The 112241-nt window shown below is 64.0% G+C and carries 108 protein-coding genes and 1 riboswitch (2 of these 109 running past the window's edge); of the genes, 78 read left to right on the top strand and 30 right to left on the bottom strand.

Annotated features, from left to right (window positions below; genetic code table 11):
• On the top strand, positions 1–23 hold the end of the coding sequence (locus tag MC381_RS16725; RefSeq protein WP_251978896.1) for an MFS transporter. 1270 nt of this gene lie to the left of the window's left edge; the window shows 23 of its 1293 coding nt (coding positions 1271–1293); its start codon lies off the left edge, out of view; the stop codon is at positions 21–23.
• A gap of 158 nt (positions 24–181) precedes the next feature.
• On the opposite strand, the gene MC381_RS16720 is transcribed toward MC381_RS16725, so the two are convergent.
• Entirely contained in the window at positions 182–607 is a 426-nt protein-coding gene (locus MC381_RS16720) for a VOC family protein (RefSeq protein ID WP_251978895.1), read from the bottom strand.
• Positions 608–795: 188 nt separating this feature from the next.
• Here MC381_RS16720 and MC381_RS16715 point away from each other — a divergent pair, with 188 nt between their 5' ends.
• Both MC381_RS16715 and MC381_RS16710 read left to right on the top strand, forming a co-directional pair.
• Positions 796–1671 (top strand): LysR family transcriptional regulator, encoded by an 876-nt coding sequence (locus MC381_RS16715; protein ID WP_251978894.1) that lies wholly within the window; start codon positions 796–798, stop codon positions 1669–1671.
• Between the two features lie 160 nt (positions 1672–1831).
• Positions 1832–2710, top strand: a complete 879-nt coding sequence (locus MC381_RS16710; protein WP_251978893.1) for a pirin family protein — start codon at positions 1832–1834, stop codon at positions 2708–2710.
• Positions 2711–2788: 78 nt separating this feature from the next.
• On the opposite strand, the gene MC381_RS16705 is transcribed toward MC381_RS16710, so the two are convergent.
• The 4 genes from MC381_RS16705 to MC381_RS16690 form a co-directional block, all read right to left on the bottom strand.
• Complete coding sequence (locus tag MC381_RS16705) at positions 2789–3712, bottom strand: lysophospholipid acyltransferase family protein (protein ID WP_251978892.1); 924 nt, start codon at positions 3710–3712, stop codon at positions 2789–2791.
• A gap of 40 nt (positions 3713–3752) precedes the next feature.
• Positions 3753–4130 (bottom strand): DUF4870 family protein, encoded by a 378-nt coding sequence (locus tag MC381_RS16700; RefSeq protein ID WP_251978891.1) that lies wholly within the window; start codon positions 4128–4130, stop codon positions 3753–3755.
• Between the two features lie 110 nt (positions 4131–4240).
• Positions 4241–5161 carry a TatD family hydrolase gene (locus tag MC381_RS16695; RefSeq protein ID WP_251978890.1) on the bottom strand — a complete coding sequence of 307 codons (921 nt, stop codon included), beginning with the start codon at positions 5159–5161 and terminating at the stop codon, positions 4241–4243.
• Position 5162: 1 nt separating this feature from the next.
• A complete protein-coding gene (locus MC381_RS16690) occupies positions 5163–6035 on the bottom strand; it encodes an EboA domain-containing protein (RefSeq protein ID WP_251978889.1) in 873 nt (290 codons plus the stop codon).
• Positions 6036–6346: 311 nt separating this feature from the next.
• Between MC381_RS16690 and MC381_RS16685 the strand changes: the two genes are divergently transcribed.
• The gene (locus tag MC381_RS16685; RefSeq protein WP_251978888.1) at positions 6347–7795 is read left to right on the top strand and encodes an alkaline phosphatase family protein; all 1449 of its coding nucleotides are present in this window, start codon (positions 6347–6349) and stop codon (positions 7793–7795) included.
• 92 nt (positions 7796–7887) lie between these two features.
• Here the strand turns inward: MC381_RS16685 and MC381_RS16680 are convergent, their stop codons facing one another.
• From MC381_RS16680 to MC381_RS16665, 4 genes are all read right to left on the bottom strand, one after another.
• A complete protein-coding gene (locus tag MC381_RS16680; protein WP_251978887.1) occupies positions 7888–8835 on the bottom strand; it encodes a UbiA family prenyltransferase in 948 nt (315 codons plus the stop codon).
• On the bottom strand, positions 8745–9929 hold the full coding sequence (gene eboE / locus MC381_RS16675) for a metabolite traffic protein EboE (RefSeq protein WP_251978886.1): 1185 nt from the start codon (positions 9927–9929) through the stop codon (positions 8745–8747). Before eboE ends, MC381_RS16680 begins: the two co-directional genes overlap by 91 nt.
• The gene (locus tag MC381_RS16670; RefSeq protein WP_251978885.1) at positions 9916–11202 is read right to left on the bottom strand and encodes a 3-dehydroquinate synthase; all 1287 of its coding nucleotides are present in this window, start codon (positions 11200–11202) and stop codon (positions 9916–9918) included. The genes eboE and MC381_RS16670 overlap by 14 nt, the downstream gene beginning before the upstream one ends.
• A gap of 187 nt (positions 11203–11389) precedes the next feature.
• Positions 11390–12691, bottom strand: a complete 1302-nt coding sequence (locus tag MC381_RS16665) for an MFS transporter (RefSeq protein WP_251978884.1) — start codon at positions 12689–12691, stop codon at positions 11390–11392.
• A gap of 358 nt (positions 12692–13049) precedes the next feature.
• Between MC381_RS16665 and MC381_RS16660 the strand changes: the two genes are divergently transcribed.
• The gene (locus MC381_RS16660) at positions 13050–14411 is read left to right on the top strand and encodes an MFS transporter (protein ID WP_251978883.1); all 1362 of its coding nucleotides are present in this window, start codon (positions 13050–13052) and stop codon (positions 14409–14411) included.
• Between the two features lie 10 nt (positions 14412–14421).
• On the opposite strand, the gene MC381_RS16655 is transcribed toward MC381_RS16660, so the two are convergent.
• Positions 14422–15087, bottom strand: coding sequence for a 2OG-Fe(II) oxygenase (locus MC381_RS16655; protein ID WP_251978882.1), 666 nt, complete (start codon positions 15085–15087; stop codon positions 14422–14424).
• Entirely contained in the window at positions 15084–15743 is a 660-nt protein-coding gene (locus tag MC381_RS16650) for a CoA pyrophosphatase (RefSeq protein ID WP_251978881.1), read from the bottom strand. Before MC381_RS16650 ends, MC381_RS16655 begins: the two co-directional genes overlap by 4 nt.
• 161 nt (positions 15744–15904) lie before the next feature.
• Between MC381_RS16650 and MC381_RS16645 the strand changes: the two genes are divergently transcribed.
• Positions 15905–16462, top strand: coding sequence for an NUDIX hydrolase (locus tag MC381_RS16645; protein ID WP_251978880.1), 558 nt, complete (start codon positions 15905–15907; stop codon positions 16460–16462).
• On the opposite strand, the gene MC381_RS16640 is transcribed toward MC381_RS16645, so the two are convergent.
• Positions 16444–16788 carry a YqfO family protein gene (locus MC381_RS16640; protein WP_251978879.1) on the bottom strand — a complete coding sequence of 115 codons (345 nt, stop codon included), beginning with the start codon at positions 16786–16788 and terminating at the stop codon, positions 16444–16446. The two genes, MC381_RS16645 and MC381_RS16640, sit on opposite strands and share 19 nt — an antisense overlap.
• Positions 16789–17065: 277 nt before the next feature.
• On the opposite strand from MC381_RS16640, the gene ftsB reads away from it, so the two are divergent.
• From ftsB to MC381_RS16575, 13 genes are all read left to right on the top strand, one after another.
• On the top strand, positions 17066–17389 hold the full coding sequence (gene ftsB, locus MC381_RS16635; protein WP_251978878.1) for a cell division protein FtsB: 324 nt from the start codon (positions 17066–17068) through the stop codon (positions 17387–17389).
• Complete coding sequence (ispD, locus tag MC381_RS16630; RefSeq protein WP_251978877.1) at positions 17386–18108, top strand: 2-C-methyl-D-erythritol 4-phosphate cytidylyltransferase; 723 nt, start codon at positions 17386–17388, stop codon at positions 18106–18108. The genes ftsB and ispD overlap by 4 nt, the downstream gene beginning before the upstream one ends.
• Complete coding sequence (gene ispF / locus MC381_RS16625) at positions 18105–18590, top strand: 2-C-methyl-D-erythritol 2,4-cyclodiphosphate synthase (RefSeq protein ID WP_251978876.1); 486 nt, start codon at positions 18105–18107, stop codon at positions 18588–18590. The genes ispD and ispF overlap by 4 nt, the downstream gene beginning before the upstream one ends.
• Positions 18587–19639 (top strand): tRNA pseudouridine(13) synthase TruD, encoded by a 1053-nt coding sequence (gene truD, locus MC381_RS16620; RefSeq protein WP_251978875.1) that lies wholly within the window; start codon positions 18587–18589, stop codon positions 19637–19639. The genes ispF and truD overlap by 4 nt, the downstream gene beginning before the upstream one ends.
• 67 nt (positions 19640–19706) lie before the next feature.
• Complete coding sequence (gene surE / locus MC381_RS16615; protein ID WP_251978874.1) at positions 19707–20459, top strand: 5'/3'-nucleotidase SurE; 753 nt, start codon at positions 19707–19709, stop codon at positions 20457–20459.
• Positions 20460–20478: 19 nt separating this feature from the next.
• Entirely contained in the window at positions 20479–21114 is a 636-nt protein-coding gene (locus MC381_RS16610) for a protein-L-isoaspartate(D-aspartate) O-methyltransferase (RefSeq protein ID WP_251978873.1), read from the top strand.
• Positions 21111–22031: a DUF368 domain-containing protein gene (locus tag MC381_RS16605; protein WP_251978872.1), complete on the top strand. Its 921-nt coding sequence runs from the start codon at positions 21111–21113 to the stop codon at positions 22029–22031. The genes MC381_RS16610 and MC381_RS16605 overlap by 4 nt, the downstream gene beginning before the upstream one ends.
• A 51-nt stretch (positions 22032–22082) precedes the next feature.
• Positions 22083–23177, top strand: coding sequence for a peptidoglycan DD-metalloendopeptidase family protein (locus MC381_RS16600; RefSeq protein ID WP_251978871.1), 1095 nt, complete (start codon positions 22083–22085; stop codon positions 23175–23177).
• Positions 23178–23430: 253 nt separating this feature from the next.
• A complete protein-coding gene (gene rpoS, locus MC381_RS16595; RefSeq protein ID WP_251978870.1) occupies positions 23431–24405 on the top strand; it encodes an RNA polymerase sigma factor RpoS in 975 nt (324 codons plus the stop codon).
• A gap of 299 nt (positions 24406–24704) precedes the next feature.
• Positions 24705–26171, top strand: a complete 1467-nt coding sequence (locus MC381_RS16590) for a TolC family outer membrane protein (RefSeq protein WP_251978869.1) — start codon at positions 24705–24707, stop codon at positions 26169–26171.
• A gap of 224 nt (positions 26172–26395) precedes the next feature.
• On the top strand, positions 26396–27484 hold the full coding sequence (gene alr / locus MC381_RS16585; RefSeq protein ID WP_251978868.1) for an alanine racemase: 1089 nt from the start codon (positions 26396–26398) through the stop codon (positions 27482–27484).
• A gap of 105 nt (positions 27485–27589) precedes the next feature.
• Positions 27590–28504: an LpxL/LpxP family Kdo(2)-lipid IV(A) lauroyl/palmitoleoyl acyltransferase gene (gene lpxL / locus MC381_RS16580; RefSeq protein WP_251978867.1), complete on the top strand. Its 915-nt coding sequence runs from the start codon at positions 27590–27592 to the stop codon at positions 28502–28504.
• A gap of 210 nt (positions 28505–28714) precedes the next feature.
• On the top strand, positions 28715–28873 hold the full coding sequence (locus MC381_RS16575) for a DUF1328 domain-containing protein (RefSeq protein WP_251978866.1): 159 nt from the start codon (positions 28715–28717) through the stop codon (positions 28871–28873).
• Between the two features lie 129 nt (positions 28874–29002).
• Here the strand turns inward: MC381_RS16575 and ettA are convergent, their stop codons facing one another.
• From ettA to MC381_RS16555, 4 genes are all read right to left on the bottom strand, one after another.
• The gene (gene ettA / locus MC381_RS16570; protein ID WP_251978865.1) at positions 29003–30664 is read right to left on the bottom strand and encodes an energy-dependent translational throttle protein EttA; all 1662 of its coding nucleotides are present in this window, start codon (positions 30662–30664) and stop codon (positions 29003–29005) included.
• 159 nt (positions 30665–30823) lie between these two features.
• Positions 30824–31018 carry a PA3496 family putative envelope integrity protein gene (locus tag MC381_RS16565; protein ID WP_251978864.1) on the bottom strand — a complete coding sequence of 65 codons (195 nt, stop codon included), beginning with the start codon at positions 31016–31018 and terminating at the stop codon, positions 30824–30826.
• A 122-nt stretch (positions 31019–31140) separates the two neighbouring features.
• Complete coding sequence (locus MC381_RS16560; protein WP_251978863.1) at positions 31141–31587, bottom strand: PAS domain-containing protein; 447 nt, start codon at positions 31585–31587, stop codon at positions 31141–31143.
• A gap of 104 nt (positions 31588–31691) precedes the next feature.
• Positions 31692–33008, bottom strand: coding sequence for an MFS transporter (locus tag MC381_RS16555; protein ID WP_251978862.1), 1317 nt, complete (start codon positions 33006–33008; stop codon positions 31692–31694).
• Between the two features lie 168 nt (positions 33009–33176).
• Between MC381_RS16555 and MC381_RS16550 the strand changes: the two genes are divergently transcribed.
• Complete coding sequence (locus MC381_RS16550; protein ID WP_251978861.1) at positions 33177–33449, top strand: Rdx family protein; 273 nt, start codon at positions 33177–33179, stop codon at positions 33447–33449.
• Positions 33450–33494: 45 nt separating this feature from the next.
• Here MC381_RS16550 and MC381_RS16545 read toward each other — a convergent pair whose 3' ends face one another.
• Both MC381_RS16545 and MC381_RS16540 read right to left on the bottom strand, forming a co-directional pair.
• The gene (locus tag MC381_RS16545; RefSeq protein ID WP_251978860.1) at positions 33495–34466 is read right to left on the bottom strand and encodes a zinc transporter ZntB; all 972 of its coding nucleotides are present in this window, start codon (positions 34464–34466) and stop codon (positions 33495–33497) included.
• A gap of 120 nt (positions 34467–34586) precedes the next feature.
• A complete protein-coding gene (locus tag MC381_RS16540; RefSeq protein ID WP_286009775.1) occupies positions 34587–35282 on the bottom strand; it encodes an arylesterase in 696 nt (231 codons plus the stop codon).
• On the opposite strand from MC381_RS16540, the gene MC381_RS16535 reads away from it, so the two are divergent.
• The 15 genes from MC381_RS16535 to MC381_RS16465 all read left to right on the top strand — a co-directional run bounded on the left by MC381_RS16535 (position 35281) and on the right by MC381_RS16465 (position 51907).
• Complete coding sequence (locus MC381_RS16535) at positions 35281–36000, top strand: ABC transporter ATP-binding protein (RefSeq protein WP_251978859.1); 720 nt, start codon at positions 35281–35283, stop codon at positions 35998–36000. The genes MC381_RS16540 and MC381_RS16535 overlap by 2 nt on opposite strands.
• 10 nt (positions 36001–36010) lie before the next feature.
• Entirely contained in the window at positions 36011–38536 is a 2526-nt protein-coding gene (locus tag MC381_RS16530; RefSeq protein WP_251978858.1) for an ABC transporter permease, read from the top strand.
• Positions 38537–38823: 287 nt separating this feature from the next.
• The gene (gene glyA / locus MC381_RS16525) at positions 38824–40086 is read left to right on the top strand and encodes a serine hydroxymethyltransferase (protein ID WP_251978857.1); all 1263 of its coding nucleotides are present in this window, start codon (positions 38824–38826) and stop codon (positions 40084–40086) included.
• Between the two features lie 262 nt (positions 40087–40348).
• Positions 40349–41242: a FadR/GntR family transcriptional regulator gene (locus tag MC381_RS16520; protein WP_251978856.1), complete on the top strand. Its 894-nt coding sequence runs from the start codon at positions 40349–40351 to the stop codon at positions 41240–41242.
• A complete protein-coding gene (locus MC381_RS16515; RefSeq protein ID WP_251978855.1) occupies positions 41239–42258 on the top strand; it encodes a TRAP transporter substrate-binding protein in 1020 nt (339 codons plus the stop codon). Before MC381_RS16520 ends, MC381_RS16515 begins: the two co-directional genes overlap by 4 nt.
• Before the next feature lie 106 nt (positions 42259–42364).
• Positions 42365–42976: a TRAP transporter small permease subunit gene (locus MC381_RS16510; protein ID WP_251978854.1), complete on the top strand. Its 612-nt coding sequence runs from the start codon at positions 42365–42367 to the stop codon at positions 42974–42976.
• Positions 42976–44280, top strand: a complete 1305-nt coding sequence (locus tag MC381_RS16505; RefSeq protein ID WP_251978853.1) for a TRAP transporter large permease — start codon at positions 42976–42978, stop codon at positions 44278–44280. Before MC381_RS16510 ends, MC381_RS16505 begins: the two co-directional genes overlap by 1 nt.
• Before the next feature lie 90 nt (positions 44281–44370).
• A complete protein-coding gene (gene dgoD, locus MC381_RS16500; protein WP_251978852.1) occupies positions 44371–45519 on the top strand; it encodes a galactonate dehydratase in 1149 nt (382 codons plus the stop codon).
• 300 nt (positions 45520–45819) lie between these two features.
• Positions 45820–46506, top strand: a complete 687-nt coding sequence (locus MC381_RS16495) for a 2-dehydro-3-deoxy-6-phosphogalactonate aldolase (protein WP_251978851.1) — start codon at positions 45820–45822, stop codon at positions 46504–46506.
• Positions 46503–47444: a 2-dehydro-3-deoxygalactonokinase gene (locus MC381_RS16490; protein WP_251978850.1), complete on the top strand. Its 942-nt coding sequence runs from the start codon at positions 46503–46505 to the stop codon at positions 47442–47444. Before MC381_RS16495 ends, MC381_RS16490 begins: the two co-directional genes overlap by 4 nt.
• Before the next feature lie 153 nt (positions 47445–47597).
• Positions 47598–48446 carry an HAD-IIB family hydrolase gene (locus MC381_RS16485; protein WP_251978849.1) on the top strand — a complete coding sequence of 283 codons (849 nt, stop codon included), beginning with the start codon at positions 47598–47600 and terminating at the stop codon, positions 48444–48446.
• Between the two features lie 86 nt (positions 48447–48532).
• Positions 48533–49753 carry a glycosyltransferase family protein gene (locus MC381_RS16480; RefSeq protein WP_251978848.1) on the top strand — a complete coding sequence of 407 codons (1221 nt, stop codon included), beginning with the start codon at positions 48533–48535 and terminating at the stop codon, positions 49751–49753.
• 203 nt (positions 49754–49956) lie between these two features.
• Positions 49957–50871 (top strand): MBL fold metallo-hydrolase, encoded by a 915-nt coding sequence (locus MC381_RS16475; RefSeq protein ID WP_251978847.1) that lies wholly within the window; start codon positions 49957–49959, stop codon positions 50869–50871.
• Between the two features lie 89 nt (positions 50872–50960).
• Positions 50961–51416 carry a YeeE/YedE family protein gene (locus tag MC381_RS16470; protein WP_251978846.1) on the top strand — a complete coding sequence of 152 codons (456 nt, stop codon included), beginning with the start codon at positions 50961–50963 and terminating at the stop codon, positions 51414–51416.
• Complete coding sequence (locus MC381_RS16465) at positions 51413–51907, top strand: DUF6691 family protein (RefSeq protein WP_319022847.1); 495 nt, start codon at positions 51413–51415, stop codon at positions 51905–51907. The genes MC381_RS16470 and MC381_RS16465 overlap by 4 nt, the downstream gene beginning before the upstream one ends.
• On the opposite strand, the gene crcB is transcribed toward MC381_RS16465, so the two are convergent.
• Positions 51812–52192, bottom strand: a complete 381-nt coding sequence (crcB, locus tag MC381_RS16460) for a fluoride efflux transporter CrcB (protein WP_251978845.1) — start codon at positions 52190–52192, stop codon at positions 51812–51814. The two genes, MC381_RS16465 and crcB, sit on opposite strands and share 96 nt — an antisense overlap.
• A gap of 102 nt (positions 52193–52294) precedes the next feature.
• A riboswitch (Fluoride riboswitch) is annotated at positions 52295–52380 on the bottom strand.
• A 75-nt stretch (positions 52381–52455) separates the two neighbouring features.
• Positions 52456–54291, bottom strand: a complete 1836-nt coding sequence (locus tag MC381_RS16455) for a sugar phosphorylase (protein WP_251978844.1) — start codon at positions 54289–54291, stop codon at positions 52456–52458.
• 295 nt (positions 54292–54586) lie between these two features.
• Here MC381_RS16455 and nrdR point away from each other — a divergent pair, with 295 nt between their 5' ends.
• The 11 genes from nrdR to MC381_RS16400 all read left to right on the top strand — a co-directional run bounded on the left by nrdR (position 54587) and on the right by MC381_RS16400 (position 65159).
• Positions 54587–55075 (top strand): transcriptional regulator NrdR, encoded by a 489-nt coding sequence (gene nrdR / locus MC381_RS16450; RefSeq protein ID WP_251978843.1) that lies wholly within the window; start codon positions 54587–54589, stop codon positions 55073–55075.
• 20 nt (positions 55076–55095) lie between these two features.
• Positions 55096–56241, top strand: a complete 1146-nt coding sequence (ribD, locus tag MC381_RS16445; protein WP_251978842.1) for a bifunctional diaminohydroxyphosphoribosylaminopyrimidine deaminase/5-amino-6-(5-phosphoribosylamino)uracil reductase RibD — start codon at positions 55096–55098, stop codon at positions 56239–56241.
• Between the two features lie 144 nt (positions 56242–56385).
• Positions 56386–57531: a bifunctional 3,4-dihydroxy-2-butanone-4-phosphate synthase/GTP cyclohydrolase II gene (ribBA, locus tag MC381_RS16440; protein WP_251978841.1), complete on the top strand. Its 1146-nt coding sequence runs from the start codon at positions 56386–56388 to the stop codon at positions 57529–57531.
• A gap of 167 nt (positions 57532–57698) precedes the next feature.
• On the top strand, positions 57699–58181 hold the full coding sequence (gene ribH, locus MC381_RS16435; RefSeq protein WP_251978840.1) for a 6,7-dimethyl-8-ribityllumazine synthase: 483 nt from the start codon (positions 57699–57701) through the stop codon (positions 58179–58181).
• On the top strand, positions 58178–58675 hold the full coding sequence (gene nusB, locus MC381_RS16430) for a transcription antitermination factor NusB (RefSeq protein ID WP_251978839.1): 498 nt from the start codon (positions 58178–58180) through the stop codon (positions 58673–58675). The genes ribH and nusB overlap by 4 nt, the downstream gene beginning before the upstream one ends.
• 1 nt (position 58676) lies before the next feature.
• Positions 58677–59648, top strand: coding sequence for a thiamine-phosphate kinase (gene thiL / locus MC381_RS16425; protein ID WP_251978838.1), 972 nt, complete (start codon positions 58677–58679; stop codon positions 59646–59648).
• Complete coding sequence (locus tag MC381_RS16420) at positions 59645–60118, top strand: phosphatidylglycerophosphatase A family protein (RefSeq protein WP_251978837.1); 474 nt, start codon at positions 59645–59647, stop codon at positions 60116–60118. Before thiL ends, MC381_RS16420 begins: the two co-directional genes overlap by 4 nt.
• Positions 60119–60260: 142 nt before the next feature.
• On the top strand, positions 60261–61586 hold the full coding sequence (locus MC381_RS16415) for a DUF945 family protein (protein ID WP_251978836.1): 1326 nt from the start codon (positions 60261–60263) through the stop codon (positions 61584–61586).
• Positions 61587–61734: 148 nt separating this feature from the next.
• Complete coding sequence (gene lon / locus MC381_RS16410; RefSeq protein ID WP_251978835.1) at positions 61735–64158, top strand: endopeptidase La; 2424 nt, start codon at positions 61735–61737, stop codon at positions 64156–64158.
• 77 nt (positions 64159–64235) lie between these two features.
• Positions 64236–64439, top strand: coding sequence for a YajG family lipoprotein (locus tag MC381_RS16405; protein ID WP_251978834.1), 204 nt, complete (start codon positions 64236–64238; stop codon positions 64437–64439).
• Positions 64440–64541: 102 nt separating this feature from the next.
• A complete protein-coding gene (locus tag MC381_RS16400) occupies positions 64542–65159 on the top strand; it encodes a LysE family translocator (protein ID WP_251978833.1) in 618 nt (205 codons plus the stop codon).
• A gap of 103 nt (positions 65160–65262) precedes the next feature.
• Here the strand turns inward: MC381_RS16400 and MC381_RS16395 are convergent, their stop codons facing one another.
• Positions 65263–66030 (bottom strand): SDR family NAD(P)-dependent oxidoreductase, encoded by a 768-nt coding sequence (locus MC381_RS16395; protein WP_251978832.1) that lies wholly within the window; start codon positions 66028–66030, stop codon positions 65263–65265.
• Positions 66031–66430: 400 nt separating this feature from the next.
• On the opposite strand from MC381_RS16395, the gene MC381_RS16390 reads away from it, so the two are divergent.
• Both MC381_RS16390 and MC381_RS16385 read left to right on the top strand, forming a co-directional pair.
• Positions 66431–67690, top strand: coding sequence for an acyltransferase family protein (locus MC381_RS16390; protein WP_251978831.1), 1260 nt, complete (start codon positions 66431–66433; stop codon positions 67688–67690).
• Between the two features lie 117 nt (positions 67691–67807).
• Positions 67808–68854, top strand: coding sequence for an oxidoreductase (locus MC381_RS16385; protein WP_251978830.1), 1047 nt, complete (start codon positions 67808–67810; stop codon positions 68852–68854).
• Positions 68855–68997: 143 nt separating this feature from the next.
• Here the strand turns inward: MC381_RS16385 and MC381_RS16380 are convergent, their stop codons facing one another.
• Complete coding sequence (locus MC381_RS16380; protein WP_251978829.1) at positions 68998–70563, bottom strand: D-arabinonate dehydratase; 1566 nt, start codon at positions 70561–70563, stop codon at positions 68998–69000.
• Positions 70564–70785: 222 nt separating this feature from the next.
• On the opposite strand from MC381_RS16380, the gene MC381_RS16375 reads away from it, so the two are divergent.
• Both MC381_RS16375 and MC381_RS16370 read left to right on the top strand, forming a co-directional pair.
• Complete coding sequence (locus MC381_RS16375) at positions 70786–71703, top strand: LysR family transcriptional regulator (RefSeq protein ID WP_251978828.1); 918 nt, start codon at positions 70786–70788, stop codon at positions 71701–71703.
• Between the two features lie 140 nt (positions 71704–71843).
• The gene (locus tag MC381_RS16370; protein WP_251978827.1) at positions 71844–72212 is read left to right on the top strand and encodes a hypothetical protein; all 369 of its coding nucleotides are present in this window, start codon (positions 71844–71846) and stop codon (positions 72210–72212) included.
• A 98-nt stretch (positions 72213–72310) separates the two neighbouring features.
• Here the strand turns inward: MC381_RS16370 and nudE are convergent, their stop codons facing one another.
• Positions 72311–72904, bottom strand: a complete 594-nt coding sequence (gene nudE / locus MC381_RS16365; RefSeq protein WP_251978826.1) for an ADP compounds hydrolase NudE — start codon at positions 72902–72904, stop codon at positions 72311–72313.
• 161 nt (positions 72905–73065) lie between these two features.
• Here nudE and MC381_RS16360 point away from each other — a divergent pair, with 161 nt between their 5' ends.
• The 8 genes from MC381_RS16360 (at position 73066) to rsd (ending at position 82732) form a co-directional block, all read left to right on the top strand.
• Positions 73066–73722 carry an HAD-IA family hydrolase gene (locus MC381_RS16360; protein WP_251978825.1) on the top strand — a complete coding sequence of 219 codons (657 nt, stop codon included), beginning with the start codon at positions 73066–73068 and terminating at the stop codon, positions 73720–73722.
• Positions 73723–73768: 46 nt separating this feature from the next.
• Positions 73769–74161 (top strand): Hsp15 family ribosome-associated heat shock protein, encoded by a 393-nt coding sequence (gene hslR, locus MC381_RS16355; protein ID WP_251978824.1) that lies wholly within the window; start codon positions 73769–73771, stop codon positions 74159–74161.
• 57 nt (positions 74162–74218) lie between these two features.
• A complete protein-coding gene (gene hslO / locus MC381_RS16350) occupies positions 74219–75091 on the top strand; it encodes an Hsp33 family molecular chaperone HslO (RefSeq protein ID WP_251978823.1) in 873 nt (290 codons plus the stop codon).
• A gap of 485 nt (positions 75092–75576) precedes the next feature.
• Positions 75577–77160 carry a phosphoenolpyruvate carboxykinase gene (locus tag MC381_RS16345; RefSeq protein ID WP_251978822.1) on the top strand — a complete coding sequence of 528 codons (1584 nt, stop codon included), beginning with the start codon at positions 75577–75579 and terminating at the stop codon, positions 77158–77160.
• Between the two features lie 236 nt (positions 77161–77396).
• The gene (locus MC381_RS16340; protein ID WP_251978821.1) at positions 77397–79778 is read left to right on the top strand and encodes a Tex family protein; all 2382 of its coding nucleotides are present in this window, start codon (positions 77397–77399) and stop codon (positions 79776–79778) included.
• Positions 79779–79960: 182 nt separating this feature from the next.
• Positions 79961–81532, top strand: coding sequence for a glutamate--cysteine ligase (gene gshA, locus MC381_RS16335; RefSeq protein ID WP_251978924.1), 1572 nt, complete (start codon positions 79961–79963; stop codon positions 81530–81532).
• 88 nt (positions 81533–81620) lie between these two features.
• Positions 81621–82175: a disulfide bond formation protein B gene (locus MC381_RS16330; RefSeq protein ID WP_251978820.1), complete on the top strand. Its 555-nt coding sequence runs from the start codon at positions 81621–81623 to the stop codon at positions 82173–82175.
• Positions 82176–82213: 38 nt separating this feature from the next.
• Complete coding sequence (gene rsd / locus MC381_RS16325; RefSeq protein WP_251978819.1) at positions 82214–82732, top strand: sigma D regulator; 519 nt, start codon at positions 82214–82216, stop codon at positions 82730–82732.
• A gap of 208 nt (positions 82733–82940) precedes the next feature.
• On the opposite strand, the gene MC381_RS16320 is transcribed toward rsd, so the two are convergent.
• Entirely contained in the window at positions 82941–83600 is a 660-nt protein-coding gene (locus tag MC381_RS16320; RefSeq protein WP_251978818.1) for a histidinol-phosphatase, read from the bottom strand.
• Positions 83601–83785: 185 nt separating this feature from the next.
• On the opposite strand from MC381_RS16320, the gene MC381_RS16315 reads away from it, so the two are divergent.
• The gene (locus MC381_RS16315; protein ID WP_251978923.1) at positions 83786–84280 is read left to right on the top strand and encodes an RNA pyrophosphohydrolase; all 495 of its coding nucleotides are present in this window, start codon (positions 83786–83788) and stop codon (positions 84278–84280) included.
• Between the two features lie 200 nt (positions 84281–84480).
• Positions 84481–86742, top strand: coding sequence for a phosphoenolpyruvate--protein phosphotransferase (gene ptsP, locus MC381_RS16310; protein ID WP_251978817.1), 2262 nt, complete (start codon positions 84481–84483; stop codon positions 86740–86742).
• Here the strand turns inward: ptsP and MC381_RS16305 are convergent.
• On the bottom strand, positions 86733–87539 hold the full coding sequence (locus tag MC381_RS16305) for an NRDE family protein (RefSeq protein WP_264297453.1): 807 nt from the start codon (positions 87537–87539) through the stop codon (positions 86733–86735). The two genes, ptsP and MC381_RS16305, sit on opposite strands and share 10 nt — an antisense overlap.
• A gap of 103 nt (positions 87540–87642) precedes the next feature.
• Here MC381_RS16305 and MC381_RS16300 point away from each other — a divergent pair, with 103 nt between their 5' ends.
• From MC381_RS16300 to MC381_RS16250, 11 genes are all read left to right on the top strand, one after another.
• On the top strand, positions 87643–87804 hold the full coding sequence (locus MC381_RS16300; RefSeq protein ID WP_251978815.1) for a hypothetical protein: 162 nt from the start codon (positions 87643–87645) through the stop codon (positions 87802–87804).
• Positions 87798–88589 carry a sulfite exporter TauE/SafE family protein gene (locus MC381_RS16295; protein WP_251978814.1) on the top strand — a complete coding sequence of 264 codons (792 nt, stop codon included), beginning with the start codon at positions 87798–87800 and terminating at the stop codon, positions 88587–88589. The genes MC381_RS16300 and MC381_RS16295 overlap by 7 nt, the downstream gene beginning before the upstream one ends.
• A gap of 37 nt (positions 88590–88626) precedes the next feature.
• Positions 88627–89436, top strand: a complete 810-nt coding sequence (gene lgt, locus MC381_RS16290) for a prolipoprotein diacylglyceryl transferase (protein WP_251978813.1) — start codon at positions 88627–88629, stop codon at positions 89434–89436.
• 56 nt (positions 89437–89492) lie between these two features.
• The gene (locus tag MC381_RS16285; protein WP_251978812.1) at positions 89493–90287 is read left to right on the top strand and encodes a thymidylate synthase; all 795 of its coding nucleotides are present in this window, start codon (positions 89493–89495) and stop codon (positions 90285–90287) included.
• Positions 90284–90829: a dihydrofolate reductase gene (locus tag MC381_RS16280; protein WP_251978811.1), complete on the top strand. Its 546-nt coding sequence runs from the start codon at positions 90284–90286 to the stop codon at positions 90827–90829. Before MC381_RS16285 ends, MC381_RS16280 begins: the two co-directional genes overlap by 4 nt.
• 72 nt (positions 90830–90901) lie before the next feature.
• Positions 90902–91819 carry a ProQ/FINO family protein gene (locus MC381_RS16275; RefSeq protein WP_251978810.1) on the top strand — a complete coding sequence of 306 codons (918 nt, stop codon included), beginning with the start codon at positions 90902–90904 and terminating at the stop codon, positions 91817–91819.
• 407 nt (positions 91820–92226) lie between these two features.
• Positions 92227–93333, top strand: coding sequence for a porin (locus MC381_RS16270; RefSeq protein WP_251978809.1), 1107 nt, complete (start codon positions 92227–92229; stop codon positions 93331–93333).
• A 435-nt stretch (positions 93334–93768) separates the two neighbouring features.
• On the top strand, positions 93769–94881 hold the full coding sequence (locus MC381_RS16265; protein ID WP_251978808.1) for an extracellular solute-binding protein: 1113 nt from the start codon (positions 93769–93771) through the stop codon (positions 94879–94881).
• Positions 94882–94967: 86 nt separating this feature from the next.
• Entirely contained in the window at positions 94968–96113 is a 1146-nt protein-coding gene (locus MC381_RS16260) for an ABC transporter ATP-binding protein (RefSeq protein WP_251978807.1), read from the top strand.
• Positions 96094–96981, top strand: coding sequence for an ABC transporter permease (locus MC381_RS16255; RefSeq protein ID WP_251978806.1), 888 nt, complete (start codon positions 96094–96096; stop codon positions 96979–96981). The genes MC381_RS16260 and MC381_RS16255 overlap by 20 nt, the downstream gene beginning before the upstream one ends.
• An 11-nt stretch (positions 96982–96992) precedes the next feature.
• Positions 96993–97820 (top strand): ABC transporter permease, encoded by an 828-nt coding sequence (locus MC381_RS16250; protein ID WP_251978805.1) that lies wholly within the window; start codon positions 96993–96995, stop codon positions 97818–97820.
• Here the strand turns inward: MC381_RS16250 and plsB are convergent.
• A complete protein-coding gene (gene plsB, locus MC381_RS16245; RefSeq protein WP_251978804.1) occupies positions 97801–100218 on the bottom strand; it encodes a glycerol-3-phosphate 1-O-acyltransferase PlsB in 2418 nt (805 codons plus the stop codon). The genes MC381_RS16250 and plsB overlap by 20 nt on opposite strands.
• Before the next feature lie 176 nt (positions 100219–100394).
• Between plsB and MC381_RS16240 the strand changes: the two genes are divergently transcribed.
• The gene (locus tag MC381_RS16240) at positions 100395–101522 is read left to right on the top strand and encodes a phospholipase D-like domain-containing protein (RefSeq protein WP_251978803.1); all 1128 of its coding nucleotides are present in this window, start codon (positions 100395–100397) and stop codon (positions 101520–101522) included.
• Positions 101523–101641: 119 nt separating this feature from the next.
• Here MC381_RS16240 and MC381_RS16235 read toward each other — a convergent pair whose 3' ends face one another.
• Positions 101642–102322 carry a YecA/YgfB family protein gene (locus tag MC381_RS16235; RefSeq protein WP_251978802.1) on the bottom strand — a complete coding sequence of 227 codons (681 nt, stop codon included), beginning with the start codon at positions 102320–102322 and terminating at the stop codon, positions 101642–101644.
• Between the two features lie 66 nt (positions 102323–102388).
• On the opposite strand from MC381_RS16235, the gene MC381_RS16230 reads away from it, so the two are divergent.
• The 3 genes from MC381_RS16230 (at position 102389) to MC381_RS16220 (ending at position 106153) form a co-directional block, all read left to right on the top strand.
• On the top strand, positions 102389–102964 hold the full coding sequence (locus MC381_RS16230) for a SprT family zinc-dependent metalloprotease (RefSeq protein ID WP_251978801.1): 576 nt from the start codon (positions 102389–102391) through the stop codon (positions 102962–102964).
• A 169-nt stretch (positions 102965–103133) separates the two neighbouring features.
• Complete coding sequence (acs, locus tag MC381_RS16225; protein WP_251978800.1) at positions 103134–105086, top strand: acetate--CoA ligase; 1953 nt, start codon at positions 103134–103136, stop codon at positions 105084–105086.
• Between the two features lie 401 nt (positions 105087–105487).
• Complete coding sequence (locus MC381_RS16220; protein ID WP_251978799.1) at positions 105488–106153, top strand: response regulator; 666 nt, start codon at positions 105488–105490, stop codon at positions 106151–106153.
• Positions 106154–106184: 31 nt separating this feature from the next.
• Here MC381_RS16220 and MC381_RS16215 read toward each other — a convergent pair whose 3' ends face one another.
• Both MC381_RS16215 and MC381_RS16210 read right to left on the bottom strand, forming a co-directional pair.
• Positions 106185–106955: a hypothetical protein gene (locus tag MC381_RS16215; protein WP_251978798.1), complete on the bottom strand. Its 771-nt coding sequence runs from the start codon at positions 106953–106955 to the stop codon at positions 106185–106187.
• A gap of 137 nt (positions 106956–107092) precedes the next feature.
• Positions 107093–108025: a LysR substrate-binding domain-containing protein gene (locus tag MC381_RS16210; RefSeq protein ID WP_251978797.1), complete on the bottom strand. Its 933-nt coding sequence runs from the start codon at positions 108023–108025 to the stop codon at positions 107093–107095.
• 141 nt (positions 108026–108166) lie between these two features.
• Here MC381_RS16210 and MC381_RS16205 point away from each other — a divergent pair, with 141 nt between their 5' ends.
• Positions 108167–109546, top strand: a complete 1380-nt coding sequence (locus MC381_RS16205; RefSeq protein ID WP_251978796.1) for an L-serine ammonia-lyase — start codon at positions 108167–108169, stop codon at positions 109544–109546.
• A 174-nt stretch (positions 109547–109720) separates the two neighbouring features.
• Positions 109721–110464, top strand: coding sequence for a Crp/Fnr family transcriptional regulator (locus tag MC381_RS16200; protein WP_251978795.1), 744 nt, complete (start codon positions 109721–109723; stop codon positions 110462–110464).
• A gap of 66 nt (positions 110465–110530) precedes the next feature.
• Here MC381_RS16200 and MC381_RS16195 read toward each other — a convergent pair whose 3' ends face one another.
• Positions 110531–111493, bottom strand: coding sequence for a LysR substrate-binding domain-containing protein (locus tag MC381_RS16195; RefSeq protein ID WP_251978794.1), 963 nt, complete (start codon positions 111491–111493; stop codon positions 110531–110533).
• Between the two features lie 161 nt (positions 111494–111654).
• On the opposite strand from MC381_RS16195, the gene MC381_RS16190 reads away from it, so the two are divergent.
• Positions 111655–112241: the 5' portion of an S-(hydroxymethyl)glutathione dehydrogenase/class III alcohol dehydrogenase gene (locus MC381_RS16190; RefSeq protein ID WP_251978793.1), read on the top strand. 523 nt of this gene lie beyond the right edge of the window; the window shows 587 of its 1110 coding nt (coding positions 1–587); its start codon is at positions 111655–111657; its stop codon lies off the right edge, out of view.

Below are 112241 nucleotides of genomic sequence, written 5' to 3'. Positions count from 1 at the left end.
TGCATCTCCGGCGACTGGCCTGAGGCAACGGGGGAGCCCATCGGGCTTGAGCCGCGTACAGGCCGAACGCTTGTGCTCGGGAGTAAAACGTCAAAAGGCCACCGATCTTTCGATCGACGGCCTTTTCGTTTCTCGACGCCCGGCTTGCCAAAGGGTAAAGCCCGGGCAGCGCGAGTCGTACTTACTTCGCGAACAGCTGGCTCATGTCCTTGAACGCCTTGAACTCCAGGGCGTTGCCGCACGGGTCGAGCAGGAACATGGTGGCCTGTTCACCGACTTCGCCCTTGAAGCGAACGTACGGCTCGATCACGAATTCGGTGCCGAAGCCGTTCAGACGCTCGGCCAAGGCTTCCCACTCCGGCCAGCTCAGCACGATACCGAAGTGCGGTACCGGCACGTCGTGGCCGTCGACCGGATTGGTGTGGGCGTTTTCCTGCGCCGCCGTTTTCGGATGCTCGTGGATCACCAGCTGGTGGCCGTAAAAGTCGAAGTCGACCCATTGGGCGCTGGAGCGGCCTTCGCTCAGACCGAAGGTCTCGCCGTAGAACTTGCGGGCTGCCGGCAGATCGTGGACCGGAATCGCGAGGTGGAACGGTGACAGTGCCATGGGGGTTCTCCTGTGTTGTCATGGGCATCGAATGCGTTATCAGTATCGCATCGGGCCTTGTCGCCGAGAGATCGAAAGGTCTCTCGGCGTCGTCAGCGCATTCTGTCTGCGAATAACTTTGATGAAAAGCGCATAATGTTGCTGTCTGATATTAAAATAAATGGATTCATCGTAGTGGTCTTTCCTTCATGTTGAGAGAGCTCAAGACCTTTCTCGCCGTGGTGCGCCACGGCACCTTCTCTGCGGCCGGCGCGGCGGTAGGGCTGACGCAATCTGCGGTCAGCACGCAGATTCGCAATCTCGAAGCCGACATCGGCGAACCCCTGTTCGAGCGGACCGGGCGCGCGGTCAAGCTGAATGCGGCTGGGCGGCGTCTGTTGCCCCAGGCCAACGAGATGCTGGCGCTGGCCGAACGTATTCGTCACCCCTCGGCCGAGGGGCCCAGCGGCGAGTGGCATCTGGGGGCCATTGCCAGCCTGCAGAGCGGTCGTCTGCCGGCGTTGCTGCAAACGTTGGCCGACGAGGCGCCAGGGGTGATGACCCGCGTCGTTCCCGGCGTCTCGCTGGCGCTGCTCGATCAGGTCGACAAGGGCGACTTGGACATGGCGTTGATCGTGCGGCCGCCGTTCGATCTACCGGGCGATCTGCATACGCGAGTGATTGCCCGCGAACCCTTCGTGCTGATCGCGCCGCTAGCGAGCCGCGGCGTCACGCTGCGCGAGCTGCTTGCCGATCATCCGCTGGTGCTCTACGACCGGGGTTCTTTCGGGGGGCGCCAGGTTGTGCGTTATCTGGAGCGCCAGCGGTTGCGCCCGGACATTCGTCTGGAACTGGACGAGATTGACGCCATCGCCCGGATGGTGGAGCAGGGGCTCGGCGTAGCGCTTATTCCGATGACTGGCCTGTGGCAGCGCCAGCGGCCGCTACCCTTGAGGGTGTTGCCGCTGGAAGAGGAAGAGTTCTACCGAGAGCTGGTCATGGTCTCGCGGCTTCCGCCCGCACAGTCGCCGCTAGTGGCGATCATTGAACGCGAACTCCTGCGTCTGATGGAAGCGATGCCCTAAGCTTCGCGCTAGGTCTCTCGGCAGATAGCGATGACCGGGAAAGGCGATGTCAGCTCAAGGGCTTTCATCGACCGCGTGAAACGATTGGCGCCAAACAATTCGCTCTTCATCCTGCGGCAAGACGCCTAGGCTGGGGGCAACGAAATTGAGGAGTCTTGCCATGTCCGCTGTCGATATTCCTACTGCGCCGCGCCGGATCGTGGCGCTTCACTCAGCCATTCGTGACGATATCGGCGATCTCGTCACACGTCGGCCGCTACCCGGGGCGCGCCTGTCGCAGCTCGATCCCTTCCTGTTTCTCAACCACCATGGTCCGCAGGTCTATCCGGCCAATAATCGCGGGCTGCCGTTTGGGCCGCATCCGCATCGTGGCTTCGAGACGGTCACCTTCATTCTCGAAGGATCGCTCGCGCACGCCGACAGCGCCGATCACCAGAGCGTGATCTACGCCGGTGGGGTGCAGTGGATGACCGCCGGCAGCGGCATCGTTCACGCCGAGGTCTCGCCGGCTGAGTTTCTGCGTGACGGCGGCCCACTGGAAATTCTGCAGCTGTGGATCAATCTGCCCGCCGCGCTGAAGATGAGCGAGCCGCGTTATATCGGTCTGCAGCGAGAGGGAATACCGGCGCTCGCCTTGCCGGGCGGTGGTGAGCTCAACCTTGTCGCCGGGGCCTTCGCAGGGCGTACAGGGCCGATCGAGACGTTGACCGACGTCTTTCTGTCGACGGTCACCCTGCCGCGGGGTGCCGACGTCACGTTGCCGGTCTCGCCCGGCCGGCAGCTCTTTCTCTATGTGGTCGAAGGAGAGATCGACGTGGCGGGCCGGCCGGCGTGCGCGCACCAGCTTGTGGAACTGGACCGGGAGGGAGACAGTCTGGCGATGGCCGCTACGGCCGATGCGCGCCTGATTGTCGGTCACGCCGAGGTGATCGGCGAACCGACAGTCTCCCATGGGCCCTTCGTCATGAACACGCGCGAGGAGATCGAGCAGGCGGTCGACGACTACCGGGCCGGGCGCTTCGGCGGGCTGGCACAGTAGTCGCCAGCGTCATCGGCCAGCCGCAGGAGGTGATTGACGAGGCGCCGGATGGCGCGTGGCGTCTCGCAGACTGACTGGTCAACGCTTGCTGTAGAGCCGCTTCTCCCGGTAGCCCGGCAGCTTGTCGCGCTCGAGTTCGGTTTTCTTCCAGCGTTTGTATTCCCACTGGTACTGCGCCGGGTCGAGTGCGATGGCGGATTCGACGCAGGCGTTGACCCCAGCGGCGGAGACCGTTTCGTCGGTATCGTAGACGCGCGCGTCGGCGGCGAGGAAGTGGATGGCGAAGCCGCGACCCGCTGGCAGACGGCGGGCGACACCGGTCACCACCCGTGCCTGCGTTCGCGCCACCAGCTTGGGCAGCAACGTGGCGGTGTAAGCGGGGCGCCCGAAGAAGTCGGCGAAGGCGCCGCTGCCCCAGGCTGGCTCCTGGTCGGGCAGGATACCGACCGCCTCGGCGCGCTTGAGCGCCTTGAGCAGCGCCGCGACGCCGCGAGGGTTGGTGGGTACCAGCTCGGCGCCCATGCGTTCGCGACCGTGACGAATGACCGGATCGAGTCGAGCCATTTTCGGTGGTTCGTACATGGCGGTGAAGGGGAAGTGGCTCGAGAGCCAGAAATTGAGCACTTCCCAGTTGCCGAAGTGCGGCGCCAGCACGATGACGCCGCGATTCTCGGCGCGAGCCTCGTCGAGCAACTCGCGGCCGTGAACTTCGACAATGGCGGCTTCCACCCGCCGTGGCTCGCCAATCCAGGCAAGTCCCAGCTCGAACATGGTCGCGGCGGAATGATGCAGGCTCTCGCGGATGCGCTGTCGCCGACGCTCGCTGTCATCGTCCGGGTAGGCAACCTCGAGATTGCGTCGGGTCACGTGGCGCTCGCGGCGGGAGAGTGCATAGAGCGCCCGGCTGGCGATACCAGCCAGTGACCATAGCGTCTTCAACCGACAGTGGGAGAGCAGGCGCCAAAGGGCGTGAATGGCTCGGGCTTGCAGACTTTCGATCATCCGTTTCTCTTCGGGTCGCGGGGTATCGGCGGCCGGCGGGCTACCACAGCCAGCTGTCGACGTTATCGGGAGCGCGGCGTTCCTGCAGTGCCTTGAACCCCTTGACGCAGCGTACGATCAGCCAGATCGCCTGCAGGGCCATCAGCACGAAGCCGACCAGTACGAAGGCCAGGACCCAGCTGATCATGGCGTAGAGCAGGCCGATCCAGAAAGTGCGGATATGATAGCGGTAGTGCTCGTCCAGCCAGCGCGGTCCGTTACCGCGGTAGACGTAGGCGATGACCACGCCGATCAGCGGCGTGAGGCCGGTGACGAAGACGCCCAGTAGCAGCGCGTAGACGATCAGTGCCAGCGTGGTGTCAGGGCGGCGGGCACCGGTATCGGATTCGGCGACGACGTTGTCGACCGTGGAAGACATGGCACTCCTCTCGTCGGCATGTCGGTGGATGTCCGCATTTTGCCGTCACGAGCGCTCGGGTGCCAGTCCGGTTGTCGATGGGGTTCCCCGGGATCGGGCCGTCAGACGTGTCATTCGATGATCAGATTGTCTCGCCGCATTTTGGCCGGTGTCTCGACGAGCGGATCGCGGCCGCCGCGTAGGATCGAATTGCCCTCGAACAGCGTTCGCTGATCGATCGGCGGGGGATTCAGCCAGTCGGTGGCGTGCATCTGGCCGCTCTTGCCATAGACCTCGAGCGCGTTGGCGTAGGTGACCTGGCGTACTACCGCGGCGTCGATGCCGCTCTCCAGCGCGAGCCTCGCCGTCTTGGCTACACCGAGACAGTCGGATATGCCCCAGTCGCAGGCGCTGTCGACAAGGATACGTTCGCCGCCGTACTGCCTGAGCAGCGCCACCATGCGGGCGTTGCCCATCTTGGTCGAGGGGTAGATGGAGAAGCCGGCCCAATAGCCGCGGTCGAGGGTTTCGCGGACTGTCTCCTCGTTGTTGTGATCAATCACCACCCACGACGGATCCAGCCCCATCTCTTCGCAGACATCCATCGAACGCGAGGTGCCGCGTTTCTTGTCGCGATGAGGCGTGTGCACCATGACCGGTAATTCGAGCTCCTTGGCCAGCGTCAATTGGGCGCGGAAGTACTTGTCCTCGAGCGGTGTCTGCTCGTCGTAGCCGATCTCGCCGATGGCGACGACACCCTCCTTCAGGGCGAATCGCGGCAGCCACTCCATGACGCCTTCAGCGAGCGCTTCGTTGTTGGCCTCCTTCGAGTTGAGGCCGATGGTGCAGTAGTGGCGAATCCCGAATTGCCCGGCGCGAAAGCGCTCCCAACCGACCAGCGACGAGAGGTAGTCAACGTAGGTGCCGACGAAGGTACGCGGCTGGCCGACCCAGAAGGCAGGCTCGATCAGGGCGACGACGCCGGCGGCGGCCATCGCTTCGTAGTCGTCGGTCGTGCGCGAGACCATGTGGGCGTGTGGGTCGATGAACATGTCAGGCTACCTCGTCACAGGTCAGGTGGTTCCAATCGATCTCGCCGTGGATCGCGCGCCTCCGCATCTCGGGCACGCGGTCGAGCAGCTCTCGGGTCTCGGGCGTATCGACCGCCATCATCAGCGCCAACGTGGCGGCGGCTCGCTCGTCAGGTGCACCGGCCAGGGCATCGGCCAGGGCGGCGTAGGCGCCCACGTCCTGGGCGAAGGGGCCGATGCAGCGCCACAGCTCCGGATCGATGGCGCGCCCCGCGGCCTCTCGCTCCTTCACATGATCGAGCAGGATACCGGCCAGTTCGACGTTGGCACGCGCCTCGAGGCCGACAATCGGACCAAGGCGGCTGCCGATGAACAACGCCTTGAGCACCATATGATTGAAACGATGATCGTCGAAATGATCCTGCGGATAGGGGTTGGCGTGGGCGATCGCCTCGAAGACCCCGTGCATGTTGGAGCGCAGACCTTCACCGACTTCGAAGGAAAGGGTCTCTGGCGCCGGGTAGAGCGGCAAACCGCGATAGAGCGTGATCAGTTCACGCGCATCGGCGGTTCTCACCAGGTCGCGGAATATGGCGCTGAAATCACGTTCACCTTGAAAGGCGAGCAAGCCGGCGACTCTGGCCGCGCCGTCGAGACTCCAACCGGATGGATTCCAGCCGCGCCGCGCCTGCGCCGCGCGAGCCAAGTCCGCCGACGTCAGTGTCAGATCGGCTCGGCCGAGTCGCCGCGGCACCCAGCCCAGAAAACGGTGCAGGGTCGATTCTGCGGCGCCGCCTTCTGCCAGGATCGATAGTTCGCGCTCGAACCAGGCCGTCTGCTCGCCGGCCTGACGCGCGACCCACTCGTGGAGCAACTCCAGGGGGGAGACGGCCATCTTGTCATCCTTTGGTCGTGTGACATGCCGTTACTGTATCGGGCATGTCAGCCTGCGCCCAAGATCATTTATCTGGCGAAACGACGCTGAATATCGAGCGCAAAACTGATGATATCCAGGATCATTTTCCCCATCTCTTGCCGGCGTCAATCCATGGGTTTGGTCACGCTGATGTCGTAAAAAATACCGCTTGAGACAAAGCCGATTGATTTGAGCGAGGGCCACCTGATAAGCAACCGGTAGCCGCTATTGATTTCTTATCTTATGGATTCCATGCGCGAGAGCAGACTGCGCCGGACAGGATTGACGACATGAACGATACGCTGGTGATTCTGGTGGTGGGGTTGACGCCACGACTGGTCGGCGAGCATACGCCACATCTGCAACGGCTCGCGGCGCGCGGTGGGCTACGCCCGCTGCAGACGGTGACGCCGGCAGTCACCTGCAGCGCCCAGGCGACGCTCCTGACCGGGCTGCCGCCGGGCGAACACGGTGCGGTGGCCAACGGCTGGTATTTTCGCGATCTGTCGGAAATCTGGTTCTGGCGGCAGTCTAACCGGCTGGTCGCCGGCGAGAAGATCTGGGAAGCCGGCAGGGCTCGCAACCCGGACTTTACCTGCGCCAAGCTGTTCTGGTGGTACAATATGTATTCCACCGCCGACTGGAGTGCGACTCCGCGCCCGATGTATCCCGCCGACGGACGCAAGCTGCCGGATCACTACACCTTTCCGGCCGATCTTCACGATGAACTCGATCAGAAACTCGGCACCTTTCCGCTGTTCACCTTCTGGGGGCCGATGGCGGATATTTCCTCGAGTCGCTGGATCAGCGATGCCACGCGTCACGTCATGACGACCCGCCAGCCAACCTTGACGCTGACCTATCTGCCGCATCTCGACTACAACTTGCAGCGGCTCGGTCCCGACCTCTCCCAGCCGGCGCTGCAGGCGGATCTGCGCGCCGTCGATGCGCTCTGTGGCGAGTTGATCGAACAGGCCGAGCGGGAAAATCGTCGGGTGGTCGTCGTGTCGGAGTATGGCATCACGCCGGTCAGTGACGCCGTGCCCATCAATCGTGTGCTGCGCGAGGCGGGATGGATTGCGGTCCGCCGCGAGCAGGCGCGCGAACAGCTGGACCCGGGAGCGTCGCGCGCCTTCGCGGTTGCCGATCATCAGGTCGCGCACGTCTACGTTCGGGAGCCGGCGGATATCGATGCGGTGCGCACGCTGCTCGAGGGGCTGGATGGCGTCGAAGCGGTCTGGGGCGCTGCCGAGAAACAAACGCAGGGTCTCGATCATCCCAATGCGGGGGAATTGGTCGCGATCAGCGAACCGGATCGCTGGTTCAGCTACTACTACTGGCTGGATGACGCGCGGGCACCGGACTACGCGCGGACGGTCGATATTCACCGCAAGCCGGGATACGACCCGGTCGAACTGTTCTTCGATCCGGCGTTAAAGGCACCTCGACTCTCCGCTGGCTGGCGGCTCGCGAAGCGCAAGCTGGGCATGCGTCAGCTGCTGGATGTGATCTCGCTGAAGGAGACCTCGCTGGTGCGAGGCGCCCACGGACGGGTGACCGACGATCCCGATGATGGCCCGCTGGTGATCTCCTCCGAGGCCGATCTGCTGCCGCCGGGTCAGATCGCGGCCACCGACTTCAAGGCGCTGGTGCTGGCACACGTGTTCGGCTCGAGTGGGGCGGGCGGTGGTCATTCAGCGGAGACCGACGAATATCGCCAAGCGATGCCGTCCCCTTGAGGTGTGGGCCCCTTGGGGTGCCTCGATGGTGGGGCGCCTCGATGGCGCCCCAGGGGTAGCAAGCCCGCCAGAGAAACGTTATCGGGCGAGATCTACGTACCGGAGGTAACGCGCTGCAGTGCCAGTGTGGCAAGAAAGGCCAGGGCGGCGGCCAACGCGGCCAGCAGTGCGCCTGCTGAGGCCATCAGCGTGGCATCGTAAAGCGAGATCGCCGCGATCAGCCCGACCACGGCCCGTGGCACGTCACCGGGGCTGCGACGGAATAGCAGCGATAGGCACCGGCCGCACCAAGCGAGATAGGCGATCCCCAGACCCAATGCGAGCAGTGAGGGGGCCGGGCCGTTCAGCGTCGTGACGAACATGACGCCAACCGGGACGGCGAGCACGACCAGTGGCCAGGCGGCGCCGATGCGGTCGTAGGCCTCCTGACGGGCGGCGTAGGTCAGCCCGACGACATGGCACGCCAGACCGAAGGCGCCGGCCAGCAGGGCACTACCGACGCTGCCTGTCAGCGCGAAGGCGGCGGCCAGATAGGTCAGCAGCCGGCAGGCGCCCATCAGCAGGGGGCTCCAGCCGATACGCTTGTGCCAGCCATCGTAGCCGATGATGGCGGCGACCAGGGCCAGCCCCGTCACGCCGGCTGCCAGGTTGGTTAGAAACAGCGCCAGTGCCCCGACGACAAGCATGAGGCTGCCCAGCAGCGTGACGGTGAGACGGCCGACATCGCCGCGGGGGATGGGGCGGTCGGCGCGCTCGCGGGCGTCGATCTCGGCATCGCAGGCATCGTTGAGGTACATGCCGCCGAGATAGAAGAGGGTCAACGATACCAGCGCGATGGCCGTATTCGTCTGCCACGGTGATGCCCCCACCAGCACGGCACCGGCCAGCACGTTGCTCCAGACCGTCGGCAGGTTGGAGACGCGGCCCAGCTCCAGCCAGAGGGGGGCTTTCAGTCCAGCTGTTGCCGGACCCAGGTCAGCTCGCGTGCGACGGCGGCGTCCACGCTCTCGCTGCGGAGCGCTTCCGGTAATACCTGCCATGTGTAGGTCTCCACTTCCAGGCACGCTGAAATCGGCTGTTCACGGTGCAAGGCGAGCACGTCGCGCAGGAACGGCTGGGTCGTCTCGAACGGCGGAACGCGGTCGACGAAGATCGGTACGTGGAAATGCACACGCCACTCTTCACCATCCTGACGCGCGTCATCCGCCAGCGCTTCGGGGAGGTCGGCGTAGCGGACCAGCCCTTCGGCGCCAGTGGCGACGACCTGATGCAGGTAGGTTCGTTCGCAGAACGGTGCGAGTGCCTGGCGAGCGGCCGCGTCGAGGGCCGGCACGCGTAACGCGGCGCTTAGCTGGAGCTTGTGAATCGGGATGCCGGCCTGTCGCAGTGCCGCGATACTAGAGGCCGGGTTCTCGAACTCCACCGCAGCATGGCAAACGTCGTAGCAGATGCCGAGATGACGTGGCAACGCGAGGCGTGCCTCTGACGGCGGCATCCCGGTGAGCTCGCCGAGGCGAGCGGCTGCGTCGTCCGAGAAGAGATGCGTCTCGAAGAAGGCGATCGTTTCGGCAACGGTTTCCAGAAAGCAGCATGGCTCCGGCTCCAACGCGATCGCGATGCTGACACCCGTGCGCGTGGCGAGCTCGACGCAGTGTGCGGCGGCCTTGAGCAGATTGTCGGCCATCTCCGCCTCCGCGCCCTCGGCCAGCGGCTGGAAGGTTCCCGGCACCGTGCTCAGGCTGAGTCGGTCGCCGGCGGCCGCCAGCTCGCTCATCAGGTCGGCCAGCCAGCAGGTGTAGTCGAGCCGGGCGCGCTGTCTCCAGTCCGGCTGATAGACGTTCTGCTTGACCGGCACGCCGTGAAACGGCCCGAAGGGGAAGCCGTTCATGGTCACCACGCGGTAATCCTCGCGGGCCAGAATCTCCTTGAGCTCGGCGCGGGCATCCGGCGCACGCAGCTCCTCGAGCGCCTGTGCCGACACGCGCAGACCGACGCCGAAGGGCCGATCCGGACAGACGCGTGCCTTGACCTGCTTGACCGGTCCCAACAGCGCTTCGCGCACGGCCTCCCATGTTTGCGTCGGGTGGATGTTCAGGCAGTAGGTCAACTGACCGAGATCGTCACGCAGCTGCATGGCCCTGTACCTCCTCGCGTAACCAGTGGATGGCCTCGAGCATCAGCGGCTCGTCGATGTCGTGCACATCGGTGCCGCGCCCGAGACCGCCCAGCAGCGTGATGGTGAGCTCGCCACCCAGATGCTCGCGAAATTCGCGCAGTCCCTCGAGGATGGCGGGATGGCCGTCGTGGCCGATCTCCAGCAACTGCTCGTGAAAGGTCGGCAGGCCCAGCCGTTGCAGCAGCCACACCACGCGCCACTCGGCGCCCGCCGGCAGCAGACCGGCCAGCACTGAATAGCGGGCATCGAGTGCGATGCCGATTGCCACGGCATCGCCATGGCCAACGGCGTGGTGGGTCAGCGCCTCGAGCTTGTGCGCCGCCCAGTGGCCGTAATCGAGCGGTCGCGAAGAGCCCAGTTCGAAGGGGTCGCCGCCGTGAGCGATCTGACGCATGTGCAGCGCTGCGCTGCGCCGGATCATCGTCTCCTCGGCGCGCGGGTCGAAGACCGCTAGCTGATCGGCATGGGATTCGAGCCAGTCGAAGAAGTCTCCGTCGCGAATCAGCGCCACCTTGATGGCCTCCGAGATGCCGGCGAGGCGATCGCGGCGTGACAGCGTATCCAGAAAGTCGAAATCATTGAGTACGGCCCAGGGCGGCGCAAAGGTACCGACGAAATTCTTGGTGCCTTGGAAGTTGACCGCATTCTTCACACCGACGCCGCTGTCGTTCTGCGATAGCACCGTGGTCGGCAATCGGATCAGGCGGATGCCGCGGTGGCCGATCGCCGTTGCCAGGCCAACGGCGTCCAGCATGGCGCCGCCGCCGATGGCGAGCACGAACGCGTGGCGGTCGACGCCGTGTCGACGAATGTCCTCGAGCACGCCGCGGAGGCCGTCGAGCTGATTCTTGAGCGTTTCGCCGCCAGCGACGGTGATCGGCGGATGCAGCAGCGTCAGGCGGTCGGCATGGGCGGCAAAGTATTGGGCGACCCGCACGTCGAGATCGGGCCAGGTCGACGCGACGCCGGCATCGACGTAGACCAGGCAGCGGTGGCTGCCGTTGGGGTCGCGACGCGAGACCAGCTCCGCCAGCAGCGGGTTATCAGGGGAGAAGACCTCGCGCGTGAAGGCCACGGGGTAGTCGAAGGGCACCGAGAAGTGCTGCCAGTGAATGTCCGCCTGGGGCACGTGGGGTGCCGATCCACGGTCGGCGGCACGCGGCGACGAGGTCGCTCGTGCCTCGATGGCGGCATCGCCATCGATCGAGAAAGAGACTGCTGGCCGGTTCATGGGCATCGCCTGCGTAGGAAGTCGAGAAGCCGCGTGGCGAGCCGGAAGGTTGTCGGTTCGGTCCCGCCAAGGTCTCGACTAGCTTCGACGTTTGTTCAGGCAGGCGACAAGAATGGTTCTTCTGCTACGAATCATGAGCCGCTTGTCGGTCGCAAGCATGAAACGAAGTGATTCTTGGCAGGCGAGGTTATGCCGATTTGCTGGCCGTCGCCCCCGCCGGTGCCGGCTCGACCTTTTCCTCTTCGACGGCGTCGAGCCGGTCGGCGTGACGCAGCACCGGAAAGGCCCACATCCACAGACCGACGATCGCCAGCGTACCGACCGAGCCGATTACGGCGGCGGGAACCGTGCCGAACCAGGATGCGGTGACGCCGGATTCGAACTCGCCCAGCTCGTTGGAGGCGCCGATGAACAGCATATTGACGGCGTTGACCCGCCCACGCATCTCGTCCGGTGTGGCCAGCTGCAACAGCGTCAGGCGTACGTAGACACTGATCATATCGGCAGCGCCGGCCACGAACAGCGCGCCCAGAGAGAGCCAGAACCAGTGCGATAGCGCGAAAATCAGGTTGGCGACACCAAACACGGCGACGGCGGCAAACATCACCATCCCCGCATGACGCTGGATCGCGCGCAGGCCGAGATAGAGCCCCATCACGAAAGCGCCGACGGCGACAGCGCTGCGCAGGGCGCCGAGCCCCTGCGGGCCGACGTGCAAAATCTCGTGGGCGTAGACCGGTAGCAGGGCGATAATGCCGCCGAACAGCACGGCGAACAGATCGAGCGAGATGACGCCGAGGATAACGGGCTTACTGCGGATGTAGTGAATGCCGGCGGTAAAGCGCTGCCAGGCGCTGTCGTCGCTCGGCTGCCGCTTGAAGGCGTAGCGCACGGGCACCACGACCAGCGCCAGCTGGGCAAGCAGGAAGCAGCCGAGGTTGACGCTATAGGTCAGCGCCGGGCCGAGGGTGTAGAGCAGGCCGCCGAGCATGGGGCCACCGATGACGCCGATCTTCATGATCGAGGAGTTGAGCGCGATCGCCTTGCCCAGCTGTTCGCGTGGCACGATCTGGGGCAGCAGGCTCGAGAGTGTCGGGCCGGTGAAGGCCCGAGCCGCGCCGAACAGTACCAGGACGGCGTAGAAGGGCGTGGCAGAGCTCGGCTGCGAGAGCGAAAGCACTACCAGGAGGGCACTGCACACCGCCTGCGCGCCCCAGCTCAGTTGCAGGATGCGTTTGCGATCGAAGCGGTCGACCACGTCGCCGGCCGGCAGCAGCAGGACCACCATCGGTAGAAACTGTGCCAGACCGACGTAACCGAGCGTGAGCGGATCAAGGGTGAGCGCATAGACTTGCCAGGCTACCACGATGGCCTGAATCTGCATGGCGAAGACGGCGGCCAAGCGGGCGACCAGGAAAGGCAGAAAGCCGGGCTGACGGTAGACGGGGCTGTCGCCCTCGGCGACAGGAGAGGCATTGACGGTGGGCATGGTTTCCGGCCGTGACGGGCATTTAGCGTGCGAATCGATAAGCATACGCCGCACCGTGACGGCCTGTCGCCTCGGGATGAGAGCGCACTCGCCATATCCTGCGCCGTGTTGGCTTATTGGCGGCTTGGCATAACGCCTCGTAATGCATCGAGCGAAAGTGCCAAAAGGTAGCGTGATAGACGCATTTGACCGCTCATTTCGACTGTTTGCAGTCACCTCGGCAGCGTATAGTGCGCTCGCCCGGCGGCGGGATCGGCGCCCGGCCACCCTTTCCCACCGTTTCGACTTCGCGTGGTTCGATCGCACGGGGACTGCCGGCATTGTCGGCGGACCGGCATGTTACGAGGTACACATTCGCATGTCTCGGCAGTTGCTCTCCATGGCGCTGGCGCCGCTTCTGGGTCTCTTCATTCTGGGGATCGGCAACGGCTTTCTCGCCTCGCTGATCACGCTACGCCTGGATGCTGCGGGCGAGTCGGTGACGACGATCGGCTGGGTCTCCGCAGCTTATTACATCGGCCTGGCCGTCGGCGCGCTGTTCAACGATCGCCTGCTGCTACGCATCGGCCACATTCGTGCCTATGCCTGTTTTGCGTCGCTGGTCGCGGTAACCGTACTGCTTCAGGGCCTGTGGCTGAATGCTGGCCTCTGGTTCACTCTGCGTCTGATCGGCGGCTGGGCAACCCTCGGGGTCTATCTGGTGATCGAGAGCTGGTTGTTGACAGCAGCGGACACTCGCGTTCGCGGTCGGTTGCTGGCGCTCTACATGATCTCGCTTTATGGGGCCGGCGTAGTCGGACAACTGCTGCTCGGCGTGGCCGACGGCGCCGGACCGAACCAGCCGTTCATGATCGTGGCCATGCTGGCGTCGCTCTCCGTGTTGCCGCTAGGGATGATCCCCCGTGTCTCGCCGCTGATCGAACAGGCCGAACCGCTGTCGCCGTGGCGCTTGATCACGGTGACCCCGACCGGGGTGATGGGTTGTTTCGGCTCAGGCCTCGTGGTTTCGGCAATCTACAGTCTGCTGCCGCTCTATCTGCAGCGCGACGGCTTCGATGTGCAGCGTATCGGGGAGATGATGGCGGTGGTCATCCTCGGCGGCATGCTGCTGCAATATCCGATCGGCCGCTGGTCGGATCGCCACGATCGCCAGATCGTGCTGATTCTGATCGGTGGCGTGATGACCGCGCTCTGCGTCGGCGTGATGCTGATGCCGGATCTGCCCGGTCTGCTGGCGGCGGTCCTGTTCCTGTTGGGCGGGGGTGTCTTCGCGCTCTATCCGGTGGCGGTCAGTCATGCGGCCGACCGGGCGCCGGCGGGCGCGTTGGTGCGCATGAGCCAGGGGCTGCTGCTCATCAATGCACTGGGCGCAACGCTCAGTCCGCCGCTGATCACCCCGTTGATGACCCACGTCGGCGACGCCGGGCTATTCATGGCGCTGGCCGGATTGGGGGCGATGCTGGTCGCGTTTTTCATCTGGCGTCGAAGCCGCCGGCCGGCACCGGTACCGGTAGCGCCGTTTACTTCCAACCCGCCGCAGTCGGTGGTCGGTGCCGAGCTCAGCGTGACCGAGGCACTGGTGCAGGGGGCGATCGAGCATGAGCAGCAGGAGGATCTGTCGCAGGTCGTGCCCGAAGTGGAGACGGCGGTGCCGGAATCGCCTGAAAATGGTGGGGCAGCGCGCGTCGACAGCGAAGAAGCAGGCGCCCCCGTACGTTGACGAGCGAGTGTCAGCGCGCGGGATCGATCACGCCGCCGAGCGAGGCGTTGCGGCGGAACCAGCCGGCGATGCTGGTGCGCGGTAGACGGGTCGGCAACACTTCGTGGGGAATACGATCGGAGAGAAAGCAGGCGAAGGTACCGGCTTCCGGATGGGCCCGGGCGACTTCTCGCTCGGTCTCCTCGGCATCGTAAAGCGCCATCTCACCGCCGCCATCGACCGGCCAGTCGGGATTGAGGTAGAGCACGGTCGAGATGACCCGGTTGGCGCGGCCGCGGAAGCTGTCGTAATGCTTGCGATAGAAGGCGCCAGGCGGGTAATGCGCGAAGTGCGCCTCGAACTCGAAGAGCCCTAGATAGAGGGCGATGTTGATCTGTTGCTGAAGTTCGCCCATGAGCGCCAGATAGCGTCGCTGGGCCAGGCTCTCGCGATCGAGCCAGTGGATGGCATCACCGCGAATGTCGCGGCGCAGCGTGTGTTCGCCGCCACGACCGATCCCGGCCTCGTGCAGGCCCTCGCGGGTTTGCAGGCTATCTACATCCTGCGACAGCGCGCGGCATAAAGCGGGCGCGATGAAGTGTTCGCCGACGTACCAGCCCTGCTCGACGAGCGCATCGATCAGCGGTGTGATCTGCCGGGTATCCCAGAGCGTATCGGCGTTGGGGATAACGGTCATGGCGGTGTCTCGCGGTCTCGGAGGGGGTGGCCGGCCGCGGCGGTGCGTGACCGCCGCGGATGATAGCGCAGTTCGCCCGTCGGCGGCGGTTGTATCAGTGACAGCGGTTGCGTGAACCCGACCACCAGTAGCTCGACCAGCATCATGGCCGACAGGCCCCAGATGACGCGTCCATCGACGCGATAGCTGGGGATGTAGTGTGCAACCTCATCGATTTCTATCACGTCGGTATGCGTGCGCGGGTCGCCGAGCAGGTAGCGCAGGGGGACTTCGAAGATCGTCTCGATTTCGCCAGGTTCGGCGAGCAACGGCAGATCGGGTGGCACGAGGCCGACATAGGGCGTGACACGCAGGCCATGCAGCGAGAGAACATCGCTCAGCTGGCCGATCACTTCTACCTCGCTCGGCGGCAGGGCAATCTCCTCGCGGGATTCGCGCAGGGCGGTGGCCAACAGGTCGGCGTCCGCCGGCTCGCGCTTGCCGCCGGGAAAGGCGACCTGGCCTGCATGCTGCTTGAGATGCCGGGTGCGCTGGGTCAACAGTAGTGTCGGTTCCGCATGCGTGACGACCGGCAGCAGAACCGCCGCCTGGGGCAGCGACGCGTCTAGCGGCATTGGTCGATGCGCTTGCAGGCGTTGACGAAGTTTCTCTAACATGCGATGTCGATCCTGTCTGGTCGGCGCTGTCGAGCCAAGCGGCGCTGTGAGCCGTTGTCGGCTCTTTGTCGCCTGCGCGGCACGCACCGTCGGTACCCGCTGCCGTCGGCCACTCTTCGAAGGCTCCCGGGCGAGCACCCGAGGGCGGTTGCGAGGCCCCGATGAACTACTGTAGCCACTGCGGTCATGCCGTGCGATTCGCCATCCCCGACGGCGATGATCGCCCACGCTTTCTGTGCGACGCCTGCGGCACGATTCACTATCAGAATCCGCGTATCGTTGCCGGCACGCTGCCGGTGTGCGGCGACCGCATATTGCTGTGTCGTCGGGCGATCGCGCCGCGCAAGGGGTTCTGGACGCTGCCGGCGGGGTTCATGGAAAACGGCGAGACCGTGGAGCAGGCGGCGCTGCGGGAGACCCGCGAAGAGGCATGCGCCACGGTGGATGCGGTCTCGCTCTATACCCTGATCAGTCTGCCGCATATCAACCAGGTCTACATGATATTCCGGGGCGCGCTCGAGGGCGATTTCGCGGCGGGCCCGGAGAGTCTCGAGGTCGAGCTGTTCGAAGAGACGCAGATTCCCTGGGACGAACTGGCCTTCCCCACGATCGAGCGCACGCTGCGCCACTTCTTCGATGATCGCCGAGCCGGGGATTATGGGCTGCATCTCAGCCATATCGGCGAGGAGGAGCGGGAGCGCTATTTCGGCTCCGCCTGAGGCCCTGGTAGCGACGCTAGATCGCTCAGCGGCCAGACATCGTAGGCTGGCGTCTCATAAGGATGGGCGGTGAGCAGCGCAGCGATGGCCTCGCGAATGCGCGCCTCCTCGCAGACCAGCTCGACCTTTATCTCCTCGATCTTCGTCAGGTCGCCCACCTTGCCGATATGCGGATCGGCACCGTCTAGCGGGCGAAACTGCCCCTCGCCGCGAGTCTGGAAACAGCAGCCTTCGTAGTCGCCGAGACGCCCGGCGCCGGTGGCAAAAACGGCCGCCTTGACGGCTTCGCAGTGCGTTTCGGGAACGTAGAATGCCAGCTTGTACATGGTTCTCCGCTCGGTGTTGTGGTGCCTGCCCGCCGGCGCCCGCTTGCGGCCCGGGGCGTGTGGATAAAGTCAGCGCCGGGGCGGTGGGCCGCCTGAGGTGATGATGGCATAATGGCTGGCGCTTCGACAGCCGCGTCGGCGGTCGTCGACATCGGTTCGAGTGAAGGCGTTCTGGCCAGCGGCAGGGAGGTCGCCGGCCGGGATGGAAGACGCTTGGCGAGTTTCAGGGGGCCCGGCCCCGTCATCCCGGGACAACCAGGAAGGGATATCAGCGGCAATGTGGAAATGGGTCATCGCGGTGCTGATCGTCATGCTGGGGCTGATGCAGTATCGGCTCTGGTTCGGCGAGGGCGGCATTCGCGAGTACAACGATATTCAGGCGCGCGCCGATGCGCTCGAAGGCGCGACCGACACGCTCAAGGCGAGAAACGACCGACTCGCGGCGGAGGTGGTCGACCTCAAGACGGGACTGGACGCGATTGAGGAGCGGGCCCGTAGCGATATCGGCATGGTGCGTCAGGACGAGCAGTTCTTCTGGGTGCCCGATGTCGAGGATCGCGACGCGGGGCCGGCGGCTAGTACGGGAGTGGTCCAGCCATGACGCTTTGGTTGATCGTCCCCGCCGCCGGGCGCGGCAGCCGCATGCAGGCCGAGCGACCCAAACAGTATCTCTCCCTCGCCGGCCGCAGTGTGCTGGGGCGCACGCTGGAGCGCCTGCATCAGGCGATGCCGGATGCCGTGTTGCGGCTCTGTCTCGACCCCGAAGACGACTGGTTCGACGCGGCCGATGTGCCGTTCGAGCGCTGGCAACGCGTCGACGGTGGCGCCGAGCGTGTCGATACCGTGCGGCGTGCGCTGGCGACGCTGGCCGATGAGGCGCGCGACGACGACTGGGTTCTGGTCCATGATGCAGCCCGCCCCTGCGTGCGCCTCGAAGACTTGCAGGCGCTGCGCGCGACGCTGGCCGACGAGGCCATCGGCGCGCTCTTGGCCTCGCCCGTCTCCGATACCATGAAGCGCGCCGACGAGCGTGGCCGCGTGCAGCATACCGAGCCGCGCGATGGCCTGTGGCATGCCTTGACGCCGCAGGCGTTCCGCTTTGATCTGCTGCGCCAGGCGCTGGATGCCGCGCTGGCCACCGGTACGGCGGTGACCGACGAGGCGTCGGCGATCGAGGCGATGGGCCTGTCGCCGCGTCTGGTGCGTGGCAGTCGCGACAATCTCAAGATTACCCACCCCGAGGATCTGGCGGTCGCCGCGAGAATCCTGTCGCTGCAGGCGGAGACCGAGGCGACGCGTGAACAAGGAGTCGATGCATGAACCTCAGGATCGGACACGGCTTCGACGTCCACCGCTTCGGCGACGGTGATCACCTGATGATCGGCGGCGTGCGCGTGCCGTTTTCGCAGGGTTTCGTTGCCCACTCGGATGGCGATGTGCTGCTGCATGCGATCAGCGATGCCCTGCTGGGCGCGGTGGCACTGGGCGATATCGGCCGCCATTTCCCGGATACCGATCCGGCATGGAAAGGGGCCGACAGCCGGGCGTTGCTGCGTCACGTGGTCGAGCTGGTGCGCGAGTCGGGTTACGCGGTGAGCAATCTGGATGCCACCGTGATGGCGCAGGCTCCGCGTCTATCGACGTGGATTCCGGCCATGCGCGAGACACTGGCTACCGATCTCGGCGTTGCGCTCGAGGCGGTCAACGTCAAGGCAACGACCACCGAGCGTCTCGGTTTTACCGGCCGGGGTGAAGGCATTGCCGCGGAGGCTGTCGTGCTGCTGGGTGCCGTGGCGTCATGAGTGACGAGACCCGAACCTGGCCGCCGGCTTGGGCGTTTGTCGATGGCGCGCCCGCGGTGGCGGGGGAGTACCGTAATGGCGCCGAGACGTTTCAGGTCGAGGAGGTGCTCGGTTTCGAGCCGGAGGGGGCGGGCGAGCACCTCTGGGTGTGGATCGAGAAGCGCGGCGCCACGACGCCCGACGTCGCACGGCTGCTGGCGCGGGCATTCGACATTTCTCCGCGCGATGTCGGTTATAGCGGACTCAAGGATCGCGACGCGGTGACGCGCCAGTGGTTCTCGTTGGCGCTTCCCGGTCGCGAGGCCCCCGAGGGCTGGCAGGCAGGACTTGCCGCACGCGGGGTGAGCTGTCTCGAGGCACGACGTCATCCGCGCAAGCTCAAGCGAGGTGTCCATCGCGCCAACCGCTTTCGTCTGCGAATCGCCGGCGAAGCGCCGGCCGATCCCGCGACTCGGGTCCGCTGGGAGCGTCTGGTGAGTCAGGGCGTGCCGAACTATTTCGGTCCGCAGCGTTTCGGGCCCGAGGGGCGCAATGTGCAGCGCGCGCGACAGCTGTTCGCGCGTGGCTGGTCCAAGCGGCAGGACCCGCATGGCCTGCTGTTGTCGAGCGCACGCAGCTATCTTTTCAACACGGTGCTCTCCGCCCGGGTTGCCGAGGGCACCTGGTCGGTGCCCCACGCGGGAGACGTGCTCAACCTGGAGGGTACCGCAAGCCGCTTTTTGGCCGACACGGTGGATGCCGCACTCGAAGCGCGGGCCGCCGTCGGTGACTTGCACCCTACCGGGCCGATGTGGGGGCGCGGGACTCTGGAGAGTACCGGCGACGTGGCCGCCGCCGAACGCAACGGGGTGGCAGGCCATCCGGCGCTGCGTGACGGCCTGGAAGCTGCCGGCGTGCGCCAGGATCGGCGGCCGCTGCGGATGCGCCTGGGCGAAGCCGAGTGGCTACCGGAGCCCGATGGGGCTTGCTGGCTGACATTCTCGCTGCCACGCGGTGCCTTCGCCACCAGCGTGCTTCGCGAACTGTTTCATCACCCCACGCTGGCATGAGATGCCTGGTATGAGATATCTGGTATAAGGTGCCCCGGCTGGCGGCGACCGACGAGGAGAGAGCGAGATGCGCAGACTGCTGCTATCCAATGACGACGGGGTGCACGCCCCTGGGCTCACGGCGCTGGCCCAGGCGCTGGAGCGCTACGCGCGACTGCGCGTGGTCGCCCCCGACCGAGATATGAGCGGGGCGAGCAATTCGCTGACGCTGACCCGGCCGTTGGCGCTGACGGCGCTGCAGAGCGGTTTTTACAGCGTCGACGGAACGCCGGCGGACTGCGTCTACCTTGGTGTCAACGGCGTCTGGGAAGAGAAGCCCGACCTGGTGATTTCGGGCATCAACCATGGCGCCAACCTCGGTGACGACGTGCTCTACTCCGGCACCGTGGCGGCGGCCATGGAAGGGCGCAACCTGGGCATGCCGGCCATTGCCATTTCGCTCTGCGGCCAACGTCATTTCGATACCGCCGGTCGCGTCGCCGCGAGTCTGGTCGGTGCCGCCGAGAATCTGTCGCTACCGCCCCGCAGCCTGCTCAATGTCAACGTGCCGGATCTGCCCTGGAGCGAGATTCGCGGCTTCCGCGTGACGCGGCTCGGCTATCGCGGACCGGCATCGCAGCCGATCCGGGTGAAGGATCCGCGTGGCCGAGATCGCTACTGGATCGCGGCTGTCTCGGAAAATGCCGACGATGGTCCGGATACCGACTTCGCGGCCATCGAAGCGGGCTATGTCTCGATTACACCGCTGCAGACCGATCTGACCCGACACGCAACGCTGCAGGACGTACAAGGCTGGCTGGATGGACTCGCACACGCCTGAGCAACTCAGCGGCGTCGGCATGACCTCGCAACGAACTCGCAATCGCATGGTCGAACGACTGGCGCGCGGGGGCATTCGGCATGCCGATGTGCTGGCCGTCATGGCCGCCGAGCCACGTCATCTGTTTCTCGATGAGGCACTGTCGCACCGGGCGTACGAGGATACCTCGCTGCCGCTCGGGCTAGGGCAGACGCTGTCGCAGCCGTGGATCGTCGCGCGCATGAGCGAGCTGGTGGCGCAGGCTACGCCTAGCCGGGTGCTGGAAATCGGTACCGGGTCTGGCTATCAGACGCTCATTCTCTCGCGTCTGGTGGCACGCGTGTGGAGCGTGGAGCGAATCGCCGCACTGCAGGACAAGGCGCGTCTGCGTCTCGGTCGACTGGGGGTGAGCAACGTCAGTCTGCGCCATGCCGATGGTGGCATGGGCTGGCCCCAGGCCGCACCGTTCGACGTGATCCTGCTGACCGCGTGCGCCAGTGAGCTGCCACAGGCGCTGCTGGCGCAGCTGCGCGATGGCGGTGTGTTGATTGCACCACTGGCAGATGGAGACGGGCGCCAGTGGCTGACGCGGGTGCGTCGCCGCGGACACGCTTTCGATCATCAGCGTCTGGAAGAGGTGCGTTTCGTACCGTTATTGGAAGGAGTCATTCGTTGAAGCGCAGCGTGAAGACCGTATTGAAAGGGATGGGAATGGGCGCGGCCGATGCCGTGCCCGGCGTGTCCGGAGGGACGATTGCGCTGATCGTCGGGATCTACGAGGAGTTGATCGAGACGATCAAGCGCTTCGGGCCTCGCGCCGTCGGTGTGTGGCGCGACCGTGGCCTCAAGGCGCTGGTGGGCTATCTGAATCTGCGCTTCCTCGTACCGCTGGTCCTGGGCATCGGGATCAGTCTGGTGACGATTGCGCATCTGGTGACCTGGCTAATGGCCAGTCACGAGCTGTTGCTTACCGCTTTCTTCTTTGGGCTGGTGCTGGCGTCGGCCTGGGTCGTGATGCGTCAGGTCGGGCACTGGCGCTGGCGTTACGGTTTGCCGCTGCTGTTTGGCCTGACGGTGGCGGCCTATCTGCCGCAACTGCTGCCGGACATGAGTGCCGCCGGGAATGTCGCGCTGTTCTTTGCTGGTGCCATTGCCATCAGCGCCATGCTGCTGCCGGGCGTGTCGGGCAGCTTTCTGCTGCTGGTAATGGGCCTTTACGGCACGGTGATGAGCGGCATCAAGAATGCCGACATCGGCATGATCGCGATCTTCGGGGCCGGTTGCGTGCTGGGGCTCTTCACCTTCTCCCGCGTGCTCTCCTGGCTCTTGCGCCACCACCACGCCATGACGCTGACGGCGATCGTCGGTTTTATTCTGGGGTCGCTGCCGCAGCTGTGGCCGTGGCGACAGATGGCGAGCTATCGCCTGGGGGCGGACGGTGAACCGGTGGCCCTAGCTTATCACTATTTGATGCCGGCGGATTATGCCGCGGTGACAGGCGAGCCGTCACAATGGCCGTTCGCCTTGGCCTTGATCGTCGTGGGCATCGTGGTGGTCATGTGGCTCGGAGAGCGCAAGGCAGTCTCCGCGTGACCCAACGCTGGACCCACCGTGCATTCATTCTATGGAAAAGGGATTTTTTTCATGAGTAAACGTCGCAACGCACTGCTGATCGGATTGCTGCCTGTGCTGGCGATCGGCGTCAGTGCCTGCACCACATCGAGTGGGCGCCCGCAGGTGCAGGATCTCTCCGTCAGTCGCCATGGGGAACCGAGCGCGACCTATACCGTCAAGCGCGGCGATACGATTTACGGCATCGCCTGGCAGAACCGGGTGGATTTCCGCGATCTGGCTCAGCTCAACGGTATCTCGCCGCCCTATCGTCTCGAGCCGGGGCAGCAGTTGCGGTTGCGTCAGGGCGCGGCGCTCAACGCGGCCCAGAGTGACGGCAGCCGGGGAGACAGCAATGGTGCCACGGTGACGGCGCTTGGCGGCGGCTCGGCCGGCTCGGGCGAGGAGAACCCCTCCTGGCTGCTGCCGTCGGAGAGCGGCAGCTCGACCAACGCCAGCAATGGGGCGTCGAGCGCCGGTGGGGCACCGGGGCCAGTCTACGAATCGGATCGCGACCAGGCGACGGCCGGCGCGGTGGCGGCGGCCGGAAGCGTGACAGGCGAGAGCGGCGCGGCGTCCGGTGCTTCGGCATCGTCGGGTTCGTCCGCCACGGCTGACGCCGAATCGTCATCTTCGTCTGCTTCCATGGGGGCTGACGCGACAGACAGTGACGCCGGAACCGACGCCGGCACCGAGGTGGCGGGAGAGCCGAGCGGTGCGCCCTCGCGCTCCGACAGAACCTATCAGCCGGTCGATGAAGTGCCTTGGCAGTGGCCGGTCGACGGCGAGGTGATCGGGCGTTTCGATGACGATTCCAACATCACCCCCGGCATTGATATTGCCGGTCAAAAGGGGCAACCTGTCAAAGCAGCCGGGCCAGGTATTGTGGTGTATGCCGGTGATGGTGTGCGGGGATATGGCAACCTCATTATCCTCAAGCACAATGATCGCTTCTTGAGCGCTTACGCGCACAACGACACGTTGAGAGTCAAAGAGAACGATGTCGTCGAGGCTGGAGAGACGATAGCGACCATGGGGCAGACGGATGCCGACCAGGTCGAGCTACATTTCGAGGTCCGTGTGAACGGCCAGCCTCAGGACCCACTGCAATACTTGCCTGCGCGCTGATCGACAATCGGCGCACCGAACCGCTGAAGAAGGAGCTGCCCGCCGGTTGATCAAGGAACTTCGTCGATTTCACGTTGGGGCCGAGGCCAGGAGCGCCCGCCCGCAGCCGTGTCAGTCGCCGGACGATCGAACACGGGCAGCACCCGAAAGCAGGGACAGTTAAAAAAATAGAGAGTAAAGGAAGACGCGGTCGCCATGGTGCGATTCCGCCCCATGGCGAGGTACTCAGGTAGCCGAGATAGGGGTAGTGGACATGAGCATGCTTGAACGGGATATTCAGGATGTTGAGCTCGAAGGCGTCGATACCGCAGCCAGTGCGAACGACGACACGGATAGCAAGGACGATGAAAGCGCTTTCGAAAAGGCGCTCAACCGTGAAGAAAACACCTACCACCATAGCCTCGATGCAACGCAGATCTATCTCAACGAGATCGGGTTTTCGCCGCTGCTGACGCCGGAAGAGGAAGTCCATTACGGGCGCCTTGCCCAGAAAGGCGATCCGGCAGGGCGCCAGCGGATGATCGAGTCCAACCTGCGTCTGGTCGTCAAGATTGCCAGACGTTATCTGAATCGCGGTTTGTCGCTGCTCGACCTGATCGAGGAGGGCAATCTCGGTTTGATCCGTGCCGTGGAGAAATTCGATCCCGAGCGCGGTTTCCGTTTTTCCACCTATGCCACCTGGTGGATTCGCCAGACCATCGAACGGGCGCTGATGAATCAGACGCGTACGATTCGTCTGCCGATTCACGTGGTCAAGGAACTCAATATCTACCTGCGTGCGGCGCGCGAGCTGACGCAAAAGCTCGACCATGAGGCGACCGCTGAAGAGATCGCGGAGTTCCTCGACAAGCCGGTCGGTACGGTGAAAAAGATGCTGGGGCTTAATGAACGCGTCTCTTCCGTCGACTATCCGATGGGCGCGGAGAGCGACAAGCCGCTGATCGATACGCTGGCCGATGAGAACGAAGTGGGGCCAGAGTCCTACCTGGTCGACGACGACGTCAAACAGCATGTCGACGAGTGGCTATTCGAACTCAGCGAGAAGCAGCGGGAAGTTGTCGTGCGTCGTTTCGGCCTGCGCGGTCATGAGGCGGCGACGCTGGAAGAGGTCGGTGAAGAGATAGGACTGACGCGCGAGCGGGTGCGCCAGATTCAGGTCGAGGCGCTCAAGAAGTTGCGCCGGATGCTCGAGAAACAGGGGTTGTCGATGGACTCGATTTTCGAATGACTCGCCTGGGCCGGGGAGGTGTGCAAAACCCGGTCAAGCGGGGGCCGACTATTGATCCCCACGCATACATGCGGCATTGTATGTAAACCGTGAGCGGGGCGTCAGCAGCATGCTGGCGCCCCGGTCATTTTTGATGGGGTGACAGTGCCCGGCACTGCCCGCCTGTTGCCGCCGTCCGAAAACAGTGAATACTGGGTGCCTGCGCGGCAGTGATCGTCGGTGGTTCAAGTCAACCCGCATCGGGTGGAGAGCTGCCGGGATTGCCCATCGTCAGGGCTCACCGATAGGAAAATGTCTCGATGTCGCCTCTTACTTCGTCGCCGTCGCGGTCCCCGCTGCGACATGCCATCTCGCTGTTGATTGCGGCCTCGTTCGCACCCGCCGTGCACGCGGCGGATCTGCTGACCATCACCCAGGACGCGCTGAACCATTCGGCCACGCTGAATTCGTCTCGCTCGACCTTCAACAGCACCGAAGCCGGCCAGGACGTCGAACGCGGCGACCTGCTGCCGCAGATCAGTGCCACCGGCAGTCTCTATCGCTACAACTCACTCGAGTCTCAGAGCGTCGAGGGCGGTAGTAGCTCGCCTACCGGTTCCAGCAGTGGCGATGAGGATTACAACGGCAGCAGCCTGGGCGTCAACGTAACCCAGGCGCTGTTCGACGCCTCCAACTGGTACGAGTATCAGCAAAGCAAGAAGCAGGTTGGCCAGCAGGCACTGCAGCTCGAGATCGATCAGCAGCAGCTGCTCTATGATGTCTCTTCCGCCTACTTCGAGATTCTGCGCGCGCGGGAGGTGCTGGAAGCGCGCCAGGCGCAGGAGAAGGCGATCAACCGCCAGCTCGAGCAGGCGCAGGAGCAGTTCAACGTCGGTCTGGTGGCGATCACCGATGTCAACGAAGCGCAGGCTGCCTTCGACTCGGCGCGCGCGCAGCGTATCGCCGCGCGCAACGATCTACAGATCAGCTTCGAGGCACTCGAACGCCTGACCGGCCAGCAGTACGAAAGCATCGAAGGGCTGGATGACGACCTGCCGGTCGAGCCGCCGACGCCGACCAACCGCAGCGAGTGGGTGAATATGGCCATGGCCAGTAGCCCCTCGATCCAGTATGCCCAGGCTGCGGTCGATGTGGCGGAGTCCAGCGTCGATATCGCCCAGGCCGGCCATCTGCCGACGCTGGATGCTTTCGCCGACTACTCCTTCTCGGACAATGACCGGGACCAGCTGCGCGGTCATAACGAAGACTTGCAGGTCGGCGTGCAGGCGAACCTGCCGATCTATACCGGCGGCTCGACGAGTGCCGCCGTGCGCCAGAATACCTATTCGTTGGAAGCCACCCAGTACGACTTCGAAGACCAGCGCCGCTACACCACTCAGCAGGTGCGTTCGCTGTTCACGCAGGTGGCCAACGATGTCGAGTCCGTCGAGGCCCAGCGCCAGGCAATCGTCTCCAGTCGCAGTGCGTTGGAAGCGACTCGCGCCGGTTACGATGTGGGTACGCGTAACATCGTCGACGTGCTCGACGCCGAGCAGTCGCTCTATGAGTCGATCTCCGACTACGCCGACGCTCGTTATACCTACGTGACCGATCTGCTGCAGCTGCGCCAGCAGGCCGGGGTGCTCAACCTGGAGGTGATTCGGGGTACCAACCGCTGGTTGCGCGACAGCAATCAGGTGTCACTGCAGCTGACGGACGATCCGGCGATGTCGAACGGGTCATCGCTCGACGACATTGGCGAGCGTCCTACGCCGCCGCAGCCCTGATTGCCGCGACGCCGGTTGTCACACCTCGCGCCGCTGCCCGTGCAGCGGCGTTCTTGTGTCAGGCCGCCGCGCGAAGAACGGCGGCGAGGTGACGAATGCCGGGAGTCCCGCGCCCCGGTAGAATCATCCCGGTAAAATACATAGCCTTGTTAAATACATGGCCCTGTTAAATAGAGAGCCCGCGCCGTTGTCGGCCACATCGGTCAATACCCCAAGGAACGCTCATGGCTCGGCCCATTGTTGCCGATATCGACCTCGACGCGTTGCGTCGCAACTACTCCCTGGCACAGACGCTGGCGCCGAATAGCCAAGCGATCGCCGTGATCAAGGCCGATGCCTATGGCCACGGGGCTGTCGCCTGCGCCAAGGCGCTTTCCCACCAGGCGCCGGCTTTCGCGGTCGCGTCGCTGGAGGAGGCGAGGGCGCTGCGCGAGGCGGCCATTCGCCAGCCGATTCTGCTGCTTGAAGGCATCTTCGAGCCTATGGAGCTCGCCGAGGTCGAATCGCTCGGGCTATGGCAGGTCGTGCACAGCGATTGGCAGATCGAGGCGCTGATGGCGTATCGGCCGGCGGCGCCCATGACGGTCTGGCTCAAGCTCGATTCGGGCATGCACCGCCTGGGCTTTGCGCCGTCGGCTTTCGCCGCGCGCTGGCATCGGCTCAAGGCGGCAAAGGAACGGGTGCGCGATCTGCATCTGATCAGCCATTTCGCCAGTGCCGATCATCTCGACAGCCCCCAGTTTGCCGCCCAGTGGCAGGCGATTGATACCTTGCGTCAGTCTCTCGGCGCGTCGATCTGCGTGGCCAATTCGCCGGCTACGCTCATCCGTCCGCCGACCCGGGCGGCGTGGAACCGGCCGGGGATCATGCTCTATGGCAGTAACCCGTTGCAGGGTAACCTGCCCGACAGCATCGAGCTGGCGCCGGTCATGACCCTGCGCTCGCGGCTGATCGCGGTACAGTCACTCTCTGCCGGTCAGCCGGTAGGTTACGGTGGCCGCTGGCGCAGCGCGCGGCCGACACGAATCGGCGTAGTGGCCGCCGGCTATGGCGATGGCTACGATCGCCATGCCGCCGACGGTACGCCGGTGTTGGTGGACGGCAGGCGCTGTCCCCTTGTCGGGCGCGTCTCGATGGATATGCTCACGGTCGATATCAGCGATCTGCCCGACGCGGGCGTCGGCAGTGAAGTGACGCTGTGGGGCGATGGCTTGCCGGTGGACGAGGTCGCGGCGCACTGCGATACCATCGGCTACACGCTGTTGACCGGTGTACTGCCGCGGGTACCGCGCCGCTATCAGGGCCAGCGCTGACGTCAGGCCGTCGCCCCTGCTGACGTCGATAGATTTCGCTACACTACCCCTAATTTTTTGGCTCGAGCCATGTCGCTTGGGCCAGCTCGCCGAATCGGAAGGCTCATGGCCAAGAAAGTCTACCCTGCCAATCACGCACATCCCCGTTACTGGGGCACCTGGCTCGCGATCCTGTTGATGCGCTTGGGCGCGCTTCTTCCCTGGCGATTGAAGCTGGCGGTGGGCAAGGGGATCGGGTTGCTGACCTGGCGCCTGGCCAAGCGTCGCCGCCATATCACCGAGACCAATCTGGCGCTCTGCTTTCCCGAGATGGACGATGCGCAGCGCGCGGATTTGGTCAGACGGACCTTCGTCGCCAACGGGATCGGCATTCTCGAGACGGCGACCGGCTGGTGTCGTGATCCCGAACATCTGCGCCACCGTGTGGTCTTTCGCGGCGCGGAGCACATGGAGCAAGCCATGGCGCAGGGCAAGGGAGCGCTGATTATCGGTATTCACTTCTCGACGCTGGATCTCGGCGGTGCGCTGCACTCGCTCTTCTTCCCGGCGGACGTCGTCTACCGCCCCCATGACAACCCGGTGTTCGAGAACTTCATGACGCGCGCGCGCCGCGGTATCTTCGGCGCGGCGATTGATCGCCACGACCTGCGCGGCGTGGTTCGGCGAATTAAATCGGGGCATGCGGTCTGGTATTCGCCGGATCAGGACTTCGGCCGCGAGGCGAGCGTGTTTGCCCCGTTTTTCGGCGTGCCGGCGGCGTCGCTCAAGTTGACGGCCAAGATCGCGCGCATGACCGGGGCCCCCGTCATGCCACTGATGTTTCATCGCAATCCGGACAACCGCACCTATACGCTCGAGTACCTGCCACCGCTGGAGAATTTCCCGAGCGGTGATGATGAGGCCGATGCGGCACAGGTAAATGCCTTCATCGAACAGGCAATTCGCCGCCATCCCGAGCAGTATCTGTGGCTGCACCGGCGCTTCAAGACGCGACCGCCGGGCGAAGCCTCCTTCTATTGACCGGCTATTGACCGACGCATCGGTAATTGACGAGGCCGGGAAGAGCCGCTCACCGATCGATATCATTTGTCAGCGAACGGTGCAATGAGCTTGACGAAAAGCGTCCTAGCGACAAGGCTTGAAGGGTCCCCAGGGATCGAGGGGGCAGGCCACCGCCGGGCGGGTGCTCATGGCGGTCAGTCCAATGGAATCAGTGCAGGAAGGAATGCCATGCTCAGCTATGCCGTGATTTTTCTTATCGTCGCCATCATTGCCGGGGTTCTCGGTTTCGGCGGCGTCGCCGGGGCCGCCGCGACTATCGCCAAGGTGCTCTTCGTCATTTTCCTGATTCTGTTCGTGGTATCGCTGATCCGCGGCCGAGGGCGCTGAAAGACGTCATTGCCGACAGGCAGCCGGGTCGATAGGTCCGGCAACGCAAGACGCCCGCCATGGTCAACCATGGCGGGCGTCCGCGTTTATTGACGTTGACCGGCGACAGGCCGGCGCAACGGTGATCGATCAGGCGTCGATACGCTTGTACTTCATGCGCTTGGGAGTGTCGCTGCCGACGCGCTTCTGATGGTCGGCTTCATAGTCGGTGTAGTTGCCCTCGAAAAAGACCACGCTCGAGTCACCCTCGTAGGCCAGAATGTGCGTGGCGATACGGTCGAGGAACCAACGGTCGTGCGAGATCACCAGCGCACAGCCGGGGAAGGCGAGCAGGGCCTCTTCCAGCGCGCGCAGCGTCTCGATATCGAGATCGTTGGAGGGTTCGTCGAGCAGCAGTACGTTGGCGCCCTGCTTCAGCGTCTGGGCCAACTGCAGGCGTCCGCGTTCGCCGCCGGACAGTTCGCTCAACCGCTTCTGCTGGTCCGTTCCCTTGAAGTTGAAGCGACCGACATAGGCGCGCGAGGAGACTTCGTAGCCGTTGATGCTGAGCATGTCCTGGCCGTCGGAGACGGCTTCCCACACGGTCTGGCTATTGTCGAAGTGGTCGCGCAGCTGTTCGACGTAGGCGACGTCGACGGTCTCGCCGATCACGACTTCGCCGCTATCGGGCTGTTCCTTGCCGTCGATCAACTTGAACAGTGTCGACTTGCCGGCGCCGTTGCCGCCGACGATACCGACGATCGCCCCGGGCGGAATCTGGAATGACAGGTTGTCGAACAGCAGCTTGTCATCGAAACGCTTGGCGACATCGTGGAATTCGATCACCTTGTCGCCGAGACGCGGACCAGGCGGAATGTAGATCTCGTTGGTCTCGTTACGCTTCTGATAGTCGCCGGACTGCAGTTCGTCGAAGCGGTTAAGGCGCGCCTTGCTCTTGGACTGACGGCCTTTCGGGTTCTGGCGGACCCACTCCAGCTCCTGCTTGATCGCGCGCTGGCGGCCGGCCTCGGCCTTGGCCTCCTGCTCGAGGCGTTTCTCTTTCGATTCCAGCCACTGCGAGTAGTTGCCCTCGAAGGGAATGCCGTGGCCACGGTCCAGTTCCAGAATCCAGCCGGCAACGTTGTCGAGGAAGTAGCGGTCGTGAGTGATCGCGACCACGGTTCCCGGGTAGTCATGCAGGAAGCGTTCGAGCCAGGCGACCGATTCCGCGTCCAGGTGGTTGGTCGGCTCGTCGAGCAGCAGCATGTCGGGGCTCGACAGCAGCAGACGGCAGAGCGCGACACGGCGGCGCTCGCCGCCGGAGAGGTTGCCTACCGTGGCGTCCCAGGGCGGCAGGCGCAGGGCCTCGGCGGCGACTTCCAGCTTGCGCTCGATGTTATGGGCGTCGGCGGCTTCGATGATGTTCTCGAGCCTTGCCTGCTCCGCCGCGAGCGCATCAAAGTCGGCGTCGGGCTCGGCGTAGGCGATATAGACCGCCTCGAGCTGCTCCTGGGCCTTCTTCACTTCGCCGAGCGCTTCCTCGACGGTCTCGCGCACGTTCTTGGCATCGTCGAGTTGCGGCTCCTGCGGCAGGTAGCCGATGTTGATGCCCGGCATCGGTCGCGCTTCGCCGTTGTACTCGGTATCGACGCCGGCCATGATGCGCAGCAGCGTCGATTTGCCGGCACCGTTAAGACCGAGCACGCCGATCTTGGCGCCGGGGAAGAAAGAGAGCGAGATATCCTTGAGGATCTCGCGCTTCGGGGGGACGATCTTGCCCACCCGGTTCATGGTGAAAACGTATTGCGCCATGGAAATCCGGTTGTCCGTCGGGGTGGAAAAAGTCAGGCAGTGATCGCGCGGCATCCGCAGCGGGACGCGCGTCTGTTTGAGGAAGGGTAAACGACTACCGCCCGTAATGCGAACGGGCGCCGAAGCGCCCGTTGACGAGGGTGCGGGAGCCAACGAGGCTCACTCCTCCTCGTCGCCGAAGTCGCCGTACCAGTCATCGTCGATGACGCGTTTCAGGCGGCGCTCTTCCAGTAGTGCTTCGACCTGGCGGCGCGCTCGCAGCGAATCGGCCTTGCTGCTGCGCGGCCGCTCGAACTGTTCATCGTTGACCGCGTCGTCGAATTCCTGGTCGTCGGTGTAATCTTCACGGCTCATCGTCGGCCCTCCCGTGATATTGGCATCACAATGACGCTCGAGGGCTATATATCGCCGAATGGCGTGAGACACAAGATTTAGGTGGTTAAAAAAATCTATCGGCCGTCGTGCGGGCGCTGGCGTCAGGCGGTGTCGCGTTCGGCCTTCAGGGTTTCCAGCTCCTGCAAAGCTTCTACCAGGCCGGTGACATCCTTCTGCACGCCGACGAAATAGGTCAGTTGATCTTCCTCGTCATAGACGGGCGTGATCGACAGCTCGTTCCAGAACTGGGTGCCATCCTTGCGGTAGTTACGCAGGACCTCGCGGCAGGGACGGCCCTCACGCAGGGCGGTACGCACGCGGTCGATCGCCGGCTGGTCACGATCGCCGTTCTGCAGAAAACGGCAGTCGCGATAGAGAATCTCGTCGATGCTGTAGCCCGTCAGGCGTTCGAAGCCCTCGTTGGCGTAAATCAGAATGTTCTCGTCGCCCTCCTGCTCGGCGACCACGATACCGTCGTCCGAGGCATTGACGATACGCTCCAGCAGAGCGGGGCTGATCATGGGGGGGCGTTTGTTGGTACTGGCCATCCTTGCCTCCAGGCGGGACATCCGGCGAATTGTAGGGACGATACAACAAGCGACATGATGCCACGCCGGACCGGGATTACAACGCTTTACCCGGCCCCCGGGGATTAGCGCTCGACCTCCCTGAGAGCGTGCGCGCTGGCGGCAGCGGCCAGCGCTAGCAGGGCGAGCAGCAGCAGTAGACCGGCGCTACCGAACCATTGAGCCAGGCTCCCCAGTGCCAGACCGAGGACCAGCATCAGGACCCCGGTGAAGGTGTTGGAGAAAGCCACATAGAGTGCGCGGGTGTCGCTGTCGGCGAGATCGACCACGTAGGTCTTGCGACCCAGGCGGATCCCCGCGTGAGCGATCATCAGCAGGCCGTAGACGATGGCGTAGGGCCAGACGCTGGTGCGCCAGGGGGTGGGCAACCAGACGCAAGCGGCGCCCGCCGCGCAGCAGATCGCCGCGGCAATGGCGCTGTTGCGCATCACCCGGCGGCTGGAGCGGTCCGCCAGTCGCCCCCAGATCGGTCCGGCGATCATCCCGGCAAGGCCTGAGGTCACGATGAGAATACCGAGACTGGCCAGATCGGTGCCGCTGTTCTGCTGGCCGAGCAGCGCGAGGTAGGGCAGGGCGAGCGCGCTGGAAAGCAGCAGGGCCCGCGACAAATTGAAATGCAGGAAACCACGGTCCCGACGCATCAGTCCGATACCGTCCTTGACGCTCTTCCAGGCATTGGCGCCGCCATCGGTGGCCCCCGGCGCTTCGCGGATTGAGGCGGCGAAGAGGGCATTGATGCCCCAGCCCAAGGCGGCGGCGGCGAGCAGTATGGCCAGCGCCCAGCTGCCTGGCCGGTCCCCGAGCAGTATCAGCACGGCGCCGACGATCAGCGTTAGCGCACCGGCGATGCTGGCGCTCCAGCCCATCAAGGTGCCGCGACGCTGCTTGGCGATGGTCTTGCCGAGCACGTCCTTGGTTGCCACCGAGGAGAGCCCTCGTCCCAACGACAGCCCTGTCAGCGCGATCAACACCAGTGCGCCGCCCCAGGTGCCGTGACCGAACAGCGCCAGCAGCGCCAGAACTAGAGCGCCGATCGCCTGGATGACGCCACCGGCTACCCAGACCCACTTGCGCACTGCCCGTAGGCGGATATAACCCGCGATCAGTAGCTGTGGCAGTAGGGCGCCGGCTTCGCGGATCGGGACCAGCAGGCCGACCATCCAGACGGGCGCACCGATCGCGCCCATCAGCCAGGGCAGAATCAGGCGCGCGTTGGAGAGTTCATCGGCGAGTTTGTTGCCCAGCGCGGCGATGAGATGGCGGAAGACGTTGCCGGGTTGCTCATGGCAGGCTTCGTCGGAAATATCGCGACACAGGCGGCTGTCCTCGTCGCCGGTCAGTCGTTCGAACAGCCGGGAGAGGGGGATATCCTTGGCACTCATGAAAACGTTCCCTGTTTCCTTGTTGAAGGGTCGTGGTGAAAAAGCGGATGTCGGCGGCTCGCGCCGGACACACGCGGCGGTACCGTTACCGGCCTCCGGGGCCTGGTACTTGAGGTGTCCGACATGACCGGCGCATCATGCGGTCTCCCCTTTGCTTAGGAGAGCCCGATGGCCCGTATTCGCATCCATTATTGCACCCAATGCCAGTGGCTGCTGCGCGCCGGCTGGTACGCGCAGGAGCTGCTGCAGACCTTTGGCGAGGACCTCGAGGAGGTGGCACTGGCGCCGAGCCATGGGGGGCACTTCGAGGTGCTCTACGATGAAGACACCTTGTGGGAGCGCAAGCGCGATGGCGGCTTCCCCGACATCAAGGCGCTCAAGCGGCGCGTGCGTGACCGGCTCGATCCCGCGCGCGATCTCGGGCATACGGATCGCGCTTGAGAGCGGAGGGGGCGCCTCGCGGGCGTCAGCATTCCTGCTCTTGCCTCACCACCACTGTTTGCGTTTCAAAAGCCACATGACCCAGCCGCCGACGATCGTGGTAATCGCCAGAAAGATCACAAAGCCGTAGGGGCTGTCGGCGCCGGGAATGCCGCCGACATTGATGCCGAGCAGGCCGGTCAAAAAGCTGAGTGGCAGGAACACGGTGGTAATGATCGCCAGCATGTACATGCGCTGATTGAGCCGCTCGTTATGCTCGCTGAATAGCTGCTCTTGCAGGATCAGGGCGCGCTCCTGCATGGCGTGAAAGTCTTCCACGTAGCGCGATAGCTGGTTGGCGCTCTCGCGGATCGACACCTTGGTGTCCTCGTCGAACCACTCCGGGCCATGCGCGATCTGCTCGAGACAGTCGCGCTGTGGTCCCATGAAGCGACGCAGCGTGATCAGCGAGCGTCGCAGCCGTGACAGGTCGTCGGGATCGACCGGGCGGTCGCTCAACTGATCCTCCTCGAGCTCGCCAAGGCGGTCGTCCAACTGATGCGAAACGTCGCCGACCTTGTCGACCAGGCTCTCGGCTAGCCAGGCGAGCAGGTCGGGAATCGAGAGTGCCCCTTCGCCCTGGTCGATGCGCTCGCGCACTTCGCTGGCCGATTTCAGCGGGCGCCGCCGCAGGGTGATGAGGCGATTGGGGGCCGTCCAGAGGCGTAGCGAGATCAGATCTTCCGGCGCCGCGCCAGGGTTGAGGTTGATCCCGCGCAGGGTGCTGACCGCGCCGTTGCGGAAACGCGCCACGCGTGGCCGCGTATCCTCTTCCAGCAGGGCTTCGATTACCGCCTCGTCCAGCGAGGCAATCTCATCCAGGTAGGTGTTGACGTCGACGTGGCGGAAATCCAGATGCATCCACAACGGTCGAGAGGGGTCCTGCCAGGCTTCGCGTAGTTGGCGCACGCTGAGCAGCGTGCCGCCGCCACGACCATCCAGCTCGTAAGCGGCGACCAGTGCTGTTTCGCCTTCCATGCTACAGCCTCCTTGCTTGCTCGTGGCTCGATAGGCGAGCCTCTTCAATGTTTTGACGGTCGTCGCCATCGGGCGCTGACGGCGGTCGCGACGGGCTGGCGGCGCGTTACGGTCGGCGGCTCAGCCGGCGCTTGGCGTCTGCGTCTCCAGCATTGGCGCGAGTTGTGGCCAGACGTTATCCAGAATGATGGGTTGCGCCTCGGCGGTGGGATGAATGCCATCCGCCTGGAGCATGCTGTCGAGATCGACTCCCTTCAGCAGGAATGGTACCAGCGGCAGGTCGTAATCGCCGGCGAGCTGCGTGAAGACACCGCGAAAAGCGTCGCTGTAGGCCGGACCATAATTGGGCGGGACCTCGATGCCGAGCAGCAGAACGCGCGCCCCAGCGTCGCGACTGCGTTCGATCATCTTGGAAAGATTGACCTGCATTTGCTGCGGCGACAGGCCACGCAGACCGTCGTTGCCACCGAGCTCCAGAAGAACGATATCGGGATGGTATTGTCTGAGAATCTCGGGGAGCCTAGCCGAACCGCCGGAGGTCGTCTCGCCGGTGATGCTGGCATTGACGACCTCGTGGCCACTGCCCACCCGCTGACGCAACAGGTTGACCCAGCCCTGATCCGGGTCGATGCCGTAGGCCGCGCTCAGGCTGTCCCCCATGACGAGCAGGGTGTCGGCGCGTGCCTGCGACGATGCCAGCGGCGCGACCGCGATAGACAACAACAGACACAACAACAGCAGTACGCCACACAGACAGCGCCTCGCGACAGCGGCGACGGGTAATGTCCAACCAGGTACAGGGAACCCAGGCTCCATGTCTTACTCCTCGGAGAAACAGCAGAAACGAATTTTACACGCCAGCGAACTGAGCAAGCGGGTGAAAAGCGGTGAACGCGAGCTCGTTATCCTCGACCAGTTGTCGCTGGAGGTCGAGCGTGGCGAGAGTGTGGCCATCGTAGGCAGTTCCGGTGCCGGCAAGTCGACCCTGCTGGGATTGCTGGCCGGACTCGATACCCCCACCGCGGGCGAGCTCGAGCTGTTCGGTCAGTCACTGCGTGCGCTCGACGAAGATGGACGCGCCGCCCTGCGCGCGGGTCGGGTCGGCTTCGTCTTTCAGAACTTTCAGTTATTACCCACGCTGACCGCGATGGAAAACGTTATGTTGCCGTTGGAACTGGCTCCCCGGCAAGACGTCGCGGCCAAAAGCCGTTACTGGTTGACGCGCGTCGGGCTGGAAGCGCGTCTGGACCATCTGCCCAAGCAGCTTTCCGGCGGCGAGCAGCAGCGCGTGGCGGTCGCGCGGGCCTTCGTCGGCGATCCGGATCTGGTCTTTGCCGACGAGCCCACCGGTAACCTCGACGAGGAAACCGGCAAGCGCATCATCGATCTGCTCTTTACGCTCAACCGCGAATCCGGCACCACCTTGATCCTGGTGACCCACGACCTGTCGCTGGCGCGGCGCTGCGATCGCTGCCTGACGCTGGAGGGCGGCACGCTCAAGACGGTCGAGCAACGCCACGGCGCCGAAGCCTGAGGACGTACTTATGAATCTGATCCTGCTCTCCCTCAAGGGACTGCGGCGCGATCTGCGCGCGGCCGACGTCCGCGCGCTATTCCTGGCGCTGATGCTGGCGGTCGCCGCTACCACCATGATCGGCTTCTTCCTGGACCGACTTGAGCGCGGCCTGACTCGTCAGGCCGGTCAATTGATGGGCGGCGACCTGGTCCTCGAGCAGGGAGATCCGTTTGCCGAGTCGCTTCGAACCACCTTGCGCGATGCTGGCCTGACGCTGAGCGACCAGGTCGATCTGGTCTCGATGGTCAGTCAGGCAGATGCCTTTCAGCCTGCCGGGCTCAAGGTCGTCGATGCGCAATATCCGCTCTATGGCACGGTCCAGGTGAACCGCGGCAACGGCATCGAGTCGCTGGCGCAGGGGCCGGTGGCGGGGGAGGTCTGGATCGCGCCGCGCCTGGCCAGGCTGCTAGAGGTCGGGCTGGGAGATCGCGTGCAGGTTGGTAGCCTGAAGCTGCCGGTCACCGGCCTGATCGAGCGCGAACCCGATCAGCAGGCGGGCTTCGCCGGGCTGGCACCGCGCGTCATGCTTAACCAGGCCGATCTGGCGGCAACCGGGCTCGTGCGTCCCGGTTCACGCATCGAGTACGAGCTGCTGGCACGGGGATCGCCGGCAGCGATCGACAGCCTGCAGGACGAACTCGACCGACTGCGCACGGCGGGCGTGGAGATCCGCGATGTGCGCGTCGATCGCCCGGGCCTGGGGCGCTCGCTAGAGCGAGCGCAGAAGTATCTGAGTCTGGCCGGTCTGGCCGCGGTGCTGCTGGCGGGGGTGGCCGTCGCCATGGCCACGCGGCGCTATGTCGATCGCCATCTGGATACCGCGGCGCTGCTGCGCTGCTTCGGTGCTTCGCAGCGTCAGCTTGGTCAACTGTTCGCTTGGCAGCTAGCGTGGCTTGGTATCGTGGCCGCCGTGGTCGGGGCATTGCTGGGGCTGGCCGGTCAGGCCGCACTGCTGGCATTGCTGGTGCGCTTCCTGCCGCTGGAGCTGCCAGCGCCGGGTATGCTGCCATGGGCGATGGGCGTGTTGACGGCGTTGGCGGTACTTGTCGGTTTCGCCGGGCCAACCCTGCTGCGCCTGAAACGCGTTAGCGCCCTGAAAGTGTTGCGTCGCGAACTTGACCCCATTCCGGCCGCCGGCTGGATCGTGGTGGCGATGGCCAGCGCCGTGTTCGGCGCGTTGCTGTGGCTCTATTCGGGAGATCTGTGGCTATCGCTCGGTATTCTGCTCGGCGGTCTCGTCGCGCTGGTTGGGCTCTGGGGCGTCGGTCGCGGGCTGCTTTCGTTATTGCTGGCGGCACTCTCGCGTCTACCCTCGGGCAGCGAGCGCAGCCGCGCCTGGCAGCTTGGCGGTCGCCAGCTGTCGCGCCGACGCGCCGCCAGTCTGGGGCAGTTGCTCGCTTTTTCGGTCACCTTCGCTGCCATGGCGATCATCGCGTTGGTGCGCGGTGATCTGTTGACCACCTGGCAGGCTCAACTACCGGCCGATACGCCCAATTATTTCGCGATCAACATTCAGCCGCACGAGCGCGAGGGCGTGGAATCCCTGATCGAGCGCGGGGCCGACAGCGCCAGCGGACTCTATCCCATGGTGAGAGGTCGGCTCACGGCGATCGACGGTATTGCACCCGCGGAGAAGGTGCCCGAGGCACACCGCAGCGATGGAGCACTGCGACGTGACCTGAACCTTACCTGGCGGGCCGAGTTGCCGGCGGGCAATCGACTGACCGCCGGGCGCTGGTTCGATCAGGACACATGGGGCGACGGCGAATCCGACGGGCCGGTCCCGATTTCCGTGGAAGAGGAGCTGGCGGGGCGGCTGGGGCTGTCACTCGGCGATACCCTGACCTTCACCATCGGTAGCGACAGCGTGACCGGTCGCGTGACCAGTCTGCGCCATCTCGACTGGGAAAGCTTCCAGCCCAATTTCTTCATCATCTTTCCGCCGGGGGCGCTCGAGGCCTTCGGTCACAGCTACATCACGGCGTTTCATCTACCGGCGGACAATGAGGACTGGCTGGGCGAGCTGGTGCGTGACTACCCCGGCGTATCGCTGCTCAACGTCGAGGCGCTGCTGGAGCAGGTGCGCGGCATTCTCGGTCAGGTCACGCGGGCCGTGGAGTTCGTGCTTGGCTTCGTGCTGCTGGCAGGCATCAGCGTGCTCTATGCCGCGCTGACCGCGAGTCGGCCAGTACGCGCCCATGAAGGCGCGCTGTTGCGGGTTTTTGGTGCGGGCAACCGTACCCTGGTGCGCATGCAGTGGGCCGAGTTCGCCCTGCTGGGGTTTGCCAGTGGTCTGCTCGGCGCGGCGCTCGCGGAAGCGGCGGCGGTCGGCATCTACGCTTGGCTGGGGCTGGTGCCGACCCTGCACGTCGTGATGTGGCTTGTCATGCCGCTGGCTGGGGCGTTGATCATCGGTACGATCGGCTTCCTACTGTCGCGCGGGGCGCGTCGCCGGTCCCCCATGGCGAGCCTCCGGTTGCTCGGCGAGACCTGAAGCGGGCGAGGGTGAGATGCTTCGCGTCGCCCTCGGCTACGCTTTACCGCTACTAAAGCCAACGTGAGAAATTATGGTTTCGCGCATGACCGACTTTCATAGGAAAGCCCGTTGGCGCTGGGGTATCATCGCGTCCACGCGCTCCCGGAAAGCGCCGCGCCGCAGGCACACCGTTCACTCACGGTATTCCATGGGCCTTGCCGGGGAAGTGCACGATTTCATGATTGACGCCGTTCTGCCGACGGCCGGCGCCAGTCGAACCCTCCCCGAGCCGAGGATACCCGTCGATGTTCACCCGAGAGATGCAGATTGCCGGATTCGATGATGCCCTGTGGGACGCGATGCAGAAGGAAGTCACGCGTCAGGAAGCTCACATCGAGCTGATCGCTTCCGAGAACTATGCGAGCCCGCGCGTGATGGAAGCGCAGGGATCGCAGCTGACCAACAAGTACGCGGAAGGCTATCCCGGCAAGCGCTACTACGGTGGCTGCGAGTATGTGGACGTGGTCGAGCAGATGGCGATCGATTACGCCAAGGAACTGTTCGCGGCGAGCTATGCCAACGTGCAGCCGCACTCGGGGTCCCAGGCCAATGGCGCTGTCTTCCAGGCGCTGGTCAAGCCGGGCGACACCGTGCTGGGCATGAGCCTGGATGCCGGCGGCCACCTGACGCATGGCGCCAAGCCGAGCTTCTCCGGCAAGCACTACAATGCCGTGCAGTATGGTATCGACGAGAGCGGCCGCATCGACTACAACGAAGTGGCCAAGCTGGCGCGCGAGCACCAGCCGAAGATGATCATTGCCGGCTTCTCCGCCTACTCGCAGATCATCGACTGGGCCAAGTTCCGCGAAATCGCCGACGAGGTGGGTGCTTACCTGCTGGTCGACATGGCGCACATTGCCGGTCTGGTCGCGGCCGGTCTCTATCCGACGCCGCTACCGCATGCGCACGTGGTCACTACCACCACGCACAAGACGCTGCGCGGTCCGCGTGGCGGCCTGATTCTTTCCGCCGAGAACGACGCCGAGATCGAGAAGAAATTGCAGTCGGCGGTGTTCCCCGGTGGCCAGGGTGGCCCGCTGATGCATGTGATCGCGGCCAAGGCGATCTGCTTCAAGGAAGCGATGGATCCGGCGTTCACGACCTACCAGCAGCAGGTCATCGAAAACGCCCAGGCGATGGCCGGTGTGTTTATCGAGCGCGGTTTTGAGGTGGTCTCCGGCGGCACCGAGGATCACCTCTTCCTGCTCTCGCTGGTCAAGCAGGAACTGACCGGCAAGGATGCGGACGCGGCGCTGGGCCGGGCCCATATCACCGTGAACAAGAACGCGGTGCCGGGCGATCCGCAGAGCCCGTTCGTCACCTCCGGCCTGCGTATCGGCACCCCGGCCGTCACCACCCGCGGTTTCGGCGCCGCCGAATGTCGCGAGCTTGCCGGTTGGATCTGCGACATCCTCGACGCCATGCAGCAGGGCGACTCCAGTGGTGCGGAAGCCGAGGTGAAGGCCAAGGTCGAGGCCGTCTGCGCCCGCCTGCCGGTCTATCGCTGAGCCGTTCGGTTACGGCGCCCCACGACGCCCCTCTTCGGAGGGGCGTTGTCGTTCCTGCCTTCGCTCTCTTTTGCGTTGTCCGCCAACCTATCGTGGGCTGTCCGTCGACGTTATCCCTGTCTCTGCATCCCTGACTCTACATCCCCCGTCTCTGCCGAAACCAGAGGCGAGACTTTAGTCTCGTGACCATGGTCTAAAGGCAACGATGACGAACTTGCTGGAAGCTATGTCGGACATAAGCGCCAGTGAGTGGGACATCGGTATGACCGCAGGCTCGATCCCTTCCGACAACCCGACACCGCCCCGTGGCGAGCGCGCCGACATCGCCGAGGTGTTGGCCGAGGCGATCTTCAGTGGCGACTACGCGATCGGCGAGACGATCCCCCGTGAGGTGGACCTCTGCGCGCGCTTCGGCGTCAGTCGCAGCACCGTGCGCAGCGCGCTGCAGAAGCTGGTCAACGTGGGGCTACTGGTGCGGGTTTCCGGACAGGGTACGCGCGTCTGCGAGCTGGCCACCTGGCATCTGCTGGACCCGCAGGTCAGCGCCTGGATGGCGCGTTACGCACAGCCCAACCCGCGCTTGCAGCGAGAGGTTTTCGCGTTTCGGCTGGCGGTGGAGCCATTTGTCGCCGGGCTGGCGGCGCGACATGCCACCGCTGCCGATCTGCTGGCGATCGAGACCGCCTACGAAGGGATGATAAATGCCCTGACGCAACCCGACCTACGCTGGCAGGGGCGGAGCCACGACGACTACGACGTGGCCTTTCACGAGGCGATCTTTGCCGCTTCCCACAATTTGATCTGGGCACAGATCAGCCACGTGCTCAAGCCCGCCATCGCCTTGATCGTCGAACGCTCGAACTCGCGTGCCACCACGCATGGCGCCGTGATATCGGGCGACACAGCGGAAAGCACCGCAACGCCCGGCCCCGTGACGCACAGCGCCCCGCAGCTCGACGACAGCATGGCTCGACACTTCCGGATGATGGAGGCGATTCGTCTGCGTCAGCCGGAGACTGCCGCTGAAGCGGCGCTATCGGTGCTGGAACGCACCGGCCGGGATCTGGGAATGGAAGATCTGACCCGGCAACCGTTTTCGATCGTGCTCTCTCACGACACGCTAGCCACAACCCGTCATCCTGGAGACTTACCATGACAGCACACAAGCCACTACAAGGCCTCGTCTTCGCCACGCTGGGCGCGTTCGCGCTGGGTGCGCATGCCGCCGACTACGAGTGGACGTTCCAGACCTCGGAAACCGCGGGCGAGCCGCAGTTCGAGATCAAGAAGGCCTGGGCCGAGAATGTCGAACAGATGTCCAACGGGCGTATCGCCATCGAGATTCTGCCGGTGAACGCCGTGGTCCAGGCGAACCAGACGCTGCAGGCCGTCAGTTCCGGCATCCTGCAGGGGCATCTCACCGATCCCAGCTACTTCTCGGGGCAGGACCCCGCCTTCGGCATGATCGGCAACCTGGTCGGTGCCTGGAGCGACCCTTACCAGTTCCTCGACTACATGAAGTATCACGGCGGCGAGCAGATCTACAACGAACTGGTCGAGCCCTACGGCGTGCACCTGATCGGTGCCGCGGCGACCGGGCTGGAATCCTTCCCCAGCTCGCGCCCGATCGAGACCGTCGAAGATCTGCAGGGGCTCAAGGTTCGTGCGCCGGAGGGCATGGTCTACAACATCTTCGAGAAGGCGGGCGCTACGCCGGTCAACCTGCCCGGCTCAGAGGTCTACACCTCGCTCGAGAAGGGGGTGATCGATGCCGCCGACTATACGGTGTTCGCGACCAATTACGCCCAGGGGCTCTACGAGTTCGCCAACTACCCGAACTACCCGGGCTTCCACTCGCTGCCGATGGTCTCGGTGTCGCTCAACAAGCAGATCTGGGATGGCCTGTCGGATGACTTGAAGTCGATCCTCGAGACGTCCGTCGATCAGATGGCTTACGAGATGGTCGCCCGCCTGAAGACGCTGGATCTGCAGGCGGTGCGCGAGGCGCGTCAGGACCCCGATATCCACATTATCGACATGTCCAACGAGGAGCGCGCCAAATTCCGCCGTATCGCGCAGGAAGAGTGGGAGAACTGGGCCGGTCGTAACGAGGTCACCCAGGAGTTCTACGACTCCGTGGTCGGCTACCTCCAGGACAATAATCTGATGTAAGGATCCGGCCGGGCTGTCGTCTCGTTCGACCGCGTGTCGGGCCGAGCGGCAGCCCGTCTTGATATTGGCCGGGCCTGGCCCGCCCAGATGAAAGGGGAACAACGAGATGACGCAACCGACCGGCAAGCCCGAAGAGGTCGCCGCCCTGGCGCAGGAGGGCGCTCCCGAGGAAGGGAGCAACGACGAGGTGCGCACGCCGCTCGACCGTTGGGTCCGGCGCGGCGGACGCTATGCCGCATGGCTGGTATTCATCGCCATGGCGATCAGTGTCTTCGAGGTAGTGATGCGCTACGGCTTCGATTCGCCGACCTCCTGGGTGCATGAAAGCGTGGTCATGCTGGTGGCGTTGACCTTCGCCATCGGGGGGCCGGTAGCCATGGCCAGCAACCGTCATATTCGCGTGCGCGTGCTCTATGATACCGCCGGGCCCAAGCTCAAGCGTGGCCTGGATATCTTCAATGACCTGGTGACGCTCGGCTTCTGCCTCGGCATGAGCTATGCCGCCTGGACCATGAGCTGGGCCGCGACTCACGGCCCCACCGGCGTCTGGCGACTGGAGCGCTCCGGGACGTCCTGGAATCCGCCGTTTCCGGCGCTGGTCAAGACGGTGATTCTTGCGGCCCTGGTGCTGATGACGCTGCAGGCGCTGTGGCACCTCTACCAGAGTCTCAGCGGCAAGCGTCCCACGACCCATGACGCGGGCGAGGAGAAAGGCTGATGGATATCGCAACCGGAACCTGGCTGCTGGTCGGGGCCATCTTCGCGCTGCTCGTCACCGGCCTGCCGCTAGCTTTCGTTACCGGTCTGGTGGCGCTCTCCTTTACGTTCGGCTGGTTCGGCCCGATGGCGCTGCCGCTGGTGACGAGCCGCGTTTACGGCTTCGTGACCGAGTATTCGCTGGTGGCGGTGCCAATGTTCGTACTGATGGCCTCGCTGCTGGACCGTTCGGGCATCGCCCGGGACCTGTTCAACGCCATGCGGGTCTTCGCCGGCCGGCTGCCCGGCGGCGTGGCGATCCAGACCGTGGTCGTCGCATTCTTCCTGGCCGCGCTCTCCGGCATTATCGGCGGTGAGATCGTGCTGCTGGGCATCCTGGCGCTGCCGCAGATGCTGCGCCTGGGTTACGACAAGCACCTTTCGATCGGCGTGGTCTGCGCCGGTGGCTCGCTGGGAACCATGATGCCGCCTTCGATCGTGTTGATCATCTACGGCCTTATCGCCAGCGAATCGATCGCCGACCTGTTCACCGCCGCGATCACGCCAGCGGTGCTGCTGATGGGCAGTTATATCGCCTACGTGCTGGTGCGCTGCCTGCGCAACCCGAAGCTCGGGCCGCCGCTGACGGACGAGGAGCGTGCCAACAACGAGATCAAGACTCGGGGACAGGCGCTCAAGGCGATTCTGGTACCGGGTCTGATCGCCTTCCTGGTGCTCGGGACCATCTACGGTGGTATCGCCTCTGTCACCGAAGCGGCCGCGATGGGCGTGTTCGGGGTTTTCCTGGCCATCCTGCTGCGTGGCGAGTTTTCGGTGAAGGTGCTGCACCAGAGCCTGGGGCAGACGCTGACCACGTGTGGCATGATCATCTGGATCGGCATCGGCGCTGCGGCGCTGGTCGGCGTCTACAACCTGATGGGTGGCAACCGCTTTATCTCGCAGATGATCATGGGGTTGGATGTCGCGCCGATCGTGATCATGCTGGTGATGATGGCGATTCTGCTGGTGCTCGGCATGTTCCTCGACTGGATCGGCGTGGCCATGCTGACACTGCCGATCTTCGTGCCGATCGTTGTCCAGCTGGGCTACGATCCGGTCTGGTTCGGGATTCTGTTCGCGGTCAACATGCAGGTCTCTTTCCTGTCGCCGCCCTTCGGGCCAGCCGCCTTCTATCTCAAGGGCGTGGCGCCACCGTCGGTCAGCCTCAAGGATATCTTCGTCTCGCTGCTGCCGTTCATCGCGATTCAATTGTGCGTGCTGGCGCTGCTGCTGCTGTGGCCGAACCTGGCGATGTGGCTGGTGTAGGGCGAGTGGTAGGCCCGACTGCCGGTGCCATGGCGCCGGCAGCATCGAACACTGAAACTGAATAGATTCAAACTGAATCATAGGTGATCCGTGAAAATTACCCGTTTGAAGACCTGGCAGGTGCCGCCGCGCTGGCTGTTTCTCAAGATCGAGACCGACGAGGGCTGCTACGGCTGGGGCGAGCCGGTTGTGGAAGGGCGCGCGGCCACCGTTGAGGCGGCGGTGCATGAGCTGTCCGACTACCTGATCGGTCAGGATCCGCACCGCATCGAACATCTCTGGAACACGCTCTACCGCGCCGGTTTCTATCGTGGTGGCCCGATACTGATGAGCGCCATCGCCGGCATCGACCAGGCCCTGTGGGATCTCAAGGGGCGCGATCTGGGCGTACCGGTTCATCAGCTGCTCGGCGGGGCGTGTCGTGATCGCATGCGTATGTACGCCTGGACCGGCGGCGACAAGCCGGCGGATGTCGGCGCCGGCGCCAAGGCGCTGGTCGACCAGGGATTCACGGCCTTCAAGATGAACGGCACGGCCGAAATGGCGATCGTCGATTCCCATGCCAAGGTGGATGAGGCCGTGGCGCGCGTCGCCGAGGCGCGCGACGCGGTCGGGCCGGACGTGGGTATCGGTATCGACTTCCATGGTCGCGTTCATCGGCCGATGGCCAAGGCGCTGCTGCGCGAGCTGGAGCCGTATCATCCGATGTTCGTCGAAGAGCCGGTGCTGCCCGAGCACCTGCCGAGTCTGAAGCATATCGCGGGGGGCCTGGGCTATCCGATCGCCACCGGCGAGCGGCTGCACACGCGCTATCAATTCCGCGATCTGCTCGCCGAGGGCATGGTCGATATCGTCCAGCCCGATCTCTCCCACTGCGGCGGCATCAGCGAAGGCATGAAGATCGCCACGCTGGCCTCGTGCTTCGATGTCGCGCTGGCGCCGCACTGCCCGCTGGGGCCGTTGACACTGGCCGCATCGCTGCACGTGGATGCGGTCAATCACAACGCCTTCATTCAAGAGCAGAGCATGGGCATCCACTACAATCGAGACAACGACGTGCTCGATTATCTGGTGGACAAGAACGCGCTCTCGATCACCGATGGCTACTGCGCGATCCCGCAGGGCCCGGGGCTCGGCGTGGAGATCGACGAGGCCTTCGTCGAGGAGCGCGCCAAGGTCGGGCATCGCTGGAGAAACCCGGTGTGGACGCATGAAGACGGCTCCATCGCCGAGTGGTGACGGCACGCTCGATAGCCGCCTGCGCGAGCGAGGCGCCGTGTTGCCCGGTGCGCGAACTCCTCGCATATACCCCATATGCTCCGGGTTCTGTGCGCCGGGCACCTTGCGCTTCAACTCGCTCGGCTGGCCCTCGAACGCGCCGCAACTTGCGCTCTCAGCAGAGCATCCGAAAATGGACGAACTGGTCCTTGAGCGTCCCTCATCTGGCGCTCTCAGCAGATCATCAGGAAATCCGCGCCTCGGCGGGCGCGTCCTGCTGTCTGCATGCCGTGTGAGGTGAGCTGAAACAAGGAGAGAAAGATGAACGAGACACGCAAGTTTGCCCTGGAAACGGCGCTCGCCGAGCGACCGCTGGTGGCGATTCTGCGCGGTATCACGCCGGAGGAGATCGATGGCGTCTTCGATGCGCTGGTCGACGCCGGATTCAAGCTGATCGAGATCCCGCTCAACTCGCCGCGGGCATGGGATAGCATCGCGATGATCGCCAAGCGCTGCCCGGACGACGTGGTGATCGGGGCCGGGACCGTACTCGACCCGGTCCACGCCGAGCGCCTCGCCGAGCTGGAGACGCCGCTTCTGATTACGCCGAACACGGATGCGGAGGTGATTCGGGCCGGCGTCGAGCATGGCCTGGCACCGATGATCGGCTGCATGACGCCTTCCGAAGCGCTGGCCGCGGCCAAGGCTGGCGCCACGGCGCTCAAATTGTTCCCGGCGGCGCGACTGGGCACCGGCTACTTCAAGGACATCAATGCCATTCTGCCCAAGGGATTGCCGGTACTGGCGGTCGGCGGCATCGACGAGAGCAACATGAGCGAGTGGCACGCGCACGGTATCGCCGGTTTCGGCTTCGGCAGCAATCTCTACAAGCCGGGGCGCAAAGCCGACGAAGTGGGCGAGATCGCTCGCGGGCTGGTCGAGGAGTGGCGCCGAATCAGCGAAGTCGCGCGTCATGCCGAGCATCTCGAGCGTGAGGCCGACGCATGAGCGTGGCAGCCGATCACGCCGAGCGCCTGATCGTCGTCGACTGGGGCACCAGCAACTTTCGCGCCTTTCTGGTCGATATCGCCAGCGGTGACATACTCGACAGCCGGCGCTCGGCCTCCGGGCTGAAGGCGCTTAGCCAGCCGGAATTCCCGCACTACTGTGCCTCGCAGACGGATGACTGGCGCGATGGCGGACGAGTTCCCGTCTACCTCGCCGGCATGGTCGGTTCGGCGAGAGGCTGGTCGGAAGCGCCGCAGCTTGAACTTCCCGTCTCGGCCGATGATCTCGCCGACCGCGTGGTCGCCGCCCCGGGACTCGATAACGTCTGGATCGTACCCGGCGTCAAGCAGGTGACGGCCGATCACGTCGACGTGATGCGTGGCGAAGAGGTGCAGGCGTTCGGCGCGCTGGCACTGGCCGACCCAGCGACCCGCGCCGCTGGCGTCGACTGTTGTCTACCCGGTACCCACAGCAAGTGGGCGCGGCTGGAGCACGGCCGCATGACCGCGTTCACCACCTTGATGACCGGCGAGCTCTATCATGCGGTGCGGTTTCATACGCTGCCGGGTGAACCGGCGCGTGATGAAGCACCCTTCGACGCGGCGGCGTTCCGCCTGGGGCTTTCCCGCGCCGAAGCGGCCGGCGGCGTCATGCATGCCCTGTTCGAAGCGCGTAGCCGTCATCTTTACGCCGGCCTGGCCGCGGGGCAGGTGGGCAGCTTCCTGTCCGGTGTGCTGATCGGTGAAGAGGTGCGTGCCATGCGAGGCGCACGTCCGGATATCACCACGGTGCAGCTGGTCGGTGCCGAAACCCTGCGTGAAAGCTACACGCTGGCGCTCGAGGCGGCCGGCCTGCATGTCAACGCGATCGACAGCGATCGCGCCACCCTGGCCGGGGTTTCGGCGATTGCCGCGCGCCACGCCTCACGCCCAACCTGAATCGCCCATGCACCAACGCGGTGCGCAACAAGGGTCCCACGGTCACGCGAGTCGCCGGTATGGGCGGCTCGCTGACGTTGGCACGATCCGTGCTACCTTCATTGATGGACCGCGTTCCTGCGGCCGACCGTGACTGGGCAATGGGGTAACGCCATGGATGATGCGACGAACGGACCGACCCGGCAACCGCCGCCGCTGCTGATCTTTACCGATCTCGACGGGTCGCTGCTCGATCACGACACCTATGACTGGCAGCCTGCCGCAGCCTGGCTCGCGACACTTGCCGAACGTGGCGTGCCGGTCATTCCCACCACCAGCAAGACGCGAGCCGAACTGCTGGCGTTACGCCGGGAGCTGGCTCTCGAGCAGACACCGTTCATTGCCGAGAATGGCGCGGTTATCGGGCTGCCGCCGTCCTGGCAGCATGCCCGGCTGGACCGTGACCCGGCCTCGCCGGATGGACTGGTGATCAAGACGCCGAGCATGGATGTGGATTTCATTCGTCGCCGTCTGGATGTGGTGCGCGAGCGGCACGGCCTGCATTTTCGGCGTCTCGGGGAGATGACAGTCGAAGAGGTCTGCGAGCTGACCGGGCTGCCGCCGGCAGGCGCGGCGCAGGCGATGGCACGAGAGGGCAGTGAACCCCTGGTGTGGCAAGACGATGACGCCAAGCTGAAACGGCTGCATGAGACGCTCGAGACCGATGGCCTCACGCTGACCCGAGGCGGGCGCTTCTGGCACGTGATGGGCGCGGTGAACAAGGGACAGGCAGCGAATTGGCTGGTCGCGCGCTACGAGGCGCTGCGCGGACAGCGTCCGCGCACATTGGGTCTCGGTGATGGCCCCAACGATCTGGCACTGCTGGCGGCTACCGACATGGCGGTGGTGATTGCCGCGGCGCATGGCCAGCCGATGCCGCTGGAGGGTGCGCAGGTCTATCGCACGCGCGCGTCCGGACCGCGAGGCTGGGCGGAAGGCGTATCGCATTGGCTCGAGGCCTGAGCCTGGCCGGTCGAGCCTGTGACTCGATGACCGATTGAGGGGGCGTCACGGAGCGACGCCGGATGACAACACAATGAGGATGTCTCATGAGCGATTTCTACCAGAACGGTATCGTCACCAACTTCCACAATCTCACCCGGCGTTCGGTGGAAGCGATGGAGAACGACCTCAAGCGGTTTTCTCGCAGCCGCCCGATGGGACTGATCCTGCCCTCGCTCTACTCCGAGCTGGAGGGGCCGGCGCTTTCGCACATTGTCGACGAGCTTTGCCAGGTGCCCTATCTGAGCGAGATCGTCATCGGCCTGGATCGCGCCGACCGGGAGCAGTTCCTGAAGGCGCGCGACTTCTTCTCGCGCCTGCCCCAGCACCATCGCATTCTCTGGAACGATGGCCCGCGCCTGCAGGCACTGCAGCAGGAGCTCGCGGACGAGGGCTTGGCACCGCTGGAACGCGGCAAGGGCTGTAATGTCTGGTACTGCTCCGGCTATGTTCGTACCTCAGGCAAGGCGGAAGCGGTGGCGCTGCACGACTGCGATATCGTCACCTATGATCGGGGCCTTCTGGCGCGCCTGATCTATCCGATCGCCAACCCGCGCTTCCACTACGAGTTCTGCAAGGGCTATTACTCGCGCATCGCCTCCGGCAAGCTCAACGGGCGCGTTTCGCGGCTGATGGTGACGCCGCTGATCCGCGCCTTCAAGATGATCTATGGCCCGTTGCCATATCTCGACTATCTCGATAGCTACCGCTACCCGCTTTCCGGTGAATTCTCGATGCGCGCGGACGTGCTCGATGGCATCCGCATTCCCAGCGACTGGGGGCTCGAGGTCGGCGTGCTTTCCGAGGTCCACCGCAACTTCTCGACCAAGCGTCTGTGCCAGGTGGATATCGCCGATGCCTACGATCACAAGCATCAGCCGGTTTCCGAGGAGGACCCGAGCGGCGGTCTCAACCGTATGAGCATGGATATCGCCAAGGCAATGTATCGCAAGCTGGCGACGCTGGGTGTGGAGATGAGCGTCGAGAGCTTCCGGACGGTGAAGGCGACCTACTACCGGATCGCGCTCGATCTGATCGAGGCGTATGACCACGATGCGGCGATGAACGGGCTCAAGCTCGACCGTCACAGCGAGGAGGCCGCCGTGGAGCTGTTCGCCGACAACATCATGCAGGCCGGGGCGGCCTTCTTCGAATCTCCCCGCGACAAGCCGTTCATCCCCAGTTGGAACCGCGTGCAGGCGGCGATCCCCGATCTACAGGACAGGCTCTACGAGGCAGTCGAGCTGGATAATACCGGCGACGTGTGAGCGGGCATCGCTGCGCCCGCCTGACCTGCTCGCCCGCGCTTCGTCGCGGGCGCCACGAGGTCATCGAGTGCCGAGCACGTCGATTTTGTCGGCGCGATCGCGTTGGTGTCCCGTCGCCACACTTTGCATATTTGTAAAGAATCTAACGTTAGAACTTTTTCAGCGTTATCCTGATGAGATTCTTGTCAGACTCAGGAGTCAGCATGAAGACGTTCGCGCTCTCTCCCGGCGATGCGGCTCAGGGCCGTCCCGATGTCGCCGGCTTCTTCGATCCTCGGACGTTCAGCGTTCAGTATGTGGTCAGCGATCCCGCCACGAAGCAGTGTGTCATCATCGATCCGGTGCTCGACTACGATGAAAAGTCCGGTGCGACGGCGACACATCACGCCGATGAGCTGCTGGCTTATGTCGAGCGGCAGGAGTTCACGATCGTCTGGATTCTCGACACCCATCCCCACGCCGACCACTTCTCCGCTGCCGGTTATCTCCATGACAAAACCGGCGTGCCAACCGCCATCGGCCAGCCGGTGGTCGAGGTTCAGGCGCTGTGGAAGCAGATCTACAATTGGCCGGCGCTAGCGACTGACGGCAGCCAGTGGGATCGCCTGCTCAACGACGGCGAGACCCTGCCGCTAGGCGAGTTGACGGTGCGCGTCATGCATTCGCCGGGACACACGCTGGCCTCGGTCACCTACCTGATCGGCGATGCGGCTTTCGTTCACGATACGCTATTCCAGCCCGACTACGGCACGGCCCGCGCCGATTTTCCCGGCGGCAGTGCCCATCAGCTGTGGCACTCGATCCAGGCCATTCTGGCGTTACCCGACGAGACCCGCCTGTTTACGGGGCACGACTACATGCCCGAAGGGCGTGCACCGCAGTGGGAGAGCACGGTGCGCGAACAGCGCGACACGAACAAGCATGATCTTGGCGACGGCAGCGAGGCGACTTATGTCGAGCTGCGCCAGCGCCGCGATAGCGAACTGCCGATGCCGAAGCTGATTCTGCATGCGCTGCAGGTCAACGTCGACGGTGGCCGCCTGCCGGTACCAGAAAGCAACGGCAAGCGCTATCTCAAGATTCCGCTGGACGTGCTGGAGGGGGCGAGCTGGGATTAGGCGATGTGTATCCGGTTCGCTAGCCGGCGGGGGAGGGCGGTGACTGGTGCCATGACGACAAGATTGCCGAGGAAGGAGGCAGCGTCGTGATGCTCATAAGTGCTTTCAAGGGCCTGGTCGGTGGTTTTTCGATCGGCCTGTCGGCCATCGTGCTGATGGCGCTGATCGGCCGCATCGCCGGTATCAGCGGCATCGCCGCCGGTGCGCTGTTCGAGCGCGGTGGCGACCGCCGATGGCGACTCGCCTTCGTCGCCGGGGTGATCGCAGCGTCGCCGCTGCTGGCCCTCCTGGGGCTCGAGTGGGGCAACGTCGCTGCCGGGCCGGGGCGCCTGATCGGCGATCCGGTCCACGGGGTTGGCATCATGCTGGTTGCCGGTTTGCTGGTGGGGCTGGGTACCAGTATCGGCAGTGGCTGTACCAGCGGACACGGTGTCTGCGGACTGGCGCGGCTATCGCCACGCTCGATGGTGGCGACGGCGGTCTTCGTCGGTGTGGCTATGCTGACCGTCTTCCTGGTCCGGAACGTGGCGGGAGCCGGCGCATGATCGTGCTATCGGGGTTACTGGCCGGATTGCTGTTCGGGCTGGGGCTGATCCTCAGCGGCATGACCGACCCGGCGAGAGTGATCGGCTTTCTCGACGTCACGGGCGCCTGGGACCCGACGCTGATGTTCGTCCTCGGTGGCGCCGTGGTCACGACCTTCATCGGCTACCGCATGGTCTGGCGTCGAGGCCGGCCGCGCTTCGGCGCGCGCTTCCAACTGCCGAGCCGGCGCGACGTGGATGGCCGCCTTCTCGGCGGCGCCGTGCTGTTTGGCGTTGGCTGGGCGCTCTCCGGCTACTGCCCGGGGCCGGCGCTGGCGTCTCTCTCCGCGGCGAGCTGGCCGTTGGTCGGCTTCGTGGCAGCGATGATCCTCGGCTGGTGGCTGGCGCGACTCGGGTCAGCCGTGGCGCAGCCACCCGTAGCAGGCGATGCCGAGCATCGTCATGGCAAACGAGCCGATGACGTGGACGAGCGTTCCGATGAGCGCCCATAGCCAGCGTCCGCTCTGGATGGCACCGACCATCTCGGCGGAAAAGGTGGAAAAGGTGGTCAATGCGCCGAGCAGACCGGTCACGGCGAACAGTTTCCACTCGACGCTGAGCGAGGAATCCTGAAAGAAGCTCAGGGCAACGCCAATCAGCCAGGCGCCCGCCAGATTGGCGATCAACGTGCCGGGGGGGATGTGCAGGAAGGCGCCATTGTACTGGGCGCCTAGCCACCAGCGCAGATTGGCGCCGATGGCAGCACCGGCACTGATGGCGAGTATCGGGATCCACATGCTTGCAGTGTCCTTGTCTTGAGCATCGGGCGGGGTTGAGCTCACGCATGTCACCCCAGCCGTCGTGGTCGCTACAGCGACGACGGGCAGGGAAAACGGGCATCGTCGACAGGCATCATCAGCGCGGGGCGGTTCGCCGAGTCACCGGCGGGCGGTGCGGCGGGAGGCATGCCATCTCCCGGCGACAATTTACCGGCCCGGTCGACTGTGGGGCAAGTCGAGGGCCGCTCGCCAGCGGCCGGCGGGATGCCCGTGCCGCGTGGTCAGGGCTGAACGAGCCACAGGCTGCGGTAGGGGCGCAGGATGTCGCGCTCGTCCGGGTGCGGGCTCCAGGTCTTGCCGTCCTTGAGCACGTCGTACCACTCTCCCTCGTTCAACTCGGCGACCTCCAGCGGTTGGCGGGCATCGCTGATGTTGTAGATGGCGAGCAGACGACGTCCGTTGGCCAGGGGGCCACGTTCGATGGCGAAAATACCCGGAGGCGTGTCGAGCACGCGCTGTGGGGCTTCCGGGTGGAAGCAGGGTTCGTTGGCGCGAATGTTGAGGCGCCTTTTGAGCGAGGTAAACGCTTCGCGGGTCGGCGTGCTGCGGCTGTCGATCAGTTCGTCCAGCTCCTCTTTCGGCCAGCGGCGGCGGTTGATCGAACGCAGCTTGCCGCTACGTTCGACCCCACCGTGATCGTTGAGCGTCGCGGTCAGGGTGTGGAAGTAGACGCCGGGAATCCCCTGCAGGGCAAGCATCAGGTTCTGACTGCAGAGAAAGCGCTCGACCTGCCAGGCGTCGGCACCGCGTCTTGTGCCCTTCATGGCGTCGTAGTAGGTGATATTGATCTCGTAGGGCGCGTCGCTGCCGTCGGCATTGGTCTTCATGCTGACGTAGCCGCCGAAACGGTGCATCAGTTCGAGCAGAATCTCGAGTTCGTGCGGCGGAAGCAGCCCTTCCAGCGCGCGTACGCCGATGCCGTCGTGGCTCGCGGTGAAGTTGAAGTAGGTACAGCCCGGCGGCAGCTGCGGCAGCGAGCGCGCCCAGTCGCTGAGCACCGTGGCGTCGCCGCAGGTCAGCGTATGCACCAGCAGCGGCGGCAGCGTGAACTGATAGATCATGTGCGCTTCGTCGGGCATCTTGGACATCGCACGATCCGTGTCCGGCGTCTCGCCGTCCGGCCGGGTTTCAGGCTTTCCTTGGTCGTCGAGTCCGAGCCTTTCCAGGCCGAAATAGCTCATGTTCTCGTGGTGTGGCACGTTGGTTTCGGTAATCAACAGCGTGCCCGGTGCCATGAAGTCGAGAATCGCGCGTAGCAGGCGGACGATGGCGTGGGTCTGCGGCAGGTGAACGCAGGAAGTGCCGACTTCCTTCCAGAGATAGGTGATCGCGTCGAGACGGATGATCCGGGCCCCCTGCTGAACGTAGAACAGCAGGATCCCGATGAATTCGAGCAGTACGTCCGGATTGGCGAAGTTGAGATCGATCTGGTCCTCAGAGAACGTTGCCCAGAGGTGCCGGGTGCCGCGGCGAGTGGAGACCGGCACCAGCAGCGGGGAGTTGCGGGGACGGGTGACCATGGAGAGGTCCGTTTCCGGGTCCATCTCGATGAAGTAGTCGCGCCCCGGTTGGGTGCCGGAGAGGTAGTCGATGAACCACAGCGAATCACGCGAGACATGGTTGATCACCAGGTCGACCATCAGATCGACCCGGGAGGAGAGCCGACGGATATCCTGCCAGTCGCCGAGCGCCGGATTGACCTCGCGATAGTGGATCACCGAGAAGCCGTCGTCACTGCTCCAGGGAAAGAACGGCAACACATGCAGACCGCTGAAGGTGCCGTTGAGCCGAGTGGCGAGAAAGTCGTCGAGCACCTCCAGCGGCGGCCGTTCGCCATCGATGATGGTATCGCCGTAGGTGATCAGGATCTGGTCGCGCTCGCTCCATGTCGGACGGGGCAGTGTGTCGAGCGCACCTCGCTGGTGCATCAGCAGGGTCATCAGACGCCGCATGACCTCGTCCCGGCGTGGGCCGTAGACCTCCTCCAGCCGTGCATTGGCGCGTTCGATAAAGTCTTCTTCTGAGAGAGCAGGGTAGTTCGCGACACGACTGGGCATGGCAAGACGTTTCCTGATGCTGGGAGAGACAGGGCGACCGCACTGGCGCGGCGCGGACGAAGGCGACATGGGCCTCGAGTCAGCGAGCGGCGGGTGCGACCGGGTCGCTCGGCCGCATGGGGGAACCGGGCGGGAGCGAATCGATACTCTATCCTTGCAGAAGGCGGGCCAAGTTGAAAATCGCGCCGCGAAATTCGCGTATTTCCGGTATCTTGGGCAACCCGTTACACTACTAGCACAAGTTCACCCCGCCAGGCGCCCACGCGGGTCGCCGGCGCCGCCAGGTATTTGTCCGATGCACTGTCCATTCTGCGGTACGCATGACACCAAGGTCACCGACTCCCGGCTGGTCGCCGAGGGCGATCAGGTGCGTCGGCGACGTCAATGCGCGGCTTGTGGCGAGCGCTTCACGACCTACGAAACCGCAGAACTGGTCATGCCCAGGGTGATCAAGGGTGATGGTTCGCGCGAAAGCTTCGACGAGCAAAAAATGCGGGCTGGCATGTCGCTGGCGCTGGAGAAGCGCCCGGTCAGCGTCGAGTCGTTCGAGGCTGCGGTCGAGCGCATCCGGCAGCGGTTGCGCGCGCGCGGTGACCGCGAGGTGGAGGCTCGCGAGATCGGGGAGGAGGTCATGGAAATGCTCAAGCGGCTCGATCATGTTGCCTATATCCGCTTTGCCTCCGTCTATCGTCGCTTTCAGGATCTCGACGAATTTCGCGCCGAGATCGATCGCCTGGCTCAGGAACCCAGTGCCGAGCCCGACGAGGGGCGCGGCCACAATTAACCCTGTCCTGCCGAGTCGCCATGTCCGCCACCATCGACCCAACCACTGCTGAAGTCTGGATGAGCCGTGCCGTCAGGCTGGCGCATCGAGGCTGGTTCACCTGTGACCCCAATCCGCGGGTCGGCTGCGTCCTGGTCAAGGACGGCGTCATGGTCGGCGAAGGCTTTCACGCCCGTGCCGGCGAGCCGCATGCCGAGATCCATGCCCTGCGCGCCGCCGGCGATGCCGCTCGCGGGGCCACCGCCTATGTGACGCTGGAACCCTGCTCCCATACCGGTCGTACCGGCCCCTGCTGCCAGGCTCTGATCGACGCCGGCGTGGCTCGCGTGGTGGCGGCGATGGAGGACCCTAACCCGCAGGTCTCCGGGCGAGGTTTCGCGCGACTGCGCGAGGCGGGGATCGACGTCGAGGTCGGCTGTCTCGAGACGGCGGCGCGGGCACTCAACCCCGGATTCATCCGGCGCATGCGTGACGGCCTGCCCCAGGTCACGTTGAAGATGGCCATGAGCCTCGACGGCCGTACGGCCATGGCCAGCGGCGAATCGCAATGGATTACCGGTAGCCCTGCGCGACGCCAGGTACAGCGGCTGCGCGCGGCGGCCAGCGCGGTGATGACCGGCGTGGAGTCGATCATCTTCGATGATTCGCGATTGACCGTGCGCGCTGAGCAGCTCGGGCTCGAGGACGCCGAGACGATCGCGCGACGCCAGCCGCTGCGCGTGGTGCTCGACAGCCACCTGCGCATGCCGTTGGCCGCGGCCTGCCTGAGCGAGCCCGGCCGCACGCTGGTGTTCACCCTGCAGGACGAGCGCGCGCCGCGCTGGCAGAAGCTGGTCGAGGCGGGGGCCGAACTGGTGGCAATGCCGGCGAATCAAGAGGGGCGCGTGGCGTTCGCCGCGGTGCTGCGCTATCTCGCCTCGCGAGAGGCGTGCAACGAGGTGCTGGTGGAGACTGGTGCCACGTTGGCCGGGGCGCTGCTGGAGGCCGGCTGTATCGATCGGCTCGAGCTTTTCGTCGCTCCGACGTTGCTCGGCGGCGAGGCGCGGCCGCTGTTTGCGCTGCCGGGGCTCGAGACCATGAGCCAGCAGCGCCGACTCGAGATCGAGGATATCCGGGCGCTGGGTGAGGACTGGCACATTCGCGCTCGGCCGGTGCGCCACGAGTGAAGACGGTTGCCGCGACGCGCGACATCGACGGCGCTTTCCGTCGCGCTTGGCCGACAGTGGCGTCCGCGTCTTCCGACAGGTAGTCTGTGGCGCATCGAAGCCTGCGGCTTCAAGTGAACGGCGGTTTCCGTGGATGAATCAGCAATGACGACAGCGCAATCGACCCAGCTGGCCAGCATCGAGACGCTGGTCGAGGAGATCCGTCAGGGCCGTATGGTGATCCTGATGGACGATGAGGATCGCGAGAACGAAGGCGACATCATCATGGCGGCCGAGTGCGTCGAGGCCAGCCACATCAATTTCATGGCCCGGCATGCGCGTGGGCTGATCTGCCAGCCGATGAGTCGCGAACGCTGCGAGCAGCTAAACCTGCCGCTGATGGTCTCCGACAACGGCTCCGGCTACGGCACCAAGTTCACCGTGTCGATCGAGGCGGCGCGCGGGGTTTCGACCGGCATATCGGCCGCGGATCGTGCGTTGACGGTTCGCGCCGCGGCCGCGCGTGACGCACGGCCTGAAGATGTCGTGCAGCCCGGCCATATCTTTCCGCTGATGGCGGAGCCGGGCGGCGTGCTGCGTCGCGCCGGCCACACCGAAGCCGCCTGCGACCTGGCGTCGATGGCTGGCTTCCAGGCCAGCGGCGTGATCTGCGAGATCATGAACGACGACGGCAGTATGGCGCGCCGGCCGGAGCTCGAGCGCTTTGCCGCCGAACACGACATCAAGATCGGCACCATTGCCGACCTGATCCATTACCGCATGCTCAACGAGCGCACCGTCGATGCTGTCGAGCAGACGCCGGTGGAAACCGCCTTCGGCGACATGCTTCTGCACGTCTTCCACGACCGCATTCAGGACACGCATCATCTGGCTCTGGTCAAGGGCTCGCCGCGTGCCGATGAGCCGACGACCGTGCGCGTGCATGGCGGCGATACGCTGCGGGATCTGCTGGCGCTGTGTCGCGGTGATAGCCACTGGACCGCGTATACTGCGCTGGCGGAGATCGGCCATGCCGAGGCGGGGGTCTTCGTGCTGCTCGGTGATTCCCGCCCGCAGGGTGACTTCAAGCACCAGCTGGATGTGCTGATGGGTCGTCGTCCGCCGCCACGCTCGAGCGATTCCGACGGTGCCGGCAACTTCTTGTCCATCGGCACCGGTGCGCAGATCCTGCGTCAGCTCGGTGTCGGCAAGATGCGACTGCTGAGCTCGCCCTGGCGATTTTCGGCGCTCTCCGGCTTTGGCCTCGAAGTGGTCGAATTGGTCGGCGGGGACGCGCAGCACTCGGCCTGAACACCCAGGGCCTGGCATCCAAATACTCCCGTGACCGGTCGGCCGTGGTAAGATGGCCGGCTTCGCGCGCCGAGCGCCACGCTCCGGCGCCGGTCAACAAAGTCTGAATTATCGTGCGCCCCGTTCGATTCCCGCGGAATCTGGCGCAGTGACTCCGGAACCCGACAATGCAACCGATCGCTCAACTGGAAGGTCAGTTCACCGACGTCGACGGGCGCTACGCCATCGTCGTTGGCCGTTTCAATCACCATGTCGTCGACAGCCTCGTCGAAGGCGCCGTCGACAGCCTGATGCGTCACGGTGTCAGTGAAGAGAACATCGAACTGATCCATGTTCCCGGCGCCTGGGAACTGCCGCTGGCGGTCAAGCGCGTGCTGCAGGTATCGCGGCCCGACGCCGTCGTCGCACTGGGCGCAGTCATCCGCGGCGGTACGCCGCATTTCGAGTATGTCGCCGGCAACTGCAATTCATCGCTCAGCTCGCTGCAGCTCGAATTCGACACGCCGATCGCCAATGGCGTATTGACGGTCAACTCGATCGACCAGGCCGTTGAACGTGCCGGCACCAAGGCCGGCAACAAGGGGACCGAAGCAGCGATGGCGGCCATGGAAATGGTCTCGCTGTGCAAGCGTCTGGGAGGTGAAGGATGAGCGCGTCACGTCAACCGACCCCGGCCCAGGAGTCACGCCGCGCCGCGCGCGAGCTGGCCGTGCAGGGACTCTATCAGTGGCAGATGACCGGCAAGTCGATTACCTCGGTCGAGGCGGAGTTCCGCGCGCAGATCGCCGACGAGGATCTCGAGGATCACGAGAACTGGCACAAGGTGATGCAGATCGCCGACCAGGCGCTGTTCCACGACCTGCTGACCAATACCGCGCGCCACCAGGCTGAGGTCGATCGTACCATTGCGCCGCTGCTCGACCGTCGCCTGGAGGATCTCGATCGTATCGAGCTGGCCATCCTGCGTCTCGGGGCCTATGAACTCGGTTATCGCCCCGAGGTACCCTATCGCGCGGTGATCAACGAGGGCGTCGAGCTGGCCAAGATTTTCGGTGCCACCGATGGTCACAAGTACGTTAACGGCATTCTCGACAAGCTCGCTTCCCGTCTTCGGGGAGCCGAGGTCGCCGCTCGTCGTCACTGACATGACTCGCCCTGCGTTGAGCGAATTCGAGTTGATTGCCCGCTACCTGTCGCGTCCGGTGACGCCAGGGCGCGACGATGTCGTCGTCGGCAACGGCGATGACTGCGCCGTGCTCGCGCCCACGCCCGGCCAGCAGTTGGCGATCAGCGTCGACACCTCGGTCGCCGGTGTCCATTTCCCGCCCGATGCGCCAGCGCAGGCCATCGGGCATCGTGCGTTGGCCGTGGCTCTGAGCGACCTTGCCGCGATGGGGGCGACGCCGCGCTGGTGTTGCATGGCGTTGACGTTGCCTGCGGTCGAGCCAGCGTGGCTCGAGGCTTTTGCCGAAGGGTTCCGGGCGCTGGCGACACGCACCGGCTGCGAGTGGATCGGGGGCGACGTCACCCGTGGCGAGCTCTCGATCGGGGTGACCGTCCACGGAGAGCTGCCGGCTGGCAGCGCGCTGCGTCGCGGCGGGGCCCGGACGGGCGACATGATTGCCGTGACTGGCTATCCCGGTCGTGCCGCTGCCGGCCTCGAGCGCTGGCAGGCGGGAGAACGCGATGAGTCGCATCCGCTGCTGGGCGCCTATCTGCGTCCCGAGCCTCGGCTTGGGGTCGGCGAGGCGCTACGCGGGCTAGTCCACAGTGCTATCGACCTCTCCGATGGTCTGCTGGCCGATCTGCGCCATCTGCTCAAGGCATCCGGCGTCGGTGCGCAGCTCGATCTCGAGGCACTGCCGCTGGCCACGCCGTTGAAGGCGACCCTCGAGCTCGAGGCGGTGCGGCAGCGGGTGCTGACCGGCGGTGACGATTACGAACTGCTGGTCACGCTCGACCCGGCCGATTTCGACGAGGCGCAGCAACGCCTCAACGCGCTCCAACTGCCGCTGACCCCCATCGGACGCGTGGTGGCGGACGCCGGGATTCAAGGTCTGCCAGCGCACTATGCGATCGGCGGCGGCTGGGACCACTTCGCGGAGAAGGCAACATGAATCGCGCGCCCTCCAGCGTCTGGCGACGGCCGACACACTTTCTCGCCTTCGGGCTGGGTAGCGGGGCGGTTCCCTTCGCGCCCGGTACCTTCGGCACGCTCGCGGCGATTCCGTTCTACTGGCTGCTCTCCGGCCTGTCGCTCTCTCTCTATCTGGGGTTGATGGGCGTTGCGACGCTGGTCGGTATCTGGCTGTGCGAGACCACCTCGCGAGACCTGGGGGTACACGACCACTCGGGTATCGTCTGGGACGAGTTCGTCGGCTACTGGCTGACGATGGCCGCCGTGCCGTTTTCGTGGGAGGCGGCGCTGTGGGGGTTCGTGGTCTTCCGCGTGTTCGACATCATCAAGCCATGGCCGATCCGCTGGGTCGATCGCCGGGTGGCCGGTGGTGTGGGCATCATGTTCGACGACATCCTGGCCGGCGTCTATGCGTGGTGCACGATGCACTTGTGGTTCTGGCTCCACTAGGTTTTCCCTGAGCCCGGGCCCGGGCCCGGGCCAGGCGGGAACGTTTCTCTCTCGATTGCCAACAAAACGGCCTCCCAAGTCGGGGTCGATACCCGGATCTGACAGCGATACTCAACCGCTCAAGTGAATGAAGGAAGACAGCATGCGCAAGTGGATTGGCGCCGGTATCGGTGTGGTTGTCGTGGCCGGGGTCGGCTATCTGGGGGCCCAGGTCTACGCGAGCCAGCGCTTCGAATCCGAAGTCGAAGCGCTGGTGGCGCGTCTTGATGCCAGCCCGGCGTGGGAGGTCACGCGGGAGGACATCGAGGAAGGGTGGTTTCACTCCAGCGGTCGTCTCGAGGCGCGCTATCGTATCCCGCTCGAGACGGGCAAGCCGCTGCGTGTCGAGCTTCCCTACGAGGCGGCGCACGGACTGCTCGAGACCGATTTCTCCGGTGAAGCGCAGATCTTCAGCGGCGAAGAGATGCTGTTCGGCGATGTGCTGGATAGCGAGGCGCCGGCGACCTGGCACGGGCGCTTCCTGACGCGGGAGACGCGACTGGATGGCGTGCTCGAGCTACCTGCCTTCTCGCAGACTGTCACTTTGCCGGGCAGCGAATTTGCCGGTGAAGTCGTGCCGCCCCGGGAGGCGCAGCTGGATTTCGATGGCATGACGCTGAATATCGGCCAGGTCGACGGCGAACTGCAGTTCGATGGCCAAGCGCCAAGCCTGCAGATGAGCGACGACACGTCGGTCATCCGGTTGCAGGGCAATACGCTGAGCGGACGCTATCGGGGCAATGATGAGGCATTCGAACAGACCGTGGCGATGACTGCGGCGACCATGACCGTGACGCCGATCGGCAATCCAAGCGTCGTCTTCAAGGATGTCCGCTACGCGGCTTCGGCGACGCTGGATGCCGATCAGTTGGTCGTGCATCTCAGCAACCAGATCGGCGATACCCGGGTTCAGGACCAGTCGGTATTCAGCGGCGGGGCTGAGGTCACGTTGGATCGGGTCGATGGCGATGCCTATCGCGAGTTCGCTGCCGAACTGGAAAGCCAGGTCGGTGCGATCCAGTCGGCCGCCGAGGCCGAGGATGATGCTGCCATGCGCGAGGCTGTCGCACCGCTGCGCGACCCGGCGATGGCCATGCTGGCCGGTTCGCCGCGTCTGTCGCTCGATCGGCTCACGCTCGATAGCAACATGCTTGGCGTGAAGAGCCATGCCGAAGGCGTGCTGACGTTCCAGGGAGAGGATCTCTCGCAGCTGGATACCGACACCTTGGATGAGACGGCGCTGGCACGCGAAGTCCTGAGTCGTCTCGAGGGGCAGTTTCGCCTGACGGGGGCGCCGTCGATGCTGATGATGTATCTCGGCTTGCCGCTCACTGACGATGCCCTGCAGGTCAAACTGTCCGACGGCATACTCCGGGTCAACGGCCAGCAGGTCCCGCTGATGACACTGCTCTTGCCTGCCGACGACTGAGCATTGTCTCTCTGCACGCAGCGGCCGGACCGAGAGGTCCGGCCGCTGCGTTTTTAGCCCCGCGATAGACCACCGACTTGAACTCTCGTGCCTGTGCCCACATCCCTTGATCATTCGGCCAGATTCGGCCATCGACTCAGGGTGAATGATGAGTGATCACAACCGGGATTCCACGGACTACTTCGATGCCAACCATGAGGCGCTAGACGCCGATCAGGCCCCCGGCCAGTCCGGGGCCGTTGTGCCGTCCGGCGAGTATCTGCCGGAGCGCATCTATCTGTTGCCCATCCATAATCGCCCCTTCTTCCCCGCCCAGGTGCAGCCGCTGATCATTCAGCGCCAGCGCTGGGAGGAGACGATGGCGCGCGTTGCCAACACGCCGCATCACATGGTCGGCGTGGCCTTCGTCGGTGACGTGGGCGTCGACGAGCTGAGTCCCGGCAGCTTTCCCGAGATCGGTACCGCGGTGAAGGTGCATCGGGCGCAGAACGAAGAGCAGCAGATCCAGTTCATCGCGCAGGGCAAGCGACGCTTCCGCATTCACCGCTGGCTTTCCAAGACGCCGCCCTATCTGGTCGAGGTTTCCTATCCGCGCGAGCCGGTGGACGCCGAGGCCGAGGAAGCGCGTGCCTATGCCATGTCCCTGATCAATGGCATCAAGGAGCTGCTACCGATCAACCCGCTCTACGGCGAGGAGCTGAAGAGTTATCTCAATCGGTTCAGCCCGCATGAGCCCGGGCCGTTGACCGACTTTGCGGCCGCCATTACGTCAGCCAAGGGTCGCGAGCTGCAGGGTGTGCTCGAAACGCTACCGATCATGGACCGGATGCAGAAGGTGCTGCCGCTGCTGCGCAAGGAGATCGAGGTCGCGCAACTGCAGAATCAGATCAGCGAGCAGGTCAACTCGCAGATGCAGGAGCGCCAACGCGAATTCTTCCTGCGCGAACAGCTCAAGGTCATTCAGAAAGAGTTGGGGATCTCCAAGGACGATCGCGAGAGCGACGTCGATACCTTCCGTGCCCGCCTGGCGCCGCTCGAGGTTCCAGCGCGTGTTCAGGAACGCATCGATGACGAGTTGAACAAGCTCTCGGTCCTCGAGACCGGCTCGCCGGAGTACGGCACGACACGCAATTACCTTGACTGGCTGACGTCGCTGCCATGGGGCATCACGTCCGAAGATCAGCTCGATCTGAAGCGCGCGCGAGGCGTACTCGACCGGGACCACGACGGCCTCTCCGACGTCAAGGAACGTATCGTCGAGTTTCTGGCCGAAGGTGCGTTCAAGGGCGACGTCGGCGGGTCGATCGTACTGCTTGTCGGCCCGCCCGGCGTCGGCAAGACCTCGGTCGGGCGTTCCATCGCCGAGGCGCTGGGACGCAAGTTCTACCGTTTTTCGGTTGGCGGCATGCGTGACGAGGCGGAGATCAAGGGGCATCGGCGAACCTACATCGGCGCCATGCCCGGCAAGCTGGTCCAGGCTTTGAAGGAGGTCGAGGTCGAAAACCCGGTGATCATGCTCGACGAGATCGACAAGATGGGGCAGTCGTTCCAGGGGGACCCCGCCTCCGCGCTGCTCGAGGTGCTCGATCCGGAGCAGAACGTCGATTTCCTCGATCACTATCTCGACGTGCGACTGGATCTTTCCAAGGTGCTGTTCGTGTGTACCGCCAACCAGCTCGACACGATCCCGCCGGCCTTGCTCGATCGCATGGAACAGATTCGCTTGTCCGGTTACATCGCCGAAGAGAAGGTCGCGATCGCCAAGCATCACCTATGGCCGAAACTGCTGAAGCGCGACAACATCCCGAAGAAGCGGATCAACCTGACCGATGCGGCGCTTAAACAGGTGATCGAGGGCTATGCCCGCGAGGCGGGCGTGCGCCAGCTTGAGAAGCAGTTGCACCGCATCGTGCGCAAGGCGGCGGTCAAGCTGCTGGAGAACGATCAGGCCACGGTCAAGGTGTCGGTCAACAACCTGGAGGATTTCCTGGGTGCACCGCTGTTCCGTAAGGAAAAAGTGCTGAAAGGCGTGGGCGTCGTGACAGGCCTGGCGTGGACCGCCATGGGCGGTGCCACGTTGCCGGTCGAGGCGTCCAAGGTTCACGCACTGACACGCGGCTTCAAACTGACCGGCAAGCTCGGCGAGGTGATGCAGGAGTCGGCCAATATCGCCTACAGCTACACGCTGGGCCATCTTGGTGAATACGGTGCCGATCCGGATTTCTTCAACGAGGCGTTCGTACACCTACACGTGCCGGAAGGCGCCACGCCCAAGGATGGCCCCTCGGCGGGGGTGACCATGACCACGGCGCTGATGTCGCTGGCGAAGAATCAGGGTGTCGATCGTCCGCTGGCGATGACCGGCGAGCTGACCCTCACCGGTCAGGTGCTCCCCGTCGGCGGTATCCGCGAGAAGGTAATCGCGGCACGCCGTAGCGAGATCTTCGAGCTGATTCTGCCGGACGCCAACAAGCGCGATTACGACGAGCTGCCGGACTACCTGAAGGCGGGCATGACCGTGCATTTCGCCAAGGTCTATCAGGATGTGGCGCGCGTCGTTTTCGGTCGTTAAGCCTCGAGAAGGTGCCGGCGTGGTAGGCTTGGGTAGAAGCCGGCGTCATGACCGGTGCCATCGATGAGGAACATGACATGTCAGGAAAGACCGCGATAACGCGCTCGCGCCGCTGCCTTGCCGTGACCGGCACGCTGCTGGCGGTAGCCCTACTGAGTGCCTGCAGTTACACGCCGGCACGGATCGACCCGGAGCCGCCGGTCGTCATCGGGGATGGAGATCATCGCCATGGCAACGGCGACTTCTGCCCTCCCGGGCAGGCCAAGAAAGGTAACTGCTGACCGAATCTCCCGTCTCGGTCATCGGAAAGACGGCAGCGCACTTGCGCTGCCGTTTTCGTTGGCGGGACAATTCACGCCTGCCGTTACTGCCGGAGAGAGTGCATGGCTCCCGAGAGTGCCGCGACCTACCTGTTGGCCATTTTCCTGTTCGCGATCACGCCCGGGCCGGGCGTCTTCGCGCTGATCGCCCGCGGCATGAACGGAGGCTTTCGCCAGTGTCTGCCGATGATTCTCGGCATGACACTGAGTGACGTCATCTATCTGGTGCTGGCGAGCGTCGGCTTGGCCGCCATGGCCACGCACTGGAGCGCGGTCTTCGAGGTGATTCGCGTCGCCGGAGCGCTCTATCTGGGTTATCTGGGCTGGAAACTCTGGCGGGCGCCGGCGACGCCGGCACAAGGGGAGGGCGGTGCCGCCGTCGGTGGCTTCTGGCAAGGTGGTCTGCAGGGCTTTCTGATCTCTGCGTCCAACCCGAAGGTGATTCTCTTCTACATTGCCTTTCTGCCGACTTTTATCGATCTGGGACGTCTGAGTGGCGCGTCGCTCTCTCTGGTGGTGTTCCTGACCGTTGCAGGGTTGGCCGCGGGACTGGGGCTGGTCGCCGGCAGTGCGGCGCGCGCTCGGCGTCTGTTTCGCTCCGCGCGGGCGCAGCGTCGGCTCAATCGTGGGGCGGGTTCACTGATGATCGGCGCGGGCGCCTGGCTGATCGCCAAGGCTTGAGGCAGCGCCCGTGCAGTCTGCCTGTCATGGATCTCCTGGTCGCTGATCAGAGACGCCGGCAGTCAGCGCGGGGCCGGCGTCTCTCGCAGGTTTCGAGACCGGCTCAGTCCCGGTCGATATTCAGCCCCGACCAGGACTGGCAGACGGGCATCAGCTCCAGGCGATTGATGTTGAGATGGGGCGGCAGCGTTGCCGCATGGTGCACCTGCTCGGCGACATCCTCCGGCTGGATCGGCTCGACGCCGCCATAGAGGCGGTCATGAGCGCTCTGATCGCCCTTCATCCGTACCAGCGTGAATTCGGTTTCGGCCATGCCGGGGCCGATATCCGTCACGCGCACGCCGGTTCCCTTCAAGTCGCAGCGCAGATTGTAAGAGAACTGATTGACGAAGGCCTTGGAGGCGCCGTAAACGTGGCTGCCCGGATAGGGCCACAGCGCGGCGGTCGAACTGATATTGATAATGGCAGCGCCGCGGCCGACCTCGATCAGCGTTGGCAGTAGGGTCCGGGTGACGTTGACGAGACCGGTCACGTTGGTATCGATCACCGTTTGCCAGTCGTCCAGATCGGCTTCCTGCGCCGGACCAGCGCCCAGAGCCAGGCCGGCGTTGTTGAGCAGTACCCGGACCTGACGAAACGCAGGAGGCAGCGCCTCGACGACGGCCGCGACGGCACCGCGGTCGCGGACGTCGAGTTCGGCGACGTGAACGGGCACTTTGTCTTCCAGCTCGCGCTGCAGGGCGTCGAGACGCTCGCGACGCCGGCCAGTCAGAACGAGAGCCCAGCCGGCTTCGGCGAAACGATGCGCGCAGGCCTGGCCGAATCCCGACGTGGCGCCGGTGATGAAAATGACGGGGGGATGCGAAGTCATGCGAATTCCTTCAAATGCGAGAGTCGGGATGGCGTCCGTGAGGTGAGGCAGGCGGGTACGTCGGCCAGCGATGCCGCTCACGATCATCAAGATAGCTCACGTCGCGTGCGGCAAGGCGTGAGTGAGTGTCGCGATTTGCCGACAATGCCTCAGTGTTCGTGTAAAACCGCGTGATTCCTCGAAAATAACCGTGCTTCCGATTGCCGTTCGATTACACTTTTCGGACAGTTGGATGACGGTGGCGGTCGGCGCGCACCGGCCCATGCCCCGCTTTCCCGCACGCGTTTCCCTCTCATCTTTGTCTGATATGTCGATGCCTGTTCGGGGGTGTCCGCGGTGGCATGGTCGATATCCGGTGTCCGGGCAGTGCTGCTGTCCGACCCAGGAAGGAGTTGGCGACATGACCACAAAGAAGCAACGTTACTACGGCCTGGAATGGCTGCGTTTTCTGATGGCGCTGTGGATGGTCGTCTATCACTTCGGCGGTATCTACGGCGACATGCCGGCGCTGCTGCGTAGCTTTATCGGGATGGGGTTCTTCGCCACCAGCACCTTCTTCATGCTGTCCGGTTTCCTGCTGGCACATGTGGCGTTGGATCATGCCGGCGAGATGAAGCAGCGGGGGCCACTGTTCGTGGCTCGGCGGCTATGCAATCTCTATCCCATTCACGTCATCACGCTGCTGCTGGCGCTGGGGCTGCAACTGCTGCAATACCCCATCAACCCGGAAGGGGTGCATGTCTACTTCAACACGCATCCTTACTTTCCTCTGGATGCCGAAGCCCGGTCGCTGTTTGCCGAGCGGCTATCCTGGCCGTCGGCGCTCAAGCATATCGCGCTGCAGCTGACGCTACTGCAAGCGTGGGAGCCGCGCTTTCTGTGGCTCAACGGCGCCTCTTGGTCGATCTCCGCGCTGCTGTTCTTCTATGCTGTCTTCCCTTGGCTGGCGCCGCGTCTGATGCGTATCCAGCGTTGGGGGCTTGTGCTGTGCGGTGTGTGGGGGCTCTACGCCCTGGGGCCGTTGCTGGCCACGCTGTGCGGGGCGTTCGATCATGTCACGGTGGGCGTTCTGCATCGTAATCCGCTGTTTCGTCTGCCAGAGTTTCTGGCCGGTGTGCTGCTCTATCGGGCGCTGCAATCCGCGTGGATTGCCGATGCCTTGCGCCGGTTTCGTTATCCGCTGATGGCATTGGGGCTATGCGGCATCCCGGTCGGCGTATGGCTTCTGAAGGTCGACGGTCTGCATTTCTACTACTTGACCCACAATGGCCTGCTGATGCCGTTCCAGGCACTGGTGCTGCTCTCGGCAACCGCGTTCGCGGCCCCTCGCCATGCCGGTGTCCGTCACTGGGCGAGGCGCCTGGGCGAATCGGCACTGTGCATCTTCGCATTGCACACCCCGTTGATCGGCCCCAGTGCCCGCGCGACGCGCTGGCTGCTGGCACAGTGGGGAACCGCCGATCTGGTGGCGGGAACGACGCGGGTCATGATTCCGCTCTGGACGCTGGCGTTTCATCTGACGCTGATTGTCCTGCTGGCCCTGCTGATGCAGCGCTTCGTGGTCGCTCCGATTCGCCACTGGCTCGAAGCCCGATTGCCCGAGCCGGTGGCGCCTGCCGAATCACGTATGTCATTGAAAACGCGAACCACGACCTCGTGACTTGCGCGAGTTTGCGTCATGAAAGGAGAAGTTGGGTTATTCTAGAACGCGTCGGTCGGAGGCGGCTTCCGCCCGCCGAGAGGAAACGACCTAGAACTGACCGCGAAGGGATAACGCATGAAGGGAGTCATACGTGTAGGGATTATCGGCTACGGCATGGCGAGCAAACGCTTCCATGCGCCGTTGGTTCAGGCACAGGAAGGGCTGTCGCTGACCGCGATCGCTAGTCGAGACGCGAGTAAGGTGCGTGCCGATTGGCCCGATGTGCCGGTCGAGCCGACGCCGGAGGCGCTGCTGGCGCGGGAAGATATCGATCTCGTCGTCATCCCCACGCCCAACGCGACCCACTACGAGCTGGTCAGCGCCGCCCTGGCCGCCGGCAAACATGTGATCGTCGACAAGCCGTTTACGGTGAGTGTGGCAGAGGCCGAAAAGCTCTGCCTGCAGGCGATCGAGGCCAAACGTCTGCTGTCCGTGTTCCACAATCGCCGCTGGGACGCCGACTTCCTGACCGTACGCAATCTGCTCGATCGCCAGACGCTCGGGCAAGTGGTCCATCTCGAGTCACATTTTGACCGTTTTCGCCCCGACGTGGCTCAGCGCTGGCGGGAAGACCCCGCACCGGGCGCCGGCATCTGGTTCGATCTTGGCGCGCACCTGGTCGATCAGAGTCTGGTGCTGTTCGGCAAGCCCGAGTCGATCTGGCTGGACCTCGCCGAGCAGCGCGAGGGAGCGCAGGTCGATGATTACTTCCATGCCATGCTGCGCTATGGCGAGCGCCGCGTGGTGCTGCATGCCGGTACGCTGGTGGCGGCGCCCGGGGCGCGTTTCACCATTCACGGCACGCGCGCCAGCTACGTCAAGCACGGCCTGGACCCGCAGGAAGACATGCTCAAGCGTGGCGATCGTCTGCCGTCGCCCCACTGGGGCGAGGACTGGCGCCATGGCATGCTGACGATCGGTCATGTGCGCGAGGGCAGTCAGCCCGAGCTTCACGAGGTGCCGACGCTGCCGGGTGACTATCTCGCCTACTACACCGGCGTGCGCGATGCGATCCTCGGTCGCGCGCCGCTACCGGTGACCGCCGAACAGGCACTCGACGTGATGCGCCTGCTCGAAGCCGGCCTCAAGAGCGCCGAGTCGGGGCAAACCATCACGCTCTGAGGCCGCCGTGAGGTGGCCACTTTCGAAAGGTTCGGTGGTTAACAGGGCATGTCTGCCTGAGATCAGCCAACGAGCGCCCGCGAGTATCGCCGGCGCGTGCCGGATATCGGTCAGCGTGCCGCGAAGGTCAAGCCACGACGGCGTCAGGTAATGACGCCAATCTGCCAGGGCACGAATTCCTGCTGGCCGTAGCCATGGCGCTCGCTCTGGCTGCGCTCGCCGGAGGCGAGACTCAGAAAGCGCTGGAAGATCTGTTCGCCCAAGGTCTCGAGATCGATCTCGCCATCGATCATTGCACCGCAGTTGATGTCAATATCGTCGCCCTGGTGGCGCCAAAGCGCGCTGTTGGTGGCGAGTTTCATCGAGGGTACCGGTGCGCAGCCGAAGGCGCTGCCTCGCCCGGTGGTGAAGGCGATCAGATTGCAGCCACTGGCGACCTGGCCGGTGACCGAGACTGGGTCGAAGCCGGGCGAGTCCATAAAGGCGAGGCCCCGTTCGCGCATCGGCTCGGCGTACTCGAGGACCTCGACCAGCGGCGTCGTGCCGGCCTTGGCCACAGCACCCAGCGATTTTTCCAGAATCGTCGTCAGCCCGCCGGCCTTGTTGCCAGCCGAGGGGTTATTGTCGAGCGAGGCGCCGCGCACGCGACAAAAGGCTTCCCACCAGTGAATACGCGCGATCAGCTTGTGGGCGACAGCCGGAGAGGTTGCGCGCCGGGTCAGCAGATGTTCGGCACCGTAGATTTCGGGTGTCTCGGCCAGTACGGCGCTACCGCCTTGTGCGACAAGGCGGTCGACCGCCGCTCCGAGGGCGGGGTTGGCCGTGATGCCGGAATAGCCATCCGAGCCGCCACACTGGAGCGCGACGCGCAGGTGTTCGGCGGCGCAGGAGACACGTTCGACGTCGTTGGCTTCCTTGAGCAGCGTCTCGATATGATGAATGCCCTCGGCAATGGCGCGGGTCGTGCCGCCGGCCTTCTGGATCGTGAAGGGGTGTAGCCGGGGCCCGGGGCTCAGTCCCTGGGATTCGATCAGCGCCTCGATCTGGTTGGTCTCGCAGCCCAGTCCAATCACCAGGACGGCGGCGAAGTTGACGTGACGGGCGTACCCCGCCAGCGTCCGCTGCAGCATGGCCAGCGGCTCGCCATCGGCGGCCACGGCACAGCCCACCCCGTGCGTGAGGGCGACGACGCCGTCGACGTTGGGATAGGGCGCCAACGCTTCGGGATGCACGTCTCGGCGAAAGTGGTCGGCAATTGCATGAGCGACGGTGGCCGAGCAGTTGACTGAAGTCAGAATGCCGATGTAGTTGCGCGTCGCGACACGACCATCCTCACGTGGGATGCCGAGAAAAGTCGCCGCTGTTTCGGCGCGTGCCACAGGGTGGATCTCGCTACCGATGGCGTAATCCGGAGTATGGCTATCTCCCTCGAGGTCGCCGATCGACAGGTTATGAACGTGAACGTGCTCGCCGGGGGCGATCGTCTGCGTGGCGCGGCCGATGACCTGGCCGTAGCGGCGTATCTTGTCACCGGCCTTCAACGAGTGAACGGCGATCTTGTGGGCCGCCGGCACCGCCGCCGTCAGCACGATCCCGGGTAGGGCTTCGGTGCCAGCGGGTAGCGGTGTCCGTGCGATCACTACGTCGTCGCTCGCGTGCAGGCGGATCACCGCCGCTGGTGCATCGCTCGCGTGTTCGATCAGTGCCATGGCAATCTTCCTCTCAGCGGGGGCCGTACCGAGACGACATCGTCTGAACGCTCTTGGCCCATGCGGCCTTGGTCTACGCGACCTTTGTCTAAAACTCTTTTTTGATCAAAAGCTTATTGTTGCGATAAGCCAACGGTATCGACGTTTTCGTCAGTACGGCACTGAGAGTTCTTGATCCACTGATAACTATCTTGCATTCACCGAAGGTCGCAATGGGAGGCCATGTTGATGACGCCAACGCTGGAGACCTTGATGTCGCGGCTGCGTCTGCGCCAATTGCGTCTACTGCTGGCGCTGGATGAGTGCGGGTCGATCCACAAGGCCGCGGAACAGGTGGCGATCTCGCAGCCCGGCGCCACGCGGGCGCTCGGCGAGATCGAGTCGACGCTGGGCGCGGTTCTCTTTACGCGCAGCTCTCGTGGGCTGGAAGCCAACGAGCTGGGACGCTGCGTTCTGCGCTATGCCCGGCTGATCCAGAATGATGTCGCCCACCTGCGTGAGGAAATGCTGGGGATTCAGCAGGGCAGCGGTGGGCACCTGGCGGTGGGTGGCACGATGGGCGCGATGTCAGCAATCGTGGAGGCGGTGGCACGGGTACGTGAAAAGCAGCCGTCGCTGTCGCTACAGATCGTCGAGGATACCAGCGAAGGATTGCTCGCCCTGCTCGATCAGGGGCGTATCGATGTGGCGCTGTGCCGGCCGAACTTTGGTCGCCGGCCGTCGGATTATCACTCCTACGGACAGTACGCGGAGCCTTTATGGGTCGTGGCGAATCCGGCTCATCCGTTGGTCGGAAGGGCCGCGCCGACGTTCGGTGAGCTTGCTGCTCAAGTCTGGATCGTTTATCCGGTCAGCATGCCTCGGATGCTCGAGCAGGAGTTCGTGGCGGCCGGGCTACCCCGGCCGGTGCAATCGATCGAAATCTCCTCGACCTACGGCATTCTGGCCATGCTGATGCAGGATGCCACGGTGCTGGCCCTGTTGCCGGAGCGGATCGCGCGTGAAGAAGCTGAGCACGGCCGCATTGCGCGCGTCGACTACCAGCTGGGCACGCGTAATCCTCCCTTCGAGCTGCTGTGGCGGCAGGATCGCGAGCTGTCGGCTGCCGCCCGGCATTTCATCCAGTGCTACGGCGACTAGTTCGAAGTGCGCGAAATTTGCAAAGTACAGTTTTTATGTCTAGGTTTTGTATAGGCTGTTTAGGCAATCTTTCGTGGCCTAACGACATCAGGCAATTTGTCGAACAGGCCACGAGCCATAGGGAATTAAGGAGGATTCACATGAAGACGCTTAATGCCGCCATTGTTGCAGCACTGCTCGCACTCCCGGCCGCTGGCGCTTTCGCTCAGGAAGAAGCGCCTAGCGTTAGTCCGGAAACGGGCTCTGCCAATACCCAGACCGGCGGGGCGACGCCGACCGAAGCCGAAGGGGGAACGGCGGCCGATCAAGAGACCGGTTCACTGCCGAGCGAAAACAGCTTGCCGGACGACGGCAATACCCAGACTGGCTCCGCCAACACGCAGCCGGGCAGCATGAAGGCTGCCGGTGGCACGGCCCAGGACACTTCTGCGGCCCAGGGGCCGATCGAAGATGACTCCATGGAAGGCAATCATGGGGTGGACTCCGCACAGGATGTCGATCCGAACTGATACGCGTAACGCTAGCCGCAGGCTAGTGCTTCTGCGCCGGACAATCGCCCCGCCTTGCGGGGCGATTGTCGTTACGGCTGTCGGCAGGCCGAGGACGGTTACCACCAGCCCTGTTGATCTTGCTCGCCGCGCAGCTTCTCGCGCGCAATGAAGAGCGCAGCGATGGCTCGCGCCTCGTGGAAATCCTCGCGAGCGAGTAGGGCGGCGATGTTGTCGATAGGGTGAGTCTCCACGACCAGTGGTTCCGGTTCGTCGCCCGGCAGGCGTTTTTCGTAGAGGTCGCTGGCCAGCAGGACATGCATGCGGTGGTTCATGTAGTTGGGGGCCAGGGATAGCTCGACCAGCGGTTCGATACGGTGGGCGCCGTAGCCGCACTCCTCCATCAGTTCACGATTGGCGGCCGTCACGATATCCTCTCCCGGATCGACCAGCCCCTTGGGCAGGGTCAACGCATACTCGTCGAAGCCGGCGGCATACTCGCGAATCAGTAGCACGTGATCCGGATCCGGCATGGCGACCAGCATGACGGCGCCTTGTCCCTTACCCTTGAGACGCTCGAACTGGCGTTCGGCACCGTTGGAGAAGCGTAGGTCGAGTGATTCGATCGCGAACAGCTGGCTACGAGCCACCTCGCGGCGGTTCAGCACGCTGGGTTTGACGAGAGGAGAGGGAGGAAAGTCTGTCGGCGCCATGCGGCCTCCGTGCATCGATCGGGTTGCCCCGAGTACCATTTCGGGTTTCTCCCCGTACAATAATGGAGGGTGGGGAATCTGGAAATGCTGTCCGCCCGGCGGCAGTGCCACAGGTTGTCCGCCGGCCACTAATACGTACGCTCTCTACCGACGGGTGTCGAATGATCGATTGGAACTCCATCGACAGCGTTTTCCTGGATATGGATGGCACGCTGCTCGATCTGCACTTCGACAGCCATTTCTGGCTCGAGCACTTGCCGCGGCGCTATACCGAGCTACATCGTCTCGACGATAGTCACCGACGCGCGCTGGAAACCCGGATTCAAGAAACTCGCGGGACACTCGACTGGTACAGCCTGGCGTACTGGAGTCGCGAGCTATCACTGGACATCGTCGCCTTGAAGCGCGAGGTCGCCCACCTGATCGGCTGGCGCGCCGACGCCGAGGCCTTCATGACGTGGCTGCGGGCGGCGCCGGTCGAGGTGGTCCTGGCGACCAACGCTGACCGTGACAGTTTAGCGCTGAAGCTGCCGGTGACCGGCATCGACCGCTATGTCGATCACATTGTGTCGTCGGCGGATCTCGGTGCGCCCAAGGAAGCGCTGGCGTTCTGGGAGCGGCTGCAGGCACGCCATCCTTTCGATCCCGCGCGCAGCCTGTTCATCGATGACAATCCTGAAGTGCTGGCCTGCGCTCGACGCTACGGCATCCGACACGTGATGGGGATTCACCAGCCGGATAGCCGACGGCCCGGGCGTCCTTGTCCGACGTTCACGGCGTTGGAGCGTTTCGCTGCGCTGCTGCCGGCGACGGGTTGAAGCGCGGCGGCATCATCCCCATCTTCCGCGGTCGAGGTGAGAGTCCATGACGGAAACGGTTCGTATCGACAAATGGCTGTGGGCGGCACGATTTTTCAAGACGCGCCAGCTCGCCAAGAAGGCGATCGAGGGTGGCAAGGTCCGCTACAACGGCAGTCGCGTCAAGACCAGCAAGAACGTCGAGTTGGGGGCGCTGATCGAGGTGCCACAGGGGTGGGACAATGCGACCGTCGAGGTCGTTGCCATCTCCGGTCAGCGTCGTGGCGCGCCTGAGGCCAGAGCGCTCTACGCCGAGACCGCTGACAGTATTGCCCGGCGCGAGCGCGAGGCGCATCAGCGCAAACTGGCCAATCAGGCCATGCAGCCCCCCATCAAGCGTCCCGACAAGCGTCAGCGGCGCGACATTCAACGTTTTCAGCGTCAGCAGACCGACGACTGAACCGACCCACGCCCCGGCAGCGCGATCGTTGCGACCGGTGGCCGCGAGATCGAATCCATGAACGACGAAATCCAGCGTTTCCTGTTTGATGACACCAATGTGCGCGGCGAAATCGTGCAGCTCGAGACAGCCTATGCCGAGGTGCTCGAGCGACACGACTACCCCGAACCGGTTCGGCGGCAGCTCGGCGAGCTGCTTAGCGCGGTGGCGTTGCTGACCGAGACCGTCAAGCTCGATGGCACGGTGAGCCTGGAAGTCCGTGGGCGCCAGGGCGTCGAGGTGCTGATGGCAGAGTCCAACCCCGGTGGCCAGCTGCGGGCGATCGCGCGCTACGACGAAGACCAGCTGTTCGCCGACAATGCCAGCCTGCGCCAGCTGGTGGGGGATGGCCAGATCGTGATCACGCTCGATCCGGCGCAAGGCAACCGCTATCAGGGGATCGTTGCGCTGGAGCAGGACGATCTCGCCGGGTGCCTGGAGGCGTACTTCGCCCAGTCCGAACAGCTGGCCACGCGGCTGTGGCTGAGTGCCGACGGCCAGCGCAGCGCCGGCCTGCTGTTGCAGCAGCTGCCCGATGACGCCGCCAACAAGGATCCCGATGCCTGGGACCGCGTCGTGCACCTGGCGTCGACCATCCGTGCGGAAGAGCTGCTCTCGCTCGAGAGTCAGGATGTGCTTTATCGTCTCTTCCACGAAGAGACGGCACGTGTCTTCACGCCGAAAGCGCTGGCGTTTGGTTGCACCTGCTCGCGTGAACGCTTCGCCAACGCCTTGCACACGCTGGGCGCCGACGAGCTACGTCGCACGCTCGAGGAGCAGCAATCGGTGGATACCCAGTGCCATTTTTGCCATACCCGCTATCACTTCAACGCTGCGGATATTGAAGCGATTATCGATTCCCCGGAGGCACCTTCGCCGACGCTGCATTGAGGAAATTTCCGTAAATACCGCGTCTTTTTGGCGCATGCCGGCACGGTGTCTCTGGCCGTGCCGGCTAGGAGTTGAAGTCTTTCTGTTTTGAAAGTTTGGCGACGATGTTGCGTCAAATGGCATTCACATCGGCCCATGTGCAACGTGGTGATTTTCGGCAGTGGCAATGTCGAAAATCCGGTCATTTCTCAAATGTTCGTAATAATCCTTCGCCCCTGGCGCGGCCGCTTTCGTGGCGCGTCGGGTAGCGGCAGGCGTTTGATCGACCTCAAAAACTCATTCTCTTTTGCCTGCGATCATTGGCGCATTGACGTCAGTGCTGACGAGCGTTTGCGCGCCGGACGCTTTTTGCCATAATGGCCTACCTTTCCTGTCCCGCCTCCTTACAACGAGACGGCTGGTGCCGTTGTCACGGTGCCGTCGACAAGGCAGGACAACGCTGTGAAACGACACGAAACAGAGGCCATAGAGCCCAGGACTGGATAATGACCACCTCCCAAGCCACCCTCCAGGCTGCCGGCGATTCTCGCCCCGTGAAAGCGCACACCGATCTGACCGCTGCCGAGCTGGTCGAATATGCCCTCGCTCGGGGCGAAGGTGTGCTTTCCGCCAACGGCGCCCTGGTCGTGGAAACGGGGGAGCGCACCGGACGCTCGACACTCGACCGTTTTATCGTCGAGGAACCCTCCACCTCCGACCTCATCGACTGGGGGCAGGTCAATCGCCCCATCGACCCTGGTACCTTCGATGCGCTGTGGGAGCGCGTGGAGGATTATCTGGCGGGTGGCGAAACCTTTGTCTCCGAGCTGCATGTCGGCGCTGACCCCGAACACTATCTACCGATTCGGGTCATTACCGAGACTGCCTGGCACAACCTCTATGGCCGCAACCTGTTCGTGCGTCCCGACAACTACAACGCCAAGAGCAAGAGCGAGTGGACGGTGCTGAGCGCCCCCGGCTTTATCTGCGAGCCGTCGCGGGACGGTACGCGCTCCGAATCTACCGTGATGATCAACTTCGCTCGCCGCAAGGTCCTGCTGGCCGGGATGCGCTATGCCGGCGAGATGAAAAAGGCGATGTTCTCGGTGCAGAACTTTCTGCTGCCGGAAAAGGACGTCTTGCCGATGCACTGCAGCGCGAACGTCGGCGAGGATGGCGAGACCACCCTGTTCTTCGGGCTTTCTGGCACCGGCAAGACGACGCTGTCGGCGGATCCCGAACGTTACCTGATCGGTGACGACGAGCATGGCTGGGGCGAGGGCACGGTCTTCAATTTCGAAGGGGGCTGCTACGCCAAGACCATCGATCTCTCGCGCGAGAACGAGCCGATCATCTGGGACGCCATCCGCTTCGGTACCGTGCTCGAGAACGTGACGCTGGACGCCGAGCGGGTACCGGATTACGCCGATGACAGCCTGACCCAGAACGGCCGCGCCGGCTATCCGCTGGAGTTCGTCGAGAAACGGGTCGAGGAGAACCGCGCCGGCGAGCCGAGTGCGATCATCTTCCTGACCTGCGACATGAGCGGCGTGCTGCCTCCGGTATCGCTGCTGTCGAAGGAAGCCGCGGCCTACCATTTCCTGTCAGGCTATACCGCCAAGGTCGGTTCGACAGAAATGGGATCCACCAGCAGCCTCGAGGCGACATTCTCGACCTGCTTCGGGGCGCCGTTCTTCCCGCGTCCGGCGCACGAGTATGCCGAACTGCTGATCAAGCGTATCGAGGCGTTCGAATCTCGCGTCTATCTGGTCAACACCGGCTGGACCGGGGGCTCTTTCGGCCAGGGCGGCAGCCGTTTCAGCATTCCCACCACGCGCGCCATTATACGGGCGATTCAGGAAGGCGAGTTGAAACAGGTCGAGACGCGCCACATCGACGGCCTCAACTTGGATGTGCCGGTCGCGGTCGAGGGTGTCGAATCGCATCTTCTCGACCCGCGTGAGGCGTGGCAGGACAGTGACGGCTTCCGCGAACAGATGAATGCGCTGATCGCCAAGTTCAACGACAACTTCACCAAGTTCGACGGCGTCGATGAGGCGGTTATCGCGGCCGGCCCGCGCGCTGAGTAATCGATACGGGCTGCCTGCCACCAGGTAGCCCGAGGCGGGCGGCGGTCTTTGTCAGACAGCTCGCTGTCGCCAGGACGCTGTGGCAACGGGGATGGCTCAGGCCATCCCCGTCGCGTTTCTCGGCGGTGATGACCGCCGCAGGTGCCATTGGCGCCAGGCGAGTTCGTGCGGTGGTCGTGAGCGCTGCGTGGCTCTGTGCTAACGTGGCGCGATCCTTTCTGCACGTGATGGTTTTCATGTCCAAGACTCAAACCGCAATCATCGCCCGCATCGCCGAGGAACTCGGGGTGCGCTCGGCCCAGGTCCAGGCAGCCGTCGAGCTGCTGGATGGCGGCGCCACCGTGCCGTTCGTCGCGCGCTATCGCAAGGAGGTCACCGGCGGCCTCGACGATAGCCAGCTGCGCACGCTGGAAGAGCGACTGCGTTACCTGCGCGACATGGAGGATCGCCGCGAGGCGATTCTGCAGGCGATCGCCGAGCAGGGACAGCTGAGTGATGCCTTGCGCGCCGACCTGCTGGCGGCGACCACCAAGCAACGCCTCGAAGATCTCTATCTACCCTATCGCAAGAAACGGCGCACCAAGGCGCAAATGGCGCGCGAGGCCGGTCTGGAACCCTTGGCCGACCGGCTGCTCGGCAATCCCGATCTCGAGCCGGAGTCGACCGCGACGGCTTTCACCGATGCCGCGACCGGCGAGGCGAACGGCATCGAGGACGCCAAGGCCGCACTCGATGGCGCCAAGCAGGTGCTGATGGAGCGCTTCAGCGAAGAAGCGGAACTCGTCGGCCGACTGCGTGAGCGCCTCTGGAGCGAAGGGGGGCTGCGCGCGCGGCTGGTCGCCGGCAAGGCGCAGGAGGGGGCCAAGTTCTCGGACTACTTCGAACACGACGAGGCGCTGGCCAAGACGCCCTCGCATCGGACGCTGGCCATGTTTCGCGGGCGCAACGAAGGCGTGCTGTCGCTGTCTCTGGTCATGGATGGCGAAGACGAGGCGCCGCTGCATCCAGCCGAAGTGGCGATCGCCCGGCACGTGGGCATCGAGCTTTCGGCCGAGCAGGCTGCATCGCGTTGGCTGCGAGAAGTGGTGCGCTGGACCTGGCGGGTCAAGCTCTACACGCACCTGGAAACCGAGCTGATGGGCCGTCTGCGCGAGTCGGCGGAGCAGGAGGCGATCGACGTCTTCGCCGCCAACCTCAAGGATCTGCTGCTGGCGGCGCCGGCCGGCGCCCGGGCAACGCTGGGGCTCGATCCCGGCCAGCGTACCGGCTGCAAGGTCGCGGTGGTGGATGCCACCGGGCGTCTGCTTGAGCATGCCGTCATTTACCCGCATGCACCGCAGAAACAGTGGGATGCCGCGCTGGCGACGTTGACGCAGCTGGTCGAGCGTCATGACGTTGCGCTGATGGCGATCGGTAACGGGACGGCCAGTCGCGAGACCGACAAGCTGGCGGGTGAGGTCGTCAAGCGTCTGGCGCCCCGTCCGCTTTCCAAAATCATGGTCAGTGAGGCGGGCGCCTCGGTCTACTCGGCTTCGGAACTGGCGGCGAAGGAGTTTCCGGAACTCGACGTCTCGATTCGCGGCGCGGTTTCTATCGCTCGGCGGCTGCAGGACCCGCTGGCGGAGCTGGTCAAGATCGATCCGAAATCGATCGGGGTTGGCCAGTATCAGCACGATGTTTCCCAGCTGCGGCTATCTCGCTCGCTCGAAACGGTGGTCGAGGACTGCGTCAACGCGGTCGGCGTCGATCTCAACACGGCATCCAGTGCGCTGCTTTCCCGCGTCTCCGGGTTGAGTGCCATGCTGGCCGAGAATATCGTCGCCCGCCGCGACCGCGAGGGACCTTTCCGGAGCCGTCGTGACCTGCTGGACGTGGATCGGCTAGGGCCGAAGACGTTTGAGCAGTGCGCCGGTTTTCTGCGCATCATGGATGGCAGCAACCCGCTCGATGCCAGCGCCGTGCACCCGGAGGCCTATCCGCTGGTGTCACGCATCGCCGAGAGGAATGGTCGCGACCTGCGCGGGCTGATCGGCGACAGCCGCTACCTGAAATCGCTCAAGCCCGCCGACTATGTGGACGATACCTTCGGCGTGCCGACGGTCATCGATATCATCAGCGAACTGGACAAGCCGGGGCGTGACCCGCGCCCCGAGTTCAAGGCCGCCGAGTTTCGCGAGGGGGTCGAGAAGATCGCCGACCTGGAACCGGGCATGCGTCTGGAGGGGGTGGTCACCAACGTGACCCACTTCGGGGCGTTCGTTGATGTCGGCGTGCATCAGGATGGGCTGGTGCACATCTCGGCACTGGCCGATCGTTTCGTCGAGGATCCGCGCCAGGTGGTCAAGGCGGGTGATATCGTACAGGTCAAGGTGATGGAGGTTGACGTACCACGTCAGCGCATCGGCCTTTCCATGCGCTTGCACGATACGCCCGGAGAGAAGGCCGAGCGGCGCAACGGCGGCGAGCGGCGTTCCCAATCCGAGGGCAAGGGCGGCCAGCCGGGTAGCAAGAGCGGCCAGCGCGGCGGAAAGGGGAGCCCGCGTGGTCGCGATTCGTCGCCTCAGCAGCCGATGGGCGCGCTCGGCGAAGCGCTGCTCAAGGCGCGTCGCGGCTCCTGAGCGAGGTCGTTAGCCTTGAAAGCGCCAGGGCCGGCTCCATAATGAAGTTTTGCTCGTGTGGCGAAGCGGGCGGGCCGATGCCCGCCGACGTCGACGAACGGACAACCGGGGGCGTGTCGCGCCTCCCTAGAGATAAGGTGTTGAGCGTGTCTGATCAACTCGCCACGAATGTCGGCCGGCTGATGATGCCGGCGCGCAAGGGATTGCTGGGTCGTCTTCGGCGAGGCATCGAAAAGGAAGGGTTGCGAGTGGACGCCGACGGCGCGATCGTGGCCACGCCGCATCCTCACGCCCTCGGCTCCAAGCTGACACATCCGCATATCACGACCGATTACTCGGAAGCGCTGCTCGAGTACATCACGCCGGTCTACTGTCGGCCGGCGGATGCGCTCTCGTTTCTCGGTGACCTGGTGCGTTTCACCTATCGCAAGCTCGATCACGAGTGGCTGTGGCCGGCGAGTATGCCGGCCCGGCTGGCGGGCAACGAGAGCATTCCGATTGCCGACTACGGAACGTCCAATGTCGGCACCATGAAGCATGTCTACCGCAAGGGGCTGGACGTCCGCTACGGTCGGATCATGCAGTCGATTGCCGGCATTCACTACAATGTCTCGCTGCCGGAGGATATTTGGCCGCTGCTGCAGTCGCTGGAAGGGCGCGAGGATGAGTCGGCCAAAGGGTATCGGTCGGCGCGCTATTTCGATCTGATCCGCAACTTCCGTCGCAACAGCTGGCTGCTGCTCTATCTTTTCGGTGCCTCGCCGGCGCTGGATCGCAGCTTTCTGGGCGATGCGGCCGCCGACGGTCGCTGCGACAAGCTCGAGCCGCGAGGCAAGGAGACGCTCTACGCGCCTTATGCGACGAGCCTGCGCATGTCCGATCTCGGTTATCAGAATCAGGTGCAGTCGCAGCTCAAGATCTGTTTCAACTCGCTCTCCAATTACGTCGGCACGCTGCGCCACGCGATCTCCACCGAGTGGCCGGACTATCGGCGCATCGGCGTCGAGGTCGACGGCGACTGGCGTCAGCTCAGCGCCAACATTCTGCAGATCGAGAACGAGTACTACAGCGACATCCGGCCCAAGCGGGTCGCCCGCCACGACGAGACGCCGACCCAGGCGCTCGAGGCGCGCGGCGTCGAATATATCGAGGTGCGCTGTCTCGATCTTGATCCCTTCCTGCCGCTGGGTATCGACGAACCGCAGATGCGCTTCATCGATACCTTTCTGCTCTGGTGTCTGCTGTCGGAGAGCCCGTGGATTCCCGACGACGAGTGCGACCGCCTCGACGACAATCGTCGCCTGGTGGTGGAGCGTGGACGTGATCCCGACCTCGAGCTGCAGGTCGGCGACCGTCGCGTGCCCCTGCGCGCGCGCGGTCACGAGATCGTCGACGGTCTGCGTCAGGTGGCCACGCTGCTGGACGAGATCGAAGGCGACAGCCTGCATCTCGCGGCGGTCGACTCGCTGGCGCGGCGTCTCGATGACCCGGAGCTGACGCCCTCGGCCCGCATGTTGCGGGCGCTCGAGTCGCATGGCGGCGAGTGGGCGGACTTCGTGACCGAGCTGGCGCAGGCCCAGGGCGAGCATTGGCGCGAGACGCCGATGGACGAGGCGCGGGCCTCGCTATTCGCGGATCTGGTCGAGACATCGCACCAGCAGCAGCACGATATCGAGGCCGACGATCAGGTCTCCTTCGCGCAGTTCATCACCGACTATTTCGCGCGGGCCAGGGAACCTCGGCCGGCCGCGTGAGTCTTTGATCCGAACGCGAGTGGCGCCGTGCCACGTCGCCGTCACATCTCGCCGGTCCCAGGGGGACCGGCATGCACGGGAAGGGATTATGCAAATCAAGCAGCGGCTGGCGTTGGCTAGCATGCGCGAATGGTGTCTGGTCGGGCTGGCGATGTGCTGTCTGATGATGGCGGTAGCGCTCTATCTGCAGTACGGCGTCGGGCTCGAGCCCTGTCCGCTGTGTATCTTCCAGCGGGTCGCGGTGATCGCCGCCGGCGTGGTGTTTCTGATTGGCGCCTTGCATGGCCCGGGTCGCCGCGGCGGTCGTGTCTACGCACTGCTGGCCTTGCTGGCCGTGCTTGGCGGTATCGGTGTGGCAGGTCGTCACGTTTGGTTGCAATCCCTACCTCCGGATAGTGTGCCGAGCTGCGGTCCTGGCTTAGACTACATGATGGATATACTGCCGCTATGGGACGTGCTCTCCCGTGTGCTATCCGGCTCAGGCGAGTGTGCCGAGGTCCATGGCGCTCTCTGGGGAGTGACCCTGCCGCAGTGGACGCTGCTGGGATTCGTGGTGCTGGGGCTCGTGCCGCTGATGATGCTGTTGCTGCGCGGGCGCGGAGGCCGGCCGACGGCGAGTGACGCGGCGGGGCACGCAGCCTGAATCCTGCTAGGCAGGTGACGGACGAGGGGAGGTGGATCATGCTGGAAGATTGCAAGAGCGCGCGCGAGCGTTGGGGCGGGGTTCATGCGCTGGTCGACCGCTGGCTCGATCAACGCTATGACATGTTGGTGACGCTGATGGATCTGCGCGAATTCTGTGACGCGGACCTCTCGGCGGTCTCCAAGCCGCGCATCGATACCTTCAGCGAAGCCCTGATGGATTACATCAGTGCCGGCCACTTCGAAATCTATCCACAGCTGCGGGAGGAGGCCTCGGCGTTCGGCGACACGGCAGCGCTGGCCGTGGCCGACCAGCTGCTGGCTCGGGTCGAGGCGTCCACGCAGTTGGTGCTGGATTTCGACAACGACTATGCGACCCCGGCGCGCTGCCGCTGCTATACCGAGCGCCTACCGGCATGGCTCGACCGCCTGAGTGCGGCGATGACCGAGCGCTTCGCGCTGGAGGACGATCTTATTGGCCGCCTGCATGCCGCGCATGCACCGGTCGCTGCCGCAGCCCGGCAAGGCGCTACCGAGCGGTCACTGCCAGCCGAGTGAAGCGTGAGGCGTCGCGTCAGACCACTGAAACCCCGAGCTGGCGCCCGGGGTTTCTGCGTTTCAGTGCGAGCAAGCCCTAAGCGTCGCTTTTCCTAAAGGCTTACGCCACGATCGGCGTCGCGGTTTTGGCTGCGGCGGGACCTGTCTGCCTCGCCTCGAGACGCGTGACTCGGCGGCATCGTCCGGGCGGTTCACTGCCTGCGGCGGCTCAATTTCGCAGCGACATGACCCGCCACTCGCGGTCGTCGGCCAGGGCGCGCAATTCGTCATCGGGGTCGACGGCGACGGGGTTGCCGACCTGCTCGAGCAGGAAGCGGTCGTTGATCGAGTCGCTGTAAAACCAGGCGTCCTCCAGCGTCAGGCTGGGTTGCGACTCGAGCCACGCGTTCAGGCGGGTTACCTTGCCTTCCCGGTAGCTGGGGGTGCCGCTGACGCGCCCCGTATAGCGCCCATTCTCCCGTTCGGGTTCGATGGCGATGAGGTCGTCGACGCCGAGGCGTTCGGCGATCGGTCCGGTGATGAAGCGATTCGTCGCGGTCACGATCAGCAGGTAGTCGCCGCGCTGGCGATGCCACGCCAGGAGCTCTTCTCCCTGGGGCAGGATATGCGGTTCGATCTTGCTGGCCATGAACTGCTGATGCCACGCGCGGAGCTGCTCTTCGCTGTATTCGGTCAGCGGCTTCAGGGCCACGGCCAGATACGCCATGATATCGAGGCGGCCCGCCTGGTAGTCGCGCAGATAGCGGTCGTTTTCGCGACGATAGGCCTCGGCATCGACGGCACCCTGTTCAATCAGGAATTCGCCCCAGGCATGGTCGCTGTCGCAGCTCAGTAAAGTATTGTCGAGATCGAAAATGGCCAGACTCAAGGTTGGCTCCTGTTGTGTGGGTCGGGGCACGCGTCAAACGCTGCGCAGTATCGCAGACTCCCGCCGGCTTGCCCACGCCGGCACGGGGCGCTGACGAATTGTCGCCGTTGCTCAGCGGCGTGTTGATGCCCTTTCTCGCTTTGTGGAAGAATGAAGCCAACGACGATTGAGTTAAGGTGAACCCCGTGATAGACGCCGATGGCTTTCGGCCGAACGTTGGCATCATTATTGCCAACTGTGACGGCCAACTGCTCTGGGCGCGTCGGGCAGGCCAGGAAGCGTGGCAATTTCCGCAGGGAGGTATCAAGGCTTACGAGACACCGCAGCAGGCACTCTTCCGGGAGCTCGAGGAAGAGATCGGACTGACGTCCAAAGATGTCGATGTGGTGGCCTGTACGCGAGGATGGTTACGCTACCGCCTTCCCCGGCGCATGGTGAGGACGCACTCCAAGCCGATCTGCATCGGTCAGAAGCAGAAGTGGTTTCTGCTGAAGATTCGCTGCCATGACAGCCAGGTTTGCGTCGACAGCACCCCCAAGCCGGAATTCGACGGCTGGCGATGGGTCAGCTACTGGTACCCGTTGGGCCAGGTGGTCTCCTTCAAGCGCGAGGTGTACCGTCGGGCCCTGCGGGAGCTGGCACCGGACTTCCACCGCCTGTCGCTGGAAGAGATGACCTGAGCGACGGCGAGATGCCGTCGCCTGCGCCGGAGGCGGCAGCGCTGATCGCGCTGGCGTCGCCGCTGTCTCTGCGCAAGACGTTTGTGCAGGCACATAGTCGGTGTTCCTGGAGACATAGCCGGCGTTCCCGGGGACAGAGACATAGCCGGCGTCCCCGGATGCCATGACGAGGACCGCCTCGCCCACAAGAAAAAGGCCTCATGCTCGATACCCTCCGCCGTATCGTCCAGGAAGTGAATGGTGCGCGTAGCCTGGACGCGGCTCTTGCCACCATGGTTCGTCGCATTCGCAAGGCGATGCGCACCGACGTCTGTTCCATTTACCTGTTCGACCGCGAGCGAGAGCGCCTGGTACTGATGGACACCATCGGTCTGCGCACGCAGGCCGTCGGCGTCGTCGCTATGAAGCTCGGCGAGGGTCTGGTCGGTCTGGTCGGTCAGCGGGAAGAACCGCTCAACCTGGAAGATGCGCCGGCACACCCCTATTTCCGCTATTTCGCCGAAACCGGCGAGGAGCGTTTTTCCAGCTTTCTCGGCGTGCCGATCATTCACCAGCGTCGCATGCTCGGCGTACTGGTCGTGCAGCAGCAGGAGAAACGCCGCTTCGACGAAGGTGACGAAGCTTTTCTGGTGACCATGGCCGCCCAGTTGGCGGGCGTACTGGCGCATGCCCTGGTCTCCGGGACGCTCAATCGACGGGCGCAGCCGGATGGCCAGGCGATGTTTTCCGGCGTGGCAGCATCGCCGGGGATGGCGACCGGAGAGATTGTCGTGGTCGCGCCGCCGGCCGACCTGGACAGCGTCCCGGACCTGATCCCCACCGATCCCGACGCCGAGGTAGCACACCTTCATGCCGCCATCGCGCATGTGCGCGACGAGATTCGCGAGGCGGGGGCGCGGCTGGCCAGCCGCATCTCCGCTCAGGAACTGGCGCTGTTCGATGTCTACCAGCAGATGCTGGGTGACGCGGCACTGGGTAACGAGGTCGAGAAACGAATCCGCGAGGGGCAGTGGGCGCCCGGTGCGCTTGCCGACGTGGTTCGCCGGCATACCCAGTATCTGGAGCGCGTCGACGATGGTTACCTGCGCGAGCGCGCGGCGGATATTCGCGATCTGGGGCGTCGGGTCCTTGCACACCTGCAGGAGGGCAGCGAGCGTACGCCGGCCTCCTTCCCCGAGAACACTATTCTGGTTGGCGACGAGATCAGCGCGGCCATGCTGGGCGAATTGCCCAAGGGGCGGTTAGCGGCGCTGGTGTCAGTGCGGGGGTCGAGCAACTCCCATGTCGCGATACTGGCGCGTGCGATGGGGATTCCTACCGTGCTGGGGATGGTCGATCTGCCGCTGCCGCGCATCAATGGCGCCAAGGCGATTCTCGACGGGCACCGCGGGCGGCTGTTCGTGCGCCCGGAACCCCAGCTCGCGAGGCGCTACGCGAAGTTGATCAAGGAGGAGCGAGCGCTAACCGAAGTGCTCGAGCACGAGCAGCACCTGCCTAGCGAGACGCCGGACGGTCATGCCATGCCGCTGCTGGTCAATACCGGCCTGGCGGTGGATGCGGTCGCACAGCTGAAGTCTCGGGTCAGTGGCGTCGGCCTCTACCGCACCGAGGTGCCGTTCATGATGAACGAGCGCTTTCCCAGCGAGCAGGAGCAGACGCGTCTCTACGAAGAGCAGCTTTCCAGTTTCGCGCCGTTGCCCGTGGTCATGCGCACGCTGGATATCGGGGGTGACAAGGATCTGCCCTATTTTCCGATCAACGAGGCCAATCCGTTTCTGGGCTGGCGTGGTATTCGCGTCACCCTCGATCATCCCGAAGTGCTGATGGTGCAGCTGCGGGCGATGCTGTTGGCCTCACGCGGGCTCGACAATCTGCGCATTCTCCTGCCGATGATTACCAGCGTGGATGAGGTGGACACGGCGCTGCGGTTGCTGGCGCGCGCGCGCCAGGAGTTGGCCGAGGATGGCATTGAAGTCGCCTCGCCCAAGGTCGGGGTCATGATCGAGGTGCCGGCGACGCTCTATCAGTTGGCGGCACTGGCCGAGCGCGTCGATTTCTTCTCCGTCGGCAGCAACGATCTGACGCAATATCTGCTGGCGGTGGATCGCAACAATGCGCGCGTCTCCGGCCTCTATGATGCCTGCCACCCGGCAGTGCTCAACGCGTTGGCCCACCTGGCCACGGAAAGTGGTCGCTTGAACGTGCCGGCTTCCGTCTGCGGCGAGCTGGCGGGGGACCCTGCCGGGGCGCTGCTGCTGATGGGCATGGGCTTCCAGGCCCTGTCGATGAATGGTCCGAGCTTGCCGCGCGTGCGCGCCGCCATACGCCGGGTGCCGCTCGAGGATGCGCGGGCGCTGGTCGACGAAACCTTGGCATTACCCACCACGGCCGCGGTGCGCGCACACCTCCGCCAGCGCCTCTCGGACTGGCAGATTGCCCACCTGCTACCGCCTCAGGACTGATCGCGCCCGCTGACTGCGCGGCCCGTCGGCAATAGCGCCGCCGTGCTCAGTTGGCGGCATTCCTCTGTCGGTTGCCCGCCCGGGCCGAACGACTGTTCTTCCAGTGTCACCCCATTGTCTCGTGCCGTGGCCAGCGTGGTGGCGCGGGTACCGTAGTGTTCGCCGACGATGAATATGGATGAGAGGCGCTGCTCATGAACCTTGCCGATACCGGCGTCAGGCAGGTCGGCATCGGGTGCCGGCCGGGTATCTTTGAGGCCCTGCCGCATCCGGGCTCGCCAGTCGCGCGTGGCGAGTGCTTCAATCAATGTCTGACGAGCGGTCGTCAGCTTGGGCCAGGGCGTATCGAGCGTGGCATTGGAGAGGCCATAGGTGCCCGGAGGCAGGTTGTTGAGCCGGGTACCATCGCGGCCGTGATGAACGTGCCATAGCCGCTCGCCCGTAAAGAACAGCAGGTTGAAGCCGGCGTAGTGACGGGCTTCGTGGCCGACCAGCCGCTGCAGCCAGGCCTCGGGCGCCGGCTGCGTCAACGCGGTCGACACCAGCATGCCGCGAGAGGGCGCGCTACGCGGCGCTACCTCGCGGTCATCGCGGACATTGGTCAGGGCTGCCAAATGGCCGTCGCGGTTGGCGGCCAGCCAGGTGCCGCCGGCCTGCAGGTCGCGCCCGCCGATCAGCTTGGCCGTGGGCCAGACGTGTAGCGGGGCGGTCGGGCGGCGATGGTATTCGTCGCGGTTGGCGGCGAGCCTCAGCCACGGTGTCGGTTGCATTCGCCAGTCAAAGACAATCAGGCACATGCGCATTTCCACTGTGGGCAGGGGAGTGCAGCCTGGCCGGTCGGAGGTTCACCCGGTGCGCTGGCTCCCCCTGGAGAGGGCGGCGTCATGACATCCATCCGTCATGACAGGTCAACACCGGCAGCGTAACATGAGCGCGCTAGCGACTTCGCCGGTAGCCGTCATCGTCAAGGAACCGTTCATGTCCCCTATTGCCACGCCGTTGCCCGTCCGGGCGCTGTTGCGCCTGATGCTTATCCTGTCGCCGGAGGTGGCCGCATGCTGAGCGCGATCCTCATCTATTTCGTGGTCGGCGCGCTGGCGGGCGTGATGGCGGGTGTCTTCGGCATCGGCGGCGGCATCGTGATCGTGCCGGCGCTCGTCTTCACCTTTATGGCGCAGGGCTTCGCCCCCGATGGTGTCGCGCACCTGGCCGTGGGGACATCCCTGGCAACGATCGTCGTGACCGGCGCCTCCTCTGCGTGGGGGCACTGGCAGCGTGGCAGCGTACGCCAGGATTGGTTGCGACTGATGCTGCCCGGGCTGCTGGTGGGGGGTATTCTCGGCGTGCTGCTGGCTTCGTCCATTCCCGGCGATGCCCTGACACGGCTGTTCGGGGGGTTCGCCATTCTCATGGCGTTGAAGATGCTGCTGGCGCCACCGCCCAACCCGCAGGGGCGAGTACCGCAGCGCTGGCCGATGACCGCCGCCGGCGGTGTCATCGGTGGTGTCTCGACGCTCTTCGGTGTCGGCGGCGGTGTGATGTCCGTGCCGTGGCTTTCCCGCTTCACCAGCCGCATGACCGAGGCGGTCGGTACCTCCTCGGCCATTGGCCTGCCGATCGCGCTGATCGGCACCATCACTAATATCGTCGTTGGCTGGGGCGAGCCGGGTTTGCCGAGCGGCGCTACCGGCTTTGTGATGTGGCCGGCCTTTCTCGGGCTGATCGTGACCAGCGTGCCGATGGCGCGCGTTGGTGTGAAGATTGCCCATGCGTTGCCTGCCAGGACGCTGCGACGTATCTTTGCCCTCCTGCTGATCGTCGTGGGGATCAAGCTGATCATCGGCTGATTCGACGATCCTGACCGTTTGCCGCCAAGGAGGGAGCATGCTGGCCTACCCCGATATCGACCCCGTTGCCGTGGCGCTGGGGCCGCTCAAGGTCCACTGGTACGGGCTGATGTACGTGATCGGTTTCGTCTCCGCCTGGTGGTTGGGAAGACGCCGAGCCGATCGTCTCGGGCTCAAGCCCGACGACATCGGCGATATGCTGTTCTACGGCGCGCTCGGGGTCGTGCTTGGCGGACGCATCGGTTATGCGCTGTTTTACGGGCTCGACCGCTTTCTCGACAATCCGCTGTGGATCTTCCAGGTCTGGGACGGCGGCATGAGCTTCCATGGAGGGCTGCTTGGCGTGCTGCTGGCGGCGTTGCTATTTGCCCGCAAGCACGGCCTGGCCTTCTTCCAGTTGACCGACTTCATTGCGCCACTGGTGCCGATCGGGCTGGGCGCCGGGCGTATCGGCAATTTCATCAATCATGAGCTACCGGGGCGAGTGACCGATGTGCCTTGGGCGCTGGTTTTCCCTGGTATGGGGGGGCAGGGGCGCCATCCGTCTTCGCTCTACCAGTTCTTTCTCGAAGGTGTGGTCCTGTTCACGCTACTGTGGCTCATCTCCCTGACGCCGCGGCGTCGCGGCTGCGTCTCGGGTCTTTTTCTGATCTTCTATGGCCTGTTTCGTTTCCTGTCGGAGTTTTTCCGCCAGCCCGACCCGCAGCTCGGTTTTATCGCCTTCGGTTGGCTGACGATGGGGCAATTGCTGTCACTGCCGATGATTCTTGCCGGCGCGGGGCTGATTCTCTGGTCGCGCCGCAACGCGGTGGACGATGCGCGCGCCATGCCGGGTGACACGGCCTGATCGGGACGCGACAATAGCGTCCTTCCGAAGAGAGTTTTGCCCAAAGGAGCGTGCCCATGCGGCCCTATCTCGACTTGATGCAGCGCGTGCTGGACAGCGGCGTCGAAAAAGCCGATCGCACGGGTGTCGGTACGCTCAGCGTGTTCGGCCACCAGATGCGTTTCGATCTCGCCGAGGGTTTCCCGCTGGTGACCACCAAGAAGCTGCACCTGCGCTCGATCATCCACGAGCTGCTGTGGTTTCTGCGTGGCGATACCAATATCGGCTATCTACGTGACAACAATGTCACCATCTGGGATGAATGGGCCGACGAGAACGGCGACCTCGGCCCGGTCTATGGTTATCAATGGCGCAGCTGGCCGACGCCCGGCGGTGGCCACGTCGACCAGATTGCCAAGGTGGTCGAGCAGATTCGGCGCAACCCGGACTCTCGCCGGCATATCGTCTCGGCGTGGAATCCGGCGCTGGTCGACGAAATGGCATTGCCGCCCTGTCACGCCCTGTTCCAGTTCTACGTTGCCGAGGGGCGCCTTTCCTGCCAGCTCTATCAGCGCAGTGCGGATATCTTCCTGGGGGTGCCGTTCAATATTGCGAGCTACGCGCTGCTGACCCACATGATCGCGCAGGTCTGCGGTCTCGAGCCCGGTGACTTCGTGCACACGCTGGGGGATGCGCATCTCTATCTGAATCATCTCGAACAAGCGCAGCTGCAGCTGTCGCGCGAGCCGCTGCCGCTACCGACATTGAAACTGAACCCGGCGATCGACGATCTCTTCGCATTCCGCTTCGACGATATCGCCATCGAGGGCTATGAATTCCACCCGACCATCAAGGCGCCGATCGCGGTATGAGTGATGCACCCAGTAAACCGCCCCTCGACGCTCGGGTGGCCATGATCGCCGCCATGTCGGCCAATCGCGTCATCGGCGTCGGCAATCGTCTGCCCTGGTATCTGCCGGAGGATCTCAAGTACTTCAAGGCAACGACGCAGGGCAAGCCGCTGGTCATGGGGCGCAAGACCTTCGCCTCGATCGGTCGGCCGCTGCCGGGCAGGCTCAATATCGTGATCACCCGCGACGCCGAATTTCAGCACGAGGGCGTGCGCGTTTGTCACTCGCTCGACGAGGCACTCGTCCTAGCCGATAGTCAGGCGTTGATCGATGGGGGCGACGAGATCATGGTGATGGGGGGCGGAGAGATCTATCACCTGGCACTGCCGATCGCGGAACGGCTTTATCTGACCGAGGTGGCGGTCGAGATCGAGGGCGACGCCTTCTTCCCCGAGATCGACCGCCATCAGTGGAGGGAGGTTGCGCGAACCCGCGGAACGCCAGCGGTGGGGCAGCCGGACTATGCTTTCGTCCAGTATCGCCGCGAGCCAGCTTCTGGCTGAGTCATTCCAGTATCGTAAGTGTTGCCGGCGGGAGCGTCGGTGGCGAGTCATAACCTCGAGAGGAGACGTGCCGTGTTGACGGATCGAACACAGGCGCTTCTAGCCGCCATCGAGCACCAGATCGAGGCGGGTCAGGCAGCGCTGGCCGCGGAGCGTGATCGGGTCAGGGCACTGGAAGCTGAAAACCGTGCCCTGAAAGAGCGGCTGCTGGCGTTGGCCGAACTGGATCCGATGGTCGTCAACCGTCCGGATCACAACGAGGATCCGGACGGCGGCTCGCGGACGCGTGGCCTCGGTAATCTCGCGTTCCGCCGGCCGCGGGCGAAAGAGGGCAGCGAGGCGCTGCGTCACGGCTTGTCGCCGCTGCAGCGTCTGACCTCGCCCGCGGACGATTCGCCGTCGGCGGCTTCCGAGACCACAGAACCGCTCTCAGCCACCGAGGTATCGCACTCCGATTCCCAGGCATCACGCGGAGAATCCTCGACCGCCGACCCCGAGGCGACGGCAACCGGTTCGGAAGCGTCGTTGGATTTGCCCCCGGCACCTGCGGATGATGCGCTGGCGGCGGGCCAGAGTTCTTTGGCCTTCGGTGCCGAACATGAGGCGCCTTCACCCCACGCGCTGCTTGCCCAGTGGTACAAGCGCTATCCCCAGACCTTCTTCAAAGGACATACACGGCCGTTGAAAACCGGTATCCACCTCGATCTCTGCGAGCGAGAACCGTGGCCGGAGAAGTTGGTGCGGCGCGCACTGGCCTGCTACGTGCATCTGCCGCGTTACTTGAAGTCGGTTCGCGAGGCATCGACGCGTGTCGATCTCGACGGCGGCGACAGTGATGTCGTGACGGCCGAAGAAGCCAAACATGCGAAACGCCAGTTGGAAGCGCTGCAGAAGAAACAAAAGGCGCGAGAAATTCAACAGCGCTCGGAGAAGCTGGATCGCAAGATCGGTGCCCTGCTGGCGAAGCATGGTCAGCCTTCCAGGGATTGACCGATCGGTCGAGGGTTTTGGTGCTATGACTTTTGTCTAGTGGATCGATTTTTGATTGTCGATCGGCGGGGAAAATCTTTTTCTTTTTGATGCCGAAAGGCGTTTTGTCACCGGAATGACATCAGCCATGGCTAGCGTGATGGCGCTTGATTTGCCTGCCCAAGGCCAATATTGGCGCCATCTAGACTAGCAGCGAGGCTCGAGCGTCCGGAACGAAAACAGTGTTTTTTTCTTGTTGCGTTCCTTGTGGCTCCAGTATATGGTTTTCGGGCGAGCATTGGACAATAACAAGGCTTCAGAGTTCCACAGCCGTCATTGGTTCGCATGACAGTGCTGGTTGAAGGTGCCGAAGCCGACTGCATCTGCAGACACGATCGAACAGTAAGCTAGTTAAGGAACCTATCGCGATGAAAAAGACGCTCTTAGCGACTGCTATTGCTGGTGCGGCACTGGGCGCCACCGCAGCCCAGGCAGCGACTGTCTACAACCAAGACGGCACGCAGCTCGATATCTACGGCAACATCCAGATGGCCTACTACAGCACCAAAGATGGTGACGGCGATTCCCAGGATGAGCTGACCGATAACGGCTCCACCATCGGCTTTTCCGGCCAGCACATCATCAACCCGGGCCTGACCGGCTACTTCAAGGCCGAGTTCGAACACGACGCCGATGAAGAGAAAATCAACGGCGGCATCAACTCCGGCGACCAGGCTTACCTGGGTCTGAAAGGCAACTTCGGTGACTTCCGTCTCGGTTCCTGGGATCCGATTATCGATGATTGGGTCCAGGATCCGATCTCCAACAACGAATCCTTCGACGTTTCCGACACGACCACTGCGCTGACTGGCGGCACGCCGGTTAACGATGACCGCGAAGGCGACAAACTGCAGTACATGTCTCCGGTGCTGGGCGGCCTGCAGTTCGTCGTGGGCAGCCAGTTCAAGGGTGATGCCCAGAACGAAGTCGGTGATGTGGATGACGGCGGCTACACCGTTGATCGTGACAACAACGCCTCTTTCTTCGGTGGTCTGAAGTACGCTGTCGGCGCCTTCTCTGTCGCTGCTGTCTATGACAACCTGGGCACGTACGAAGGTGAAATCGACGACGCTGGTACTTCTGGCCAGACGCCGGGTGAAGAGTTTGATCCGGGCGACGCTTACGGCGTGAACGCGCAGTACACCATCGGCACGCTGCGTATGTCGGCCAAGGCCGAGCGTCTTGATGCCGACGCCAGCAACGCTGACGTTGACTTCTACGCGCTGGGCGCGCGCTGGGGCTACGGTTACGGCGATCTGTACGGCTCCTACCAGTACGTCGACGCTGAAGGCGATTCCGACTTCGTCAGCGCTTATGGCGACACCGCGGGTGACGACCAGTCCTTCAACGAAGTTGTTGCCGGTGTCACCTACAACATCTCTCCGGCCATGTACACTTTCGTCGAAGGTGTCCTGCGTGACCGTGATGAAGATCAAGGCGACGGCGTCTCCTTCGGTGCCGTCTACAGCTTCTAAGCTGATCGGTATTTCCGGCAGCTTCGCTGCCTGAAGGCCAACGAAACCGGCTCCCTAGGGAGCCGGTTTTTCTTTGCGTGTCATTTCTTGCGCGCCTCCCTGTCATCGTTTCCGCTGCCTTTTCCCACGGCGTGGGCGCGACGGTCGTGATGACTTTTCGCTGTTGCCTACTTTTCCGTTCGGCGATTTCGTCATGCTTCGATCTCCGTATGGCTTGATGGCTATCCCCTTGGTTGATCTATCTACCGTGAAAGGAGCGTCAGGATCTGGCGGGGTTTCAGGTGCCTTTTATCGCGCTTGCTGGTAGGCTGGATATCGCACGGGCGTTCAATAATCATTGGGCGTCACGTCATTGCAACAGGTCTGTCGTACAAGAATGCTCTTGCCATCGCGCGCTTGCGGGGTGGTCAATTGACGAACAACAGGAGACCTTCGATGACCCTTTCCCGTCGTCGTTTCTTGCAGGGCGCTGCGGCTGCCGGCGCTGCGGCCTCGGTGCCGTTCTATATCAATCGGGCGCTGGCACAGGAACAGACACTGCGCATCTACGCCTGGGCCGGCTATTTCAGCGACGAGATGCTGTCGGATTTCACCGCCAAGACCGGCATCAACGCGACTTTCACGCCCTATGGCACCAACGACGAGCTGATGAATTCGTTGCGTGCGACCGACGGCTCCGGTTTCGACGTGATCATGCCGACGGTCGATCGTGTGCCCGGCTACGTCGACTACCAACTGATCCAGCCGCTGGACGTCTCTCGTATCCGCTGGGAAGGCTGTCTGGATTCCGCCATGAGTGGCTCCGAATCCGGTGGCGTGATCGACGATCAACGTTACTTTGCGCCCTCCGACTGGGGCACGGAAGCGATTGCTTACCACACGCGCTATACCGATATCGATCGACAGAACCTGAGTTACGGCGATCTGTGGAAGCCGGAGATCGGCGCGGGCGTGACCGTGCGTGCCCACTCGGCTCTGATCGGCATTGGCTTGTGGCTCGAAGGCCAGGGCAAGCTGCCACGGCCGCTGCTGGACTCCTTCCGCACCGAGGAGGCGATGCGCGCCAACTTCGATGTCATTCTCGAGGAAGCGCTCAAGCACAAGGACATGGTGATCCAGTTCTGGTCGACCGAGAACGAAGCCCAAGGAGCGTTCCGTACCAACGGCGCGCTGATCGGCCAGACCTGGGACAGCACGGCCTTCCGCTTGCAGAGCGAGGGTGAGCCCATCGCCTACGGGGCGCCGAAAGAGGGTGCGCTGGCATGGATGGAGGGCTTCGTGATTCCGCGCAACGCGCAGAATGTCGATGCCGTCTACGAATTGATCAACTGGTACTACACGCCGGAAGCCGGAGCGATGTTCGTGGAATCCACCGGCTACAATTCGACGGCCGTGGGCGCGACGGAGCTGCTACCGGAAGCGACCCGCCGCTTCTTCACCGAGTCTTACTCGCAGCACGATCTCGACAATCTCTGGTGGTGGCCGGTGCAGGAACCTTGGTATGTCGCCCTGCGCAACGAATATCAGGACCGCTACCTGTCGGCCTGAGGTCGTCCTTTCATCAGGCGCCCGTCGGTCGTGTCGGCCGGCGGTGTCGCTGTCTTCTCCCGCTTCACAACACCAGAGATCCTGTCATGGACGGACGTGTGTCCTTGAATCAGGTCGCCATGCATTTTGGCGATTTCACGGCGATCCAGCCAACCACGCTTGAGATCGAGTCCGGCGAGTTTTTCAGCTTTCTCGGCCCTTCCGGCTGCGGCAAGACCACGCTGCTCAATATCATCAGTGGTTTCCTGTCGCCCAGCGAGGGTGACGTGGCGATCGGCGATAGCGACATGACCCGAGTGCCAGTGAATCGCCGCCCCACGGCGATGATCTTTCAGAATCTGGCGCTCTTCCCGCTGATGAGCGTCTACGAGAACATCGAATTTGGTCTGGAAGTCCGCGGTATCGATCGACGACGACGACGCCAGAAAGCGGACGAGCTGCTGGCCCTGGTGGCGTTAGAGGGCAGTGGCCACAAGCCGGTCGGCGATCTGTCCGGTGGCCAGAAACAGCGGATTGCCATTGCTCGGGCGCTGGCGGTCGAACCTCGTGTGCTGCTGCTGGACGAGCCGCTATCGGCGCTGGACCTCAAACTGCGACAGCACATGCGTACGGAGCTCAAGGCGATCCAGCGCAAGACCGGCATTACCTTCATCTATATCACGCATGACCAGGGTGAGGCGTTGACGATGTCGGATCGTGTCGCCGTGATGTCGGCGGGGCGCATCGAGCAGGTCGCCGACCCTGCGACGCTCTATCGCCAGCCGGCCAGCGATTTCGTGGCCAGCTTCGTCGGCGAAAACAATCGCTTCAGCGGGCGTGTCATGAAAATCGACGGGGATACGGTGACGCTGGACGCCAGCCTGACGGTCCCGGTCGCCGGGCGCGCGATTGCCGGCACCGATGCCCTGACGGTGGGCGCGCCTGCCACGCTCTACGTACGCCCGGAGCAGTGGCGTGTCGGTGCGGCGGATGACACGCGCCTGCCACTGGCCGGTGTGATCGAGAACGAGCACTTCGAGGGTGCCTGGCTGACACTCGACGTCGCGCTGGCACAGGGGCCCAGGGTTCGCGTTCATGTTGCGCAGTCGACCGCGCAGGAGTCTCCCGACTTGTCACTGTCGGCCGGGATGTCGTGTCGCCTGGACTACACGCCTGCACGGGCGATCGTCCTGCCCGCCGAAGTGGGGGAGGAAGTTGGCGAGGAGGGTGCCCATGTGGCGACAACTGTGTGACCGTTTCGGTATGCCGCTAGGCATGGCGGTCGTCGCGCTGATGGGGATCTGGCTGATTCTCATGGTGCTGCTACCTCAGTGGCAGATGATCGACTACTCGCTGCATCCGTCGCTGTTACCGGCGGAGCAGGGCGGCGAGAAGGATGTGTGGACCCTGGCCAATTACGCGACGTTCTTCCAGAACGAGATCCATCTCTCGATTTTCTTCAAGACCATCTGGTCGAGCGTGCTGGTTACGGCGCTGACGCTGGCGGTCAGCTATCCGCTGGCCTACTACCTGGCCAAGGTCGCCCGGCCCGGTCAGGCGGCACTCTGCCTGTTGCTGCTGATCATTCCGTTCTGGATCAACGAGATTCTGCGGACGTTCGCTTGGTACATCATCTTTGCCTTCCGCGGGCCGTTGAACGAACTGCTCTTCGCGCTGGGCTTGATCGACCGGCCGATCCGATTTCTCAACGGCGACATCGGCGTACTCGTCGGGATGGTCTATGCCTATATCCTGTTCATGGTATTTCCGCTCTACAACGCCATCGAAAGCCTTGACCGCAACCAGATACGTGCGGCGCGTGACCTTGGCGCCGGCTGGATCCGCACGCACCGGCGAATCGTGATTCCCCACGCCAAGCCGGGTATTGCCACCGGTTGCATCATGACCTTCATGCTGGCGGCCGGCAGCTATGCGGTGCCGGCGCTGCTGGGGGCGCCCGGCAGTCGCTGGTTTACGCAGATCATCTACAACTGGTTCTTCGAGGGGGGAGACTGGAACCAGGGCGCGGCCTACGCCTTTCTGCTGCTGGCGCTATGTATCGTGTTCGTCACGCTGGTGATGCGGCTGTTCAAGGTCGGTCTCGGCGATATCGCCAGGTAGGGAGAGAACCCATGAATGCTTCACGTTGGTTGTCATTGGGCCTCAGAGCCTATCTGGTGATCTTCTTTGTCTACCTGTTCCTGCCGCTGGTGATCATGGCGGCCGCGACCTTCAACGCCAGCCGGTTTCCCACGGTGACGCCCTGGACCGGTACGACTCTGCAGTGGTTCTCGGCGCTGTGGGCCGACGGTGGCATGTGGGATGCACTGTTCAACAGCGCCGTGGTCGCGGTCGGGGTGCTCTGTCTGGCGGTACCGATCGGTGTTGCCAGTGCCCTGTTTCTGACCACCGTCGAAGGCCGCGGCAAATCGTTCGTCTATGCGCTGATTCTCTCGCCGCTGCTGACGCCGGGCGTGATCATCGGTATCTCGACGCTGATCTTCTGGCGTGGCTGGGGACTCAACGGCGGCATCGTGCTGACGGTCATCGCGCAGAGTGCCTTTATTGCCGCTTACGTGATGCTGATGGTCACGGCGCGGCTGCAGCGCTTCGATCGCACGCTTGAACGGGCCGCCCTCGACCTCGGCGCGAGCCAGTGGCAGATGTTTCGGCGGGTCCTGTTGCCGTATCTGCGACCGGCGATCCTGTCGGCGGCGGTGCTGGCCTTCCTGCAGTCCCTGGAGAACTACAACACCACGCTATTCGTCGCCGGCTACGACACCACGCTGACGCTCTATATCGCGTCCAAGGTCCGCACCGGGTTGACCCCGGCGGTCAATGCCCTGGCGCTGATCATGATTCTGTTCACGGTCGCGATGGCCATGGTCTACGAGATCAAGAGGCGGCGCGAGGCGCGTCTGGCCGTCGCACGGCTCGCGGTTACTGATGAGTCAGCCTGACCAGGCGATGGCGCAGCTCGGGATCGAACAGGCCTCGGCTGCGCATTTGCGCGCGCTGCAGGGCCTCGTCGTAGTGCAGGCGGCTATCCACGACCCGCAGCCAGCCCTGCTGCTCGAGCGTCTCCAGCATGCCGGAGAACAGTCGCTTGTCGAAGAACTCCGGGGCATTGAGGCCCGATAGCAGGGTCAGACGCTCGGCCAGCTGTCGACTGTGCTCCTCGAGTGTCTCACGGCTGAGCTCGCCGCTGGGGTAGCGCAGCAGCGACGCGAGCAGCAGATAGACACGTTCCAGTGTCGGCTGTACCGGCTGCCCCAGCAGGCGGAGATGTTCGCTGGCGGCGAGATGGCCCGGCTGACGACGCCAGCCTTTGTCTCCCGGCTTGAGCAGCGACTCCGAGGCCAGCACCTCGAGTGTCGCGGACAAGCGAGCCCGTGAATCGGCAGGCGGCGAGAAGTGCAGCTCACGCGACAGCAGCGGCCAGGCGGGCGTCAGCAGGGCATCGAGGTCGTCCAGCGTGAAGGTGGCATTGTTGCGGAAGGCAAAGGCCACCAGGCCGAAATGCATGAACAGATGCAGCGCGTTGTTGCGGTACCAGGTCAGCAGCGTGGCCTGCTCGGGACGGGCGCTGATCAGTTCCCCCAGCGCTTGCGGCTGGCGGTCGACGAACCCGAGTTCGATGGCCTGTTCGATCCAGCTTTCCGGCGTTCCCGATGGCAGTTGGCAGTGCTCGCTGCCGGGGAGAGCTCGCTGCAGGCGTACCAGCAGGGCGATGTGATGGCTTAGCAGGTCGGATTCGATCGTGTGGTGGGGCGTGGCCAGCAGTGTCATGGCGACCAGAGAGATCGCATTGAGCGTGGCGGCATCGTTGATTCGCTGTGCCAGTGTCTCGCCAAGCTTTGGGACCGCGTCTTCCAGCCAGGCCGGGCGTTCCGTGTGGCGCTGTTGTTGCCACCCTGGCGCCGTGGCTTCGAGGAAACCTGCCAGCGACAACGGCTCACCGACGCTGACGGCAACGCGACCGTGAGGGTCTCGCAGGTGCCGAAGGGCACCCAGCAGATCCAGTGGCGACTCTTTCTTCTTGCCGCCGCCGCGCAGTTCGCGCAGGTAGGCGTTGCTCTCCAGCACTTTCTCGTAGCCGATATAGACCGGCACGAAAGCCACGTCTCGCGTGGCATCGCGGGCGAAGGAGCGCAGCGTCATCGCCAACATGCCGGGGCGCGGCGAGAGCATGCGCCCGGTTCTCGAGCGACCGCCCTCGATAAAGTACTCAAGGGGATGGCCGCGAGCGATCAGGCGGTGAAGATATTCGTTGAACACGGCGGCATAAAGGCGGTTATCGCGAAAACTGCGGCGCAGGAAAAACGCACCACCACGCCGCAGCAGCGGGCCGACCAGCGGCATGTCGAGATTGCGCCCGGCCGCGATGTGCGGCGGCATCAACCCCTCGCGGTACAGAACGTAGGAGAGCAGCAGATAGTCGACATGGCTGCGATGGCAGGGGACATAGATCAGCGTCCGGTCGCCGGCGATCGCCTTGACTGCCTCGAGACCGTAAACGTCGACCCCGTCGTAGAGGCGATTCCAGAGTCGCTTGAGCAGCTCGTAGAGGAAGCGCAGCACCGGGTAGGACATGTTCGAGGCGATTTCGCGCGCATAGCGCTCGGCACGACGGCGCTCGCGCTCGGGCGTTGTAGCGTTCTGGGCGGCGGCCTCGGTGATCGCGCTGCGTACCGATCGGCTGTCGATCACGCCGCGCATCAGGGTGCGGTGGTGCGAAATGTCCGGGCCCAGCACACGGGCGCGAACGCGTCGGAAGTGCACGCGTAGCACACGAGCCACCTTGCGTTCGCCAAGCGCCGCGGCGGGGTCGTCTATCAGCGGGCGTAGCTGAATCGGTGCGCCGAAGTGGACTTCCAGATTGCGGCCGTTGATGGCGATCGAGAGCAGTCGCCGCAGGCGACCGCTCCAGGCCCAATCGTCGGCGGCGAGCATTTTCCAGAAGCCGAAGTCCTTGCCCGGAGCGCGGCTCCAGAAGACGCTCACGGGAACCAGCTGTGCATCCAGCGTCGTGTCGCCTGCCAACGCGTCCAGCACTTGTTGCAGCGTCGATGTCGCCGGGCGGCTGCGCCGACGGGGGCGCGGCAGCGCGAGGCAGCCGGGGAGGGTGACCTCGCCGAGTCGATATTGCGCTGCCGCGCGCGGTAGCCCGAGATCGCGAGTCAGCCGGTCGAGCGCGATCTCGTCGCTTAGCGCGGGGTGGGCGATAACGTATAGCGTCGGCCGCGAGGCCTCGAGGGGTGCCGGGTCCGGCTCGACCAGGCGGAACGCGAGCCAGCGTCCGAGCGCCTTGCTGGCCAGCTGCCGCCAACCTTTCTGAAGACCGAGCAATACCGACATCGACACGGATTCCCTGCAAATGCCCGAGTATAGCGGTGTCGTCCAGCGGCGGTGAAATCCTGCGTCGCGGTCGGCCGTTGAGGGCGATATCGATCGAGGCCGGTGACGCGCAGCAGCGACTTTCCTTGCGGCGGGAAACATGCGTCAATCGGGGGCCTCAAGGAGGTAGGCGCAGGATGCAAGCGACGTGGCGAGAGGGAAACCGGTTCGAGCTGCTGCCGGAGGGCAAGCGGTTCTGGCCGGCCATGCGAGAGGCGATCGAGACGGCTCGGAGATTTCTCTGGATCGAGCTTTACCTGATGGAGTCGGGGGCACTTGCCGACCGCTTCATTGGCTTGCTACAGGCGGCGGCTGCCCGAGGGGTTGAGGTCAAGCTGGTACTCGATGGTCTTGGCAGTCTGGCGCTCTCACGCCACGATCGCCAGCGTCTGCGAGCGGCGGGCGTTGAGCTGCGCTTCTTCAATCCGCTGGCAGTGACGCGTCTGGGGGGCAACCTGATGCGTGATCACCGCAAGCTGGTCATCGTCGATGGCGAGCTGGCCTTTACCGGTGGTTTCGGCATTGTCGATGAGTTCATCGATGCCTGGTATGAAGTCGCGGTGCGGATTCGCGGACCGGTGGTGGCAGATTGGATGCGCCTGTTCGCTGACGTCTGGGATTCGCCGTTGACGCGACACGGGCGCCGGCGCAGTCGGCTGGCCCGCCAGATTTCGCCGGCGTCCGCGCTAGCCCCGGCGGCCTATCCCGGTATGCGCGGACGGGCGATCTCAGGGCGCGGTCACCGCTATCAGGCCATCCGCCTCTCGCTACAAGGGCGGGTGTCCACGGCGCGCGAGCGACTCTGGCTGTGTACGCCCTACTTCGTGCCGACCTTCAGTCTGCGACTGGCGCTGGCGCGTGCTGCCCGGCGCGGCGTCGATGTGCGTCTGCTGCTGGCGGGCGGTCATCACGATCACCCGGGGGTGCGCTATGCCGGTCAGCGTTTCTATGGCCGGCTGCTCAAGGCGGGAGTCAAGATCTACGAGTTCCAGCCCAACTTCATTCATGCCAAGTTCAGCGTGGCCGATGACTGGGTCTCGCTCGGCTCGTGCAACTTCGACCACTGGAGTCTGCAGTGGAATCTCGAAGCGAACCAGGAGATCGAGCACACCGGATTTGCCAATGATGTCGCCGAGCTGTTCGAACGCAACTTCGCGGCCAGCCGGCGGATCGATGCCGAGGCGTGGGCGAAACGTCCCTGGTGGCAGCGTATCCGGGAGTGGGGCTTCGGTACGCTTAACGCCTGGGTGACTCGTTTGAAGTGACTCGTTTGAAGAGACTCGTTCGAAGTGAAGGTCATGACGGAAAGAGTCGTGTGACATGAATCGCGCCCGAGAGGCCGTCGCGAGATCAGGTCACGGGCGCCGAACCGGCGCCCGTGACCTCAGCGTTTGCCGCGGCGGCGAGATGTCGATTTCGACTTGCCACTGGCGCCTTTCGGTTTGCCCTTGGCCGCGCCCTTCGGCGGTTCGGGCGGTACGCGGAAGTGCAGATAGAGGTCCAGTGTCAGTTCCGGGAGCTGGGCGGCGAGCGCTGAGAACTGAGTATCCTCGGCAATCATCTCGGCCAGTTCGGGCTCGTCGTCGAACAGTCCCGAGAGTGCCATGAATGGCAGCAGGAGAGCGGCGACATGTGCCTCGTCCTGGGCGAACCAGGCGGCCTCGTCGAGAAAGACGCCTTGCATGAAGCCGGCACACCAGTCCTCGATCGCGGCGGCCATGTCGCCGTCGTCATCCAGTTCGCTGTCGAAGGGCAGCTCGAGCCAGTGGCCACGCTCCAGGATGCTGGCAGCGTTGGTCTTCAGCGCTTCGAACAGACCGAGAATCTCGTCACGTTCGGCGGTGTCCTGGAAGGGGGGCTCCCCTTCGAAGAACTCGGCGATCCACTGTTTCGGCGCTATCTCTGTCGGGGCGACTGCTAGGGCGACCAAGTAGCCGTGCGCGCCGATGACGTCGGGCACGGTCTCCTCGAGACGCTCCGAATTCAGGTAGTCGTCGAGTCGCGCGAGGGCGTCGTCGTCCAGGGGCGGCTGGCTATCGATGGCGTCGTCCGGCTCTTCCGACATGGGGGCTCCGAAGTGTGGGGTCGACGGGCTGGACGCCCGTGCTTGCTGGCGGCATTCTAGCACTCCATGACCCATTCGCATTCCTCTTCTCTTGCCCCTGCGCTGGGCGTCAGCGATATCGCCGCGCTGGAGGCGATGTCCGACGCTGGACTCGAGGCGCATCTCGTGCAGCGCGCCGAGGCGGCCTGGCGGTTGGCGCAGTCGCTGCATCCTGCGCTACCGCACCCGGCGATATGGTTCGATCTGCGCGGACGTAGCGCCGGCCAGGCGCATCTGCAGCGCGGCGGACTACGCTTCAATCGCACGCTGCTGCGCGAGAATCGGCAAGCGTTCATGGACGAGATCGTGCCTCACGAAATGGCGCACTGGCTGGTCTTTCATCTCGAGAACGGCACCCGCGCTCGCCCGCACGGGCGCGAGTGGCAGGCCGTGATGCGCCAACTCTACGGTCTGGCACCGGTGGTGACTCACCGCTTCGATGTCTCTCGGGCCAGCCCCATGCCCTATCGGTATCGCTGCCGCTGCGAAACGCCGCACTATTTCACTGCCCGTCGGCATGCGCAGGCGCGGCGCGGCAGTCACTATCGCTGTCGTCGCTGCCGCGGGCGGCTGATTTTCGAGCGCCTCGAGGCGCGTGCCTGAGCGTTCTGGTGACGGTGGCCGGTCTGGCTGAGACGAAGGTCTAATAGGGGGGCACCGGCGCCGCCGTTATATGCTGGTGGCCTGTTATGCCGCTCTGCTATCGCATTGAGTCGGCTGGGCTTTCATTGCCGTGCCGGCCTATCGGGCACGGTCTCAGGGAGACTGGAGCATGAGCGAACAGCAGCGCGTCTATCCCGTCGACGAAGAGCTGGCGGCCAAGGCCTGGGTCGATCGTGAACGTTACGAGAAGCTCTATCGCCAGTCGGTGGATGATCCCGAGACGTTCTGGGGCGAGCAGGCCAAGAGCCTCGATTGGGTCACGCCGCCCTCACGGATCAAGAATACCTCTTTCGCGTCATCCAACGTCGATATCCGCTGGTTCGAGGATGGCGAGCTCAACGTCGCCTACAACTGTCTCGATCGCCACCTGGAAACGCGCGGCGACCAGCCGGCGATCATCTGGGAAGGAGACGACCCCAATGACGACAAGGTCATTACCTACCGCGATCTGCACGCCCAGGTCTGTCAGCTAGCCAACGGACTCAAATCGCTGGGGATCGGCAAGGGTGATACCGTCACACTTTACATGCCGATGGTGCCCGAGGCGGCGGTGGCCATGCTGGCCTGCGCGCGTATCGGGGCGATTCATTCGGTGGTCTTCGGCGGTTTCTCGCCGGATGCGCTGGCCGGCCGCATCGTCGACTCCGGCTCGCGCGTTGTCATCACGGCGGATGAATCCGTGCGTGGCGGCAAGCAGGTGCCGCTCAAGGACAACGTCGATGCCGCGCTCACGCGTGATGGCACCGACGTGGTCGAGACAGTTCTGGTGGTCAAGCGTACCGACGGTGAAATCGAGTGGCACGACAGCCGTGATCGCTGGTTTCACGAGCTGGTCGAGGCACAGTCAACGACCTGTCCGGCGGAGACCATGAACGCCGAGGACCCGCTGTTCATTCTCTACACTTCCGGATCGACCGGGACGCCGAAGGGATTGAAGCACACCTCCGGCGGCTACCTTCTCTACGCCGCGCTGACCCACCGTCTGGTGTTCGACTATCACGATGGCGAGGTTTACTGGTGCGCCGCCGATATCGGCTGGATTACCGGCCACAGCTATATCCTCTACGGGCCATTGGCCAACGGTGCGACCACGTTGATGTTCGAGGGGGTGCCGACCTACCCGGATCATGGCCGCATCGGCCAGATCGTCGACAAGCATGATGTCGCGATTCTCTACACCTCGCCGACGGCAATTCGTTCATTGATGGCGCATGGCGAGCACATCATGGATGACAGCCGCCGCGATTCGCTGCGCGTACTGGGTACGGTGGGCGAGCCGATCAACCCCGAAGCCTGGGACTGGTTCTATCGGGTCATCGGCAAGTCGCGCTGTCCGATCATGGATACCTGGTGGCAGACCGAGACCGGCGGGCACATGATCACGCCGCTACCCGGGGCGACCGCTCTCAAGCCGGGCTGTGCCACCAAGCCGTTCTTCGGCGTTCAGCCGGCGCTGTTCAGCAACGAGGGCAAGACGCTCGAGGGCGCGACCGAAGGCAACCTCGTGATCCTCGACTCCTGGCCTGGCCAGGCGCGTTCGATCTGGAACAATCACGAACGTTTCGTCCAGACCTATTTCTCCACCTATGAAGGCGTCTACTTTACCGGCGATGGCTGTCGTCGCGATGAGGATGGCGACTACTGGATCACCGGGCGCATCGATGATGTGCTCAACGTTTCCGGGCATCGCATGGGCACCGCTGAGATCGAGTCCTCGCTGGTCGCACACGAGAGCGTGGCGGAGGCGGCGGTCGTTGGCTATCCGCACGACATCAAGGGGCAGGGCATTTACGTGTATGTCACCTTGAACGATGATGTCGAGCCGTCCGATGATCTGAAGCAGGCGCTCAAGCAGTGGGTACGCAAGGATATCGGGCCCATCGCGACGCCGGATTTCATACAGTGGGCCCCCGGGCTGCCCAAGACGCGTTCCGGCAAGATCATGCGTCGTATCCTGCGCAAGATCGCCGCCAACGAGTGCGATGGCCTGGGAGACACCTCGACATTGGCCGATCCCAGTGTGGTCGAGGATCTAATCGACAATCGCTATCTGAAGTCCTGATGGTGCGACCTGAAAGGATCGCCTTTTGGCAACGGTAGGAGAGGTAACGCAACAACTAAATGACTAGAACTATGTTGAGATAAACGCCGTTTTCTCTAGCCTGAATCGGCCACGATTATCGTTCGGTTGTCTTGAAAGACGCTGACCTCCCGGTACTTATCGTGCCACTCCAACGGGAGGGAAGCACGCCAGCTTTCCAGGACGACCGAACTTTTTTACGTCTGTTTTCGCGGGGTTTTTCAGGCGTGTTGGAAAGATTTCGCGGGCAATGACTTGAGGCTTGGGAATCCTTCTTCGCATGGGGTAACATGCCGATAATAACGAGTTGAACCATCTTGTCCGGATGGCCACATCCAGCCACCATTATTGGCGGACATCCCGACAGTGCCGGAGGAGATTCAATGGCTTTTGCCCAGAAATTCATCGTCGCCGATGACCACCCACTCTTCCGGGCGGCGCTCAATCAGGCGCTGAGACAGGTGTCGCCGCAGGCTGAGATCGTCGAGGCGGACACCATGGAGGCGACGACGGAGGTAGTGACGCGTCACCCCGATGCCGATCTGATCCTGCTGGATCTGCACATGCCGGGCGCACATGGCTTTTCCGGGCTGATTCAGCTGCGGGGACAGATGCCCGACATTCCGGTCACCGTGGTGTCGGGAAGCGAGGAGCTCGATGTCGTGCGTCGCGCCATCGACTATGGCGCCTCCGGGTTCATTCCCAAGTCGGCGTCGTTGGATACTATCGCCGAAGCGATTGGCGAAGTGCTGAACGGCGAAGTCTGGCTGCCGTCAGAGATGGCGGATGCCATGGGCGAAGGCAGCGAGGAAGATGCTCGCTTCGCCGAAGCGATCGCCTCGCTGACGCCGCAGCAGTTTCGCGTGCTGAACATGCTGACGGAAGGCCTGCTCAACAAGCAGATCGCCTACGAGCTCAACGTCTCGGAGGCGACCATCAAGGCGCACGTAACGGCTATCCTGCGCAAGCTGGGCGTGCACTCGCGCACTCAGGCCGTCATTGCCGCGCAAAAGTTGGAGATCGATCCGCCCAAGGTGACGGACGACTGAGTCTGATGATGCCGAGCGTGCCGATACGGTATCAGGCGTGCTCGCGCTTCTCTGCAGGCCGCCGGTTGCGTGTCGACACGGCGGCTTTTTCATGGCTGCCGACCAGCTCATGGAGCGTGGCCTGCGGCTGTCTGGCCGCTCCCATCCGACGCAGTCTCACCGCCAGCAGGCAGAGTTCGACGCTGGCAAACAGCAGCAGGCTGTAACCCGCCAGTTCGGTCATCTCCTCGGCCGCATCCTTCACGACGCGAAGATAACCGTCGCCCATCAGCGCCTGCCACATCTCGCTGCGGCCATAGAGACGGGAAAACAGGTAGGTGGTCAGGAAGCCCCCGGCAAAGAGCCCGAAGCCGAGACTGTTCGAGAACAGGCGGAATTCGGACGCGAAAGCTTTGTGGCGAATGATGGAGATGGCCAAGGTGGGCACGACAATCAGGGCCACCAGGCACTGCCAGGCGCCGTCGAAGGCGTAGATATCCAGCCAGCTGTCATTCTCGCGCACGAACGAGGCGGCGAAGAATGCCCAAAGCAATAGACTGGTGGTCCGCATGACCTGCAGACGCTGCCGAATCACCAGCATCAGCACGGCGGAGAGAAACAGCATGGCAGCCTGGGATATCTCGGTCAGCGAGGTTTCGGTCAGGTTGGGACCGCCCGGGTGCATGACGTCGATCTGCAGGGTCGCCTGCATGAGACCGGCCAGCAACAGGATATACAGGACGCCGCGCAGTGCGACCGTCCTGACAGGTAGGGAGAGCATGATGGTTTCCTGCAGAAATTGATAGCCCGCTAAGATTATCATGCTTAAGTTCGTTAAGAAACGCTGTTCCTGGACGGATTTAATTTTCTTTTAATAATCAGCGAGTAAAGACCTGCCTAGTGAGACGTGGTTGGCGGTTGGGATAGGTGAGTGGCTGATGTCTTCAAGCGGATGGCCGATTACGCCGACTCCGGGGCGCGAGAGCGCTGGGCTTCTTCCTCCAGCCAGTCGTGGATCGCACGCACGCGGCGGTCGTCGAGCGCGCCCTGCTGGAAGACCAGACCGTAGCGTTTGCCGGTTGCTACGGAACCCGGGAAAGGGGCAATCAGCCGGCCGCTGGCCAATTCGTCGCCGATCAGCGTGCGTCGGGCGATGGCAACGCCCATCCCGGCGATCGCGGCTTCCACGGTCAGCTGGTTGCGATTGAAGGTATAGCCGCGACGCACGTTGACCTGATCGCCGCCAATCGCTTGCAGATAGTGCTCCCATTCGGCGTAGTCGTGGCTGCCGCGCCAGGCGGTGACGTCATGAAGCAGCGGATAGTATCCGAGCGCTTCCGGATGCGTGAGCGGTGGTCGACGGCGCAGCAGCTGCGGCGAGCAGACCGCGAAGATCTCCTCGTCGATCAGCGGTGTCATCTGCAGTCCCGGATAGTGACCGTCGTTGAGATCGATCGCCAGATCGAAGCCGCCATCCAGCAGAGAGAGGTTGCTATCCTCGGCGCTGACGTGGAGCTCAATGTCCGGAAAACGTGCCTGCAGACGCGGCAGTCGGGGCATCAGCCACTTGGCCAGGAAAGAGGGCAGGCAGCGCAGCCGCAGTACGCCACTCATCACGCCGCCGCGCAGGCGGTCCACCTCCAGGCCGACTGCGTCATAGGCCTCGGCGACCACGCCAGCGAGACGCTCACCTTCTTCGGTCAATGCCAATTGGCGCGGCAGGCGCCGAAACAGACGAAAGCCGAGTCGCTCTTCGAGCTGTTTGATCTGTTGGCTGACGGCACCGGTGGTGACGTGCAGCTCCTCGGCCGCTCGCGTGAACGACAGGTGGCGGGCGCTGACGGCGAACACCTTCATCCAGGCGTGCGTCTGGGCATTAAGTGATTGCGGCATGGTTTAGATAGACTAAAAGCCCCGGCAGATATTATCGATTGTTCCCGGTGTAACCGGCGACCACACTGAAGTCAAACTACATCTGATACCTGTTTCGAGAGCGACCTCGGCGGGTGATCCTGCGACATTTGGAGTCGTCCCATGACTTTCAGCGTGTTCGACCTGTTCAAGATCGGCATTGGCCCTTCCAGCTCGCATACCGTCGGGCCGATGCAGGCGGCCCATGACTTCGTGGCCGACCTGCGCGAGCGCGGATTGCTGAACGCGGTCACGCGCGTCCACGTCACGCTCTACGGTTCGCTCTCCGCGACCGGGCGGGGTCACAACACTGACCAGGCCGTGCTTGGCGGGTTGATGGGGGAGCGCCCACTGACGGTTGACCCCGATGACCTGGCGCTCAGGCTGGCGGCGCTCGAGCGTGACGGCGAACTCGTGTTGGCGGGCGTCCATGCGGTCACCTTCCAGGCCGAGCGGGATATTCTGTGGTGCGACGAAATCCTCTACTATCACACCAACGCGCTGCGGATCGTTGCCTACGACGGTGACGCCGTGCTCTTCGACAACACCTACTACTCGGTGGGTGGCGGTTTCGTCGTCGATGCCGAGCAGGCGCATGAGCGCGAGTCGGCGACGCCGGCGGTAGCGCTGCCCTATGCCTTTCGCAACGCCGAGGAACTGCTCGCCATCTGCCGGCGCGAGTCGATGTCGATCAGCGATGTGATGCTGGCCAACGAGGGAGCCTGGCGCAGCGAACGCGAGACTCGCGACGGGCTCTGGCGTATCTGGGAGGCAATGAAGGCCTGTGTCGACAGTGGGCTCGATCAGCAAGGCGTGCTGCCGGGCGGGCTCAATGTGCGTCGGCGGGCGCCCGGCCTCTATCAACGGCTGCAGGCGCTGGACGAGGAGAAAAGCCTGATCGCCAGCACGTTTTCGGCGATGGACTGGGTCAACCTCTTCGCGCTGGCCGTCAACGAGGAGAACGCCGCCGGCCGTCGCATGGTGACGGCGCCGACCAATGGGGCGGCTGGCATCGTGCCGGCGGTGCTTCACTACTACATGAAGTTTCAGCCTGATGCCTGCGAGAAGGATGTGGTGCGCTTCCTGCTTGCTGCCGGTGCCATCGGCATCCTGTGCAAGACCAATGCGTCCATCTCCGGCGCTGAAGTCGGCTGCCAGGGCGAGGTCGGTTCGGCCTGCGCCATGGCAGCGGCGGGACTGGCGGAGCTGATGGGCGGGACGCCGGCGCAGGTGGAAAACGCCGCAGAGATCGGACTCGAGCACAATCTGGGGCTGACCTGCGATCCGATCGCCGGCCTGGTGCAGGTGCCCTGCATCGAGCGCAATGCCATCGCCTCGGTCAAGGCGATCAACGCGGCGCAGATGGCACTGCGCGGCGATGGCGAGCATTTTGTCTCGCTGGACAAGGTGATTCGGACCATGCGCGACACCGGTCGCGACATGCAGGACAAATACAAGGAGACTTCGCGCGGCGGCCTGGCGGTGAACACGATCGAGTGCTGACGCCGGCGACACTTCGGCGCCGGGCGCGATTCCGGTCAACGGGGAGGTCGAATGACGGTAACGGGGAAGAACGGCAACGCGAGATAACGACAACACTGACAGCCTGTGCCAATATCGATTTTCTTCATTGGAGCGCGTCGTGCCAAGGCAAAGAAGACGATAAGGGCAAGGGAAATGAGCGAAGATAGTTGCATTGTCCGTCACTTCAGTCACTACGGGGAGCTATCGCAGAATGACAAGCAGCTGCTGATCGAACTCGAGGAGAGTCCGACCCAGGTCAAGGCTGATCACATCCTGTGGCAGGAGGGCGATAGTGCCAAAGAGTTCTGTACGCTGAGACGCGGTTGGGCCTACTCCTTCCGCCATATGGAAGACGGCTCGAGGCAGATTCTCGAGATCTATCTACCGGGCGATATCATCGGCCTGCGAGAGTTTGCCTTCCGCGAGCGTCTCACCGGCGTCGCCATGCTGGAGGATGGCGTTATCTGCCACTTTCCGCATCGCCGGCTGATCAATATCTTTCGCGAGTCGTTGACGCTTTCCGCGATCTTTTTCGCGGTCTCCTCGCACCAGCAGGCGCTGTTGACCGAACGTCTGGTCAATCTGGCCCGGCGCAGCGCGCGCCAGCGCCTGGCGCACATGATCTACGAGATGTTCGTGCGTCTCGAGCGAACCAAGGCGAGAGACGGCAACAGCATGCGACTGCCGCTGTCGCAGCAGCACCTCGGCGATGCGCTGGGGCTCTCGTCGGTGCACGTCAGTCGTACGTTGACGGCGTTTCGCGAGGAGGGGCTGGTACTACGATCGCGACAGCGCATCGAACTGCCCGACCCCGCGGCGCTGGCGCGCGAGGCGGAGTTCGGGGATGCCTATCTCAACGATGGCATCGACCACTTTTTCAACGGTTTCCACACCTGACGCGCTCATCACTGGCGGACCGAGTCGTCGCGTCCGCCAGGGGCCTCGTTGGCGCCTGGCCGGTTCTCAGGCGGTGCCCGGCGACTCACTCGCCGATTCGATAATCCTTCCGCTGTCGGCTGGGCGTGTCATCGTCGGTGTCGACCAGAGCGCGATCGCTTCCGGTAGCCGTTCGACCAGAAAGTCGACCAGTAGCCGTATCTTCGATGACAGCTGGCGGTGCCGCGGATAGACCGCCCACACCGCAGTATCCGTCAGCTGGTAGCGGTCGAGTACGGAGATCAGCTCGCCACGCTCCAGCGCGCCTTTCACGTAGTAGTCCGGCAACTGTGCCAGGCCGATGCCCTTGCGCGCGGCATCCAGGAGTGCCGGCCCCGAGTTGCCACGCCAGTTGCCCGAGACGCGGACTTCCCGCTGTTGCCCCTCCACGTCGAACAACCAGCTGTCGCGCGAACCGATCAGGCAGTTGTGGTGCGCAAGCTCCGAGAGGCTATGCGGTGCCGGCAGACGCTGAAAATAGTCCGGCGAGCCGACAATGTACTCGAGCCGTCGGCAGAGCCGACGCGACAGCAGGCTGGAGTCGCGCAGCACGCCCATGCGGATAGCGATATCGAAGCCCTCGTCGATCAGTTCCACCGTGCGATTGGTGAAGTGCAGGCGGACGTCGAGCTGCGGATACTGGCGATGGAAATCGTTGACCAGCGGGGCGATATAACGCTCGCCGAATGTCGTCGCGCAGCTGATCGCCAGACGCCCCTGCGGTTGCGACTGCAGCGCGTTGAGGGTCGTCTCCGCGTCTTTCAGACCGTCGAGCAGCGCCCGGCAGTGCTCATAGTAGATGGTGCCGCCATCGGTCAGCCGAATCTGGCGCGTCGTGCGGTAGAGCAGCGGTGTGCCCAGCTGCTGTTCGAGCTGGCTCACGAGGCGGCTGACGTGGGAATTGGAAACCTTCAGCGATTCGGCGGCGCGGGAGAACGTCCCCAGCCGGACCACGGCGACGAAGGCCTCGATACCGTCGAGGCGAGACATGCGGGGCTCCTGAATTATTGCTGTGGAGCAATAATCATGTGTCATTTTGCGGGTTTATTGCCAAGGGGTGAAAGCCTAGACTAACGGAAATCGGCGGTCATGCCACGTGCGTCTGGCAGACAGGCCGAGTCGATAACGCAAGCCTTACTGGAGATTCGATAATGAAATCCCGTGCCGCCGTCGCCTGGGAAGCAGGCAAGCCGCTCTCTCTGGAAGAGATTGACGTACAAGGCCCCAAGGCCGGTGAAGTGCTGGTGCGCATGGTCGCTACCAGCGTCTGCCACACCGATGCCTACACGCTCTCCGGCAAGGACCCGGAAGGGCTCTTCCCCTCCATTCTCGGCCATGAAGGGGCCGGTATCGTCGAGGAAGTCGGCGAGGGCGTCAGCGATCTCAAGCCCGGCGATCATGTCATTCCGCTCTATACGGCCGAATGCGGCAAGTGCAAGTTCTGCCTTTCCGGCAAGACCAACCTGTGTGGCGCGGTGCGCGCAACCCAAGGCAAGGGCCTGATGCCGGACGGTACCACGCGCTTCTCCAAGGACGGCAAGTCGCTGCATCACTACATGGGGACGTCGACCTTCTCCGAGTACACCGTGGTGCCGGAAGTCTCGCTGGCCAAGGTTTCCAAGGAAGCACCGCTGGACAAGATCTGCCTGCTCGGCTGTGGTGTCACCACGGGTATCGGCGCCGTGCTCAACACGGCCAAGGTCGAACCGGGTTCCACGGTTGCCGTCTTCGGTCTCGG

Source organism: Salinicola avicenniae (genome assembly GCF_023736115.1).
Lineage (GTDB): Bacteria > Pseudomonadota > Gammaproteobacteria > Pseudomonadales > Halomonadaceae > Salinicola > Salinicola avicenniae.
Note: the sequence above shows the minus strand (reverse complement) of the source record. Positions and strands in the feature narration are given on the sequence as shown.

Bases quoted from the DNA above. Each gene is read 5' to 3' on its own strand.
- MC381_RS16720 (WP_251978895.1), bottom strand. From the start codon at position 607: ATGGCACTGTCACCGTTCCACCTCGCGATTCCGGTCCACGATCTGCCG.
- MC381_RS16715 (WP_251978894.1), top strand. From the start codon at position 796: ATGTTGAGAGAGCTCAAGACCTTTCTCGCCGTGGTGCGCCACGGCACC.
- MC381_RS16710 (WP_251978893.1), top strand. From the start codon at position 1,832: ATGTCCGCTGTCGATATTCCTACTGCGCCGCGCCGGATCGTGGCGCTT.
- MC381_RS16705 (WP_251978892.1), bottom strand. From the start codon at position 3,712: ATGATCGAAAGTCTGCAAGCCCGAGCCATTCACGCCCTTTGGCGCCTG.
- MC381_RS16700 (WP_251978891.1), bottom strand. From the start codon at position 4,130: ATGTCTTCCACGGTCGACAACGTCGTCGCCGAATCCGATACCGGTGCC.
- MC381_RS16695 (WP_251978890.1), bottom strand. From the start codon at position 5,161: ATGTTCATCGACCCACACGCCCACATGGTCTCGCGCACGACCGACGAC.
- MC381_RS16690 (WP_251978889.1), bottom strand. From the start codon at position 6,035: ATGGCCGTCTCCCCCCTGGAGTTGCTCCACGAGTGGGTCGCGCGTCAG.
- MC381_RS16685 (WP_251978888.1), top strand. From the start codon at position 6,347: ATGAACGATACGCTGGTGATTCTGGTGGTGGGGTTGACGCCACGACTG.
- MC381_RS16680 (WP_251978887.1), bottom strand. From the start codon at position 8,835: ATGGCAGGTATTACCGGAAGCGCTCCGCAGCGAGAGCGTGGACGCCGC.
- eboE (WP_251978886.1), bottom strand. From the start codon at position 9,929: ATGCAGCTGCGTGACGATCTCGGTCAGTTGACCTACTGCCTGAACATC.
- MC381_RS16670 (WP_251978885.1), bottom strand. From the start codon at position 11,202: ATGAACCGGCCAGCAGTCTCTTTCTCGATCGATGGCGATGCCGCCATC.
- MC381_RS16665 (WP_251978884.1), bottom strand. From the start codon at position 12,691: ATGCCCACCGTCAATGCCTCTCCTGTCGCCGAGGGCGACAGCCCCGTC.
- MC381_RS16660 (WP_251978883.1), top strand. From the start codon at position 13,050: ATGTCTCGGCAGTTGCTCTCCATGGCGCTGGCGCCGCTTCTGGGTCTC.
- MC381_RS16655 (WP_251978882.1), bottom strand. From the start codon at position 15,087: ATGACCGTTATCCCCAACGCCGATACGCTCTGGGATACCCGGCAGATC.
- MC381_RS16650 (WP_251978881.1), bottom strand. From the start codon at position 15,743: ATGTTAGAGAAACTTCGTCAACGCCTGCAAGCGCATCGACCAATGCCG.
- MC381_RS16645 (WP_251978880.1), top strand. From the start codon at position 15,905: ATGAACTACTGTAGCCACTGCGGTCATGCCGTGCGATTCGCCATCCCC.
- MC381_RS16640 (WP_251978879.1), bottom strand. From the start codon at position 16,788: ATGTACAAGCTGGCATTCTACGTTCCCGAAACGCACTGCGAAGCCGTC.
- ftsB (WP_251978878.1), top strand. From the start codon at position 17,066: ATGTGGAAATGGGTCATCGCGGTGCTGATCGTCATGCTGGGGCTGATG.
- ispD (WP_251978877.1), top strand. From the start codon at position 17,386: ATGACGCTTTGGTTGATCGTCCCCGCCGCCGGGCGCGGCAGCCGCATG.
- ispF (WP_251978876.1), top strand. From the start codon at position 18,105: ATGAACCTCAGGATCGGACACGGCTTCGACGTCCACCGCTTCGGCGAC.
- truD (WP_251978875.1), top strand. From the start codon at position 18,587: ATGAGTGACGAGACCCGAACCTGGCCGCCGGCTTGGGCGTTTGTCGAT.
- surE (WP_251978874.1), top strand. From the start codon at position 19,707: ATGCGCAGACTGCTGCTATCCAATGACGACGGGGTGCACGCCCCTGGG.
- MC381_RS16610 (WP_251978873.1), top strand. From the start codon at position 20,479: ATGACCTCGCAACGAACTCGCAATCGCATGGTCGAACGACTGGCGCGC.
- MC381_RS16600 (WP_251978871.1), top strand. From the start codon at position 22,083: ATGAGTAAACGTCGCAACGCACTGCTGATCGGATTGCTGCCTGTGCTG.
- rpoS (WP_251978870.1), top strand. From the start codon at position 23,431: ATGAGCATGCTTGAACGGGATATTCAGGATGTTGAGCTCGAAGGCGTC.
- MC381_RS16590 (WP_251978869.1), top strand. From the start codon at position 24,705: ATGTCGCCTCTTACTTCGTCGCCGTCGCGGTCCCCGCTGCGACATGCC.
- alr (WP_251978868.1), top strand. From the start codon at position 26,396: ATGGCTCGGCCCATTGTTGCCGATATCGACCTCGACGCGTTGCGTCGC.
- lpxL (WP_251978867.1), top strand. From the start codon at position 27,590: ATGGCCAAGAAAGTCTACCCTGCCAATCACGCACATCCCCGTTACTGG.
- MC381_RS16575 (WP_251978866.1), top strand. From the start codon at position 28,715: ATGCTCAGCTATGCCGTGATTTTTCTTATCGTCGCCATCATTGCCGGG.
- ettA (WP_251978865.1), bottom strand. From the start codon at position 30,664: ATGGCGCAATACGTTTTCACCATGAACCGGGTGGGCAAGATCGTCCCC.
- MC381_RS16565 (WP_251978864.1), bottom strand. From the start codon at position 31,018: ATGAGCCGTGAAGATTACACCGACGACCAGGAATTCGACGACGCGGTC.
- MC381_RS16560 (WP_251978863.1), bottom strand. From the start codon at position 31,587: ATGGCCAGTACCAACAAACGCCCCCCCATGATCAGCCCCGCTCTGCTG.
- MC381_RS16555 (WP_251978862.1), bottom strand. From the start codon at position 33,008: ATGAGTGCCAAGGATATCCCCCTCTCCCGGCTGTTCGAACGACTGACC.
- MC381_RS16550 (WP_251978861.1), top strand. From the start codon at position 33,177: ATGGCCCGTATTCGCATCCATTATTGCACCCAATGCCAGTGGCTGCTG.
- MC381_RS16545 (WP_251978860.1), bottom strand. From the start codon at position 34,466: ATGGAAGGCGAAACAGCACTGGTCGCCGCTTACGAGCTGGATGGTCGT.
- MC381_RS16535 (WP_251978859.1), top strand. From the start codon at position 35,281: ATGTCTTACTCCTCGGAGAAACAGCAGAAACGAATTTTACACGCCAGC.
- MC381_RS16540 (WP_286009775.1), bottom strand. From the start codon at position 35,282: ATGGAGCCTGGGTTCCCTGTACCTGGTTGGACATTACCCGTCGCCGCT.
- MC381_RS16530 (WP_251978858.1), top strand. From the start codon at position 36,011: ATGAATCTGATCCTGCTCTCCCTCAAGGGACTGCGGCGCGATCTGCGC.
- glyA (WP_251978857.1), top strand. From the start codon at position 38,824: ATGTTCACCCGAGAGATGCAGATTGCCGGATTCGATGATGCCCTGTGG.
- MC381_RS16520 (WP_251978856.1), top strand. From the start codon at position 40,349: ATGACCGCAGGCTCGATCCCTTCCGACAACCCGACACCGCCCCGTGGC.
- MC381_RS16515 (WP_251978855.1), top strand. From the start codon at position 41,239: ATGACAGCACACAAGCCACTACAAGGCCTCGTCTTCGCCACGCTGGGC.
- MC381_RS16510 (WP_251978854.1), top strand. From the start codon at position 42,365: ATGACGCAACCGACCGGCAAGCCCGAAGAGGTCGCCGCCCTGGCGCAG.
- MC381_RS16505 (WP_251978853.1), top strand. From the start codon at position 42,976: ATGGATATCGCAACCGGAACCTGGCTGCTGGTCGGGGCCATCTTCGCG.
- MC381_RS16495 (WP_251978851.1), top strand. From the start codon at position 45,820: ATGAACGAGACACGCAAGTTTGCCCTGGAAACGGCGCTCGCCGAGCGA.
- MC381_RS16490 (WP_251978850.1), top strand. From the start codon at position 46,503: ATGAGCGTGGCAGCCGATCACGCCGAGCGCCTGATCGTCGTCGACTGG.
- MC381_RS16485 (WP_251978849.1), top strand. From the start codon at position 47,598: ATGGATGATGCGACGAACGGACCGACCCGGCAACCGCCGCCGCTGCTG.
- MC381_RS16480 (WP_251978848.1), top strand. From the start codon at position 48,533: ATGAGCGATTTCTACCAGAACGGTATCGTCACCAACTTCCACAATCTC.
- MC381_RS16475 (WP_251978847.1), top strand. From the start codon at position 49,957: ATGAAGACGTTCGCGCTCTCTCCCGGCGATGCGGCTCAGGGCCGTCCC.
- MC381_RS16470 (WP_251978846.1), top strand. From the start codon at position 50,961: ATGCTCATAAGTGCTTTCAAGGGCCTGGTCGGTGGTTTTTCGATCGGC.
- MC381_RS16465 (WP_319022847.1), top strand. From the start codon at position 51,413: ATGATCGTGCTATCGGGGTTACTGGCCGGATTGCTGTTCGGGCTGGGG.
- crcB (WP_251978845.1), bottom strand. From the start codon at position 52,192: ATGTGGATCCCGATACTCGCCATCAGTGCCGGTGCTGCCATCGGCGCC.
- MC381_RS16455 (WP_251978844.1), bottom strand. From the start codon at position 54,291: ATGCCCAGTCGTGTCGCGAACTACCCTGCTCTCTCAGAAGAAGACTTT.
- nrdR (WP_251978843.1), top strand. From the start codon at position 54,587: ATGCACTGTCCATTCTGCGGTACGCATGACACCAAGGTCACCGACTCC.
- ribD (WP_251978842.1), top strand. From the start codon at position 55,096: ATGTCCGCCACCATCGACCCAACCACTGCTGAAGTCTGGATGAGCCGT.
- ribBA (WP_251978841.1), top strand. From the start codon at position 56,386: ATGACGACAGCGCAATCGACCCAGCTGGCCAGCATCGAGACGCTGGTC.
- ribH (WP_251978840.1), top strand. From the start codon at position 57,699: ATGCAACCGATCGCTCAACTGGAAGGTCAGTTCACCGACGTCGACGGG.
- nusB (WP_251978839.1), top strand. From the start codon at position 58,178: ATGAGCGCGTCACGTCAACCGACCCCGGCCCAGGAGTCACGCCGCGCC.
- thiL (WP_251978838.1), top strand. From the start codon at position 58,677: ATGACTCGCCCTGCGTTGAGCGAATTCGAGTTGATTGCCCGCTACCTG.
- MC381_RS16420 (WP_251978837.1), top strand. From the start codon at position 59,645: ATGAATCGCGCGCCCTCCAGCGTCTGGCGACGGCCGACACACTTTCTC.
- MC381_RS16415 (WP_251978836.1), top strand. From the start codon at position 60,261: ATGCGCAAGTGGATTGGCGCCGGTATCGGTGTGGTTGTCGTGGCCGGG.
- lon (WP_251978835.1), top strand. From the start codon at position 61,735: ATGAGTGATCACAACCGGGATTCCACGGACTACTTCGATGCCAACCAT.
- MC381_RS16405 (WP_251978834.1), top strand. From the start codon at position 64,236: ATGTCAGGAAAGACCGCGATAACGCGCTCGCGCCGCTGCCTTGCCGTG.
- MC381_RS16400 (WP_251978833.1), top strand. From the start codon at position 64,542: ATGGCTCCCGAGAGTGCCGCGACCTACCTGTTGGCCATTTTCCTGTTC.
- MC381_RS16395 (WP_251978832.1), bottom strand. From the start codon at position 66,030: ATGACTTCGCATCCCCCCGTCATTTTCATCACCGGCGCCACGTCGGGA.
- MC381_RS16390 (WP_251978831.1), top strand. From the start codon at position 66,431: ATGACCACAAAGAAGCAACGTTACTACGGCCTGGAATGGCTGCGTTTT.
- MC381_RS16385 (WP_251978830.1), top strand. From the start codon at position 67,808: ATGAAGGGAGTCATACGTGTAGGGATTATCGGCTACGGCATGGCGAGC.
- MC381_RS16380 (WP_251978829.1), bottom strand. From the start codon at position 70,563: ATGGCACTGATCGAACACGCGAGCGATGCACCAGCGGCGGTGATCCGC.
- MC381_RS16375 (WP_251978828.1), top strand. From the start codon at position 70,786: ATGTTGATGACGCCAACGCTGGAGACCTTGATGTCGCGGCTGCGTCTG.
- MC381_RS16370 (WP_251978827.1), top strand. From the start codon at position 71,844: ATGAAGACGCTTAATGCCGCCATTGTTGCAGCACTGCTCGCACTCCCG.
- nudE (WP_251978826.1), bottom strand. From the start codon at position 72,904: ATGGCGCCGACAGACTTTCCTCCCTCTCCTCTCGTCAAACCCAGCGTG.
- MC381_RS16360 (WP_251978825.1), top strand. From the start codon at position 73,066: ATGATCGATTGGAACTCCATCGACAGCGTTTTCCTGGATATGGATGGC.
- hslR (WP_251978824.1), top strand. From the start codon at position 73,769: ATGACGGAAACGGTTCGTATCGACAAATGGCTGTGGGCGGCACGATTT.
- hslO (WP_251978823.1), top strand. From the start codon at position 74,219: ATGAACGACGAAATCCAGCGTTTCCTGTTTGATGACACCAATGTGCGC.
- MC381_RS16345 (WP_251978822.1), top strand. From the start codon at position 75,577: ATGACCACCTCCCAAGCCACCCTCCAGGCTGCCGGCGATTCTCGCCCC.
- MC381_RS16340 (WP_251978821.1), top strand. From the start codon at position 77,397: ATGTCCAAGACTCAAACCGCAATCATCGCCCGCATCGCCGAGGAACTC.
- gshA (WP_251978924.1), top strand. From the start codon at position 79,961: ATGATGCCGGCGCGCAAGGGATTGCTGGGTCGTCTTCGGCGAGGCATC.
- MC381_RS16330 (WP_251978820.1), top strand. From the start codon at position 81,621: ATGCAAATCAAGCAGCGGCTGGCGTTGGCTAGCATGCGCGAATGGTGT.
- rsd (WP_251978819.1), top strand. From the start codon at position 82,214: ATGCTGGAAGATTGCAAGAGCGCGCGCGAGCGTTGGGGCGGGGTTCAT.
- ptsP (WP_251978817.1), top strand. From the start codon at position 84,481: ATGCTCGATACCCTCCGCCGTATCGTCCAGGAAGTGAATGGTGCGCGT.
- MC381_RS16305 (WP_264297453.1), bottom strand. From the start codon at position 87,539: ATGTGCCTGATTGTCTTTGACTGGCGAATGCAACCGACACCGTGGCTG.
- MC381_RS16300 (WP_251978815.1), top strand. From the start codon at position 87,643: ATGACAGGTCAACACCGGCAGCGTAACATGAGCGCGCTAGCGACTTCG.
- MC381_RS16295 (WP_251978814.1), top strand. From the start codon at position 87,798: ATGCTGAGCGCGATCCTCATCTATTTCGTGGTCGGCGCGCTGGCGGGC.
- lgt (WP_251978813.1), top strand. From the start codon at position 88,627: ATGCTGGCCTACCCCGATATCGACCCCGTTGCCGTGGCGCTGGGGCCG.
- MC381_RS16285 (WP_251978812.1), top strand. From the start codon at position 89,493: ATGCGGCCCTATCTCGACTTGATGCAGCGCGTGCTGGACAGCGGCGTC.
- MC381_RS16280 (WP_251978811.1), top strand. From the start codon at position 90,284: ATGAGTGATGCACCCAGTAAACCGCCCCTCGACGCTCGGGTGGCCATG.
- MC381_RS16270 (WP_251978809.1), top strand. From the start codon at position 92,227: ATGAAAAAGACGCTCTTAGCGACTGCTATTGCTGGTGCGGCACTGGGC.
- MC381_RS16265 (WP_251978808.1), top strand. From the start codon at position 93,769: ATGACCCTTTCCCGTCGTCGTTTCTTGCAGGGCGCTGCGGCTGCCGGC.
- MC381_RS16260 (WP_251978807.1), top strand. From the start codon at position 94,968: ATGGACGGACGTGTGTCCTTGAATCAGGTCGCCATGCATTTTGGCGAT.
- MC381_RS16255 (WP_251978806.1), top strand. From the start codon at position 96,094: ATGTGGCGACAACTGTGTGACCGTTTCGGTATGCCGCTAGGCATGGCG.
- MC381_RS16250 (WP_251978805.1), top strand. From the start codon at position 96,993: ATGAATGCTTCACGTTGGTTGTCATTGGGCCTCAGAGCCTATCTGGTG.
- plsB (WP_251978804.1), bottom strand. From the start codon at position 100,218: ATGTCGGTATTGCTCGGTCTTCAGAAAGGTTGGCGGCAGCTGGCCAGC.
- MC381_RS16240 (WP_251978803.1), top strand. From the start codon at position 100,395: ATGCAAGCGACGTGGCGAGAGGGAAACCGGTTCGAGCTGCTGCCGGAG.
- MC381_RS16235 (WP_251978802.1), bottom strand. From the start codon at position 102,322: ATGTCGGAAGAGCCGGACGACGCCATCGATAGCCAGCCGCCCCTGGAC.
- MC381_RS16230 (WP_251978801.1), top strand. From the start codon at position 102,389: ATGACCCATTCGCATTCCTCTTCTCTTGCCCCTGCGCTGGGCGTCAGC.
- acs (WP_251978800.1), top strand. From the start codon at position 103,134: ATGAGCGAACAGCAGCGCGTCTATCCCGTCGACGAAGAGCTGGCGGCC.
- MC381_RS16220 (WP_251978799.1), top strand. From the start codon at position 105,488: ATGGCTTTTGCCCAGAAATTCATCGTCGCCGATGACCACCCACTCTTC.
- MC381_RS16215 (WP_251978798.1), bottom strand. From the start codon at position 106,955: ATGATAATCTTAGCGGGCTATCAATTTCTGCAGGAAACCATCATGCTC.
- MC381_RS16210 (WP_251978797.1), bottom strand. From the start codon at position 108,025: ATGCCGCAATCACTTAATGCCCAGACGCACGCCTGGATGAAGGTGTTC.
- MC381_RS16205 (WP_251978796.1), top strand. From the start codon at position 108,167: ATGACTTTCAGCGTGTTCGACCTGTTCAAGATCGGCATTGGCCCTTCC.
- MC381_RS16200 (WP_251978795.1), top strand. From the start codon at position 109,721: ATGAGCGAAGATAGTTGCATTGTCCGTCACTTCAGTCACTACGGGGAG.
- MC381_RS16195 (WP_251978794.1), bottom strand. From the start codon at position 111,493: ATGTCTCGCCTCGACGGTATCGAGGCCTTCGTCGCCGTGGTCCGGCTG.